Origin of the sequence: Pseudomonas sp. EYE_354 (assembly GCF_023148575.1) — a bacterium.
In the GTDB taxonomy this organism is placed as follows: Bacteria; Pseudomonadota; Gammaproteobacteria; order Pseudomonadales; family Pseudomonadaceae; genus Aquipseudomonas.
In genome coordinates this window covers 1-114,796 of record NZ_JAHXNQ010000006.1, presented here as the reverse complement: position 1 = coordinate 114,796, position 114,796 = coordinate 1, and the positions used below count along the sequence as shown (strand labels likewise).

General features: G+C 61.1%; 101 protein-coding genes and 5 pseudogenes (1 of these 106 cut by a window edge). 44 read left to right on the top strand and 62 right to left on the bottom strand.

The window, feature by feature from the left end; genetic code table 11:
• The 6 genes from KZX66_RS10325 to KZX66_RS10300 all read left to right on the top strand — a co-directional run.
• Positions 1-316: the 3' portion of a sigma-70 family RNA polymerase sigma factor gene (locus KZX66_RS10325; protein WP_248079011.1), read on the top strand. The gene continues 200 nt to the left of window position 1, outside the view; the window shows 316 of its 516 coding nt (coding positions 201-516); its start codon lies off the left edge, out of view; the stop codon is at positions 314-316.
• Positions 317-1,294 carry a FecR domain-containing protein gene (locus KZX66_RS10320; RefSeq protein WP_248079009.1) on the top strand — a complete coding sequence of 326 codons (978 nt, stop codon included), beginning with the start codon at positions 317-319 and terminating at the stop codon, positions 1,292-1,294.
• Between the two features lie 96 nt (positions 1,295-1,390).
• A complete protein-coding gene (locus KZX66_RS10315) occupies positions 1,391-3,805 on the top strand; it encodes a TonB-dependent receptor (protein ID WP_248079007.1) in 2,415 nt (804 codons plus the stop codon).
• Between the two features lie 62 nt (positions 3,806-3,867).
• A complete protein-coding gene (locus tag KZX66_RS10310) occupies positions 3,868-5,049 on the top strand; it encodes an ABC transporter substrate-binding protein (protein ID WP_248079359.1) in 1,182 nt (393 codons plus the stop codon).
• A complete protein-coding gene (locus KZX66_RS10305; protein WP_248079004.1) occupies positions 5,046-6,107 on the top strand; it encodes an iron ABC transporter permease in 1,062 nt (353 codons plus the stop codon). Before KZX66_RS10310 ends, KZX66_RS10305 begins: the two co-directional genes overlap by 4 nt.
• Complete coding sequence (locus KZX66_RS10300) at positions 6,101-6,856, top strand: ABC transporter ATP-binding protein (RefSeq protein WP_248079001.1); 756 nt, start codon at positions 6,101-6,103, stop codon at positions 6,854-6,856. Before KZX66_RS10305 ends, KZX66_RS10300 begins: the two co-directional genes overlap by 7 nt.
• Before the next feature lie 29 nt (positions 6,857-6,885).
• Here the strand turns inward: KZX66_RS10300 and KZX66_RS10295 are convergent, their stop codons facing one another.
• The 3 genes from KZX66_RS10295 to KZX66_RS10285 form a co-directional block, all read right to left on the bottom strand.
• Positions 6,886-8,253, bottom strand: a complete 1,368-nt coding sequence (locus KZX66_RS10295; protein WP_248078998.1) for a glutamine synthetase family protein — start codon at positions 8,251-8,253, stop codon at positions 6,886-6,888.
• Between the two features lie 72 nt (positions 8,254-8,325).
• Positions 8,326-9,720, bottom strand: coding sequence for an aspartate aminotransferase family protein (locus tag KZX66_RS10290; RefSeq protein WP_248078995.1), 1,395 nt, complete (start codon positions 9,718-9,720; stop codon positions 8,326-8,328).
• Positions 9,721-9,972: 252 nt separating this feature from the next.
• Positions 9,973-10,746 carry an SDR family NAD(P)-dependent oxidoreductase gene (locus tag KZX66_RS10285; RefSeq protein ID WP_248078992.1) on the bottom strand — a complete coding sequence of 258 codons (774 nt, stop codon included), beginning with the start codon at positions 10,744-10,746 and terminating at the stop codon, positions 9,973-9,975.
• Positions 10,747-10,849: 103 nt separating this feature from the next.
• On the opposite strand from KZX66_RS10285, the gene KZX66_RS10280 reads away from it, so the two are divergent.
• Positions 10,850-11,755 (top strand): LysR family transcriptional regulator, encoded by a 906-nt coding sequence (locus KZX66_RS10280; RefSeq protein WP_248078989.1) that lies wholly within the window; start codon positions 10,850-10,852, stop codon positions 11,753-11,755.
• Positions 11,756-11,776: 21 nt separating this feature from the next.
• On the opposite strand, the gene KZX66_RS10275 is transcribed toward KZX66_RS10280, so the two are convergent.
• The gene (locus KZX66_RS10275) at positions 11,777-12,667 is read right to left on the bottom strand and encodes a LysR family transcriptional regulator (protein ID WP_248078986.1); all 891 of its coding nucleotides are present in this window, start codon (positions 12,665-12,667) and stop codon (positions 11,777-11,779) included.
• 165 nt (positions 12,668-12,832) lie between these two features.
• On the opposite strand from KZX66_RS10275, the gene KZX66_RS10270 reads away from it, so the two are divergent.
• From KZX66_RS10270 to KZX66_RS10250, 5 genes are all read left to right on the top strand, one after another.
• Positions 12,833-13,915 carry a 4-oxalomesaconate tautomerase gene (locus tag KZX66_RS10270; RefSeq protein WP_248078983.1) on the top strand — a complete coding sequence of 361 codons (1,083 nt, stop codon included), beginning with the start codon at positions 12,833-12,835 and terminating at the stop codon, positions 13,913-13,915.
• Positions 13,916-13,961: 46 nt separating this feature from the next.
• A complete protein-coding gene (locus tag KZX66_RS10265) occupies positions 13,962-15,275 on the top strand; it encodes a dicarboxylate/amino acid:cation symporter (RefSeq protein WP_248078981.1) in 1,314 nt (437 codons plus the stop codon).
• Positions 15,276-15,409: 134 nt separating this feature from the next.
• Positions 15,410-16,714, top strand: a complete 1,305-nt coding sequence (locus KZX66_RS10260; protein WP_248078979.1) for a citrate:proton symporter — start codon at positions 15,410-15,412, stop codon at positions 16,712-16,714.
• Between the two features lie 109 nt (positions 16,715-16,823).
• Positions 16,824-18,077 carry an OprD family porin gene (locus tag KZX66_RS10255; RefSeq protein ID WP_248078976.1) on the top strand — a complete coding sequence of 418 codons (1,254 nt, stop codon included), beginning with the start codon at positions 16,824-16,826 and terminating at the stop codon, positions 18,075-18,077.
• A gap of 59 nt (positions 18,078-18,136) precedes the next feature.
• On the top strand, positions 18,137-19,807 hold the full coding sequence (locus KZX66_RS10250) for a methyl-accepting chemotaxis protein (RefSeq protein ID WP_248078974.1): 1,671 nt from the start codon (positions 18,137-18,139) through the stop codon (positions 19,805-19,807).
• A 51-nt stretch (positions 19,808-19,858) separates the two neighbouring features.
• On the opposite strand, the gene KZX66_RS10245 is transcribed toward KZX66_RS10250, so the two are convergent.
• The 5 genes from KZX66_RS10245 to KZX66_RS10225 form a co-directional block, all read right to left on the bottom strand.
• The gene (locus KZX66_RS10245) at positions 19,859-21,469 is read right to left on the bottom strand and encodes a gamma-glutamyltransferase family protein (protein ID WP_248078972.1); all 1,611 of its coding nucleotides are present in this window, start codon (positions 21,467-21,469) and stop codon (positions 19,859-19,861) included.
• 22 nt (positions 21,470-21,491) lie between these two features.
• Positions 21,492-22,271: an amino acid ABC transporter ATP-binding protein gene (locus KZX66_RS10240; protein ID WP_248078969.1), complete on the bottom strand. Its 780-nt coding sequence runs from the start codon at positions 22,269-22,271 to the stop codon at positions 21,492-21,494.
• 2 nt (positions 22,272-22,273) lie between these two features.
• Positions 22,274-23,050 carry an amino acid ABC transporter permease gene (locus tag KZX66_RS10235; protein WP_248078967.1) on the bottom strand — a complete coding sequence of 259 codons (777 nt, stop codon included), beginning with the start codon at positions 23,048-23,050 and terminating at the stop codon, positions 22,274-22,276.
• 12 nt (positions 23,051-23,062) lie between these two features.
• Complete coding sequence (locus KZX66_RS10230; RefSeq protein ID WP_248078964.1) at positions 23,063-23,872, bottom strand: ABC transporter substrate-binding protein; 810 nt, start codon at positions 23,870-23,872, stop codon at positions 23,063-23,065.
• A 76-nt stretch (positions 23,873-23,948) separates the two neighbouring features.
• Positions 23,949-24,617, bottom strand: coding sequence for a GntR family transcriptional regulator (locus KZX66_RS10225; protein ID WP_248078962.1), 669 nt, complete (start codon positions 24,615-24,617; stop codon positions 23,949-23,951).
• A 333-nt stretch (positions 24,618-24,950) separates the two neighbouring features.
• On the opposite strand from KZX66_RS10225, the gene KZX66_RS10220 reads away from it, so the two are divergent.
• Entirely contained in the window at positions 24,951-25,187 is a 237-nt protein-coding gene (locus KZX66_RS10220; RefSeq protein ID WP_248078960.1) for a hypothetical protein, read from the top strand.
• Positions 25,188-25,194: 7 nt separating this feature from the next.
• On the opposite strand, the gene KZX66_RS10215 is transcribed toward KZX66_RS10220, so the two are convergent.
• Both KZX66_RS10215 and KZX66_RS10210 read right to left on the bottom strand, forming a co-directional pair.
• Entirely contained in the window at positions 25,195-25,443 is a 249-nt protein-coding gene (locus KZX66_RS10215) for a hypothetical protein (RefSeq protein ID WP_248078957.1), read from the bottom strand.
• Positions 25,444-25,540: 97 nt separating this feature from the next.
• On the bottom strand, positions 25,541-26,041 hold the full coding sequence (locus tag KZX66_RS10210; protein ID WP_248078954.1) for a CinA family protein: 501 nt from the start codon (positions 26,039-26,041) through the stop codon (positions 25,541-25,543).
• A gap of 166 nt (positions 26,042-26,207) precedes the next feature.
• Here KZX66_RS10210 and KZX66_RS10205 point away from each other — a divergent pair, with 166 nt between their 5' ends.
• The 4 genes from KZX66_RS10205 (at position 26,208) to KZX66_RS10190 (ending at position 28,012) form a co-directional block, all read left to right on the top strand.
• On the top strand, positions 26,208-26,969 hold the full coding sequence (locus KZX66_RS10205) for an OBAP family protein (RefSeq protein WP_248078951.1): 762 nt from the start codon (positions 26,208-26,210) through the stop codon (positions 26,967-26,969).
• 167 nt (positions 26,970-27,136) lie between these two features.
• On the top strand, positions 27,137-27,418 hold the full coding sequence (locus KZX66_RS10200; RefSeq protein ID WP_248078949.1) for a hypothetical protein: 282 nt from the start codon (positions 27,137-27,139) through the stop codon (positions 27,416-27,418).
• Positions 27,419-27,518: 100 nt separating this feature from the next.
• Positions 27,519-27,773 (top strand): DUF6555 family protein, encoded by a 255-nt coding sequence (locus tag KZX66_RS10195; RefSeq protein WP_248078947.1) that lies wholly within the window; start codon positions 27,519-27,521, stop codon positions 27,771-27,773.
• Positions 27,773-28,012: a hypothetical protein gene (locus KZX66_RS10190; protein ID WP_248078945.1), complete on the top strand. Its 240-nt coding sequence runs from the start codon at positions 27,773-27,775 to the stop codon at positions 28,010-28,012. The genes KZX66_RS10195 and KZX66_RS10190 overlap by 1 nt, the downstream gene beginning before the upstream one ends.
• A 30-nt stretch (positions 28,013-28,042) precedes the next feature.
• Here the strand turns inward: KZX66_RS10190 and KZX66_RS10185 are convergent, their stop codons facing one another.
• The 28 genes and pseudogenes from KZX66_RS10185 to gabP form a co-directional block, all read right to left on the bottom strand.
• Positions 28,043-28,216, bottom strand: coding sequence for a hypothetical protein (locus KZX66_RS10185; RefSeq protein WP_248078943.1), 174 nt, complete (start codon positions 28,214-28,216; stop codon positions 28,043-28,045).
• Positions 28,217-28,225: 9 nt separating this feature from the next.
• Positions 28,226-28,666 (bottom strand): YetF domain-containing protein, encoded by a 441-nt coding sequence (locus KZX66_RS10180; protein ID WP_248078941.1) that lies wholly within the window; start codon positions 28,664-28,666, stop codon positions 28,226-28,228.
• Between the two features lie 8 nt (positions 28,667-28,674).
• Complete coding sequence (locus KZX66_RS10175) at positions 28,675-29,190, bottom strand: hypothetical protein (protein ID WP_248078940.1); 516 nt, start codon at positions 29,188-29,190, stop codon at positions 28,675-28,677.
• 14 nt (positions 29,191-29,204) lie between these two features.
• On the bottom strand, positions 29,205-29,426 hold the full coding sequence (locus KZX66_RS10170) for a PLD nuclease N-terminal domain-containing protein (protein ID WP_248078937.1): 222 nt from the start codon (positions 29,424-29,426) through the stop codon (positions 29,205-29,207).
• Between the two features lie 363 nt (positions 29,427-29,789).
• Entirely contained in the window at positions 29,790-30,866 is a 1,077-nt protein-coding gene (locus KZX66_RS10165; protein ID WP_248078934.1) for a chemotaxis response regulator protein-glutamate methylesterase, read from the bottom strand.
• Positions 30,863-31,384, bottom strand: a complete 522-nt coding sequence (locus KZX66_RS10160; protein ID WP_248078932.1) for a chemotaxis protein CheD — start codon at positions 31,382-31,384, stop codon at positions 30,863-30,865. The genes KZX66_RS10165 and KZX66_RS10160 overlap by 4 nt, the downstream gene beginning before the upstream one ends.
• Positions 31,377-32,180: a protein-glutamate O-methyltransferase CheR gene (locus KZX66_RS10155; protein ID WP_248078929.1), complete on the bottom strand. Its 804-nt coding sequence runs from the start codon at positions 32,178-32,180 to the stop codon at positions 31,377-31,379. Before KZX66_RS10155 ends, KZX66_RS10160 begins: the two co-directional genes overlap by 8 nt.
• Before the next feature lie 20 nt (positions 32,181-32,200).
• Positions 32,201-32,725 carry a chemotaxis protein CheW gene (locus tag KZX66_RS10150; RefSeq protein WP_248078927.1) on the bottom strand — a complete coding sequence of 175 codons (525 nt, stop codon included), beginning with the start codon at positions 32,723-32,725 and terminating at the stop codon, positions 32,201-32,203.
• A 14-nt stretch (positions 32,726-32,739) separates the two neighbouring features.
• Entirely contained in the window at positions 32,740-33,276 is a 537-nt protein-coding gene (locus KZX66_RS10145) for a chemotaxis protein CheW (RefSeq protein ID WP_248078924.1), read from the bottom strand.
• A gap of 123 nt (positions 33,277-33,399) precedes the next feature.
• Positions 33,400-34,296 (bottom strand): annotated as a pseudogene (locus KZX66_RS10140) (methyl-accepting chemotaxis protein); the annotation flags it as partial.
• A gap of 105 nt (positions 34,297-34,401) precedes the next feature.
• Positions 34,402-35,427 (bottom strand): annotated as a pseudogene (locus KZX66_RS10135) (MCP four helix bundle domain-containing protein); the annotation flags it as partial.
• A gap of 23 nt (positions 35,428-35,450) precedes the next feature.
• Positions 35,451-37,598, bottom strand: coding sequence for a chemotaxis protein CheA (locus tag KZX66_RS10130; protein WP_248078921.1), 2,148 nt, complete (start codon positions 37,596-37,598; stop codon positions 35,451-35,453).
• A 4-nt stretch (positions 37,599-37,602) separates the two neighbouring features.
• Positions 37,603-37,920, bottom strand: a complete 318-nt coding sequence (locus KZX66_RS10125) for an STAS domain-containing protein (protein ID WP_248078919.1) — start codon at positions 37,918-37,920, stop codon at positions 37,603-37,605.
• Between the two features lie 33 nt (positions 37,921-37,953).
• Positions 37,954-38,322 carry a response regulator gene (locus tag KZX66_RS10120; protein ID WP_010563050.1) on the bottom strand — a complete coding sequence of 123 codons (369 nt, stop codon included), beginning with the start codon at positions 38,320-38,322 and terminating at the stop codon, positions 37,954-37,956.
• 13 nt (positions 38,323-38,335) lie between these two features.
• Complete coding sequence (locus tag KZX66_RS10115; RefSeq protein WP_248078917.1) at positions 38,336-39,601, bottom strand: methyl-accepting chemotaxis protein; 1,266 nt, start codon at positions 39,599-39,601, stop codon at positions 38,336-38,338.
• A gap of 70 nt (positions 39,602-39,671) precedes the next feature.
• Complete coding sequence (locus KZX66_RS10110) at positions 39,672-40,301, bottom strand: response regulator transcription factor (protein ID WP_248078915.1); 630 nt, start codon at positions 40,299-40,301, stop codon at positions 39,672-39,674.
• A complete protein-coding gene (locus tag KZX66_RS10105; protein WP_248078912.1) occupies positions 40,301-43,213 on the bottom strand; it encodes a PAS domain S-box protein in 2,913 nt (970 codons plus the stop codon). Before KZX66_RS10105 ends, KZX66_RS10110 begins: the two co-directional genes overlap by 1 nt.
• A gap of 176 nt (positions 43,214-43,389) precedes the next feature.
• Positions 43,390-44,466, bottom strand: a complete 1,077-nt coding sequence (locus tag KZX66_RS10100; protein ID WP_248078910.1) for a chemotaxis response regulator protein-glutamate methylesterase — start codon at positions 44,464-44,466, stop codon at positions 43,390-43,392.
• A complete protein-coding gene (gene cheD, locus KZX66_RS10095; RefSeq protein WP_248078907.1) occupies positions 44,429-44,962 on the bottom strand; it encodes a chemoreceptor glutamine deamidase CheD in 534 nt (177 codons plus the stop codon). Before cheD ends, KZX66_RS10100 begins: the two co-directional genes overlap by 38 nt.
• The gene (locus KZX66_RS10090; RefSeq protein ID WP_248078905.1) at positions 44,959-45,768 is read right to left on the bottom strand and encodes a protein-glutamate O-methyltransferase CheR; all 810 of its coding nucleotides are present in this window, start codon (positions 45,766-45,768) and stop codon (positions 44,959-44,961) included. The genes cheD and KZX66_RS10090 overlap by 4 nt, the downstream gene beginning before the upstream one ends.
• Before the next feature lie 9 nt (positions 45,769-45,777).
• Positions 45,778-46,314 carry a chemotaxis protein CheW gene (locus KZX66_RS10085; protein WP_248078901.1) on the bottom strand — a complete coding sequence of 179 codons (537 nt, stop codon included), beginning with the start codon at positions 46,312-46,314 and terminating at the stop codon, positions 45,778-45,780.
• Positions 46,315-46,350: 36 nt separating this feature from the next.
• Positions 46,351-48,009, bottom strand: coding sequence for a methyl-accepting chemotaxis protein (locus KZX66_RS10080; protein WP_248078900.1), 1,659 nt, complete (start codon positions 48,007-48,009; stop codon positions 46,351-46,353).
• Between the two features lie 30 nt (positions 48,010-48,039).
• Positions 48,040-50,079, bottom strand: a complete 2,040-nt coding sequence (locus KZX66_RS10075; RefSeq protein WP_248078898.1) for a chemotaxis protein CheA — start codon at positions 50,077-50,079, stop codon at positions 48,040-48,042.
• A 41-nt stretch (positions 50,080-50,120) separates the two neighbouring features.
• Complete coding sequence (locus tag KZX66_RS10070; protein ID WP_248078895.1) at positions 50,121-50,408, bottom strand: STAS domain-containing protein; 288 nt, start codon at positions 50,406-50,408, stop codon at positions 50,121-50,123.
• 21 nt (positions 50,409-50,429) lie between these two features.
• Positions 50,430-50,798, bottom strand: a complete 369-nt coding sequence (locus tag KZX66_RS10065) for a response regulator (protein WP_010446480.1) — start codon at positions 50,796-50,798, stop codon at positions 50,430-50,432.
• Between the two features lie 9 nt (positions 50,799-50,807).
• Positions 50,808-52,022, bottom strand: coding sequence for a methyl-accepting chemotaxis protein (locus KZX66_RS10060; RefSeq protein WP_248078892.1), 1,215 nt, complete (start codon positions 52,020-52,022; stop codon positions 50,808-50,810).
• Positions 52,023-52,235: 213 nt separating this feature from the next.
• A complete protein-coding gene (locus KZX66_RS10055; protein ID WP_248078890.1) occupies positions 52,236-53,312 on the bottom strand; it encodes a GlxA family transcriptional regulator in 1,077 nt (358 codons plus the stop codon).
• Positions 53,309-54,718 carry a GABA permease gene (gene gabP / locus KZX66_RS10050; RefSeq protein ID WP_248078887.1) on the bottom strand — a complete coding sequence of 470 codons (1,410 nt, stop codon included), beginning with the start codon at positions 54,716-54,718 and terminating at the stop codon, positions 53,309-53,311. The genes KZX66_RS10055 and gabP overlap by 4 nt, the downstream gene beginning before the upstream one ends.
• 491 nt (positions 54,719-55,209) lie before the next feature.
• On the opposite strand from gabP, the gene mexE reads away from it, so the two are divergent.
• The 3 genes from mexE to KZX66_RS10035 are packed head-to-tail and all read left to right on the top strand — an operon-like array spanning position 55,210 to position 61,058.
• Positions 55,210-56,451: a multidrug efflux RND transporter periplasmic adaptor subunit MexE gene (mexE, locus tag KZX66_RS10045; RefSeq protein WP_248078884.1), complete on the top strand. Its 1,242-nt coding sequence runs from the start codon at positions 55,210-55,212 to the stop codon at positions 56,449-56,451.
• Positions 56,452-56,466: 15 nt separating this feature from the next.
• Positions 56,467-59,646, top strand: coding sequence for an efflux RND transporter permease subunit (locus KZX66_RS10040; RefSeq protein ID WP_248078882.1), 3,180 nt, complete (start codon positions 56,467-56,469; stop codon positions 59,644-59,646).
• Positions 59,643-61,058: a TolC family protein gene (locus tag KZX66_RS10035; protein WP_248078880.1), complete on the top strand. Its 1,416-nt coding sequence runs from the start codon at positions 59,643-59,645 to the stop codon at positions 61,056-61,058. Before KZX66_RS10040 ends, KZX66_RS10035 begins: the two co-directional genes overlap by 4 nt.
• Before the next feature lie 305 nt (positions 61,059-61,363).
• Here KZX66_RS10035 and KZX66_RS10030 read toward each other — a convergent pair whose 3' ends face one another.
• Both KZX66_RS10030 and KZX66_RS10025 read right to left on the bottom strand, forming a co-directional pair.
• Entirely contained in the window at positions 61,364-61,888 is a 525-nt protein-coding gene (locus KZX66_RS10030) for a hypothetical protein (protein ID WP_248078876.1), read from the bottom strand.
• Positions 61,888-62,934, bottom strand: a complete 1,047-nt coding sequence (locus KZX66_RS10025) for an AraC family transcriptional regulator (protein WP_248078874.1) — start codon at positions 62,932-62,934, stop codon at positions 61,888-61,890. The genes KZX66_RS10030 and KZX66_RS10025 overlap by 1 nt, the downstream gene beginning before the upstream one ends.
• Positions 62,935-63,105: 171 nt before the next feature.
• Here KZX66_RS10025 and efeU point away from each other — a divergent pair, with 171 nt between their 5' ends.
• From efeU to efeO (KZX66_RS10005), 4 genes are read left to right on the top strand one after another with little or no spacing between them, the layout of a single operon-like run.
• Entirely contained in the window at positions 63,106-63,942 is an 837-nt protein-coding gene (gene efeU / locus KZX66_RS10020) for an iron uptake transporter permease EfeU (RefSeq protein ID WP_248078871.1), read from the top strand.
• A 10-nt stretch (positions 63,943-63,952) separates the two neighbouring features.
• Positions 63,953-65,155 (top strand): iron uptake system protein EfeO, encoded by a 1,203-nt coding sequence (efeO, locus tag KZX66_RS10015; RefSeq protein WP_248078868.1) that lies wholly within the window; start codon positions 63,953-63,955, stop codon positions 65,153-65,155.
• On the top strand, positions 65,152-66,474 hold the full coding sequence (gene efeB, locus KZX66_RS10010) for an iron uptake transporter deferrochelatase/peroxidase subunit (RefSeq protein ID WP_248078865.1): 1,323 nt from the start codon (positions 65,152-65,154) through the stop codon (positions 66,472-66,474). The genes efeO (KZX66_RS10015) and efeB overlap by 4 nt, the downstream gene beginning before the upstream one ends.
• Positions 66,475-66,503: 29 nt before the next feature.
• Positions 66,504-67,325, top strand: a complete 822-nt coding sequence (efeO, locus tag KZX66_RS10005) for an iron uptake system protein EfeO (RefSeq protein WP_248078863.1) — start codon at positions 66,504-66,506, stop codon at positions 67,323-67,325.
• 62 nt (positions 67,326-67,387) lie between these two features.
• On the opposite strand, the gene KZX66_RS10000 is transcribed toward efeO (KZX66_RS10005), so the two are convergent.
• Together KZX66_RS10000 and pssA are read right to left on the bottom strand one after the other, a co-directional pair.
• Complete coding sequence (locus tag KZX66_RS10000; protein WP_248078860.1) at positions 67,388-71,215, bottom strand: hypothetical protein; 3,828 nt, start codon at positions 71,213-71,215, stop codon at positions 67,388-67,390.
• A 171-nt stretch (positions 71,216-71,386) separates the two neighbouring features.
• On the bottom strand, positions 71,387-72,730 hold the full coding sequence (gene pssA / locus KZX66_RS09995; protein ID WP_248078857.1) for a CDP-diacylglycerol--serine O-phosphatidyltransferase: 1,344 nt from the start codon (positions 72,728-72,730) through the stop codon (positions 71,387-71,389).
• Positions 72,731-72,855: 125 nt separating this feature from the next.
• Between pssA and KZX66_RS09990 the strand changes: the two genes are divergently transcribed.
• Together KZX66_RS09990 and KZX66_RS09985 are read left to right on the top strand one after the other, a co-directional pair.
• Positions 72,856-73,419 carry a TetR/AcrR family transcriptional regulator gene (locus tag KZX66_RS09990; RefSeq protein WP_248078854.1) on the top strand — a complete coding sequence of 188 codons (564 nt, stop codon included), beginning with the start codon at positions 72,856-72,858 and terminating at the stop codon, positions 73,417-73,419.
• Between the two features lie 40 nt (positions 73,420-73,459).
• On the top strand, positions 73,460-73,939 hold the full coding sequence (locus KZX66_RS09985) for a nuclear transport factor 2 family protein (RefSeq protein WP_248078852.1): 480 nt from the start codon (positions 73,460-73,462) through the stop codon (positions 73,937-73,939).
• 33 nt (positions 73,940-73,972) lie between these two features.
• Here KZX66_RS09985 and KZX66_RS09980 read toward each other — a convergent pair whose 3' ends face one another.
• A complete protein-coding gene (locus KZX66_RS09980; protein ID WP_248078850.1) occupies positions 73,973-75,121 on the bottom strand; it encodes a PQQ-dependent sugar dehydrogenase in 1,149 nt (382 codons plus the stop codon).
• A gap of 11 nt (positions 75,122-75,132) precedes the next feature.
• On the bottom strand, positions 75,133-75,447 hold the full coding sequence (locus KZX66_RS09975) for a hypothetical protein (protein WP_248078849.1): 315 nt from the start codon (positions 75,445-75,447) through the stop codon (positions 75,133-75,135).
• Between the two features lie 183 nt (positions 75,448-75,630).
• Between KZX66_RS09975 and KZX66_RS09970 the strand changes: the two genes are divergently transcribed.
• Positions 75,631-76,470: a Ku protein gene (locus KZX66_RS09970; RefSeq protein WP_248078845.1), complete on the top strand. Its 840-nt coding sequence runs from the start codon at positions 75,631-75,633 to the stop codon at positions 76,468-76,470.
• 24 nt (positions 76,471-76,494) lie between these two features.
• Positions 76,495-78,984 (top strand): DNA ligase D, encoded by a 2,490-nt coding sequence (gene ligD, locus KZX66_RS09965; RefSeq protein ID WP_248078842.1) that lies wholly within the window; start codon positions 76,495-76,497, stop codon positions 78,982-78,984.
• Between the two features lie 18 nt (positions 78,985-79,002).
• On the opposite strand, the gene lpxO is transcribed toward ligD, so the two are convergent.
• Together lpxO and KZX66_RS09955 are read right to left on the bottom strand one after the other, a co-directional pair.
• Positions 79,003-79,902 carry a lipid A hydroxylase LpxO gene (gene lpxO, locus KZX66_RS09960; protein ID WP_248078840.1) on the bottom strand — a complete coding sequence of 300 codons (900 nt, stop codon included), beginning with the start codon at positions 79,900-79,902 and terminating at the stop codon, positions 79,003-79,005.
• 264 nt (positions 79,903-80,166) lie between these two features.
• On the bottom strand, positions 80,167-81,477 hold the full coding sequence (locus tag KZX66_RS09955) for a Wzz/FepE/Etk N-terminal domain-containing protein (protein WP_248078838.1): 1,311 nt from the start codon (positions 81,475-81,477) through the stop codon (positions 80,167-80,169).
• A gap of 397 nt (positions 81,478-81,874) precedes the next feature.
• Here KZX66_RS09955 and KZX66_RS09950 point away from each other — a divergent pair, with 397 nt between their 5' ends.
• Complete coding sequence (locus KZX66_RS09950; RefSeq protein ID WP_248078834.1) at positions 81,875-82,258, top strand: TIGR03067 domain-containing protein; 384 nt, start codon at positions 81,875-81,877, stop codon at positions 82,256-82,258.
• Positions 82,259-82,401: 143 nt separating this feature from the next.
• On the opposite strand, the gene KZX66_RS09945 is transcribed toward KZX66_RS09950, so the two are convergent.
• Entirely contained in the window at positions 82,402-83,214 is an 813-nt protein-coding gene (locus KZX66_RS09945; RefSeq protein ID WP_248078831.1) for a class I SAM-dependent methyltransferase, read from the bottom strand.
• A gap of 155 nt (positions 83,215-83,369) precedes the next feature.
• On the opposite strand from KZX66_RS09945, the gene KZX66_RS09940 reads away from it, so the two are divergent.
• The 3 genes from KZX66_RS09940 to KZX66_RS09930 all read left to right on the top strand — a co-directional run bounded on the left by KZX66_RS09940 (position 83,370) and on the right by KZX66_RS09930 (position 87,792).
• Entirely contained in the window at positions 83,370-84,608 is a 1,239-nt protein-coding gene (locus KZX66_RS09940) for an MFS transporter (protein ID WP_248078828.1), read from the top strand.
• Positions 84,609-84,863: 255 nt separating this feature from the next.
• Positions 84,864-86,450, top strand: coding sequence for an ABC-F family ATPase (locus KZX66_RS09935; RefSeq protein WP_248078825.1), 1,587 nt, complete (start codon positions 84,864-84,866; stop codon positions 86,448-86,450).
• Between the two features lie 166 nt (positions 86,451-86,616).
• A complete protein-coding gene (locus tag KZX66_RS09930; RefSeq protein ID WP_248078822.1) occupies positions 86,617-87,792 on the top strand; it encodes an MFS transporter in 1,176 nt (391 codons plus the stop codon).
• On the opposite strand, the gene KZX66_RS09925 is transcribed toward KZX66_RS09930, so the two are convergent.
• Both KZX66_RS09925 and KZX66_RS09920 read right to left on the bottom strand, forming a co-directional pair.
• Entirely contained in the window at positions 87,786-88,823 is a 1,038-nt protein-coding gene (locus KZX66_RS09925) for a dienelactone hydrolase (RefSeq protein ID WP_248078819.1), read from the bottom strand. The two genes, KZX66_RS09930 and KZX66_RS09925, sit on opposite strands and share 7 nt — an antisense overlap.
• A gap of 210 nt (positions 88,824-89,033) precedes the next feature.
• Complete coding sequence (locus tag KZX66_RS09920) at positions 89,034-89,645, bottom strand: FMN-dependent NADH-azoreductase (protein WP_248078816.1); 612 nt, start codon at positions 89,643-89,645, stop codon at positions 89,034-89,036.
• Between the two features lie 125 nt (positions 89,646-89,770).
• Here KZX66_RS09920 and KZX66_RS09915 point away from each other — a divergent pair, with 125 nt between their 5' ends.
• Positions 89,771-90,679, top strand: coding sequence for a LysR substrate-binding domain-containing protein (locus KZX66_RS09915; RefSeq protein ID WP_248078813.1), 909 nt, complete (start codon positions 89,771-89,773; stop codon positions 90,677-90,679).
• On the top strand, positions 90,676-91,032 hold the full coding sequence (locus KZX66_RS09910; protein WP_248078811.1) for an MmcQ/YjbR family DNA-binding protein: 357 nt from the start codon (positions 90,676-90,678) through the stop codon (positions 91,030-91,032). Before KZX66_RS09915 ends, KZX66_RS09910 begins: the two co-directional genes overlap by 4 nt.
• Here KZX66_RS09910 and KZX66_RS09905 read toward each other — a convergent pair.
• The gene (locus KZX66_RS09905) at positions 91,021-91,404 is read right to left on the bottom strand and encodes a DUF1294 domain-containing protein (RefSeq protein WP_248078809.1); all 384 of its coding nucleotides are present in this window, start codon (positions 91,402-91,404) and stop codon (positions 91,021-91,023) included. The two genes, KZX66_RS09910 and KZX66_RS09905, sit on opposite strands and share 12 nt — an antisense overlap.
• Positions 91,401-92,231 carry an undecaprenyl-diphosphate phosphatase gene (locus KZX66_RS09900; protein ID WP_248078807.1) on the bottom strand — a complete coding sequence of 277 codons (831 nt, stop codon included), beginning with the start codon at positions 92,229-92,231 and terminating at the stop codon, positions 91,401-91,403. The genes KZX66_RS09905 and KZX66_RS09900 overlap by 4 nt, the downstream gene beginning before the upstream one ends.
• Before the next feature lie 231 nt (positions 92,232-92,462).
• Here KZX66_RS09900 and KZX66_RS09895 point away from each other — a divergent pair, with 231 nt between their 5' ends.
• From KZX66_RS09895 to KZX66_RS09885, 3 genes are all read left to right on the top strand, one after another.
• Positions 92,463-94,097, top strand: a complete 1,635-nt coding sequence (locus KZX66_RS09895; protein WP_248078804.1) for a methyl-accepting chemotaxis protein — start codon at positions 92,463-92,465, stop codon at positions 94,095-94,097.
• 208 nt (positions 94,098-94,305) lie between these two features.
• Positions 94,306-94,869 carry a nicotinamide riboside transporter PnuC gene (gene pnuC, locus KZX66_RS09890; protein ID WP_248078800.1) on the top strand — a complete coding sequence of 188 codons (564 nt, stop codon included), beginning with the start codon at positions 94,306-94,308 and terminating at the stop codon, positions 94,867-94,869.
• Positions 94,866-95,387: an AAA family ATPase gene (locus tag KZX66_RS09885; RefSeq protein ID WP_248078797.1), complete on the top strand. Its 522-nt coding sequence runs from the start codon at positions 94,866-94,868 to the stop codon at positions 95,385-95,387. Before pnuC ends, KZX66_RS09885 begins: the two co-directional genes overlap by 4 nt.
• A 65-nt stretch (positions 95,388-95,452) precedes the next feature.
• Here the strand turns inward: KZX66_RS09885 and ggt are convergent, their stop codons facing one another.
• Positions 95,453-97,177: a gamma-glutamyltransferase gene (gene ggt, locus KZX66_RS09880; RefSeq protein ID WP_248078794.1), complete on the bottom strand. Its 1,725-nt coding sequence runs from the start codon at positions 97,175-97,177 to the stop codon at positions 95,453-95,455.
• 216 nt (positions 97,178-97,393) lie between these two features.
• On the opposite strand from ggt, the gene KZX66_RS09875 reads away from it, so the two are divergent.
• A complete protein-coding gene (locus tag KZX66_RS09875; protein WP_248078791.1) occupies positions 97,394-98,539 on the top strand; it encodes a PatB family C-S lyase in 1,146 nt (381 codons plus the stop codon).
• A gap of 44 nt (positions 98,540-98,583) precedes the next feature.
• Here the strand turns inward: KZX66_RS09875 and KZX66_RS09870 are convergent, their stop codons facing one another.
• The 3 genes from KZX66_RS09870 to KZX66_RS09860 all read right to left on the bottom strand — a co-directional run bounded on the left by KZX66_RS09870 (position 98,584) and on the right by KZX66_RS09860 (position 100,427).
• Positions 98,584-98,799: a TOBE domain-containing protein gene (locus KZX66_RS09870; RefSeq protein WP_003173733.1), complete on the bottom strand. Its 216-nt coding sequence runs from the start codon at positions 98,797-98,799 to the stop codon at positions 98,584-98,586.
• A 195-nt stretch (positions 98,800-98,994) separates the two neighbouring features.
• On the bottom strand, positions 98,995-99,912 hold the full coding sequence (locus KZX66_RS09865; protein ID WP_248078789.1) for a FecR domain-containing protein: 918 nt from the start codon (positions 99,910-99,912) through the stop codon (positions 98,995-98,997).
• Complete coding sequence (locus tag KZX66_RS09860) at positions 99,909-100,427, bottom strand: sigma-70 family RNA polymerase sigma factor (protein ID WP_248078786.1); 519 nt, start codon at positions 100,425-100,427, stop codon at positions 99,909-99,911. The genes KZX66_RS09865 and KZX66_RS09860 overlap by 4 nt, the downstream gene beginning before the upstream one ends.
• Before the next feature lie 263 nt (positions 100,428-100,690).
• Here KZX66_RS09860 and KZX66_RS09855 point away from each other — a divergent pair, with 263 nt between their 5' ends.
• Positions 100,691-101,812 carry a hypothetical protein gene (locus KZX66_RS09855; RefSeq protein WP_248078783.1) on the top strand — a complete coding sequence of 374 codons (1,122 nt, stop codon included), beginning with the start codon at positions 100,691-100,693 and terminating at the stop codon, positions 101,810-101,812.
• Positions 101,813-101,894: 82 nt separating this feature from the next.
• On the opposite strand, the gene KZX66_RS09850 is transcribed toward KZX66_RS09855, so the two are convergent.
• The 3 genes and pseudogenes from KZX66_RS09850 to KZX66_RS09840 form a co-directional block, all read right to left on the bottom strand.
• A complete protein-coding gene (locus KZX66_RS09850) occupies positions 101,895-103,340 on the bottom strand; it encodes a mechanosensitive ion channel family protein (RefSeq protein WP_248078780.1) in 1,446 nt (481 codons plus the stop codon).
• A gap of 132 nt (positions 103,341-103,472) precedes the next feature.
• On the bottom strand, positions 103,473-104,339 hold the full coding sequence (locus KZX66_RS09845; protein ID WP_248078778.1) for a pirin family protein: 867 nt from the start codon (positions 104,337-104,339) through the stop codon (positions 103,473-103,475).
• Positions 104,340-104,497: 158 nt separating this feature from the next.
• Positions 104,498-104,647: pseudogene (locus tag KZX66_RS09840) on the bottom strand (MFS transporter); the annotation flags it as partial.
• 102 nt (positions 104,648-104,749) lie between these two features.
• Between KZX66_RS09840 and KZX66_RS09835 the strand changes: the two are divergent.
• From KZX66_RS09835 to KZX66_RS09825, 3 genes and pseudogenes are all read left to right on the top strand, one after another.
• The gene (locus KZX66_RS09835) at positions 104,750-105,856 is read left to right on the top strand and encodes an efflux RND transporter periplasmic adaptor subunit (RefSeq protein WP_248078775.1); all 1,107 of its coding nucleotides are present in this window, start codon (positions 104,750-104,752) and stop codon (positions 105,854-105,856) included.
• A 2-nt stretch (positions 105,857-105,858) separates the two neighbouring features.
• A complete protein-coding gene (locus tag KZX66_RS09830) occupies positions 105,859-108,942 on the top strand; it encodes an efflux RND transporter permease subunit (RefSeq protein ID WP_248078772.1) in 3,084 nt (1,027 codons plus the stop codon).
• A gap of 110 nt (positions 108,943-109,052) precedes the next feature.
• Positions 109,053-109,406: pseudogene (locus KZX66_RS09825) on the top strand (hypothetical protein); the annotation flags it as partial.
• Between the two features lie 118 nt (positions 109,407-109,524).
• On the opposite strand, the gene KZX66_RS09820 reads toward KZX66_RS09825, so the two are convergent.
• The 3 genes from KZX66_RS09820 to KZX66_RS09810 form a co-directional block, all read right to left on the bottom strand.
• Positions 109,525-110,754, bottom strand: coding sequence for a M20/M25/M40 family metallo-hydrolase (locus tag KZX66_RS09820; protein ID WP_248078770.1), 1,230 nt, complete (start codon positions 110,752-110,754; stop codon positions 109,525-109,527).
• A 45-nt stretch (positions 110,755-110,799) separates the two neighbouring features.
• On the bottom strand, positions 110,800-111,858 hold the full coding sequence (locus tag KZX66_RS09815; RefSeq protein WP_248078768.1) for a diguanylate cyclase: 1,059 nt from the start codon (positions 111,856-111,858) through the stop codon (positions 110,800-110,802).
• Positions 111,859-111,963: 105 nt separating this feature from the next.
• Positions 111,964-112,596, bottom strand: coding sequence for a LysE family translocator (locus tag KZX66_RS09810; protein ID WP_248078767.1), 633 nt, complete (start codon positions 112,594-112,596; stop codon positions 111,964-111,966).
• Between the two features lie 161 nt (positions 112,597-112,757).
• Here KZX66_RS09810 and KZX66_RS09805 point away from each other — a divergent pair, with 161 nt between their 5' ends.
• Entirely contained in the window at positions 112,758-114,170 is a 1,413-nt protein-coding gene (locus KZX66_RS09805) for a PLP-dependent aminotransferase family protein (RefSeq protein WP_248078765.1), read from the top strand.
• A 234-nt stretch (positions 114,171-114,404) separates the two neighbouring features.
• Positions 114,405-114,796: pseudogene (locus KZX66_RS09800) on the top strand (ribonucleotide-diphosphate reductase subunit beta); the annotation flags it as partial.

Below are 114,796 nucleotides of genomic sequence, written 5' to 3'. Positions count from 1 at the left end.
GAGCTGTGTGGCCAAAGGCATACTGGTCAACTGGTATCAGCGTAAGGCACTGGAGCGCGCCTACCTTGATGCCCTCGCTCACATGCCCGCGCAGCAAGCGCCCTCGCCGGAACTGCGGTTCATGGTGCTGGAAACGCTGCACGAAATCGACGCGATGCTCGACGCCCTGCCACCGCTGGTCAAACGCGCATTTCTGCTGTCGCAGATCAGTGGCCTTAAATACGACGACATCGCCGAGCAATTGGGCGTTTCGCTGATCACCGTCAAACGCTACATGAAGCAAGCCTTCGTGCAGTGCCTGTTGCTGGTGGAATGAATGCGCACACGGCGCAATGAACCGAACCCCGATCACCAGTCCCTGGAAGAAGCGGCGGACTGGTTGATCCGCATGAGTGAAAGCGCACTCAGTGACACCGAACGTGCCGAATGGGAGGCCTGGAAAGTCAGTACGCCCGAACGCAGCAGGGCCTGGTCGCGTGCGCAGTTGCTGCAAACCAAACTCGGCGGCTTGCCACCGTCACTGGCCATGTCGGCACTCGATCGCCCCAGCAATCCGGAACGGCGCGCGGCGCTGGGCAAACTGGCGATGATCCTGGCGATCCTGCCGGCCGGTTGGGGCAGCTGGAAACTGGCTGAATCGCAGCAATGGTCCGCCGACTTCCACACGGCCGTCGGTCAACAGCGCGAACTGACGCTGGCCGATGGCTCGAAAATCACCCTGAACACGGACACCGCCGTCGACGTGCTGTTCGACGCCAACCAACGCCTCATCCACCTGCGCGAAGGTGAAATCCTGGTGCAAACCGCACCGGATCGTTCACCGCTGCCCCGCCCCTTTCTGGTCAGCACCCGTCAGGGCCGCATGCAGGCGCTGGGCACGCGGTTTACCGTTCGAGAACAGCAACCTCGTACACACCTGGTCGTGCTGGAAGGCGCGGTGAAAGTCGAGCTTGCGCAGAATCGCCGAGGCACACCGCTGATCGTCAATGCCGGTCAACGCACTGACTTTTCTGCCCATACCTTTGGCCCGCTCAGCGTCGCCGACCGCTACGTCGGCGCCTGGACCCACGGCATGCTGATGGCAGACAACATGCGCCTGGCCGATTTCGTCGCCGAACTGACGCGCTACCGCCGTGGCTTCGTGCGCCTCGATCCGGCACTGGCCGATCTGCGCATTTCCGGCGCGTACCCCATCAGCGACAGCCAGCGCACGTTGAACATGCTCGCGCAAACCTATCCGATTCTCGTCAGCGGCCATTTGAATGGCTACTGGGTCATGCTCTCGCCCGCCTGAGTCAAAAAATAGTTGCCGACCGGTGATACTTTTTTTGATCTCGACTGGCTTGTAGGTTGAAGCACTTTTCCGTCCTGTTCATAGGCTCACTCATCCATGCTCGCTGCACGCCTGCTGCGCCCGGATCGTCTGCTCAAGCCCGTTGTTCGCAGTGCGTTGTTAAGCCTTGTCCTTATCGGTGCCATTTGCCCGTTTGCCTTGGCCATCGTGCCGGTGCAACTGGACGCTGTCGCGGTCCGCAGTTACAACATCCCCGCCGGGCCCCTCGGTGCCACGCTGTCGAGTTTCGCCGTGGATGCCGGCATCGCCCTGTCGTTCCAGCCCTCGTTGGCCGAAGGCCTGACCAGCCCCGCGCTGGTCGGCGAGTTCTCTACCCAGGCGGCGGTCAATCGCTTGCTGGAAGGCAGTGGCCTGGACATGGTGCTACGCAGCGACGGCAGTTACACGCTGGTGACGCGCCGCGTGACACTGGATGAGACAGCGATCATCGGCGTTGAAAAGCGTGCCGATTCGTTGCCACAGGTCTATGCCGGCGGCCAGGTGGCCGATGGCGGACGATTGGGCATTCTGGGCAATACCGATGTGATGGACGCGCCATTCAGCGTCAGCACCTACACCTCGGCACTGATCAAGGATCAACAGGCCGTTACCGTTGGCGACGTCCTGGAGCGCGATTCATCGGTACGCGCCACCGGCCAGACCGGCGGCATTGTCGACTCGTTTTTTATTCGCGGCTTTCCCGTCGGCGAAGGCAATTTGGGGGAACTGGCATTCGACGGCGTGTACGGTGTGGCGCCCAACTACCGGGTGTTCACCGAATACGCCGAACGTATCGAACTGATCAAAGGCCCGGGCGCCCTGCTCTACGGAATGTCACCGAACAATGCCGTCGGCGGCGTGATCAACGTCGTGCCCAAGCGTTCCCTCGACGAAGACCTGACCCGTTTTACCAGCAGTTACGGCATGAACTCGCAGCTCGGTGGACACCTCGACGTCAGTCGGCGCTTTGGTGAAGAGCGCCGCTTCGGCGTGCGCTTGAACGGCAGCACACAACTGGGAGATACGGTGATCGACGCGCAGTCGCGCCATGTCGATATCGGCGCCATTTCCCTTGATTATCAGGGCGAACGCCTGCGCACTACCTTTGATTGGCTCAACCAGAAAGAACGCTTCGACGCTGCCTCACGACCGTTTTTGATCGCTTCGGGCGTGGACATCCCCTCGGCCGCCAACGGTCGCACCAATGTCAGTCAGGAGTGGGGGTGGTCGACAACGCGCGACAAATCAGCGTTGCTCAGCGGCGAATACGACCTCAGCGACGCCCTGACCGTGTTCGCTCACGCAGGCGGCGGCATATCGGAGGTTGCGCGGATGTCGGACCAGACCCCAACCATCACCAACGCTGCCGGCGACACCTCGTCGATCCCCGGTTACTACAAGTTCGACGTCAAGCGCTACACCGTCGACGCCGGGGCGCGCCTGCGTTTCGACAGCGGGCCGATCAATCATCGCGCGGTGTTGCAGGTCAGCCGTTACCACGACACGCTGTCTCGCGGGATCATTTCCGGCGAGCCGATCCTTTCCAATATCTATCACCCGGTGGATCGCGCGAAGCCTTACATCCCCGAGCCGGGCACGCCAAAAGTATCCGACAGCGAACTGACCGGCGTGGCGCTGGCTGACACGCTGTCGATTCTGGATGACCGTGCACAAATGACCGTCGGTGTGCGCAAACAAAACATCAAATCGAACAACTACACGGCCTCCGGCGTCGTTACCACGTCCTACGATGACGGCCGAACCACACCGTTGTTCGGCGCAGTACTCAAGCCCTGGGATCACGTTGCGTTCTACTACAACTACATTGAAGGCCTGAGCAAGGGCGACGTCGCACCCTCCACCGCGTCCAATCCCGGCGAGATTTTCGCCCCTTACGTTTCCCGTCAGCATGAACTGGGGGTCAAGGCCGACTACGGCACCTTCACCGCCACCCTCAGCCTGTTTCAGATCACCAAACCCAGCGGCGAACTGACCTCCGGCGTTTTTTCGGTCCAGGGCGAACAACGCAATCGCGGGCTCGAGCTGAATGTGTTCGGCGAAGTCACGCCGGGCACGCGTGTGCTCGGCGGTGTGACCCTGCTCAATGCCGAACTGAGCAAAACCGGCGTGGCCGCCAACCGTGGCAATAGACCGGTCGGCGTACCCGACGTACAGGCCAACCTGTGGGCCGAATGGGATACCACGTGGGTCGAAGGACTGACGCTGACCGGTGGCGCTATCCACACCGGCAGCCAGTACGTGGACCAGGCCAACACGCAAAAACTGGATGACTGGACCCGTTTCGATGTTGGCGCACGCTACACCACCCGCATCGAAGAACGGCCGACCACGTTCCGCGCCACCGTGCAGAACGTGTTCGACCACAAATACTGGTCGGGCGTCGCCTCTTATGGCGCGTTCTCCCAAGGTTCACCGCGCACCTTATTACTCTCGGCGACTGTCGATTTCTGAAACGTTCAGGCGGACGACGGTGTGAACCGTTGACCGAACTGACTTTTGCAAAGGCTTTGACCATGGTGATTTTTGATCGACGCAGCCTCGCGTTTACTGCGCTGTTACTGGCAGCACTGCTGAACCTGTCCGCGCTGGCGCCCCGCAGTGCCCACGCCACCGAAACAGACGCGGCGCGTACCGAAGTCACCGATCTTTTGGGTCGCAAGGTCAAGGTTCATCTGCCAGTCAGACGGGTCATCCTCGGTGAAGGCCGGCAGTTGTATCTGGTTGCCGCCCTCGACACACAAAACCCCATCGAGCGCATCGTCGGCTGGCGCAAGGACCTGATCCAGTCCGACCCGGACACCTACAACGCCTACCTGCGCAAATTCCCCGACATTGCCAAGATCCCTACCTTCGGCGGGTTTGAGGACGGGACTTTTGACATCGAGCAGGCCATCTCGCAGCGCCCTGACGTGATCATCCTCAACATCGAGGCGCAGCACGCCACCGAAGATGCGCGTTACATCGAAAAGCTCGACACCCTGGGCATCCCGGTGGTGTACGTCGACTTTCGCAACAATCCCATGCAGAACACCGAGCCGACCATGCGCCTGTTCGGCCAACTGTTCGGCAAGGAGCAAAGAGCCGAAGCCTTCATCGATTTTCGTAACCAGCAGATTCATCGCGTCACCGACATCATCGAGAAACAACACCCGCCCCGCCCCCGCGTGTTCATTGAGCGCATCGGTGGCTATACCGATGATTGCTGCCTGAGTTTCGGCAATGAAAACTTTGGCCTGTTCGTCGAAATGGCCGGTGGCGACAACATTGCCCGCCGCATCATTACGACGACGTTCGGCCAGTTGAACCCCGAGCAGGTCATCGTTGCCAACCCTGCGCACGTGGTGGTCACCACCGCCAACTGGGAAGCTTTTGCCCCCGGCGGCCACTGGGTCGGCGTCGGTCCCGGCGCGGACATGACACAAGCACGGAAAAAACTCGCGTGGTACACCGGGCGTCCGGCCTACGCCGGCATCCAGGCCCAGGAAACTCAAGCCTTCCACGCGATCTGGCATCAGTTCTATAACAGTCCCTACCAATTCGTCGCGATTCAGCAACTGGCCAAATGGTTCCATCCGCAGCTGTTTGCCGACCTTGATCCTGACGCGTCATTTCGCGAACTGCATGAGCGCTTCCTGCCGGTGCCGTACGAGCCAGGTTACTTTGTCAGCCTGCGCCAACCCGAGGTCAAGCCATGAGCTCATTGACCGACACCGTGGTCATGCAGCGCGAGACGTACCGTCGCCTGGTGTTGCGTAAACGCCTGATTCTTTGCGGGCTGGTTACGGCCTTGATGTGCAGTGTGCTGCTCGACCTGGCGCTGGGGCCGGCGAGCTACAGCCTCAGCGAAGTGCTCGGCGCACTGTTTTCGCCGGACAGCGCTTCACCGCAGGTGCGCGTGGTGATGTGGGATATCCGCTTGCCCGTGGCATTGATGGCGGTTGCCGTCGGCGCAGCGTTGTCGCTGGCCGGCGCGCAAATGCAGACGATCCTCAACAACCCGTTGGCCAGCCCGTTCACCTTGGGCATTTCCGCCGCCGCCAGCTTCGGCGCGGCGTTGGGGTTGGCGTTCGGCGTGGCGCTGTTCCCGCTGGCGGCGCAATTTATGGTGCCGCTGAACGCGTTCATCATGGCCATGCTCTCGGCGCTGCTGATCCACTTTCTGAGCATGCGTCGCGGCGTCACCGCCGAAACCATCGTGTTGCTCGGTATAGCGCTGGTGTTCACCTTCAATGCGCTGCTGGCACTGGTGCAGTTCTTCGCCACCGAACAAGCCGTGGCCGCCGTGGTGTTCTGGACCATGGGCAGCCTGACCAAAGCGACGTGGCCCAAGCTCGGGATTATCTGTCTGGTGATCCTGATCACCCTGCCGATATTCGCCAAACGCGCCTGGGCCCTGACTGCCCTGCGCCTGGGCGACGACAAGGCCGCCAGTTTCGGCATCAACGTACGCAGCCTGCGCTTTCAGACACTGATCATGGTCAGTCTGCTGGCCTCGTTTCCCGTGGCATTTGTCGGCACGATCGGCTTCATCGGGCTGGTGGGTCCGCACATCGCGCGCATGCTGATCGGTGAGGACCAGCGGTTCTTCCTGCCTGCCTCCTTGTTGACCGGCTCGTTGATTCTGTCGGCCAGCTCCGTGGTCAGCAAAACCCTGATCCCCGGTGCGATATTTCCAATCGGCGTGGTCACTTCGCTGATTGGCGTGCCGTTCTTCATATCTCTGATCCTCGGCGGGAAGAAAAACTCATGGTGAAGCTGCAACTGGAGACGCTGGGTGCCCGCTACGGCCAGCGCGAGATCCTGCGTGATGTCTCGACCGCGGCGTTTTTCGGCGGTCAGGTGGTCGCCGTGGTCGGGCCCAACGCGGCAGGCAAGTCGACGCTGTTCAAACGAATGGCCGGGCTGATCGACGGCCCCGGTCAGGTGATCCTGCAGGACTCAAAAAAAGGCCTGACGGGCATCAGTTATATGCCCCAGGGGCTGAACGCCAGTGCGCGGTTGACGGTGTATGAATCAGTGTTGCTGGCGCGCAAACAACTGACCCCTGGATGGGTCGTGCATGATGACGAACTGGAACTGGTCGACGAGATTCTCGCCGCGCTGGGCATCGCCAACCTGTCCTTTCGCAACCTGGGTGAACTCAGCGGCGGTCAGCAACAGCTGGTGTCCATCGCCCAAACCCTGGTGCGCGAACCGGAAATACTGCTGATGGACGAGCCGACCAGCGCCCTCGACATGCATCGCCAGGTTCAAGTACTGAACTTCATGCGCAGCCTGGCCCGAAAACGCGAGGTGATTGTGTTCATCGCCATCCACGATCTGAACCAGGCGCTGCGCTTCGCCGATCAGGTACTCGTCATCGCAGACGGCACCACGCAAGGTAGTGGGCCGTGCCACGAGGTGATTACCGAAACGATGCTGCGCAGCGTTTACCAGGTTGAGGCGCGGATTGAGCAGTGCAGTCGTGGACTACGGCATATCGTGATTGACGGTATCGTCTGATGCCTTGCAATGATCGCCCCGCAGCCCCCTTATGCGTGGGTGAGGTACCAGCGCCAGTCCTGCTCGCCGACTTCAGCGTTGAACGTGCGGAACTCGCGCCACTTGATCGCCAGAAACACCTTCAGGAATTCAGCGCCCAGCGCCTCACGTGCCCAGGTTGAACGTTGCAGCGCCTGCAATGCGGTGAGCCAGTCGGTGGGTAGAAATTCAGTCGCCTGTTCATAGCCATTGCCCACAATCGCCGCGCCGGGATCGCTTTGATGAGTGATGCCGTGGTGAATACCCGCCAGTACGGCGGCGGCGGCGAGATAGGGGTTGGCATCGGCTCCGCAAATGCGGTGTTCGATGTGCCGGCTTATCGCGGGGCCGCCAGGCACGCGGAACGATACAGTGCGGTTGTTAACCCCCCAACTCTTGGCCAACGGTGCGTAGCTGCCGGTCTGGAACCTGCGATATGAGTTGGCATGGGGGCAAAATATCGCCAGCGCGTCAAACAAAGTGTCCATCATCCCGCCAATGGAGTGACGCAACAGCGGCGTGCCCTGCGGGTCTTCGCTCGCATACAGGTTGTTGCCCTGCTCATCGGCCAGGCTGACGTGCAAATGCATACCGCTGCCGGCCTGATCGCTGAATGGCTTGGCCATGAAACACGCTTGCATCCCGTGTTTGTTAGCCACGCCTTTGACCAGGCGTTTGTAACGTACGCCTTCATCGATGGCCTGAAGAGCGTCAAAACGATGCTCCAGCGTCAATTCGAGCTGACCCGGCGCATACTCGGAGATCGCCGTACGCACCGGTAACCCCTGCAGCGCGCACGCTGCGTAGAGGTCATCAAGAAACGGTTGAACCTGTTCGAGTTCGTATACGCCATACACCTGCGGAGCCACCGGACGTACACCATTGGTTTGCTGCGCCGGCTGCGGTCGACCGTTGACGTCGCGCTGTTGGTCCAGCAGGTAAAACTCCAACTCCACGGCCATGACCGGATGGAATCCATCGGCTTTAAGCCGTTCGATGGTCTGCACCAGTACATGACGCGGGTCGGCCGGTGCGGCGGGAATACCTTGGGTCGGGTGCATGCTCACCTGTACCTGGCCGGTGGGCTGGGTACGCCAGGGTTGCAGGGTCAGGCTGCCCGGCAAAGGGTAGGTCCAGCAATCCGCGTCTGCGACATCCCAGACCAGGCCAGTGTCGTCTACGTCCTCACCCTGCACCGTCAAGGCGAGAATGGAACTTGGCAGCGGCCGACCATTTTCGTAGATCGCCAGTAGCTCATCACGATGCAGTAACTTGCCGCGTGGAATACCGTTTGCATCGAGCAGAAACAACTCGATGCTCTGCACTTCAGGGTGTGCGGCCAAATAGTCTTCGGCCTCTTTTTTATCTGCAAATTGCATGTCAAACCTCTTCGCGCTCATTCAAGCGACTTGGCAGTCTTTGTAAGAAAAATAGGTTCTTCAAACGTTGGGCTATGAGGGCATAACCCGCGCGCCCGGCAGGGCAAGCAGCGTAGTCAGCGCGTCATCCAGCGCACCGATCAGGCTGTCGATATCTGCGACGCTGGTTTGCGGACAGCACAGGGTCATGTTGTGAAAAGGCGTGATCAGGATGCCGCGATTGATCAAGTAGAGGTGCAGCGCCATTTGAAGGCTGTCATGGAAAGCCGCCTCGGCTTGCGCGCCGGTTCTGGGCGGTGTGGCACAGAATTGAAACTCACACCGTGCGCCCAACTCGGTGACAGACCAGTTCAGTTGGTGGCGCTCGAATAGCCCTCGAAGTCCCTGCGCCAGTCTTGAGGCGACGGACAGCATGTGCTGGTAAGCCGCGTCGGTCATGACCTCTTCAAGACTGACGCGCATGCAACGCATCGCCAGCGAGTTGGCGGACAGCGTTGTGCCCATACCGCTGTGTCCATGGCCGCCGCCCTCTGCGCTCATCTGCACGTCGCGCATGGCCTGAGCAACTTCCTCGGTCACGCCAAACACCGCGCAAGGCATGCCCCCTGCGATGGGTTTACCCACCACGAAAAAGTCGGGTGCCAACGCCCATTGGCGCGTGCACCCACCCAGGCCGGTGGAAATAGTGTGGGTCTCATCAATCACCAGCAGGCTGCCATATTGGCGGGTCAATTCTCGGCACTTTTGCATGAATCCAGGATCAGGCAGGACCATGCCGATGTTGGTCATCGCCGGTTCGCACATCAGCGCGCACACATCGCCCTGGGCCAAAGCAGCCTCCAGTGCGGCAACATCGTTAAAAGGGATGGATCGACTGTACTGGCTCAAGTCGTAGGCCTGGCCCACAAGACCCGGACGGTGCACTGTCTTGCCGTCGCGGTAGCGCACCATCACGTCATCCACGGTGCCGTGATAGCAGCCGTCGAACACCAGCAGGACATTGCGTTTGGTGATGGCGCGCGCCCAGCGCAGTACATAACGGTTGGCGTCTGTGGCATTCGCGGTCACTTGCCAGTAAGGCAGCCCAAATTGCTGAGCCAGCAACTCGCCGCAGACCACCGCGTCTTCGCCGGGCAGCATCGTGGTCAAGCCATTGTTCGCCTGCTCGGCGATGGCGCGGGCGATGGGATCAGGTGAGTGGCCGAACATCGTGCCGGTATCACCCAGGCAAAAATCGATGTACTCATGACCGTCGACATCGGTGAAGCGTGCGCCTTTGGCACGCTGCACGAAGAGCGGCGAAGGCATCGACCAATCGCTCATCCAGTGCATGGGCACACCGTTGAACAGATTCGCCCTGGCGCGTTTGGCGAGCGCTATGGAAGCCTGGTTGTTTTCTATAAACCGGGCACGTTCGGATGCGGCAAAGGCAGCAATGGCTGATTCACAAACTCCACTCTTGGACATGATTAAAACCCTTGGTTAATGATCAGATTAAGTAACGTTGTTGCCGTTTAGATAGCCCGCCTATGCGTGCCGTCTCAGTTTGTGGCGGGCACGTAAGTACCGTCCCGCCGACTTGGCGCCTGGGTGATTGTTCTAACTATTTACACTGCCCGCGCATTTACGTTTTTCGAAATCGCGCAGGCGTTGACGCTGGAGCCGGGCGATGCGCGTGACCACAGTTGAAACGTAACTGTTGCTATCGGCGCCTGAGGATTAAGGCGCTTTATTCTCGACCCGCGAGTTCCCGCCATCGACCACGAGCACTTCGCCGGTGATGTAGCTGGATTCTGGCGACGCCAGAAAGGCAACCGCCGCCGCCACTTCGTGGGGGCTGCCTGCACGCCCGATCGGGGTGAAACGCCCCGCTTCGGCTTCCTCGGGTAAGCTTGAGGCGGTGGCAATCCAGCCTGGCGCTACGCTGTTTACGGTGATCCCCTGCCTGGCGACTTCAAGCGCAAGCCCCATGCTCATGCCCACCATCGCGGCCTTGGCGGCGCTATAAGCGGCTTCGCCAGGGTTGCTGCCCCGCGTGCCGGTGGTGGAACTGATATTGACAATGCGCCCGTAATGTCGCGCCTGCATGCCGGGAAGCACGGTGCGGGTTAGAAGAAACGCTGTCGTCAGGTTTCTTGCTATGGAAAGGTTCCACTCATGCAAACCCATCTGGGCCAATGCCGAAAAAGGCTCCGGACTTCCTTGCATGGCCATCCCCGCATTGTTTACCAGAATATCGACCTGCCCCCAGAGTGATTCTGCCCACACACCGAATTCGCGCACCTGACCTTCATCGGTCAGGTCAACTGGCCGGCCTTCAACTTCGAACCCTTGGGCGCGAAGTTCTGCCACCCGTTCCACGATGCGCTGACTGCTGGCGGTGACGATCAACCTCGCCCCTGCCGCCCCCAACCTACGCGCAATCGCCATACCAATACCTGCTTCACTTCCGGCACCACTGACAAGTGCGACCTGCCCCTTCAAATCAGTCATTAACATGGTGTTCCCCACGTACTTAATTTGTAATAGGAGTGGAAATTAGGCTAATAAACCTGATAAATAAAGACGATCATCATCAGAAAATTTGACAACCACCATGGCGTTTACCAGCGAGTCACTTAAAGTTTTCCTTGCGGTTATCGACAGCGGTTCCTTTTCTGCAGCGGCACGAAAACTGGGCCGGGTCCCCTCGGCCATTAACATGGCGGTTTCGCAACTTGAAGCAGAGCTGGATTTATTGCTGTTCGACCGATCAACCCGCAAAGCCATTCCTACGGCTGCCGCAAAAGCACTTGAACCTCAAGCACGTCAGGTCGCGAGTCAGATCAATTTGCTGGACGCCCATGCCCTGCAGCTTCACCAGGGTTTGGAGGAGCGCCTGGTCCTGGCGATGGCGCCGGAATTGCAAACGGGCGCCTGGAGTCGCCCACTGGCCATTATCGCCAAAGAGTTTCCCACGCTTGAAATCGAGATTCGCTCGGCCTCCCATCCCGAGGCGATTCGCATGCTTCATGAAGGGCAGGTGCAATTGGCGCTGGGATTCGAACGACCGGGACTCGATGAGCGGGAGACTTTTCTTGAGGCGGGAAGCCAGCTGTTGGTCGCCGTTGCCGCCCCGGATCATCCCGCGGCCGCCGGCAAGAAAAGCCCGTTAAGTGAAGAACAACTGGTGGACGTCCGGCAAATCATCGTCGCGACCGGAGGACCGACAGACTCAGACCCGCGCGTTGTCCTGTCGCGGCGGATCTGGCTCAGCGACAGTTACCTGGCGACCCTGGATCTGGTGCTGCAAGGATTGGGCTGGGCGTATCTTCCGCAACCGCTGGTACAACCGCTCATCACGTCCGGCGCGTTGACGGAGGTGGTGTTTGACTACATGCCCAGTCAGATGCGGCTGTGGGTCGATATCATCTGGGTAAAGAACCGACCTCTGGGGCTGGGGGCCAGTCGCTACCTCAGCCTGATGCGCAAAATTGCCGAGGGCGAGCCTCGTCGCATGTAAGCCGTAACCACCGGCGATGGATCATTGCGGCCATTGTTCGAGCAGTATCGAGACGAATTTTTCCGCCGCTGGCGAAAGCGATGATCCCCGACGGTAAACCAGGCCCAACGAGCGGTTCACCACCGGCTCGATCAACGGCACGCTGACCAGGGTTGGATGATCATGCGCCGGCATGGCCAGGCTCGGCATGGCCGAAACCCCCAGACCGGCCTCCACCAGACCCAGTGACGTGGACAGATGCTGGACTTCGTAGAACCACTGCGGTCGCCAGCTCAAGCCCGACAGTGCGTGATCGAGCAGCATGCGGTTTCCGCTCAGGCGCCCCACCCCGATAAGCCGGTAATCGCTCAATTCAGACCAGGTGACCGAGCTGCGTCCCGCCAACTCATGGTCACGTCGGCACGCCAGAACAAACGGTTCGCTGACCAGGGGCACGAACTCGATGTCCGGATGCTGCCCACTCATCATATTGATACCGAAGTCGGCCTCCCCCCGCAGTACGGCTTCCAGCCCCTCATTGGCACTCAGGTCCAGCAGACGGATGCGGATTTTTGGATAACGCTCGTTGTACAGACGAATGACTGAAGGCAGGAAATAGAACGCAGCCGTTGGAATGCACGCCAGGGTGACCCGGCCAATCTGGCGTTCAGCCAGTTCACGAATATTGAGAATCGACTCATCGAAGTCATCCAGCAACCGCCGCGCCTTGGGAAGAAAGTCGCGGCCGACGCTCGTAAGGCTGACCTTGCGCGTGGTGCGATCAAGCAAAGAAGTACCCAGCCCCTCTTCCAGTTTTTTGATCCTGCGGCTGAGTGCGGGTTGAGAAAGATGCAAGGCATCAGCTGCTTCGTGAAAACTGCCGAGTTCGGCGATCTTCACAAAAGATCGGATGTCGTTCAGCTCATAGTCCATGTCTTTCCTCATCAGCAGAAGGCGTCGAAAGGACGCTCAGCGTAAATTCATCATTCGCGAAACGCAATAATCGCTTCAATCTTTGCATTTGAAACATTTTTTAAAGCTTGAGACTCTTGCTCCAAGAACATCAATTACACCGATTGATCAAGAAGAGTCAGTATCATGCAAAGAATTCCCTGTGTGCTGATGCGCGGTGGCACCTCCAAAGGTCCGGTTTTTCTCGACTGGGATTTGCCCGCTGCCGTTGAGGCCCGCGACGAACTGCTGCTCAACCTGATGGGCTCCGGTCATGAATTGGAGATCGACGGCATCGGCGGTGGCAGTCCGCAAACGAGCAAGGTTGCCATCGTCAGCCCTTCGTTGCACCCGGATGCCGACGTTGACTACCTGTTCGTTCAAGTGATGGTTTCCCAACGCCGGGTCGACAGCGCCCCCAACTGCGGCAACATGCTGTGCGCGGTTGGTCCGTTCGCCATCGAACAGGGTCTGGTCAAGGGCACCCCAGGCCGCACCCGTGTACGTATTCGCAATGTCAACACCGGGACTTTCATCCATTCCGATGTGCACACACCGGATGGCAAAGTGAGTTACGAGGGCGATACCGCCATCGATGGCGTTCCCGGCACGGCCGCTCCCGTGCAACTGACCTTCCTGGATGCCGCCGGCAGCAAGACCGGCAAACTCTTTCCCACCGGCAACACGCAGGACGTGATCGACGGCGTTGCGGTGACCTGCATCGACATGGCGATGCCCATGGTGCTCATCCAAGCCAGCCAACTGGGCAAGCGTGGCGATGAGAGCCCGGCGGAACTGGACGCCGATAAGGAATTCCTGCGACGCCTTGAAGCACTGCGCCTGCAGGCCGGCCTGGCCATGGGCCTGGGTGACGTCAGCGATAAAGTGATTCCAAAGCCGGTGCTGGTCTCCCCCGCCAAAGCCGGCGGCACGATCCAGGTGCGTTATTTCATGCCGCACAACTGCCACCGCGCGCTCGCCATCACAGGCTCGATTGGTTTGGCCACCGCGTGCGTGACAGCAGGCAGCGTCGTCGCCCAGATGCTCGGAGGGGTGAGTACTCCGCGTCCGGAAGCCGTGCGTATCGAACACCCAAGCGGCGCAATTGATGTCGTATTGTCCTACACCGGCGTCAACGGTGAGACAATTCAGGCTTCCGTCGTACGCACCGCCCGCAGGCTTTTCTCCGGCTACGTCTACGCCACTGACTCGCAGCGTCTTGCCGGATAAATTCCAGTAGCCGTTGGCAGTTTTTGCATCCGCACAATTCTAAAAAATGGGTGATGCCATGAAACTTGTTAAATCGCTCTACTTCCAGATCCTCTGCGCCGTGGCGCTGGGCATCGTGGTCGGGCACTTCTGGGCGCAGCAAGCCATTGCGCTAAAACCGCTGGGTGATGCCTTCATCAAGCTGATCAAGATGATGATTGCCCCCGTGGTGTTCTGCACCATCGTCACCGGCATCGCCGGGATGAGCGACAAGCGCTCGCTCGGGCGCCTGCTGAGCAAGACCCTGCTGCTGTTCTTCGGCCTGACGGTGATCAGCCTGGCGATCGGCCTGGTTGCGGTGTACGTGTTCCAGCCGGGCGCCGGCATGAACATTGATCCCAGCCAGCTGAGCACCAAAGGTTTGGCCCAGTACACGGAGTCGGCCGCAAAGCTTGGGGTTGTGGAGTTTTTCATGCACATCATTCCCGAGACGTTTGTCGGCGCCTTCAGTAAAGGTGAAGTGTTGCCGGTGCTGTTTATCGCGGTGCTGTCCGGCTTTGCCTTGTCGTCGCTGGGTGAACGCGGCAAGCCTGTGCTCGACGTGCTCGAATCCGCCTCGCACATGGTCTTCAAGATCTTCTCTTACCTGATGCGTTTTGCACCGATCGGCGCGTTCGGGGCCCTGGCGTTCACGGTCGGCCAGTACGGCATCACCTCGCTGGGCTCCCTGGCAAAGTTGATCATGACCTTGTACATCGCCTGCGGCTTCTTCGTGTTCGTGGTACTGGGCAGCATCTGCCGCGCCAACGGTTTCAGCCTGTGGAAACTGCTGCGCTACTTCCGGGAAGAGTTTCTGGTGGTGCTCGGCACCTCCTCCACGGAGCCTGTGATGCCGCGCATGCTGGAGAAACTCGAAGCCCTGGGCTGCAAAAAAGGTGTCGTGGGCCTGGTACTGCCCACCGGCTACTCGTTCAACCTGGACGGCACGGCCATCTACCTGTCGCTGGCGGCGATTTTCATTGCCCAGGCCTGCAACATCGACCTGAGCCTGACGCAAATCATCACCATGCTGGCCATCATGCTGCTGTCCTCCAAAGGCGCCGCCGGCGTCACCGGCAGCGGGTTCGTGGCACTGGCCTCGACCCTGACGGTCATTCACGACATCCCATTGGCCGGCCTCGCTTTGCTGATCGGCGTTGACCGCTTCATGTCCGAAGCACGCGCCCTGACCAGCCTGGCCAGCAACGCGGTAGCGACGGTGGTGATGTCGATGTCTGAAAACGCCTGCCACCGCGAAACGTTGAACCGGATGCTCGACGCAAAATCTTCCCCGCCACAGGAAATAGCCTGGGAAGACGTGAAGGTCGCCGAACGCGCCTAGAGAAACCCGGATAACGCCACTCCCTGACTTGACTGAACCCCCTCCCCGCCTGGCGCCGTTGTGCCGCCCGGCGGGTCAGGGCTCGTGCGCCTCGGCGTCAGCCATTCTTACGATAACAACAAGAGAATCGTCCTATGCTCGCTTTCCTCGGCTTGGCCATGGTGGTCGTCTTCACCTTCCTCATCATGACGAAGCGCTTGTCGCCGATCGTCGCGCTCACCGTGGTACCGATCGTCTTCGCGGTGATCGGTGGTTTCGGCGGTACCACCGGCAAGATGATGCTCGACGGCCTGAAAATGGTCGCACCGTCTGCCGCGCTGCTGCTGTTTGCGATCCTGTTTTTCGGCCTGATGATCGATGCAGGCCTGTTCGACCCACTGATCCGCAAGATCCTCAAGCGCGTCAATGGCGATCCCATGAAGATCGCCGTCGGCACTGCCCTGCTGTCGTTGCTGGTGGCGCTCGACGGCGACGGCACGACGACCTACATGATCACCTGCGCCGCGATGCTGCCGCTGTATAAACGCATCGGTATGAACCCGATGATCCTGGCGACCATCTCCATGCTGTCGTTGAGCATCATGAGCGGCATGACGCCCTGGGGCGGCCCCGCCACACGGGCGATTGCCGCACTGGGCCTGGATGCCGGCGAATACTTCGTGCCGTTGCTGCCGACCATGATCGGCGGCGCCCTGTGGGTGATCTTCACGGCGTTCCTGCTGGGACGCGCAGAGCGCAAGCGCATTGGCAACGTGCAGCTGCAAAGCGGCGGCGGCGATTGCTACATCAACGCGATTCTTGAAGACACGCCCCACAAACGTCCGAAGCTGGCCTACGTCAACCTGGTGCTGGTGATCGCGGTGATGGTGGCCCTGGTGATGGGGCTGATGCATTCGGCGATCCTGTTCCTGATCGGCTTTGTGCTGGCGCTGATGATCAACTACCCGCAATTGGACATCCAGAAAGAACGCATTCTGGCGCACTCGGGCAATGCCATGACCGTGGTGCTGCTGGTGTTTGCGGCCGGTATCTTTGCCGGGATTTTTTCCGGCACCAAGATGGTTGACGCCCTGGCGCAGACCCTGGTCGACTGGATCCCGCCGTCCTGGGGCCACCTGTTCCCGTTGGTGGTGGCGATCACCAGCATGCCGCTGACGTTCGTGCTGTCCAATGACGCGTACTATTTTGGTGTGGTGCCGATCCTGGCCAATGCCGCCGCAGCCTATGGCATCGACCCGGTCGAAATCGCACGCGCCTCGATCCTGGGCCAGCCCGTTCACCTGATGAGCCCATTGGTTGCCTCGACCCTGTTGCTGGTGGGCATGGTCGATCGCGATATCGGCGACTTCCAGAAGGCCACCGTCAAATGGGCCGTACTGACCTCGCTGGTCGTCACCGCGCTGGCTCTGTTGACCGGGGCCATCAGCCTCTTTACCTGATTCAACCCACAACCTCTGCTGCCTGCCAGCGCGCCTCACTCACGGGGCGCGTGTGGCCCTGTGCCCCAATACCTCAAATACCTTAAATAACAACAACGAGTCATCTGCCATGAACCATGTGTATACCCGTCGGGCTTTGTTTTGCGCGTTAGGCCTGGTACCCGTAGCGGGCGCCAACGCAGAAGGTTTCATCGAGGACAGCAAGCTCAAGCTGCAACTGCGCAATGTGTACTTCAACGAAAACTTTCGCGACGAGCATGGCTTGAGCGCGCGAGCGGCCAGAACAGCAAAAAGCGAACGCACTGAGTGGGCCCAGGGATTTCTATTGGACTATCAGTCCGGCTTTACCGCCGGCACCCTCGGCTTCGGCGTCGACGCCCTGGGGCTTTATGGCGTGAAGCTCGACTCGGGACGCGGACGCAGCGGCACCGGCCTTATGCCGGTGCATGATGACGGGCGCGCGGCCGACGAATTTGCCAGTGCCGGCGCCACCGCCAAAGCCCGGTTCGCCAAAACCACCGTGAAGTACGGCACCTTGCTGCCGAAGACCCCCGTCCTCGTTTACAACGACGCACGCTTGCTGCCCCAGACCTACCAGGGCACCCAGATCAGCAGCACCGACATCGAGAACCTGACCGTTACCGGAGGGCATCTGGACCGCTTCAAACTGCGCGACTCCACCAACAGTGTGCCCATCGTGCCGGACGGCTACAGCGGCGAGAAATCGGGCGATTTCAACTACGCCGGGGCCGAGTACAAATGGGGCAAAAACATTCGCTTGAGTTATTTTTACGGCGAACTCGAGAACTTCTATCGACAACAGTTCGCCGGCATCCAGCACGACCTGCCGCTGGCCGGTGGTGTGCTGACCACCGACCTGCGTTATTTCAACAGCGTTGACAGCGGTTCCGCCTACGCCGGCAAAATCGACAACGACATGTTCAGTGGGCAATTGTCCTACCTGATCGCCGGCCATACCGTCGGCGGCGGCTACCAGACCCTTCGCGGTGATGCCGGTTTACCCTACATCAGCGGCGCAACCGTCTACTCGTTCAGCAATGCCGGCATCGGCAAGTTCATCGAGGAAGACGAGAAGACCTGGATGCTCAACTACGGCTACAACTTTGCCGCCGTCGGCGTGCCCGGCTTGACCTTTTCCGCGCGCTACCTGAGCGGCAATGACGGCAAGTCCACCACCACGGTCAAGGAATGGGAGCGTGACGCCGAGCTGGCCTACGTTGTGCAGGCCGGCACGTTCAAGGGGTTGGGCGTGCGCATGCGCAACTATGTGTACCGTTCTGAGTTCTCCCGGGGCCGCGACAGCAACCGCCTCTACCTCACCTATGACATCGCCCTTTGGTAAGTCGACGATCGCGGCCCTTGCGGCCGCTTTCCTACAGATTCAGGTGAGGAACCCCAAGCATGCTGTTTAAAAATAAAGTCCTGATGCTGGTGCTGGCCCCGGTGGTGCTGTTATCCACGGTGCTGGCGCTGACGACGAGTACCACCTTGCTGTCGAGCGCCGAGCAGGAAGTCACCGTGACCCGTGAGCGCCTGCTCAATGAAAGCCGGGAGCGCTTGAAAGACTACGCCAACCTTGCCCGTACCGCCGTGGCGGAACTCTATGCCCAGTCCGAGACCGGGGACACCGCCACCCGCGCGTCGGCCATCGCCCGACTGTCCAAAATGAAGTACGGCGACGATGGCTATTTTATCGGCTACGACAGCCAGGTCGTTCGCCTGTTTCGGGGCGACAGCAGCGAAGGCGTCGGCACCAACATGAGTGACCGTAAAGACAAGAACGGGATTTACCTGAATCGAGAAATGGTTGCTGCGGCAAAGAATGACACCCACTTCGTCAATTATTCGGGGGCCCTGATCAATACGGATAAGGTCGTTGCGAAACTGGCTTACAGTTTCTACCTGCCCGCCTGGGACATGGTGGTGGTCACTGCGATCAATCTGGACAGCATCGAACGCCAGGTCGCTCAGGTCCGAGCTGAAATCCATCAACGTGTGCGCAGCCTCGTCTATGGCATCACCGTCATCGCTTTGATTGCGCTCGCGATCACCGGCGTGCTCGCCTTGCTACTGGTTAAAAACAGCCTGCGCCCGCTGTCGCGGATTCGCGAGCACCTCGATGAAATCGCCGCGGGCGAAGGCGACCTGACGCGGCGTTTGCCCGTCAGCCACGACGAGTTCGGCCAGGTGGCCGTATCGTTCAATGCCTTCGTCGATAAGATCCACGGGCTGGTCAGCCAAATCGTCGGCATGGCCAAAGCGTTGAATACGTCGGTCACCCAGGTGGCCGAGCAGAGCAAGTGCATCGATCAGGTCATGGAACAGCAACGCCAGGAAACCGAGCAGGTCGCCGCGGCAATCAATCAAATGTCATCCGCGGCGCACGAGGTCGCCATCAGTGCCCAGAGCGCGTCAGATGCAGCAGGCGAAACCGATGTGCAGGCCGAGCACGCACGGCAGGTCGTCAATGAAAGCATCGTCCGGCTGGGCACCCTGACCGAGGACCTGTCTGCGGGCGGCGTCTCGCTGAAAAGCCTGCAAGGCGATGTGGAAGGCATTGTCACCGTGCTGGATGTGATCCGCTCGATTGCCGAGCAAACCAACCTTCTGGCACTCAATGCCGCTATCGAAGCGGCACGCGCCGGGGACGCAGGTCGCGGGTTTGCCGTGGTGGCCGACGAAGTGCGCGCGCTGGCCAGCCGCACGCAACTGAGCACCCAGGAAATTCAGGCGATGATCGAGCGGCTCAATCTGGCCACCACTAAGGTGGTCGCTGCGATGAGCCACTCCGGCGCAGCGGGCAATAGCGCGAGTGTGCACGCTGAGCACGCCGGGCAGTCACTGGGCAAGGCGGTGGCGTTGATCGTCACAATCAATACGATGAACGCGCAGATCGCCAGCGCCGCCCAGGAGCAGACCGCGGTCGCCGAGGAAATCAACCGCAGCGTGCACCAGATTGCCCGCGCGATTGAAAACGTCGCCGACCAGACGCAGAGCGGCGTCCACACGGTCGATGAGTTATACGCCATCGGTCATCGCCTTGAGGGCCTGTTGCGGCAATTCAAGATTTAACCAGGACCGGTGTGTGCACGCCTGCAAGCGCCGGACTTGTTGTACCGCCAGTTACCACGTCGCGATATGGGAATCCGCGCGCGGTTCAGTACCGCCACACAGCACCCCGCTGACCGGGTCGCGCAGGATGATCTGGCCGCGCCCGTAGTCGGTGAGGTCGCTGTCGGTCTGCACCTTATGCCCACGGCGCGCCAGCGCATTGACCAGCTCGCGCGAAGCACCGTGTTCAATGCCAACCTTCATGTCCCCCAACCACTGCCAACGCGGTGCATCCAGCGCGGCCTGGGGGTTGAGGCCGAAGTCCACCAGGTTCATCACCATCTGCACATGACCCTGAGGCTGCATGTAGCCGCCCATCACGCCAAAGGGTCCCAGGGCCTGGCCATCTTTGGTGAGGAAGCCGGGGATGATGGTGTGGAAGGTTTTCTTGCCCGGCGCCAGGCAATTGGAATGGGACTCATCGAGGCTGAATTCCTGCCCGCGATTCTGCAGGGCGATGCCGCTGTCGGGCAGCACCACGCCGGAGCCGAAGCCGTGGTAGTTGCTCTGGATAAACGAGACCATGTTGCCTTCGGCATCCGCCGTGGCCAGGTACACCGTGCCGCTGGCATGGGGATCGCCGGGTTTGGGCGGCTGAGCCTGCTCGCCGATCTGCTCACGGCGACGGCTGCTGTAGGCGTCGCTGAGCAGGTCGGCCACCGCCACCCGCATGTGCGCCGGATCGGTGATGTAGTGCAGGCCATCGCTGTAGGCCAGCTTCATCGCCTCCAGCTGGCGGTGCCAGGTCTGTTGGCTGTCGCGGTGATCGAAGCTGAAGCCTTCGAGGATTTTCAGCGCCATCAACGCAACGAGGCCCTGGCCGCTGGGCGGGATCTCCCAGACATCAACGCCGCGATAATTGACATGGATCGGCTCAACCCACTGGGCCCGGTAGTCGTGCAGGTCGGTGGCGCGCAGGTAACCGCCGCTGGCCCGCGAATGCGCGCCCAGGCGCTCGGCCAGCGCGCCGCGATACAGACTTTCGCAACGCGTGGCAGCCAGTTCTTCCAGGGTGCGAGCCTGGGCCGGGTTGCGGAATATCTCGCCCGCCTGAGGTGCGCGCCCGTCGATGAGGAAGGTGTCGAACCAGGCCTGCAGCACGTCATCGCGGTGCGGACTGAATTCGTTCAACGAGATGTGCCATTGATGCGCGACCACCGGCGACAGCGGGAAACCGTCGCGCGCCAGGCTGATGGCGGGTTGCAGCAGCTCGGCAAACGGCAGCTTGCCGAAACGCTGCGACAGCTCCGCCCAGGCCGATGGACAACCGGGCACCGTGACCGGGGTCCAGCCATACAACGGCATCTGGGTGTGACCCGCGGCCTTGACCGCCTCGATACTCAAGGCGGCCGGCGCATGGCCATTGCCGTTCAGGCCATGCAACTGGCCCTTGCACCACACCAGGGCAAACGCATCACCGCCCAGGCCGCAACCGGTGGGCTCCACCACGGTGAGTGCCGCCGCCGTGGCAATGGCCGCATCGATGGCATTGCCGCCCTTTTGCATGATCTCGATACCGGCCTGGGCGGCCAACGGCTGCGACGCCGCGACCATGCCCCGGCGGGCAAATACGCTCTGGCGCTGCGACGGATAGGGGTACTCGTGAGCAGAAAATTTCAACATGGCAAAGGCTCTTCAAAAAAGGTCATAACACGCGGCTGAGAAAGGCCCGGGTACGCGGATGGCTGGGGTGGCTGAAGATCTGCTCCGGCGGCCCTTGTTCGATCAACTCGCCCTGATCGAGCACCACCACGCGGTCCGCCACTTCACGGGCAAAGCCCATTTCATGGGTGACCACCACCATGGTCATGCCCTCCTCGGCCAGCTCTTTCATCACCTGCAGCACCTCGCCGACGGTTTCCGGGTCGAGGGCGCTGGTGGGCTCGTCGAACAGCATCGCCTGGGGTTTCATCGCCAACGCACGGGCAATCGCCACGCGTTGCTGCTGGCCGCCGGAAAGCATCGACGGATAATGGCTGGCCTTGTCCGCCAGGCCGACCCGTGCCAGCAAGCCACGCGCCTGTTCCAGCGCCTGGGCACGCGGCACGCCGAGCACCTGGATCGGCGCTTCGATGATGTTCTCCAACGCGGTCATGTGCGGGAACAGGTTGAAGCGCTGGAACACCATGCCAATGTCGCGGCGCTGACGGGCGATGTTGCGCTCCGAATCACGCACCAGGCTGCCGTCGCTGCGTTCGCGATAGCCCATGGCGCGGCCATTGACGCGGATGCGCCCGCCCTGGATGTCTTCGAGCAGGTTGATGCAGCGAATAAAGGTGGTCTTGCCGGAGCCGGAAGCGCCGATCAACACCACCACTTCGCCGCGCCGAACTTGCAGCGAGATGCCCTTGAGGATCTGCAACTCGCCGAACGATTTCTGAACGTCCAGCGCCTCAATGATCAGCTCTTCACTTTGGTGCGCCATGGTTAACGTCCCCTGAGCAGTTTAAGGGTGCTGCGACCGAACATGCGGCTGGCGGCCGGAGGTGGCGCCGACGGCCGATCGGACTGGCCGAAGCGGTTTTCGAGCCAGCGCTGGAAGAAGCCCCACAGGGTGGTCAGCGTCAGGAAGTAAAGGGCTACCACCAGGTACAACTCGAACACGCGGAAGGTCGCCGAGGTGATCATCTGAGTGCTGAGCAATAACTCCTGCACACCGATCACACTGACCAGCGTGGTGTTCTTGAGCATCACGTTAAACTCGTTGCCCAGCGGCGGCACGATCACCCGGAACGCCTGGGGCAGCACAATGCGCCGCATCAGCTTGCCGAAGCCCATGCCCAGGGAACGTCCGGCTTCGTATTGGCCCTTGTCCACCGCGCCGATGCCGGCGCGGATGATCTCGGCCATATAGGCGCCTTCGTTGAGGCCCAGAGCAATGATGGCTGCCTGGATATTGCCGGGGACGATCAAACCGAACAGCTCAATGTCCTCGAAGCGAAAGATCCCGCCCGCCGCCAGCGCGGTGTACAGAAACACGATCTGTACCAGCAATGGTGTGCCGCGCATCAGCCATACATAAAAGCGCACAGGCAGGTGCAGCAGCGGGTTCTTCGACAAGCGCAACAGCGCCGCCGCCAACCCCAGCGCACAGCCGAGCAGCATGGCCAGTACGCTGATCAGGCAGGTCAGCCACAGCCCGGTGAGGTACACCCCACTGGGCTGCAGCAGGTACTGCCAGAACACATCCCAATTGAAATTCATCGTTGTAGAACCTCAGTCGAGTGTGTCGCTGCTGACATGCCATTTGTTGAGCAATTGCATATAGCTGCCGTCGCTGCGCATGTCGCTGATGATCTGCTGCACGGCGGCGGTCAGTTGCGGATCATCCTTGCGCATGCCCAGGCCGGTGAGGATGCGGCTGAACGCGGGCACGCCTTCCTGGAACAGTTCCGGGGCCATCGCGGCGTAGTAGCCGGCGGTTTCCACGGTGGTGCCGTAGGCGTCGACCTGGCTGATGCGCAGGGCCTGGAAGGCGTCGGTGTCGGTGTTGTACACCACCAGTTTCATCGGTGGTTTGCCGGCCTTGGCGAGGCTTTCGTTCTGGGTATCGAGCAGGGTCTTGATGGTGGAACCGTTGAGCACCGCGACCTTGTGCGTGGACAGGTCATCCAGGGTCTTGATGCCTTTGGGGTTGCCCTTGGGCACCACCACCGACTGGCTGGAATACATGTAGTTGACGATGTCGATCACCTGGCGGCGCTCGGGTTTGTCGAACAGTTGATCGACAATCATGTCGCATTGCTGGGCGAGCAGCGCCGGCACCAGGCCGGAGAACGGAATCACCCGCCACTGCACCTGCTTGTTGCCCAGGCGTTTAGCGATTTCCAGGCCCAGGTCGACGGTGAGCCCACGCGGCTTTTGGGCTTCGTCGAAGGACACCAGGGGCGGTGAATCCATGCCCGAGCAGTACGTCAGCTTATCGACTTTTTGCAAGCGCTCCGGCACTTGGGGCGCGGCAAACGCCCATTGTGTGCAGAGACCCAGGGTGACAGCCACCAGCAAGGCGCGGCGTTGTTTATGCATGACCAGACACTCCACTTCGTTGAGTAACGGGGGCAGGACTAAAGTCAAAACACGGACGGGGTAGGCCCCGTCTCTCTTATTTTTTCGATCGCAGAAATTGGCTCAGCGCCGGCACGGTGCTTTCAATGTGTTCGCGCACCACGGCTTCGGCGCGGGCGGCGTCACCGGCGCGAATCGCATCAAGGATCACCGCATGTTCCTGGCGCGCGCTGAGGGGTTTTTCGCTGTGCTGCAGCCACAGGCGCATGGGCGCTTCCACCAATGAATAGAGCGCGGAAATCTGCTTCATCAAACGCGGGCGCCCGCTGAGGCTGCACAGGTATTCGTGAAAAGCGCGGTGACGACGAACCCACGCGGCGCTCTCATCACGGTAGTCATCCATCTCGTCGAGCAACCGCTCCAGAGCGGCCATTTGTCGCTCGCCGATGCGGCTGACCGCAACCCGCACCGCCAGACCCTCCAGGGCGCTGCGCATCTCAAACACTTCTTGCAGCTCTTCAATATCCAAGCCACTGACGACTGCGCCACGGTTGGGCCGCAGCGTCACCAGGCCCTGTGCATCCAATCGACGGAACGCTTCGCGCACCGGCATGCGGCTCATGCCGATCTCGCTGGCGATGTCCTCGGCGATCAGTCGGTCGCCTTTGCGGTAGCGGCCGCCGCAGATAGCGTCGAGCAGGAAGTTGTAGGCCTCCTCCTCGGCTGTAAGCGGCTGGCGGTCCACGTAAGCGGGAGCAAATTGCATCGGCTGCACCTTTTGAATTTTTGTATCCAATTATCCATAAATGCAAACAAGCACAACCTGTGCCAATCGGCCTAACGAAATGTTAACCATTTGATTCAAATGCGATATTTAGTGTAAGCGCAGCCGAGTCGCACAAAGCCGCCAGGGCCATGTGCTACCAATTGGCACAACGGCTGCCCGGTTTTTGTGCGGGAAAGTAGCGCATGCCTGATGAAGTGGGGCCGGCCAGCCTTGCCCAGTGGGCGTCCAGGACGATGCCATGCACTCAAAAAATCTGAATTATTCGCCCCTCAATGCCTCTCTTTTTAACCGTTAAGCGATTAAGGAGTTGTCTTGAGTTATCTGGATTGGGTTCAGTGGCCTGCCATGGCCGTGACCGTGATCGCCGCCTGGCTCATCGGCTCGCAGCGGCCGCAACGAAGAGTGGCGGGATTCGTCTGTTTCATATTGAGCAATATCTTGTGGGTCGTCTGGGGGGCCTACGCTGAGGCTTATGCATTGATCGTGCTGCAGATCTGCCTGTGCTCGATGAACCTGCGCGGGTTTAAAAAGAACGTTCAAAACCAGTGATCGCGCATCATCGGCAAGCCTGGTCGCTGCGCTGGTTTTTCCTGAACCCACGTGCGTTCATGCCCAGCAAAATGCACTCGAGCACGATCAGCCCGAACGCATTTGTGTGCCATCCCCAGACCACCCATAACGCATTGCTGAGGATGAAGCCCCAGAACGCAATCATGCGTCGACGCGGTCGTTGAGACCCGATGAACCAGGCCGAGATAACGGTCACGAGCATGGCAGGCCATTGCACCCAATCGATCAAATCCAAGACGTCGACCTCCTGATGGCCAGCCTTTGAGCGAGTGTGTCGGCGCACACCCTCGATGTCGGCATCTTGCGCTTGGTGAGGTGTGGGCCAGCGTGCATCAGGCGCGTTCCCCCGCCAATGCGCGCAGGTGAAAATGCGGCAGCGATTTCAAGGCATGCACAGACGCAGCCAGTTGAACCTGTTCACGCGAGCCCATGAAGCGTTCCTTTCGACTGAACACGCTCAGTTCTCGCCCTGTTCGATAGGCCCAGGCAAAACAGACGGTTCCAGGGGGGATTCCATCAACCGCGTCCGGCCCCAGTATTCCCGTCGTCGCTATGGCCACATCGGCCGGGCTGTCGCGCAACGCGCCCTGCGCCATCTCCCGAGCGACCTCACAGCTGGTGAGATTGAAGGTCTCCAGGGTGTGTGCGCGCACATGCAACAGGCGTTGCTTCGCCTGGGGCGAATAGACGACGTATCCACTCTCGATCCATGCGCCACCGCCGTCGATCTGCGAGAGCAACGTGATGATTTTTCCGGCCGTACACGACTCGGCCGTTGTAACCACCAATTGATGGCGTTTGAGGTACTCAACGATAGAAGCGGCGACCGACATGATAGTGGCTCCTGCGTACGGTGACTGCGTGATCAACATCCTCTAAAAACGACCATTCAACGCAGTCAATGTTCAAGCAAAAGCGTTTTGAACGTGTGCGACGCCAGGTCTTCCAACGACTACAGGGTTAAACCCGACGTTCACTCATTCAGCGTGAGAAAACACGATGGACACCAAAACCACCCGAACCGCCAAATCGCTGCCCCTGGCGGCAGCCCTTACCCTGCTAAGCGCCTGCGCGGGCAATGACACCCCCTCGAATGTGGCCGCACCCGGCAAACCCACGGCGCCAACGACCCGGACACTCAACGCCGGCGCCGCCCTGCTCCAGTCGCGCCCGCCGATAGATGCATTGAACGCCTATCTGGACGGTTTCCACTTCTATAACGGCCATCCCGATGTGCAAATGGAAGCCCATCACTACTGCGCAATCCTCAACGACGAGGTGATCCAGTGCGTGATCTACGACGGCAATCGCAGGGACGCAAAGTTGATGGGCGTGGAGTACATCATCAGCGAGCAACTGTTCAATAGCCTGCCTACCCCTGAAAAGGCGCTGTGGCACAGCCACGTGCATGAGGTGAAGTCAGGGCAATTAGTCGCACCGGGAATCCCCGAAGTAGCTGAGCACGCCTTGATGGAAAAGCTGGTGCATACCTATGGCAAGACCTGGCACACCTGGCATACCGATCTCGACAAACGCCTGCCACTGGGTGTGCCCCAACTGATGATGGGGTTTACCGCCGATGGCCAGGCCGACCCGCGCATGGTCGCCGAGCGAGATCGGCGAATGGGTATCGACAGTACCGAAAAGAAGCACACTCGCGCCGACATAACCGCCCCCCCCATCGCACCCGGTGCGGACGCATGGCGCCAGGGTACGGTCATCCAGATCGTCGACCCGACCATACCGCCCCATCAGCATTGACAACACCATTGAGTCATTTGGATTGAACGATCATTTGCCGCCCAGTCTCTATGGCAAGACAGGTCAATAAAGGGTGCCCGCTGCCTCGGCGCGCAGGCATTTGACAAGCAGCAAGCGGCATCAATGAATTGGAGGGCGAGTGCCCTCTACACATGAGGTAACCCAGCATGTCCAACGACTTCCAAGGCACCGCCAGCGTGATAACGGCTTCGCGCCATTTAGGCGCGCCATCAGATGAGCGACTCAATGATGCGGTCGATATCCTAATGAGCAGCAGTGGGAAACCCACCATTGCCCGCGTCGACTTCAAGGCGCCATTGGATTGGCCGGGAAATCCCAACTTTGTCGCCGTCAATTTACCCGACGGCTCATGCATCAGCGGTCTCATCGTCGATATAGAGCGACCGATCAACGCACCGGGTTGGGTGACGTTTACCGTGGACGACTGAAGGCCATAAGCACTTGAGGTCGGTTATCGGACTGTCAGGCAACTTTTATGAATTTTTGTTGACGCCAAATATCTGTAGTTCATGAGCATAGGGAGTCCTCATGAAACGCAACGATTTATTCACAATTGAGTATCAGCTTCACGGTGAGCCAAGGTCGTTCATTGTGCGCGCGCCGCAAATGAACAATGCCGAGGCCTGGCATTGGGCCAGTTGTGATGCCGGTGTCGCTGTCATCCCCAAATTTGGTCAACACTCGCTCAAGCGAGTCTCCAAACCGATGGCGGAAAAATATGGCATTACCCACGTACGTTGGAGTGGTGCGGCGCAGCTTCAGTGGGCGGAGGACCTCACGTGATGAACAGCCAGACGCTGGGTTATACGACAGGGCAAGCGCGGGATGACGAGGTAGCTCGAAATAATGAGATGTTTTTCGAAGCCGACCGATTGGATGCGCTAGCGTACAAAATCATTGAATCCTACAGCGGCGATGCGCAGACATGGGCACGCTTCACCGAGGCCAAAAAGCTCGCGGACGCACAACGCACGGCGGCGTATCAGGAATGGATGCGCATCCACCGTTCGCGGCGAAAGTAACCTGCAGCCCTGCCTGTAACTGAGGGCCCGCTACGCCCCCGACTCCGGGTCTTTGGACGGCCCACCGGGGGCGATTCCACCTTGATCAACATCCGCATGCCGGGGACGCTGTGCGCCGGTGTCGCGCGTTCTGTCTTTGCGTTTTGGCGTGTCGGGACGGGCCTTTTGTCCAACATGACCCTGGGCTTTGGATGGGTCGCTCATGGCACCTCCTCAGTCAGGAATAACGGAAATTTTTCCATTGCGCTCAATGATCGCGAATTTAATCTGACTGATCTGCACGATGCCTTGTGCGGATCGGGCGGCTTCGAGAATATCGCTCTCATCCAGCCGTGCACGCCGTAGACGCTCATGAAGCACCTTGCCGTGCTCGACGACGATCGTCGGGCCGCCGTCCAGCAGACGCGCCACCCTGCGTGAGCGCTGTTTGACCAGCGAAAGGCCAACATCGATGGCGATCAGCGTCGCGATCACCAGCACTGCATTGGTCAGTGAAAAGTCATCGCCCAGCAGCGCCTGCTGGGTCGCCTCGCCGATCACCATCAACAGCACCAGATCGAAGGTGGTCAGCTCGGCAAGCGAACGCCTGCCGGCGATCTTGAACAGGATCATCAACACCAGATAGATGGCGGCTGCCCGCAGCACCGAATCCATAATTGCCCCTAGGGATAAATGAACTGTGATAAGTCCAGCGCGGCGCCTGACGGCAGCGACACGCGTGTTGCAAAGCTGCCCACTCCCTGGCTACGCGCTGTCAGGTGCACGCTCGCCTGCCCCGCTCCGTCGCTGAGCACCCAAAGCCGCACGCCGTCGCCTGCGGCACTTGCCTTGAGGGGCTGCGGCTGAAGCATTTCAACTTCAAAGCCGCGCAACAATTGGCCACTGAGTTCGACTTCAACGGGTTCGCGGGGCTTGCCTTGCAGGTGAACGATCCATTCAGCCGAAGCTCCATTACGCAGAAACCGTTGGTACTCGACGCGTAATTGCCCGTCGGCACTGCGCACCTCGGCGCTGCTCAATGGCCCTTTGGAGAACAACCCTGCCAAGGTCAGCCCGATCAGCACGACCAAGCCATACCAACCCAATCGCTCGAAGCGCCAGACCTTGCGTTGCAAGACCATGTCTTCATCGACTGGGTAGTTACGGCTGTGCAGGTCCCGATGAACAGGCTCTTTCATACGGCACCTGCGGCTCAGCCTTTGCTGTGTTCTGGGGAGGATGGACCTTTGGTCACGCCGCGCGGCCCCGCAATGGCCCAAATGGCCAATCCTACGAACGGCAACACCACGACCAGGGCTGTCCACCCCGCCTTGCTGCCTGAACTGTTGTCGCTACGCCAAACGCTGTTGATGACCCACAGGTCCAGCAACAGCAGAATAATCATCAGGCCAATCCAGAAATAGGTAACTTGCATGGTGCTGCACCTCCCGGTTACTGGTTATAACCGTTAGGTTTCGGGCGCGGTGTCGAGGTTCAGATTTTTTTAATGCCGTGCCTCCACCTGAACGCACGATGGTTTGAGCTTGGCTGGATGGTCGGATGTCTCGGAGGCGCAGCGCACGCCGACCGGAAAGGCCGCTGCCAGGCCAGTGATGGAGGTCCTCGGCAACCGGGCGCCCCGCTCGCCTGTCATCGCAGTGAACGGCTGGACCACAGGCTCGCGCGCAGGGACCCTTGCATGCGCCCACAGGGTTTGCCTTTGCCAGGATAGCGCTTGAGCGCCCAAGCGCGGTCATAGGTCATCGCGCCAGGCGGCGACCGCGCAGCAGGCTCGCCGTCAGGTCAAGCGACGCTGATGCATGGATTGCAAAATCGCCGCACCAATCTGCTCCAACGGCAGCTCCCGCTCCACTGCGCCGAGCTTGAAGGCTTCCTTCGGCATGCCGTACACCACGCAGGACTCTTCATCCTGGCCAAGGGTACGGGCACCGTTGTCATGCATTTCCTTCAGGCCCCGCGCGCCGTCGTCGCCCATCCCGGTCATGATGATCCCCAGCGCGTTAGCACCGGCGCTGCGGGCGACGGAGCGAAACAGCACATCAACGGAAGGCCGGTGACGACTTACCGGGGGGCCGTCGACAATCTCTACCTGGTATTGGGCCCCGTTTCGCTTGAGCAGCATGTGCCGACCGCCGGGGGCGATCAACGCGCAGCCGGGCATGACCCGGTCGCCGTTCCTGGCTTCCCTGACCTCGATTTCGCACAGGCGATTGAGACGTTCGGCAAACGCCGCCGTGAAGTGTTCAGGCATGTGCTGCACGATCACGATGCCGGGGCACACCCTGGGCAACGCGGTCAACACCTGCTCCAGTGCTTGCGTACCGCCGGTGGAGGTGCCGATGGCGACAATATTCTCAGTGGTGCGCGCCATCGCCTGGGTGGCTGCCGGCAGAATCGCGTCAGCATTCAGCCTGGCGGGCGGGCGGTCGGGGGACGGCACCATGCGTTTCATGTTGGCCTTGGCCGCGGCCTTGACGGCGCCTGCCAACTCATCGGCACTGTCGGTGAGAAACTGGCGCAAGTTCAACTGCGGCTTGGTGACGATACTCACGGCCCCCGCCGCCAAGGCTTGCATGGTGGTCGCGGCGCCCTTTTCGGTCAGGGTTGAGCAAATGACCACCGGCGTGGGGTGTTCGGCCATGAGCTTCTTGAGGAACGTGATGCCATCCATGCGCGGCATCTCAACGTCCAGCACAATCACATCCGGCCACTGCTTGCTCATTTTATCCATGGCGAATACCGGGTCCGCCGCCGCGCCGATCACCTCGATGGCCGGGTCTCGCCCCAGTGTCGCCGTCAATACCTGGCGGACCACAGCGGAGTCGTCAACGATCATTACTTTGATAAGGCTCATGTCGTACGCGCTCCTTGGGGGCTGCTGAGAGGTCGCTGCAGAGCCAGGTAGTTGAGTTGAACAGCGCCGCTGGCCAGGTCAAACACCACGGTTCGGTAACCCACGCCTTCCACATGCAAGGTGTGACATTGCAACTGGTGCAACGCGAGCAGGCGCCTGGCTTGTTCGACGTTGCGTTGCCCGACGTAGTGATTGTCCGGACGCACCAGCCCGGGGAACATGTTCCCGCCGCCATACACACTGATTCGGAACTCCGTCGGCGGCACGTTGCACCCGCGCATGGCGCCGAGCAGTAACTGGAGCGCTTCATCGCCGTAACGACCGTCCAGGCCCTTCGCACTGACCACGGCGCGTTGCGGCAGCAGGTAATGACACATGCCCCCCAACAAGCGCTGTGGATGCCAGAACACCAGCGCCACGCAAGAGCCCAGCACTGTGCGCAGCCGGATCTCGCCGGAACCAAAAAACCACTCGCCAGGATTCAGGAACAACTCACGGGAAGGTCGAGTGTCAGGCATGTGGCCTCCGATAGATCGAAGGCTTGACCAAGCGCAGCTCATCGGTCACGCCATTGAGGCTTTCCGAATGGCTGACCAGAAAATAACCGCCAGGCTTAAGGTGGCTGACCAGCCGTTTGACCACTTGTACCTTGGTGTCATTGTCGAAATAGATCATCACGTTGCGCAGGAAGATCACGTCGAACAGGCCAATTTTCGGCAGCGGATTGTTCAGATTGATCGCCTGAAAATCGATCTTCGACGCCAGCGCCGGGTCAACCATAAAACACCCATGATTGGCGCCCACGCCTTTGAGACAGTACTTGTTGAGCAGTGCTTCAGGAATGCCCCGCGTGCCTTCGAGGGGATAGCGCCCGTGGCGGGCCTTGTCCAGCACACGGCTGCTGATATCCGACGCCACGATTTCCCAAGGCCGGCCGGCCAGGTTGTCCGCCAGCACCATCGCCAGGGTGTAGGGCTCTTCACCAGTAGAGCAGGCGCCACTCCATACCCGCAGCGTGCCGCTGCCGCGCAGTTCGGGCAGGGCCACGTCGCGCAGAAAGTCAAAGTGCTTCGGTTCGCGAAAAAAATAGGTTTCGTTGGTGGTCAGCATGTCCACCGCCACCTGCAATTCCTTGGGGTCCTTCATCAGTATCTTGTAGTAAGCGCCATAGGTCGTGAGCTCAAACACCTGCAGTCGCTTGGCAAGCCGGGTACTCACCAACTGCTTTTTGGCGTCCGACAGGCTGATGCCCGCGATCTGGTGGATCAGGCTGCGAAACTGCTGGAACTCGGTGTCGGAGAGAATCACGTTCATAAGGACATCCCAAAGTCGAATCAGACGGTTGCAGCGGGCAAAGATTCGAGGTTTGCCAGCCCTTCGACCTCTTCCAGAGACAACACGCGGCCGATGTCCAGCAACAGCACAAAACCGCTGCCCAGTTTGCCGATCCCGGAGAGGAAATCCGCCCTGATATGGTTACCGACCTTCAGCGGAGGTTCGATATCCTGATCGGCAATTTCCAGCACCTCGCTGACCGCATCCACAATGATGCCTACCGGCTTTTGCACGGCGCCGGTCTGCACCTCCAGGATCACGAAGCAGGTTCTGGACGTCTGCAGCGTACGTTCGCCGCGAAAGCGCACGCCAAGGTCCAGTATGGGCACCGCGGCGCCGCGCAAGTTGATCACGCCACGGATGCTCGCAGGCAGTAATGGCACGCCTGTAATCGGCCCGTATTCGATGATCTCGCGCACGTTGAGTGTGCCGACTGCGTACATCTCATCTCCCAACTCGAAGGTGAGGTATTGGCTCGGGCTCGAGCGCTCGGCAGGGCCTGGACTGTCGATAGATAACGGCATGGTTCACCTCCGGATCAATGGCTTTGCGCGCGCGCGGAACGAGCGTTCATCAAGTCGGCTATTTCATCGACGCATAACACCTGCTCGATTTGCAGCAGCGTGACAAACGCACCTCGCACCTTGGTCATACCCTTGATGAAGTCGGTGCGAATCAGGTTGCCGAACGCCGGCGCGGGCTTGATATCGATGTCGAGAATCTCGATCACCTCGCTGACCGAATCCACCACGACGCCCAGCACCTGGGACTCGCCCTGCGTGGCCGTTTCCAGAATGACGATGCACGTTCGACTGCCAAGGTCTGTCTCGCCCTTGCCGAACCGCGCCTTGAGGTCCACCACCGGCACCACCGAGCCGCGAAGATTGATCACCCCATGCAGGAACACCGGCATCATCGGCACGCTGGTAACCTGGCTGTATTCGATGATCTCTCGCACGCTCAGCGTGTTGACCGCATACATCTCCTGGGCCGCCGAAAAAGTCAGGTACTGCAACGGCTCAGTGGCGTGCAGCGCCGACGCGCTGGTGCCTGGCACAATGGCTGAGGCACTCATGGGTCAACTCCCGAAGCGGACGAAACCGCTCTCCACCGCGCGATGTTCATGATCGCCCATGGATGCCGTACGACTGCCCCCAGACAGGGCGACAGGCCGCCCGGTACGCTTGCCTTGCACGGTGAAAAAGCCCATCAACTCCTGCAACTGCTCGGCCTGGCCACTCATTTCCTCGGCAGTCGCGGCCAGTTCTTCGGATGCCGAAGCGTTTTGCTGAGTCAGTTGGCTCATTTGCGACATCGCGCTGTTGATTTGTTCGGAGCCGATGGATTGCTCTTCCGAAGCCGCAGCGATTTCCTGCACCAGGTCAGAGGTCTTGGCGATCGACGGCACGATTTCATCAAGCAGATTGCCCGCCCGTTCCGCCAGGGCCACGCTGTTTTTGGCGACCTCGCCGATCTCCTGCGCCGCGATCTGACTGCGTTCGGCCAGTTTGCGCACTTCCGCCGCCACCACCGCAAAGCCTTTGCCGTGCTCGCCGGCACGCGCCGCTTCGATTGCCGCGTTGAGCGCCAACAGATTGGTCTGGTAAGCGATGGAATCGACGATGCCGATTTTTTCAGCGATGGTTTTCATCGCGGCCACGGTGTCCTTCACGGCGCGACCGCCTTCGGAGGCTTCTTTGTTGGCCTTGCCGGCCATGCCATCGGTCACCTTGGCGTTTTCGGTGTTTTGCGCAATGGACGCTGACATTTCTTCCATCGAAGCCGAGGTCTGCTCCACCGACGCCGCCTGTTCGGACGCCGATTGCGCCATGCTCTGGGCGGTGGCGGAAATCTCCTCGGATGCACTGGACAGCGAATCAGCCGAACCGCGGACTTCGCCGATGATTTCCGAGAGTTTTTCCACGGTGCCGTTGACCGAGTTTTTCAGCTCGAGGAACTTGCCCTGATAGTCGCCGACGATGGTCCGGGTCAGGTCGCCGCTGGAGATCGACGCCAGCACGTCCATGGCTTCAGTGATCGGTACGATGATCGCATCCAGCGAACCGTTGATGCCCAGGATGATGCGGCGGAAGTCGCCTTGATGCCGTGAAGCATCCGGGCGGGTGTCGAGTTTGCCGATCATGGCGCTGTCGCTGATCTGACGTGTGTCTTCGACCAGAGCCAGCACGTTGGCACGCAATTGTTCGATGTTCTCGTTGATAAAAGCTTTCTTTCCGGGGAACTGTTCCAGCGGTGCCGATAGGTCCCCTTCGCCAAAGGCGCGGATGCACGCCATGGCTTTTTTCTTGACCGAGATGTGGCCGTTGACCATGTCGTTGATACCCTGGGCCATGGAACGGTAACTGCCGTGAAAGCGTTGGGCATCGATCTGGGCGTCGATCTCGCCTTTGTCGTGCTCACTGGATACGCGGTTTATTTCCGTAATCAGTCCATTCAGGCTTGTACCCAACTGTTGCATCGAGGCCATCAAGCTGGTGGTGTCACCAGCCCGGAGCGTAGTTTTGGCCTCCAGGTCCCCAGCTGACAGGCGCGCCGCAAAGGCACGAACATTCGCCGGTTCACCGCCGAGCTGACGCATGAGGTTCCGGGCCAGCAGCGCGCCCATCAGGCCCGTGCCCAACAGCGTCAGTGCGGCAATCGAAAGGATGATGTAGCGGGCTTTTTGTTCGATGCTGGTGGCCAAAATCTCGGCTTTGCGCCCCTGCTCCAGGTTGTATTGGCGCACCTCGGAGATCGTCGCCTGAATGGCCGTCTGCAATGGCTGGGTGGCCTCGATCAGCGTGCGGGCGGCGGCTATATCACCGGCCCCGATCGCGTTGTCGAATCGCGTCTGCAGGTTTGAAAACTCGTCGAACCGGCTGCGCAGTTGACCCAACAGCGCCGCATCGTGCTCGTCTGAAATAAGCGCGGTCTTGTAGCGCTCCAACGCCTTATCGATGGCGCTGAAATGCTGGGTCACCGCCTCGGCGTACGGAGGAACCGTGGTTTTATCCGACCCGTCGAGGCGCTGCCATTGCAAGGCATGCAGACTGGCGAAGGCCTCGGTGGCCCGATCAACCTCCAGCAAGCTGGGCACGGTGTTGACGCTGGCGTAGCTGGCGCTGGTATTGATCTCATCGGTCAGATAAAAGCTGGTGCCGCCCAACACGAAGACGCCCAGCATTGCCGTGAAAACCAACAGCGTAATATTTTTGATAACGGTCATGGCGAGGAACTCCTGATGACGCTTTATTGAGTCGGTAAAGGACGTGGGATCGAACGGTGGGTGGCTTCCTTGGCAACGAGTCCTAACAGATTTGGAATATCCAGGATCAGAGCCACGGCCCCGCTCCCCAGGATGGTGAAGCCGCCCAATCCATGGGCGTCTCCGAACACTTTGCCCAACGGCTTGATCACGGTTTGGAACTCCCCCAGCAAGCGGTCGACCACCAGGCCGGCACGCACACCGGCGTAGCGCACGACCACCACGTTTTCACGGTGGCCGCCCGGCCCTTGCACGGCAAACATGTCCCGCAGGCGCACGATCGGCAGCACATCGCCGCGCAAGTCCAGAAAGCCGGCCTCGGCCTCCTGCCCAGGTGCCAGTTCGATGCATTCCTCGACCATGTTCAACGGAATGACATAAGAGGCCTTGCCCACCCCGATCAAAAAACCATCGATGATGGCCAGGGTCAGCGGCAAGCGAATGCGTACCGTGGTGCCCTGCCCCTCTTCACTCTCCAGGCTCACGCTGCCGCGCAGCGCGGTGATATTGCGCTTGACCACGTCCATGCCGACGCCCCGGCCGGACAGGTTGCTGACCTGGTCGGCGGTGGAGAAGCCAGGCTCGAAGATCAGATTAAGGATGTCTTTTTCAGCCGGTAGCTGCCCCTCCGCCACCAGGCCGCGCTCGCGGGCCTTGGCCAGGATTTTGTCCTTGGCCAGGCCGCCGCCGTCGTCCGACACCTCGATCACGATGCTGCCGGATTCGTGGTAGGCATTCAGACGCACCGTGCCCTGGGCCGGTTTGCCGCGCTCAAGGCGCGTCGACGCGGCTTCGATGCCATGGTCCATGGCATTGCGCACCAAGTGCGTCAACGGGTCGCCAATGCGCTCGACGACGGTCTTGTCCAGTTCGGTTTCGCCACCGCCAATGCGCAGCACGATGTCCTTGCCCAGCTCTTTGGACACATCGCGCACCACGCGCTGGAAACGCGTGAACGTTGCGCCGATCTGCACCATGCGCAAGGTCAGCGCCGAGTCTCGCACCTCTTCCACCAGCCGCGATAAGAGGCTGGTGGCCTCGATCATCTCGCCGATGCCACTGCGCACCGCCACCAGGTTGGCGCCGGCGCCGGCGATGATCAGCTCGCCGACCAAGTTGATCAGTTGATCCAGTTTGGCGGCGTCCACCCGAATCAGATTGCCTTCGTTGTGGGTCGCACCTTTGCTGGCCTTGGTCGACAGCGCTAATGAGTCCTGCGAACCGTCAGGCTCTGCAGGTGCGGCGCCAGGCGTTGGCGCATCCTGCTCGGTGAGGGCCGCAACCTGGGCATCGGTCAGGGTGCCGCAGCGTACCAACAGCGCCAGCAGCTCGGCATTGTCTTGCGGCAGAGCATCAATGTGCTCACGACAGGCCTGGACACTGGCCTGCGGCGCCAGGATCAGCACCAGGGCGTCATCACGGACAAAATCAAAGGCGCCGTCGATAACCTCGCGGGACGCATCAGTGAGCAGCGCCAGTTCAAAGCCCAGGTAGTTGGTTTCGGGGTCCATCGATTGCAACGAGGGCAACGCGTCGAACACAGTGACGGTGTGCAGTACCTGCCCCAGCGTGCTCAGGTAGCGCAGAAATGCCAGAGGGTCCATGCCATTGCGCAGTACATCCGGACCAAAGCGCAGCGAAAGATGCCAGTGACCCGCACCCGCCTCGTGGCCGATCGTTGGGGGTGTATCGTCAGGGCCGGGGGCCACGCTCGCTAACGGCGCGTCCAGGTACTGCGCCAGACGCGCGCCAAGGCGCTGCCCCTGCAGTTGCAGCGGTTCGTCCAGCCGATCAAGGTGGCCGTCCTCGGCCAGCAGGTCGATCAGTTGGCTGATATGGTCACGGGCGTCGAGGAACAACGCACTCAACGCCTCGTCGACCCGCACTTCCAGGCTGCGCACCCGATCCAGCACGCTCTCGGCGACGTGGGTGAATTCCACGATAGGCATCAGGCCAAACAGGCCGGCCGAACCTTTGATGGTGTGAGCCACGCGAAACAGGCCGTTGATGGTGTCCAGGTCCTGCGGCGACTGCTCGATCTGCAGCAACGCATCTTCCATCTGCAACAGCAATTCGCGGCTCTCGGCGATGAACGTCTGCAGCACGTCATCCATGTTCATGGGCTGGGCCATACCGTCATGCTCCAACCGATACGGTGAACGAGGGGTTGGCGAAGTAATCATCAAGGCCGCTCACCCGCAGGGCTTCGATCACCGTGGCGCTGGGGTTGCTGAGCACCAACTGGGTGCCTTCCTTGAACGATTCACGCTTGATCAGGATCAACAGCTGCAAGCCGGCGCTGTCCAGTTCGTCGACATTGGACAGGTCCAACTCAACCTCATGGGCCAGGGGAAACAGCGACAACAACACTTCTTTTTGTTCAGTGGCCGTGTAGATCGTCAGCGGGCCTTCCATGACCTGGATTCGGCGCAGCATCGGGACAGTGCTTTTCATGGAAACCTCCTGGCCAGCGCTCGCTGGTCATCGCTATGGCAGGATCAACTTGGAAACCGCAGTGAGCATTTGCGCGGGCTGAAACGGCTTGACCATCCACGCCTTGGCACCGGACGCCTGACCCTGCTGCTTCATCGCATCACTGGCCTCGGTGGTCAGCATGATGACCGGGGTGAACTTGTAGGCCGGCAACAGCTTGGCGGCCTTGACGAAGCTGAGGCCGTCCATGTTCGGCATGTTCACATCACTGACAATCAGGTGGATTTTGCGACCATCGAGCTTGCTCAGCGCATCGCGGCCATCGCAGCCTTCAATCACGTCGTAACCCGCGCCCTTGAGCGTGATGCTCACCACCTGCCGGATGGAAGCCGAGTCGTCGACGATCAGAATGGTTTTGCTCATCGGAAAAGCTCCTCTAGAAAAAGGTGATTTCGCTGGCGTCAGCCTTGGCGTGGGTCTTGCCGCCGTGGATGGCGTGTTGCTCGGGCATGGTGTAGGTCCGTGACAGCTCCTGCAGCCAACGCTCGCTGGCCATCGGCGCCAACGCCTGTCCGTCCAGGCGCGAGGCGTGACGCTCGCTCAACTGCAGCTGTAATTTGTCCAGGTCGCTGGTGATCAGCGCCAGCATCTGGCTGACACGATCCTGAAACTGCAAGGCGACCAGCACCTGGGCAATCTCGTTGGCGACGTTGGCGTTCTGTTGCTGCAGGTCATGGCTGTTACCCACGATGCGCTGGGCGGTACCGCGAAAATGTTCGATGACCTGCGACACCACCCGCTCCGAGTCCGCGAGGGTCAGGGTGTCTTGTTCGGCATGGTGACGGGACATTTGCACCGTGCGGGCAATGGCCGCATTGACGGTGTTGACGGTCTCACTGATCTTGCGCCCGGTTTCGCCGGACATACTCGACAGCTTGCGCACTTCATCGGCGACTACGGCAAACCCGCGGCCGGCCTCACCGGCACGTGCCGCTTCAATGGCCGCGTTCAGCGCCAATAGGTTGGTTTGACTGGCAATGTCGCCGACAAACGTGGCCATCTGCTGGAGCTGCTCCGTGAACCCGGAAAGCTGCATAACTTCCTTGAGTTCGTTCTCCTTATTGGACAACGCAGCGCGCAGGGCCAGGACGATGGAGTTGAGGTCGCGCTGGCCGACTTCCAGCAAATCCACCAGTTGCCGGGAAGCGTCTTGCGCGCCCTGGCTGGACACGCTGTGACTGATGTCCGATGACAGCGTACCGAAGCGTTCGCTGAGCTTGAGGATGGAGGTTTCACTGAGTTCACGCGCCGCTTCAATCTGCCTCGACCAGATAGGCAGTACCTGGATGCAGACGTCGGCCAGGCCGTCGTCGACGGCCGCGGCTGCCGGGGCGTAGTGCGGTTGCGACAGCGGCTTGCTGTACCCCTGATAACGACGGTGTGCGAACCAGCCCAGCCCGGCGCATACCACGAACAGCGCGCTCCCCGCCACGACCGCCCCGCCGCTGAAACCGTCGCCGTAGGCCACCGCCAGGCTGCCGAGCAGACCGGCCGTCGTCACCGGAAACAGCGTCAATGTGGCCGAAGGGCTTGGGGTCTGTTCACTCACGGTTTGTCTCCCGGTCAGCGCCTGTCGTCGCCGATGGATCGGCAGCGCGATGGCTTGGGAGCAATGCTGGCGCAATAATGGCACCGCCACCATCAGAGCATCCCTATTCTGGGGTAGGGATACCGGGAGACCGGGTAGGAAAATCCCTACCCCAAGTGGCTGATCAGGAAATGCCCAACGTCATGGCAAAGCGCACGATGTCCGCCGTCGAGCTGAAGCCCATTTTTTCCATCAGGCGGGTCTTGTGGGTACTCACGGTTTTGTTACTGATGACCAATTGTTCGGCAATCTGGTTGACGCTCATGCCGTGCGCCAGCAGGCGCAGGATCTGGAATTCGCGATCAGACAAGCTTTCGACATAGGTCTGTTGCTTCAAACCGCTGCTTTGCAGCGCAATCTGCTCAGCCAGACCAGGGTCCAGGTAACGCTGGCCACTGACCACTCGACGCATGGCCGCCAATAACGTTTCGGGATCGCGGTCCTTCGTCAGATAGCCGAGTGCTCCGGCGCGCAAAGCGCGTTGGGCGATGTGGATTTCGTTATGCATGCTTAACACCAGGATCGGCAGATCCGGGTACTGGGTGTGCAAGCGGGCAATCAGAATCTCACCACTGATGCCCGGCATATTCATGTCCAGCAGCAACAGGTCGATCTCAACCTCACGCAACAGCTCGATCACCTGCGCGCCGCTCTCGGCTTCGGCCACCACCTGCACGTCGGCCACCAGGGTAAACAGCTGCTTGAGTCCTTCGCGCATGATGGTGTGGTCATCAGCGATCAGCATGCGAATCATCAATACGTATCCTTATGCATTGGGATAAACGCCTGGACCGTGGTGCCCTGTCCGGGGTGACTGAAAATAATGACTTTGCCGCCCAACATCACACCGCGCTCACGCATGCCGGCCAGGCCCAGGGTCTGGCGTGTGAGGGCATCCGGTTCAAACCCTTTGCCGTTGTCCTGCACCTCCAGTAACCAGTGCGTGTCCTGTGGGGTCAGGGTAACGCTGACCTGTGTGGCTTCGGCGTAGCGCGCAATGTTGGTCAGCGACTCCTGAACGATGCGAAACGCGGCGGTAATGTGGGTATCGGGCAGCGTCAACGGAATCGAAGGCAGGTGCAGCTCGCACGGCACCAGGGTCAGGGTGACGAACTCGGTGGTCAGCCATTCGAGCCCCGACACCAAGCCCAGGTTCAAGGCGGATGGGCGCAGGCTGGTGGACACATTGCGTACGACCTGAATCGTCTTGTCGGTCAGCCCCATCAAGCGTTCGACCTGAGGCGCCAGGTCCGGTGTAGTGGCGCCGAACTGAAACCTTAATAACGAGATGCCCATGCGCAAGGCGGTGAGGTGCTGGCCCAGCTCATCGTGGATTTCCCGGGCGATCAGTTTGCGTTCCTCTTCCCGTGCCGTTTCGCGGCGGGTCGACAGGTCGCGCAACTGCGCGTTGGAATTGGCCAGGCGCCGCTCCGCCGCGCGCAGCTTGGAAATATCCCGGCCCACCGCCAGCACGCTGACCACCCGCTGGCCATCAACCTCCGGGACAAAATGGATCAGCACTACCTTGGGCGCCGTCTTTAGTCCCGAGAGCCGAAACTCCTGTTCGGTGGCCTTGTTTTCACGAATGACTTGGGCCACCAATTCACGGAACAACTGAGATTGGTGATTGTGGGGCGCCACCGATTCCAGGGGCATGCCCATCAGCTCGGGCCACGCGTCGCCTACCCAGGCTCTCAGCCGCGCATTGACGTAGAGCACTTCACCTGCCGCGCTCAGCCGGGCGACCGCGTCGGGGCTGTTCTCCACCAGCGTATTGATGTCGTGCTGGCGCTCCAGTTCTTTTTGCCGGGCACGGGTCAGCAGCGTTGTGTCGCGGCTGATCACCAGGATTCGCGAGACCGCGCGCCCCGAGTCCGCCACCGGCACCAGGGTGAAGTGCAGGGTACGGACTTCGCGACGCACGAGCATGGCCTCATCCGACTCCACCACACGGCCGGCCACCCGGCACTGCTCGCACAGTGCCTGGAGTGTTTGCGCGCTCAACCGACCGAACATCGCTACCAGCGTCGCACCGATGATCTCCCTGTGGGGTTTGCCCAGCGCCCGTAACAAGGCCGGGTTGGCGTCGACACAGCGCACCTCGCCTGACGGCGTGGTCTCCAGCAGCAGAAGCATGTCCAGGGTATGGTCAAAAATGTCCCGGTAGCGCCGCTCGCGTTCGCGCAGCAAGGACTCCGACTGCCAGCGCTCGATCGCGATTGCAGCAATGTGACAGGTTTGCCGCACGTGCTGAACATCGCTGTCGTCCACCACCGAACCGGGCGATCGCGACAATTCGAACACCCCCAACATCTGCCCTTGTTGGTCCATGATCGGCTCGGACCAAGGGGCACAAGCCTCTTCTGCCAGTGACGAAACGGCGGTCGCGGTTGTCGCCAGGCGGGTGCCGAAAGACTCCACAAGCTGTACGCGGCAGGACCGATGGGGCAAGGCCAATTGCACATAGCCCACCAGCAGCGTCAGCGTCTGTTCCAGGGACGCGCCCGTCGCCATGCGTTCGAAGATCCCCAGCCGCGCGTCTTCCAGCAACTGTTGCCTGCGCAGCTCGGTGATGTCATGGGCCAGCGAGAGCACGCCGACCACCTCACCACTCTGATTGCGCTCGGCCATCAGGCTGACCGCACAGCTCACATAACCCAGGCCGTTGGCGACGGCCCAGCTGTCCACGAACTGCGCCGTTTCGCCCGTTGCCACGACACGGCGCAATTGGCTGACGTAGTCCCTGGCCTCGCCATCCGGGCACAGGCCAATCACCTCGTCGTTAGACTTGCCGGTCAGGCGCCGGTAAGCCGGGTTGACATAGGTGCGTAACAGGTTGCGGTCGTAACGGACAATGATGTTCGGGGAGTTTTCCGCCAGGGTGAGAAACTTGAGCTCACTGCCCATCAATGTTTCGCGCAGTTGCCAATTCTCGGTGATGTCTTCCAGTTGCGAGACAAAACACGCCGGTTGCCCTTGATCATCTCGCACCAGGCCGACGGTCAGGCGCCCCCAGATCACGCGCCCGTCGCGATGAATATAGCGTTTGTGCAAGGTCGCACCCGCCCGCGCACCGGACTTCAATTCCTCGATCAGTTGCCTGCCGACCTCGTGGTCGTCCGGGTGAGTCAGCGCCATGAACGTGGTGCGTTGCAGCTGCGCTTCGCTGTAACCGAGCAACGTGCAAATGACCCCGTTGGCGCGCAGCCAACGCCCCTCGAGTGACACGAGTGCCAAACCGGTGCCGGAAGAGTCGAAAATAGACCTGAGCGGGATCTCCGAATAACTGTCGGCGGCAGGCAGCGGGATCGATGGCGCCTGCCGGGCGACCACCTCGACCATAAAATAATCGTCGCGCCACAGCGTCAGGGACACATCCAACAGGCCATCACCCTCGCCCACTGCCGAGAACGATGCACGACCATTCCCGGCCGCTTTCTCCAGCGCGAGGTAAAAAAGCCAATGGTCTTCGGGACGCAGCCGGGCGACAAATTCGCCGCCGACGCCTGCCCACGGGCCACTGTGAAGCTGATAGAACGCCGCATTGCCGGTGACCACCCGCCCCGCCCGGTCCAGCGCAGCCACAGCGCCCGACAGGCATACAAGGACGCTCTCCAGGGTTCGCACGCTGTCGTCGTCAATCAGGGTGGGTGCGTGGCCATTCATGGTTGCCAATACCTCGGACGTGCAAACGCTGGCTCACAACGGAGCGGGGGTCGACCACACGCAGGGCACCTCACCCCGCGGTGGCACCATGATATTACGTGCAGTCTCCTCGCAAAGGCTTAGTGCTTTGGTCGAAGGCCGGCGCGCTATCACGACAAAACCGACTGCACTCACGCTCACTTGTACAAAATCGCTTGATGAATATCCTCCAGCGCCATGATGCGCTGGGCCGCGTTGAGCTTGATGGCTTCCTTGGGCATGCCGAACACCACGCAACTGGCTTCGTCCTGGGCGACGGTGGCGGCGCCGGCCTCAAGCATCTCCTTGAGTCCGCGCGCGCCGTCGTCGCCCATGCCGGTCATGATGATGCCGGTGGCGTTTTTGCCGGCGAACTTGGCCACCGAGCGAAACAGCACGTCCACAGAAGGCCGGTGCCGGTTAACCAGTGGCCCATCGATGACCTGGGCGTGATAAAAGGCGCCGCTGCGGTTGACCATCAAGTGCTTGCCGCCTGGCGCGATCAGGGCCAGGCCGGGCAGGATGCGGTCGTTGTTACGCGCTTCGCGCACCTCGATCTCGCAGACGCTGTTGAGGCGCTCGGCAAACGAGGCGGTGAATTTTTCCGGCATGTGCTGCACGATCACCATGCCTGGGCACACCCTCGGCAGTGCCGTCAGCACCGCTTCCAGCGCCTGAGTGCCGCCGGTGGAGGTGCCGATGGCGACGATGCGCTCGGTGGTCTGCGCCATGGCGTGGCCATTGGCGGCGGGCAGAATCGCATCCGCTGTGAGCTTGCTGGGCGGGGCCAGTGCGGGAGCAGCGCTGCGCTTGCCCAGGTTCTTCACATTGGAATTGGCCGCGGCGCGGATCGCCGCCACCAACTCGGCGGCCGATTCGATCAGAAAGTTCTTCAAGCCGGTCGTGGGTTTGGTGATGATCTCTACCGCGCCGGCCGACAGCGCCTGCAGGGAGGTTTCCGCGCCTTTCTGGGTCAGCGAGGAACAGATCACCACCGGCGTCGGCCGCTCACTCATGATTTTCCTGAGAAAGGTGATGCCGTCCATGCGCGGCATCTCGACGTCCAGCACGATCACGTCCGGCCATTCGCGGGCGAGTTTGTCCATGGCGAAGATCGGGTCGGACGCGGCGCCCATCACGTGAATATCCGGCGTGTCAGCGAGAATCGCCAGCAATACCTGACGCACCACGGCCGAGTCATCGACCAGCAGCACACTGATTTTTTTGGTAGGCATCTTGTTGAAGTATTCCCATTGGTTGGTGCCGAACCCAGACGTTGCCGTTCCACAGGTCGAACATGATCGTGCGGTAACCGGTGCTGCCCATGTCCTGGGCCGTCAGGTGCAGGTGATAGTGCTCGGCCAGGGACAAAGCTGCGCGGATATTCAGGCTGGCCACGTCCTGCGTCGGCAACTGGCACTGCTGGCCGAGAAACATTTTGCCGCCGCCGAACAACTTGACCTGGTAATCCCGTGCATGAGTGCCATTGGCCTGGGTGTGTCGCAGCAGCAGTTCCATGGCTTCGTCGGCATAGCGGCCGTCCAGCGGTTGATGGCTGCGCAGGCGCCCCGGCAGCATGAAGTGACACATGCCGCCGATCAGCCGCTGCGGGTGCCAAAAGGTGATCGCTACACAAGAGCCAAGCAAGGTGCGCAGGCGCGTTGGCCGCGTCGCAAAGCTGACCTGGCCAGGCGCCAACACCACTTCGGTCGCATCGACAGGCTTTTTCATGGCTTGCGGTAAATCGACGGCGCCACCAGCTTCAGGGTGTCATTCACACCATTGAGGCTTTCGGAGTGACTGATGATGAAATAACCGCCGGGCTTAAGCAGCGGCAGCAGACGCGCGACCACCTGGCTCTTGGTCTGCTGGTCGAAATAAATCATCACGTTGCGCAGAAAGATCACCTCGAACTCACCCAGGGCCGGCAGCGCTTCGTTGAGGTTGACCTGAACAAAGTTGACGCGATTACGCAGCGCCTTGTCGATCAGGAACGTGCCCTCCTGGCGGCCAATGCCCTTGAGGCAGTACTTGGTCAGCAACGGTGGCGGCAGCGTGCCGGCGCGCTCCATGGCGTAATGCCCGGTACGCGCCTTGGCCAGCACCTGGGTGCTGATGTCCGAGCCGATCACTTCCCAGGGGGTGGTGCCCAGGCTCTCGGCCAGGGTCATTGCCAGACTGTAGGGTTCTTCGCCCGACGAACTGGCCGCGCTCCACACGCGGAAGACCTTGCCCGGCGCAGCGTTCGGCAACACCTGTTGACGCAGGAAGTCGAAGTGCTTGGGCTCGCGGAAAAAATAGGTTTCGTTGGTGGTCAATAAATCCAGCGCCACCTGCAGTTCGCCCTTGCGCTGGTCATTCATGATCAGCTTGAAATACTCACCATAGCTGTGCAGCTCATAGTGTTTGAGACGCTTGAACAGGCGTCCTGCGACCAGGGCTTTCTTGGCGGGCGACAGGTTGATACCCGCCGCGCGGTACAGCCAGCTCTGGAACTGACCGAATTCACGATCATCGATGGAGGCGGTATCTGGCATGGTCGGGTCTCAATGCGGATCAGGGTCGAGGGCCGCCTGACCACCCTCGGCGAGGCTGGACATCTCATCGATGGACAACACTTTGTCCACCTCCAGCACAATCACGAACTTGCCGTCGACCTTGGCCATACCGCTGATGAAGTCGGCGCGAATCCGCGCGCCGAAGCTCGGCGGCGGCTCGATTTGCGCGGCAGGGATCTCCTGCACGGCGGACACCGTATCGACCAGCAACCCGATGTCCTGGGGCTGGCCCTCGTCGGTGCTCGCCTCGATGATGATCACGCAGGAACGCCGGGTGATCGCCGAGTTGGCCCGCCCAAAACGCGCCGACAGGTCAACCACCGGCACCACCGCGCCACGCAGGTTGATCACCCCGCGTACAAACGCCGGCATCATCGGCACCACCGTCAGACTGCCGTATTCGATAATTTCCTTGATCCCCAGGATGCCGATAGCGAACATTTCGCCACCGAGCATAAAGGTCAGGTACTGCGCATCCTCATCCACCGCCGCAGCGGTTTGCCGAGTCGTCATCACTGCGCCCATTTCACTCTCCCTTGTAGGCCCGCATTGATCGTGTGATCAGAAACGGGTGAATTCCGATTCGTCCGGCGCGCTGGCCATGCTGTAGGCGAACGCCTTGCGCGGTGCCGGCGCTTTCGGGCGCGGCGGCTGGCGGTTGGGCTTGCTGCCGGGGCTGTCCACACTGCTGCTTTGCGCGGCCGCTTTGGTCGCGGAATCCAGCACGAAGAAACTCATGGCCTGTTGCAGTTGCTCGGCCTGGCTGCTCATTTCTTCGGCGGTGGCGGCCAGCTCTTCACTGCTCGAGGCATTTTGCTGGGTCACCTGATTGAGCTGGGTCATGGCCGTGTTGATCTGCGCGACACCGGCGGCCTGTTCCTCGGACGCGGCGCTGATTTCCTGCACAAGGTCGGATGTCTTGTTGATGGAGGGCACCATTTCGTCGAGCAACTTGCCGGCTTTCTCGGCCATGTCCACGCTGCTGGAAGACAATTCGCCGATTTCCTGGGCGGCAACCTGGCTGCGTTCGGCCAGCTTGCGCACTTCGGCGGCCACCACGGCGAACCCCTTGCCGTGCTCGCCGGCCCGCGCGGCTTCAATGGCGGCGTTGAGGGCCAGCAGATTGGTCTGGTAAGCGATGTCATCAATGATGCTGATGCGCTGGGCGATTTTCTTCATCGCCACCACCGTCTGCTGCACCGATTCGCCGCCCTCGGTGGCTTCCTTGGCAGCCTTGCTGGCCATGCCGTCGGTGACTTTGGCGTTTTCGGTGTTCTGGTTGATGCTGGCGCTCATCTGCTCCACCGAGGCGCTGGTTTCCTCGACGCTCGCAGCCTGTTCACTGGTGGCCTGGCTCATCGATTGTGCGGTGGCACTGACCTGCTCGGAGGCACTGGCCAGGTTATCGGCGGCATTGCGCACTTCGCCGATGATATGCGCCAGCTTGCCGACCATGTTGCGCATGGCGTTGAGCACCATGCCGGTTTCGTCTTTGGTTCCAGGCTCGATGTGGGCGTTGAGGTTGCCTTCGGCCAGTTGCTCGGCCGCCAGCGCGGCTTGCTTCAACGGGCGGGAAATGATGCGGGCGATGAATATCGCCAGGCCCAGGCCAATCAACAGGGCCGCGACCAATACCGCGATGATTGACAGGCGTGAGCTTTCGTACAGCGCCGAGCCCTTGTCACCAGAGACCGTCGCGCCGGCGTCATTGAGTTCGACCATTTTCTGCAGACGGTTGGTCACCTCATCGAAATGCTCCTTGGACTCGCCCCTGAGCAAGCTGCGCGCCTGGGTATCGAGGTTCTGCCGGGAGAACTCGAGCAACTGCTTGCTGCTTGCCAGGTAGGCATCCCACGCGCTTTTCACGCTTGCCAGGAGCTGACGGTCTTCTTCGTTGGACAGCAACTGCTCATAGGTGCCCATGCGGGTTTCGAACTGTTGACGTGACTCAGCGGCTTCACGCTCGGCTTGGGTCTTTTCCTCGGCGATCTCGGTACCGATGTGGCGGTTTTCTTTCAAGCGGTAGTTGGCGGCATAAAACCGCATGCCCGCCGCGGCGCGCATGGAGGGCATCCAGTTGCCCTTGATGTCCTGGGCCGCCTGGTTGACCGCACCGAGCTGGAGGATGGCGAAGACACCCATGACTGCAGTGAGCGCCAGGACCACCAGGAATGAGCTGATCAACTTGGTGGAAATTTTAAGATCGTAGAACCATTTCATCGGGGGAACCTCCATGGAATTGCAAAGACGTCAGCGAGCGACGACCGGCGGCGACTGAGGCGCCTGGGGCGTGCGGGCTTCCAGTTGTACGATTTGGTTGAGCAGTGCCGGGACATCCAGGATCAGGGCCACGGCACCGCTGCCCAATATGGTCGAGCCGCTGATGCCGCGCAGTGCGCCGAACAACTTGCCCAGGGGTTTGATCACGGTCTGGAATTCACCGAGCAGGTCATCCACCACCAGCCCGGCCTTGTGCTCGGCGTAGCGCACCACCACCACGTTCTGGCGGCGCGCCGCCGGCCCTTCGTGGCTGAAGTGATCGCGCAGGTCCACCAGCGGCAACACCTCGCCCCGCAAGTCCAGGTAACCGTTGTCGCGGCTGGACTGGCGCTGGCGCTCATCCAGTTCGATACATTCCTGGACCATGTCCAGGGGAATCACGTAGGTGGATTGGTCGATGCCGACCAGGAAGCCATTGATGATCGCCAGGGTCAGGGGCAGGCGAATGCGTACCACGGTGCCCTGGCCGGGACGGCTGTCCAGGTCGACGGTGCCGCGCAGCAAGGTGATATTGCGTTTGACCACGTCCATGCCGACGCCACGCCCGGACAGGTTGGTCACCGCCTCGGCGGTCGAGAACCCCGCCTCGAAGATCAGGTTGTAGATTTCCTGGTCGGTCAGCACTGCACCGCTGGCGACCAACCCGCGCTCCTGGGCCTTTTGCAGAATACGCTCGCGGTTGAGCCCGGCGCCGTCGTCGGCGATTTCAATGACGATGTTGCCCGAGTCATGGTAGGCATTGAGGCTCAAATGGCCCTTGGCCGACTTACCGGCGGCACGCCGTGCATCGGCGCTTTCGATACCGTGGTCCATGGCGTTGCGCAGCAGGTGCATCAGCGGGTCGCCAATCTTCTCGACCACGGTTTTGTCCAGTTCGGTTTCCGCGCCGCTGATGATCAGCTCGATGTCCTTGCCCAGTTCCTGGCTGATATCGCGCACCACGCGGCGAAAACGGTTGAACGTGTCACCGATGGGGATCATGCGCAAATGCAGGGCGCCATCAAGGATCTCTTCCACCAGCCCGGACACGGTCGAGGTGGCCTCCTGCAAAGGGTCGTTGTTGCAAGAGCGCGCCAGCAGACTTGCGCCGGCGCTGGCGATCACCAATTCGCCGACCAGGTTGATCAACTCGTCGAGCTTGTCGGCGTTGACCCGCACGTAATTGCCGTCGCGGCTTTTCGTCTCGCTGTTCGCCGGCGCGCGTTGCGGCGCGGTCGCCACCAAGTTTTGCTCGCTCTGGCCAGCCACGTCGCTGGCGATGGCCACCAGAGTGCCCGGCACTTGCTCGACGGCACGGATGTGCACCTCACAGTCGTCACGCACGAAGTCGAACACTTCGTTGAGGGTGGCGTGGCTGGCGCTCGAACGCAGTTCGATCTCGAACCCCAGGTAGCAGCTTTCCGGGTCCCAGCGATCCAGCGGAGGGAGGGTGTCCGTCAGGGTAGCGACCTGCAGCAACTGCCCCAACGTTTCGAGGTAACGCAGAAATGACAGCGGGTCCATGCCATTGCGGAAGACATCCACACCGAAGCGCAGGGAGATGTGCCACAGCACGTCAGCGGATGGGCCTGCATCGGTCACCGCTACCTCGGCCGTTGGCGTGGCGACGTCCTGTGCCTGAAACGCGCGCAGCGCCTCACGCAATAACGCCTCACGTTCGAGAGCCTCAGGCGTTAGTGCTTCGCCCCGATTGGCGACGACCTCGATCAACTCGAGCATGTGGTCGCCGCTCTTGAGCAGCACGGCGATCAGCGCGGCGTCCACGGCGACACTGCCGTCGCGCAAGCGGTCGAGTACGTCCTCGACAATATGCGTAAAGCCCACCACCGGCTCAAGGCCGAACAGCCCCGCGGAACCCTTGATGGTGTGCGCGGCGCGGAAAATCGCACCAATGGCATCGCTGTTGTCAGGCTCGCTTTCCAGTTGCAGCAGGGATTGCTCCATGGCCTGCAACAGCTCGCGCGCCTCAACGATGAATGTCTGCTGTGCCTGATCGAGATTGATGCTCACCTGGACTTTCCTTGTCGATCAAAAAACATGGGACGCGCTGGCTATGAGGCCGCGCTACGACACAGTTGGAGCGCCTGCATGACCGCCTGGCTTTGGCCGGTCACGCTTAAGGCAGTACCGGCAATGCCCGCCTCACGCTCAAGCACCGCGAGTAACTGCAGACCGGCGCCATCCATTTCCGTGACCTGTGACAGGTCCAGTTCCAGGCGGGGCGTGGCCCCCATCTGCGGCAGCAGTGCAGCCGCCAGTTCCGCCACCGTGTAGATCGTCAGCTCGCCGTCAATGCGCACGCGGGCGGTGTCATCGAGCACTTCAGTGGTTATCGGCATGGGGCCTCCTGGCGCCGGCGGTCAAGGCAGGATCAGTTTGGACACTGCGGCCAGCATCTGCGCCGGCTGAAACGGCTTGACCACCCACGCCTTGGCGCCGGCGGCCTGACCCTCGGCCTTCTTCGACTCCTGGGACTCGGTGGTCAGCATGATGATCGGGGTGAACTTGTAGTTGGCCAGCTTCTTGACCTCTTTGACGAAGGTAATGCCGTCCATGTTGGGCATGTTCACGTCACTAATGATCAGGTGCACTTTCTGCCCGGTCAGCTTGCTCAGGGCATCCTTGCCGTCGCTGGCCTCGATGACGTCATAACCGGCGCTTTTCAAGGCAATGCCGACCACCTGCCGCACACTGCTGGAGTCGTCGACCACTAATACGTTCTTCGCCATGATGGGCTCCTAAAAAAAGGTGATGTCTTGAGAATTCTGCTGCACCGCCGCCTCGCCATGATGGAGGCGACGCTGCTCGTCAGTGGCATAGGTGGCCTCCATCCGCGCCAGCCACTGCCGGGCGTCGACGGCCACCACTTGGTCCGGGGCCTGGTGCGCCTGCTGCAGGTGGTCATGCAGGGCGTGGATGTTGTCGCGTACGTGGCTGAGGATCTGGCTGACCCGATCCTGGAATTGCAGGTTGACCAACACCTCGGTCATCTCGTCACGGATGCCGTAGCTTTCCTGCTTGAGCAGGTTGGCGGAGTCGGCCAGGCGCCCGGTGATGTTCTGGAAGCGCTCGAGCACCAATTGAATACTGTTTTCGGACTCTGCTACCGAGTGGCTGTCCTGGTCGGCACTGCTGGAAGCGGCCTGCACCAACTGCGTGATGGCGTTATTGATGATGTCGACCTTGGCCGACATCTGCTGGCCGGTTTCACTGGACTTGCTCGACAGGCTGCGCACCGCGTCAGCCACCACCGCGAAGCCGCGACCGGCCTCTCCGGCACGTGCCGCTTCGATGGCGGCGTTGAGCGCCAGCAGGTTGGTTTGCGCGGCAATCGCCGCCACATCGGCGGCCATGGTGCGCAGCTCGCCGGTATAGGCCGTGAGGCTGCGCACCTGGGCCAGGGTCTGGTCACGGCTGGTTTGAGTGGCCTTGAGTGAATTGATCACCTGGCTCAGTTCGCTGTCACTGCGCGCCAGCACTTCGAGCGCACCGTCGGCGGCCTGGCCGTCCAATTCACCGGCGGCGTGTTGCGAGGCTTGCACGGTTTCCTGCAAGCGTGTGGCGATCCCGGTGAATCGGTCGGCCAGGCTCACAATCGCTTCTTCGGTCTGATGCCGCGAACTTTCCACCTGTTTGGCCCAGATCGGCATGGCGCCGAGCAACACCTCATCGAGTTGCGCGCGCGAAGCAATGCTCCTTTGCGCCGCGTCGTCTTCGGACTGATCCGCCTGGGCCCGGGCAATGGCCCGCTGCACTGCGCTGCGCTGCGAACCGGCGCTCCAGGCACAGGCACCGAGACCGATCAAAACCAGCGCAGCGCAGGCCAGCAGGTTGGTCAACGAGGCCGATTGCGACAGTATCCATGCAACGGCAGGCACAACCGGGATCAAGGCAAACCAGCAAAAGCGCGGATGGACAGCAGAGGCGGTGCGGACAGAGTGACGCTGGGTCATGAATTCGATCCTTGAACGTTGTTGCGGATATAGGCGACATAGGGGTTATCTGCCCTGCCCCTGACAACTTTAGAGCCGCTGCATGCCTTCCGTCCGATTTGTGACAGACGGATGACCGCACAAGCGCCGCGCGCACCGTGAGCCTTGCCTCATGTGCAGAGTATTAAAGCTGAACCAATGGGAATATCCACTCGCGCACCCTGCGCCAGGCCGTCAGGACTTCAGGTTTTTCACACTGGCAAATGTCGACTCCCCGCGCGCCTGCTCCAACGCACTCATCGGCATGGGTGCCGGCACCGTCTGAATGATGGGTTTGAGCGCGACAACGCGCTCATCCGTGGTCACCAGGCGTTCGTCGCTGGGGGGCACGCCAAAGTACTCGCGGTAGCATTTGGAAAAGTGCGGCGTGGACACAAAGCCGCAGAGCACCGCCAGCTCTACGATGGAGATGGGGGTTTGTTTGAGCAACTGACGCGCGCGGATCAGCCGCAGCCTGAGGTAGTAGCGTGACGGTGAGCAGCGCAAGTACTTCTGGAACATCCGCTCGAGCTGACGGCGCGACAGGGCCACATACTCCGCCAACTGGTCGAGGTTGATCGGTTCCTCGAGGTTGGCTTCCATCAGCGCGACGATTTCCTGCAACTTCGGTTGCTGCGTGCCGAGCATGTGCTTGAGCGGCACGCGCTGGTGGTCTTGTTCATTGCGCATGCGCTCGTACACGAACATGTCGGAGATGGCCGCTGATAGTTCGTGTCCATGATCACGCCCGATCACGTGCAGCATCATGTCCATGGGCGCAGTGCCGCCGGAACTGGTCAGGCGATCACGGTCGAGGGTGAACACGCTGGCACTGAGGGTCACCCGTGGGAAGGCTTCCTGCATGGCGGCCAGCCACTCCCAATGCACGCTGCATTCAAAACCGTCGAGCAGCCCTGCCCGCGCCAATACCCAACTGCCGGTGCAGATGCCACCCAGGCGCTTGGAATAACGTGCCTGGGCGCGCAGCCACTTAACCAGTTCGCCGGTCACGGTGCTTTGAATCCCGGTACCGCCACAGACAAACACGATATCGGCGGGCGGCGCGTTGTCTATTGACCCGTCGGGGGTGATCGGCATGCCATCGCTGGCCCACACCGGGTGACCGTCGCAGCTGGCGGTATGCCAACGGTAGAGCTCCTGGCCCGACAGCTGGTTGGCCATACGCAGCGGCTCCACCGCAGAGGCCAATGAGATCAGCGTGAACTGATCCAGCAGCACAAACACCACGCGGGTGACGGGGCGAACGCTCATGGCCGCGAGGCGATGGGCATCGGTTTGCGCACGAGGTCGGGTTGCCGCGCGGTGAGCACGCCGACCAGGGAGATCAACAACGCCAGTCCGATGGTCGACGACACCTCAAGACGATGCTCGGGCGTGAACAGCATCACCCCCAAGGCCGCGCAAATGAAGGCGATGACCACCCACGTCAGCCAGGGGAACAACCACATCTTGAAAGTCAGCGGGGTATTGCGTCGTTGCAGGATCTTGCGCATGCGCAGTTGCGAAACGGCAATCACCAGGTACACCACCAGTGCAATGGCCCCCGAACTGGCCAACAGAAACTGGAACAGCCCGGCCGGCATGAAATAACTGAGCAACGTCACGCCGGCCCCGAGCACGGTACTGGCGACCACGGCCGCCCTTGGCACGCTTGCGGCCGAGGTTTTTTTCATCAGCATCGGCGCATCCCCGCGCTTGCCCAGGGAATACAGCATGCGCGAGGCAATGTAGATCGAGGAGTTCATGCAACTGGCCACGGCGATCAACACCACCACGTCCACCAGGATCTTGGCGTGGGGGATGTTCATCAACTCCAGCGCGCGCTGGTATGAGCCCACCGAGGCCAGCAGCGGGTCATTCCACGGCACCACGGAAATCACCACAAAGATCGACAACACGTAAAACACGCCGATGCGCCACATCACCGAGCGGGTCGCCCGGGCAATGTTCTGCGCGGGGTTATCGGACTCGGCCGCGGCAATCGTGACGGCCTCGGTGCCGATGAAACTGAACATGATGGTGATGAAGGCCCCGACCACCGCCGACAGCCCGTTGGGCGCAAAACCGCCATGTTCCTGCATCAGCGTGCTCAGGCCGCTGGCTTCCCGCTCGGGAATCCAGCCCATCAACACCGCGCCGCCCAGGCCGATAAAGCCGATGATCGCGATGACCTTGGCCATGGCAAACCAGAACTCGAACTCGCCGTACTTGGAGACGCTGAACAGGTTGGTAATCACCAACAAAAAGATCGACAACAAGGCAAACAGCCAAGCGTCGATCTGGGGAATCCACTGATTGAGGATATGCCCGGCGGCCAGGGCTTCGATGGGAATCACCAGCACCCAGAACCACCAATACAGCCAACCAATGGTGAACCCGGCCCAGCGCCCGATTGCCTGGTCGGCGTACGTGGAGAACGAACCGGTGTCGGGGTTGGCTACGGCCATTTCGCCGAGCATGCGCATGACCAACACCACCAGCAGTCCGGAAAACAGATAGGCCAGCATCACAGCCGGGCCCGCCGCCGCTATCGCGTGGCCGGAGCCGACAAACAACCCCGCGCCGATAATCCCTGCAATAGAGAGCATGGTCACATGCCGCGGCTTGAACCCCTGCGCCAGTTGGCCGTTTGAATCCTTGGAAATCGGGCTATTCATCGATGTTTTTATTCTCTGTGATCGACGTTAAGACGTACTGACTGGAGGGTCAGGCGATCATCATTTTTCAATGACGGGTCACATTACGCGGCATGCCTCTGGCCAAAATAGCCTCATTGCGGCACGGATTCGCCTGATAACGACACTGGCAGCGGCCGCGTCAGACGTTTGGGCGACGGGCCGTCTCCCATGGATACGGCGGCATGGGTGGCGCCAGCGGGTCAAGCGCATCGAGCGGTCGCAACACACGCGCCTGATGCCGGCCAGCTGTGGCAGAGAGGTTGCACCCCTGAACGGCTTTGTTTCAGCCGACGCAACAGTGCTTTGTCATCACAGCCATTGATAGGCCCCTAACGAAACCCCCATCCTAGAGGGCTCAGCTCGCCCTTATATCATTCCGAATGATAGTTACCTTTGCTTCATTCGATTCGTGACATAGCACCTCGCCGCGCATGATCCGCCCATCTCAAATACATTGGCGGATGCACCTCATGGAACAGTCACTCAAACATTTGCGCTTGCCCCTGGCGATTCTGGCCGTGGTGGTGATGAGCGCGTGCGGCAAGTCCCCGGAACAAGCAGCTGCCATGCCTGCGGCGAAAGTCAGTGTGGCCAAGGTGCTTGAGCAGCCAGTCAACGAGTGGGACGAGTTCACCGGCCGCCTGGAAGCACCGGAAACCGTACAGATCCGTCCGCGCGTGTCGGGCCAGATTGACCAAGTCGCTTTCACCGAAGGCGCTTTGGTCAAGAAAGGCGACGTGCTGTTCCAGATCGACCCGCGTCCGTTCCAGGCTGAAGTGCGTCGCCTTGAGGCCCAGCTGGCTCAAACCAAAGCCGCCGCCACCCGCAGTGATAACGAAGCCCAACGTGGCGAGCGCCTGCGCCAGAGCAACGCGATCTCCGCCGAACTGGCCGACTCGCGCACCACCGCCGCCCAGGAAGCCCGCGCCGCCGTCGCCGGGATCCAGGCGCAGTTGGACTTGGCCAAACTGAACCTGAGTTTTACCCGTGTCACCTCCCCCATCAGCGGCCGGGTCAGCCGTGCCGAAATCACCGCCGGCAATCTGGTAACCGCCGATGTGACGGCGCTGACCAGCGTGGTCTCCACCGATAAGGTCTACGCCTACTTCGACGCCGACGAGCGCGTGTACCTCAAGTACACCGAGCTGGCGCGTCAGGGCCGCCGCGGCGCCACCACGCCGGTGTACCTGGGCCTGTCCAACGAGACCGGCAACCCGCACCTGGGCCAGATGAACTTTGTCGACAACCAGGTCAACCCGGCCACCGGCACCATCCGTGGCCGCGCGGTGTTCGATAACAGCAAGGGCGAATTCACGCCCGGTCTGTATGCGCGCCTGAAGCTGGTTGGCAGCGGCACCTACTCCGCCGTTCTGATCAACGACGAGGCCGTGGGCACCGACCTTGGCAAGAAGTTCGTGCTGGTGATGGACGGCGACAAGCCGGCGTACCGCGCCGTGGAACTGGGGCCGAAGATCGAAGGGCTGCGCATCGTGCGCAACGGCCTGAACAAGGACGACACCATTATCGTCAAGGGCCTGCAACGCGTGCGTCCAGGTTCGCCGGTCGCGCCGGAAACCATTCCGATGGCCAGCAAGGAAACCCTCGCCGCCTTGGCCCAACAACGACAAGCGCTTGAAGCCAGCAACCTGGAGCAAGTGGCGCCGGATAAAGCCGCGCCCAAACTCGCAGCCGTTGCGACTCCACGCGGTTAAGGGATACGACTCACGATGAATTTTTCCAAGTTCTTCATTTCGCGGCCGATCTTCGCGGCGGTGCTCTCGCTGTTGATCCTGATCGCCGGCGCGATTTCGCTGTTCCAATTGCCGATCAGCGAATACCCGGAAGTGGTACCGCCCACCGTGGTGGTGCGCGCCAACTTCCCCGGCGCCAACCCCAAGGTCATCGGTGAAACCGTTGCAGCCCCGCTGGAACAAGCCATCACCGGTGTCGAGAACATGCTGTACATGTCCTCGCAATCGACCGCCGACGGCAAACTGACCCTGACCATCACCTTCGCCCTGGGCACCGACCTGGACAACGCACAGGTGCAGGTGCAGAACCGGGTGACCCGCACGCAGCCAAAGCTGCCTGAGGAAGTCACGCGCATCGGTATCACCGTGGACAAGGCCTCCCCCGACCTGACCATGGTGGTGCACTTGACCTCCCCGGATCAGCGCTACGACATGCTCTACCTGTCCAACTACGCGATCCTCAATATCAAGGATGAGTTGGCGCGTCTGGGTGGTGTGGGCGATGTACAGCTGTTCGGCATGGGCGATTACTCCCTGCGCGTCTGGCTGGACCCGAACAAAACCGCCTCGCGCAACCTCACCGCCACCGACGTGGTGACGGCGATCCGCGAGCAGAACCGCCAGGTCGCGGCCGGCGCCTTGGGCGCACAGCCTGCGCCGTCCGACACCAGCTTTCAGTTATCGGTCAATACCCAAGGGCGCCTGGTTACCGAGGAAGAGTTCGAGAACATCGTGATTCGCGCCGGCGCCAACGGTGAAATCACGCGCCTCAAGGACATCGCCAGAGTCGAACTGGGCTCCAGCCAATACGCGCTGCGCTCGCTGATCGATAACCAGCCGGCCGTTGCGATTCCGATCTTCCAGCGCCCCGGTTCGAATGCCATCGACATCTCCAACGATGTGCGCGCCAAGATGGCCGAGCTGAAAAAGAGTTTCCCGGCGGGTATGGATTACCGCATTGCGTACGACCCGACGATCTTTGTACGCGGTTCCATCGAAGCGGTTGTGCACACCCTGTTCGAAGCGCTGATCCTTGTGGTGCTGGTGGTCATCCTGTTCCTGCAGACCTGGCGCGCCTCGATCATTCCGTTGGTGGCGGTGCCGGTATCCTTGATCGGTACGTTTGCGGTGATGCACCTGTTCGGGTTCTCGCTCAATGCCCTGTCGCTGTTTGGCCTGGTACTGGCCATCGGTATCGTGGTGGACGACGCCATCGTGGTAGTGGAGAACGTCGAACGTAATATCGAGCTGGGCCTGGAGCCGTTCCCGGCCACTGAAAAAGCCATGAGCGAGGTGACCGGACCGATCATCGCCACGGCGCTGGTGCTGTGTGCGGTGTTCATTCCAGCCGCGTTCATCAGTGGCTTGACCGGGCAGTTCTACAAACAGTTCGCCTTGACCATTGCGATCTCGACGGTGATCTCGGCGTTCAACTCGCTGACCCTGTCCCCTGCCCTGGCTGCCGTACTGCTGCGCAGTCACGATGCACCGAAGGATCGCTTCTCGAAGTTCCTCGACAAGCTGTTTGGCGGCTGGCTGTTCCGCCCCTTCAACCGCTTTTTTGAAAAGGCCAGCCATGGCTACGTTGGCACGGTACGCCGGGTGATTCGCGGCAGTGGTATCGCGCTGTTCGTCTACGCCGGTTTGATGGTGCTGACGTTCTTCGGCTTTGCCCACACCCCGACCGGTTTCGTACCGGCCCAGGACAAGCAGTACCTGGTGGCGTTCGCCCAACTGCCCGACGCCGCGAGCCTGGACCGTACCGAAAACGTGATGAAGCGCATGTCTGACATTGCGCTGAAGCAGCCCGGCGTGGAAGCTGCGATTGCCTTCCCGGGTCTGTCGATCAATGGCTTCACCAACAGCCCGAACAGCGGCATCGTGTTCGTCACCTTGAAGCCCTTCGATGAGCGCAAAGATGCGAGCATGTCCGCCGGGGCGATTGCCGGTGCGTTGAATGGCCAATACGCCAATATCGAAGAAGCCTACATGGCGATCTTCCCGCCGCCACCGGTACAGGGCCTGGGCACGATCGGCGGGTTCCGCCTGCAGATCGAAGACCGTGGCAACCTGGGCTATGACGAACTGTACAAAGAAGTGCAGAACGTGATCACCAAGAGCCGCAGCGTGCCGGAACTGTTCGGCCTGTTCACCAGCTACACGGTCAACGTGCCCCAGGTCGATGCCGCCATCGACCGCGAAAAGGCCAAGACCCACGGCGTGGCGATCAGCGACATCTTCGACACCCTGCAGGTCTACCTGGGCTCGCTGTATGCCAACGACTTCAACCGTTTCGGGCGCACTTATCAGGTCAACGTGCAGGCTGAGCAACAGTTCCGCCAGGACGCCGACCAGATCGGCCAGCTCAAAGTGCGCAACAACAAAGGCGAGATGATCCCGCTGGCGACCTTTATCAAGGTCAGCGACACCTCCGGGCCGGACCGCGTGATGCACTACAACGGCTTTATCACCGCTGAAATCAACGGCAACGCCGCACCGGGCTACAGCTCGGGCCAGGCCCAGGCCGCGATTGAAAAACTGCTGAAAGAGGAACTGCCCAACGGCATGACCTACGAGTGGACCGACCTGACCTATCAGCAAATCCTCTCGGGCAACACCGCGCTGTTCGTGTTCCCGCTCTGCGTACTGCTGGCGTTCCTGGTACTGGCCGCCCAATACGAAAGCTGGAGCCTGCCGCTGGCGGTGATTTTGATCGTACCGATGACGCTGCTGTCGGCCATTACCGGGGTGATCATCTCGGGCGGCGACAACAACATCTTCACCCAGATCGGCCTGATCGTGCTGGTGGGCCTGGCCTGTAAGAACGCAATTCTGATCGTCGAATTCGCCAAGGACAAACAACAGGAAGGCCTCGACCCGCTCGCTGCGGTACTGGAAGCCTGCCGCCTGCGTCTACGGCCGATCCTGATGACCTCCTTCGCCTTCATCATGGGTGTGGTGCCCTTGGTGCTCTCCAGCGGTGCCGGTGCCGAGATGCGTCATGCCATGGGCGTGGCGGTGTTCTCCGGGATGATCGGGGTGACCTTCTTCGGTCTATTGCTGACGCCGGTGTTCTACGTATTGATCCGGCGTTATGTGGAGCGCAGCGAAGCGCGCAAAGCGGCCAAGGCCCTGAAGCTGGAGACACAGCAATGAGTGTGAACGTATTTTTGCCGAGTCTGCTGGTACTGGCGCTGAGCGCCTGTGCCGTGGGCCCGGACTATAAAACCCAAACCCCGGAGGCGGCGAACATCACCGCCGCCGCGGACGCCAGGCAATATGACCATGCCAAGTTCGAAGGCATCTGGTGGCAGCAGTTCGACGATCCGACCCTTAACCAGTTGGTGACGCAGTCGCTGCAAGGCAACCGTGACCTGCGCGTGGCCTTTGCCCGCCTGCGGGCGGCACGGGCGATCCGCGATGACGCCAGCAATGACGCCATGCCGACCATCACCAGCCGCGTCAGCAGTGACCAGGGCAAAGGCCAGATCCCCGGGCAAACCACGCGCCGGGTCAAGACCGAGCGCTACGACCTGGGCCTGGACATGGCCTGGGAGCTGGACCTGTTCGGGCGCATCCAGCGCAATCTGGAAGCCAGCGACGCCGACCAGCAAGCCGCAGAAGCGGACCTGTACCAACTGCAGGTCACCATGATTGCTGAATTGGTGGATGCCTACGGTCAACTGCGGGGCGCACAGTTGCGTGAACGTATCGCCCTGGCCAACCTGAAAAACCAGCAGGAATCGCGCACCATCACCGTCAGCCTGCGCGATGCCGGGGTGGGTGACCAACTCGATGTCGAGCGTGCCGACGCACGCCTGGCGGGGGTGGAAGCCAGCGTGCCGCAACTGCAAGCCGAACAAGTGCGCGAGCGTAACCGCATCGCCACCCTCCTCGGCCAGCGCCCGGACACACTCAGCGTGGACCTGAGCCCCAAGGACTTGCCGGCGATTGCCAAGGCACTGCCGATCGGCGACCCAGGGCAATTGCTGCAACGGCGTCCGGACATCCTCAGCGCCGAACGCAAACTGGCCGCCGCCACCGCGCGCATTGGCGTGGCCAAGGCCGACCTGTTCCCACGGGTGAGCCTCAGCGGCTTCCTCGGCTTCACCGCCGGGCGCGGTTCGCAGATCGGCTCGTCTGCCGCCAACGCCTGGGCGCTGGGCCCGAGCATCACCTGGGCCGCGTTCGACCTCGGCAGCGTGCGTGCCCGCCTGCGCGGTGCTGACGCCGAAGCCGATGGCGCATTGGCCACCTATGAGCAGCAAGTGCTGCTGGCCCTGGAAGAATCGGAAAACGCCTTCAGTGATTACGGCAAACGCCAACAGCGCCTGGTTTCGCTGATCCGTCAGAGTGAGTCCAGCCGCGCCGCCGCCGACCTCGCCGCGATCCGCTACCGCGAAGGCACCGTGGACTTCCTGGTACTGCTCGACGCCCAACGCGAACGCCTGGCCGCCGAAGACTCCCAGGCCCAGGCCGAAGTCGACCTGTATCGCGGGATAGTGGCGATCTACAAGGCGCTGGGGGGTGGCTGGCAGCCGGACACGGTGGTCGCCAGCGCGAAGTGATGTAAAGAGCTCCTTTGGTTGGTCGCATCCAGCCAATTTTTAGCCCCATGGTCCGTTTGGTCATGGGGCTTTTTTTAATGTCTCAGCCACCTGTATAGGGTGTCGGCTGTGGCAACCGTTACACATGATTCCCACATCAAACCAAAATTTCTGAGGGTGATTGAACAAGTCATCAATACTCATAGATTTTCTCGCCGATGGTTTCCCCGAGTGCTCCACCATAACTGCCACCAAACGCACCACCGGTTCCCCCGCCTATCAACAGGCAGCCCAATGACCCTGGCCCGGTGTGCTGACTTCCCTGCTTAACGTGCCGCTCTGATTTGCTCATCAACGTGTAAGCGCTTCGCAATATTGACCTTCGAAGTGGCTTTATCGGCGATCTCTACAGTGGTCCATTCGAACATCCTCGAGACCCAGTAGACCAACTCACCGTCCGCCACCATCACCTCATGGCGCCCATCCGTGTCCGGCACCAGCCGCGCCTCGCGCATCAGCGGTATCAGGAGTTTGAGACGCTCGGGGTCGGTGATATTAAAGGCAATGCTCAGTTGCTTGAGTCGGTCGTCGTCATCGAAATAGGCACCCACTACATAAATCGGCACATCGCCCAAAAAATAGGGACGGGACGGTTCCAGCGCACGGTAGTAAGGCATCGGCACCGCATAGGAGAGGTCGCTCTCCCGTTCCACTTTCGGGAAATAGCGCTGCAGGATGTCCATGACTTGCGAGCGAGGCATACCCAGCGTGAAATCACCGATGCCCAGCGCCGACCAGGCAGTGAGCGGGAACAGAGCGAAACAAACACAGATCAAGCATGACTTGAGCATTACCTGCCCCCCAGAAGACTTACATCATCATTAAGAATCAAACTCCGATAATGCCCCGGATTCGATCCGCTCCATTTACGAAACGCCTTATAAAACGAACTGGTATCGGCAAACCCCAACCGCGCCGCAATTTCGGCAAAGCTGATCTGTGGCTCGGCCAGCCACACGATCGCCAACTCCTTGCGCACGCTGTCCTTGAGGCCCTGGTAGGTCTGACCTTCTTGCGCCAGACGGCGGCGCAGCGTGGAAGCGGAGATGCACAAGGTGGTCGCCAGGCCCTCGGTTTCGGGCCAGGTCTCGGGAGGCATGTGCCGCAGGTCCTGCTTGATGCGAGTCGCCAGGCTGTCGGGGTCGCGGTATTTGACCAGGATGTTCGCCGGCGCGTGGGCCAGGAAGCGCTTGAGTTCCTCCGGGCTGCGCTTGATCGGCAGGTCGAGGCAGTCGGCGGAGAAGATCATGCGGGTGCGCGGTCGGTCGAAGCGCAGGTTGTCGGAGAACATCACGCGGTAATCGTCACAAAAGTCCGGCGGCGGGCAGCGCAGTTCAATCGCCAGGATCGGAATGCGCCGCCCCGCCAACCAGCAGGCGACGCCGTGCACGATCATCCAATAGGTGAAGTAGGTGAACGCGCGCTTTGCCTCAGGCTGCGGTTCAAGCAGCACGATTTCCGCCAGGCTCTGTTGGCGCACCAACTGGGCGGGCAGGTGTTCAAGCATGAGCGAGAGGAAACCCAGGCCGGTTTCCAGGCCGGTTTCCAGGCCTGTCGCCAGGCTGGGTTGCGCGATGGCCGTGCGGCAAAGGAATGCGAGGCTGCCGGACTTTAGCTTGCGCGGGTCCATGCCGAAGAATTCATCGTCCGTGCGCCTCGCCAGCAGCCGCCACAACCGTGCATAGGCCGTGGCCGGAACGCGCGCAGCGGGCTGCTCGAGCAAGGCCGGATCGATCCCGACTTTACTCAAGGCCTCGACCGTGGCCGCCCCTTGCGCGCAACTCTGCAACAAGGCTTCACGGACAAGGTGGATAGAGATCGTGTCTTTTTCCGACATAGGGCGCTGGGTAATCCGACAGGTCACGATTAGATGGCGTGCATCATAAGGGGGCTCACGCTAAGCCACCACCGTTCAGCCTGCGTTCAGCAAAAGTCAATATTTCCTGTTTGGCAATGAGTATCATTATGTTACAACTTAGCACCCTATCTAATTGCCCTGCGGTGCCGAATGCTTGTCCCCTTTCTCATCATGCTGCGCGAAGGCATTGAAGCCGCATTGATCGTCGGCATCATCGCCAGTTACCTGCAACAGACCGGTCGTGGTCAGTGGATGCCTGCCGTGTGGATCGGGGTGTTTCTCGCCGCTGCGCTGGCTTTGCTGGTTGGTGGTGGCCTGGAACTGGTCAGCGCGGAGTTCCCGCAAAAACAGCAGGAACTGTTCGAAGGTGTGGTCGGCCTGGTCGCCGTGGGCATCCTCAGTTCCATGGTGTTCTGGATGCGTAAGGTCGCGCGCTCCATCAAGCATTCGCTGCACGCCTCCCTCGATCAGGCGCTGACCGGCTCCAAACACCAGGTCACCGCGTTGATCCTCATGGTGTTTTTCGCCGTGGCCCGCGAAGGCCTGGAAACCGTGTTCTTCCTGCTTGCGGTGTTTCAGCAAAGCGAGGGCCCCGGCGCACCGATTGGGGCCCTGCTCGGCCTGGTTCTGGCGATCATCGTGGGTTTCCTGATCTACACCGGCAGCATGCGCCTGAACCTGGGTGCGTTTTTCCGCTGGACCGGTCTGTTCATCCTTGTCGTGGCCGCCGGCATCCTGGCCAATTCGGTACAGGCCCTGCACGAAGCGGGCGTGTGGAATCACCTGCAAACCGTGCTGTTCGACTTCAGCGCCGTATTGCCGATGGACAGCCCGCTGGGCTCGGTGCTCGCCGGAATGTTCGGCTATCAGGAAGCCCCCACCGTCAGCACCCTTGGCGCCTACCTGATTTACCTGGTGGCGGCGCTGGTGATGTTCTTACTGCCGTCCACGCCGGCCGCCATACCTTCTTCCGTTTCCAGTCAGTAAGGACCGCCCCTTGTCCAACCCAACTCCTCAACCGGCTTCGCCACCCCGCGCCCTGCGCTGGGCGGTGGCCGGCTCGGTGATCGTGATGATCGCCGCCGGTGGCCTGTTCTATTACGCCTCGCAACTGGCGGCCGGCAAGCGCCAGGCCAATGGCAACGAGATCGCGGTGACCATCCACGGCCACGCCTGCGAGCCGAACGCGCTGACGGTGCCGGCTGGCCGCGCGAGTTTTCGTATCATCAACCGCTCTGAGCGTGCAGTGGAGTGGGAAATCCTCGACGGTGTGCTGGTGGTCGAGGAACGGGAAAACATCGCCCCGGGCCTGAGCCAGGTGATCAACGCCAACCTGCTGCCCGGCGACTATGCGATCACGTGCGGCTTGCTCAGCAACCCCCGTGGCACCTTGCATGTCACGCCCACCGCCGAATCCGACGCCCAGGCCAAAGCCAAGCCGTCGATGGTGGCGTTTATCGGCCCGTTGTCGGAGTTCCGCGTGTACTTGAGCGGTCAGGGCAGCGCGCTGGTCAAGGCCGCGACCGCCTTGCAGCAGGCCATCGACGCCGGTGACCTGGCGCAGGCCCAGGCGCTGTATGTGCCCGCCCGTGCGGCTTACCAGCGCTTGGCAGCGGCGTCGCAACGCCTGGCTACGCTTGATAACGCGATCAATGCCCGCGCCGATTACTTTGAAAAGCGTGAACAGGACCCGGCGTTCAGCGGTTTCCATCGCCTTGAATACGGTCTGTTCCAGCAGCGCAGCCTCGATGGCCTGGCGCCGATTGCGCAGCGCCTGGTGACCGATGTCACCACCCTCAAACAGCAATTGCTGGCCCAGTCGCTGCCACCGGAGCAACTGGTGGGCATCGTGGTGCGCAACCTCAACAGCCTGGCGGACGTGCGTGCCCTCAGCGGCGAAGAGGAGCGCTACAGCCACACCGACCTCAACGGTTTCGCTGCCAACCTGCAAGCCGCCCATAAAGTCGTCGAGCTGATGCGGCCGCTGCTGGCCAAGTCCGCCGCCGACCTGCTGCCAAAGGTCGACAGCGCCCTCGCCGCCTTCGATGCCCAACTCCAAGGTTTCAACGTCGGAACAGGCTACGCCTCTTACGACAGCGTCACGGCCGATCAGCGCAAGCAGATCGCCGACAAGGCCAAGGCTCTGGCCGTTGCACTCGATGGAATCGACCCCGCCCTTGGCCTCTCCGGCCTGCAGTGAAGACGACCGCACACATGAGTGATTCAACACCGTTTGATCTACAACGCCGCCGTGTCCTGCTGGGCATGGCGGCCACGGGCGCGGCAATCGCCGGCAGCAGCCTGAGCTGCCCGGCCATGGCTGCCGCTGCCGAGCAAGTCACCACCGCACCGCGCAGTGACAAGACCCAGGACCACCACGACTTTTTCGGCCCGCACCAGACCGGTATCGTCACGCCGCGCCCGGCCTGCGGCATGCTGGTGGCGTTCGACGTGTTGGCCAGCGACCGCCAGGATCTGGAGCGCCTGTTCCGCACGTTGAACGAACGCATTCGTTTCCTGATGACCGGCGGCCCCGTGGCGCAAGTCGACCCGAAACTGCCGCCGACCGACTCCGGCATCCTCGGCCCGGTGGTGACCCCGGATAACCTGACCATCACCGTATCGGTCGGAGCGTCGCTGTTCGATGAGCGCTTCGGCCTTGGCGCGGCCAAGCCCAAGCGCCTGATCCGCATGGTCGGCTTTCCCAACGATGCACTGGAGCCGGCGCAGTGCCATGGCGACCTGAGCCTGCAGTTCAGCTCCAACACGCCGGACACCAATATCCATGCCCTGCGCGACATTGTGAAGAACCTGCCCGACCTGCTGCTGGTGCGCTGGAAGCAGGAAGGCAGCGTGCCGCCCCAGGCGCCCGCCAAACCCGGCACGCCTGCGCAGAGTGCGCGTAACTTCCTGGGGTTCCGTGACGGCTCGGCCAACCCCAACTCCAACGACAGCAGGATCATGGACCAGGTTGTCTGGGTGCAACCGGGCAGCGACGAACCGGCGTGGGCGGCCAACGGCAGCTATCAAGCGGTGCGCATCATCCGCAACTTCGTCGAACGCTGGGACCGCACGCCCCTGCAAGAACAGGAAAGCATCATCGGTCGGATCAAGACCTCCGGCGCGCCCATGGATGGCCAACAAGAATCCCAGGTGCCCGATTACAGCAAGGACCCTGAAGGCAAGTTGACCAAGCTCGACGCCCATATCCGCCTGGCCAACCCGCGTACCCCGCAGACCCAGGCCAACCTGATCCTGCGCCGGCCGTTCAACTACTCCAACGGCGTCAATAAAAACGGTCAGCTGGACATGGGTCTGTTGTTCATCTGCTACCAGGCTGACCTGGAGAAAGGCTTTATCAGCGTGCAGACCCGGCTCAACGGCGAGCCTCTGGAGGAATACCTCAAGCCTGTGGGCGGCGGGTACTTCTTCAGCTTGCCAGGGGTCACCGGCCCCAAGGATTTCATCGGCCGCACGCTGCTGGCCGCCACAGCCCCTCACACCACTGCCAACACCTGAAAACCACCCCTCACAGCGGAAACCGTCCCATGAAGAAGTCGACTCTCGCGTTGTCGTTGCTTATGACCCTTTCGCCCCTCGCCGCTTTTGCCGCCAACACGGCGCCGCTGGATCTGGTAGGCCCGGTGTCGGACTACAAGCTCTACGTCACCGAAGAAATCGGTGAGCTGGTGACCCAGACCCAGGCGTTCACCGACGCCATCAACAAAGGCGACCTGGCCACCGCTAAAAAGCTCTACGCGCCGACCCGCGTGCACTATGAGTCGATCGAGCCGATCGCCGAGCTGTTCAGCGACCTCGACGCCTCCATCGATTCGCGCGTCGACGACCACGAAAAAGGCGTGACGGCCGAAGACTTCACCGGTTTCCATCGCATCGAATACGCGTTGTTCTCGCAGAACTCCACCAGAGGCCTGGAAGCGCTGACCGCCAAGCTCAACACCGACGTCAACGACCTCAAGGCCCGCGTCGATGGCCTGACCTTCCCGCCGGAAAAAGTCGTGGGCGGCGCCGCCGCGTTGCTCGAAGAAGTCGCCGCCACCAAGATCTCCGGCGAAGAAGACCGCTACAGCCATACCGACCTGTACGATTTCCAGGGCAACATCGACGGCGCTAAGAAAATCGTCGACCTGTTCCGTGGCCAGATCGACAAGCAAGACAAGGCATTCCTGGCCAAGGTCGACAAGAACTTCGCCGCCGTGGATAAGATCCTGGCCAAGTACAAAACCAAGGACGGCGGCTTCGAAACCTATGACAAGGTCAAAGAAGCCGACCGCAAAGCCCTGGTGGGCCCGGTCAACACCCTGGCTGAAGACCTGTCGATGCTGCGCGGCAAGTTGGGTTTGAACTGATTGGCCGCCCCGGCGTGCGTGCAGCCCGGTCTCGGCTGCCGCAGGCCCGGGCCGCTCTGGTTTCAGTTCGCCTGCGGTATGAACTGCTCCAGGGGTGTGCCTTCGGGTCTTTGCGTTAAGGGGTTGATCGCGTACCAGTAGCCGCTCTTCTGGATCGCATGGACCTGCTGGTGACCGATAGAGCCTTTGCGCGATCCCGCCCACTGGCTGTCCGAGGCGCTTGAGGGGGCAAACAAGGTATCGTGCGCGCCAACGGTCCAGCGCCATTGTTCAAAGGTCTTCACCGGTAAAAAGGTGCTCGATCCAAGACGAAATGGACGTCCCCGCGCAAACGTTTTAAGGGCGTTCGGGCCAGCGCGCACAATCTCAGGAAGACTTTCCAGCGGGTTGAATACCCCCCGCAAAAAGGTACCCGCGCCTTTCAGTGCCGCCATGCTGAACGGCGTGCGATTGAACCGAATCAGTATTTTCGCCCCCTTGGCAAAGCTTTTGACTCCAGCCCACCCACCGGTGGCGATCAAAGACGCCATGTCGATTAGCAGTCCTTGCACGCCCGCTCGGGTATTGCCCTCCACCAGATCCGCCAGTGCGCCCACAAACGGGATAAGGCTGAGGACCGTGCGCGCATTTTCGGCGGTAAAAATAGGGGTGCCTGAGGCAAACGGGTAGGCACGGCGGCGTTCAAGCCTGGTGGGTTGATTGGCATAGTCGAGCAACGCCTCGCGTTTGCCGTCGAAGCTATAGGCCAGCAGGGTGTCCACGAGTTTCGCGGTGGTGGAAGAAACAAAGGTGTTGGGTGCGCGTGGATTTGCTTTGTCGCCTGAGCCACGCAACGGGCGGCCGTACTTTTCAATGATGACCTCCGAGCTCACCCCGGAGCGTGGCACGGTGCCTGAGCGATAGGCCTCAAAATCGTAGGGCAGCGTCACCCCCTTCTGCACCTTGATCGGCGAATAGCCACCCAGCCCGGTGGGCTCATAGCCTCTGGTGATGTGATCGCCCAATGGCAAATCATCGGGCAGGTCGGTTCGTTCGATGATTTTCATCGAGTTGGGGAACACTTCGTAGTAGCCATATTTGGGGGTGGCCTGACCTGTTTCGTAGCGCATCAACAGGCCGTGGGTGCCGCGTTTTGTTGCCACTTTCGAGTCCGGCGCTTTGTCGTGCTCCAGGCTTTCACCGGTGCCTGTACGGAGCGTGAAAAACTGAATTTCGTTTGACGACTCCAGTGCCGTGCGCTGTTTCAGAGGTAATTCAGCGAAGGCCAGCTTCATCGCCGTCGCCTGGGCCTTTCGGCGGTCAGCAAGGTACTGATCAACCGCCGGTTGCACCAGCGACGTGATCGTCGGCAGACGACTGATGCGCTGGAAAAAAGTCGCCTGGGAAATCTGCGGGTGATTGAAGTTATAGGTTTTGTCACCCTTGAACAGGCCGTTGAAAGAAGCAGTGAGTTTGAGCCAAAAACTCGCATCTTCAGCCTCCCCCGCCAAAATGAAGTCAACCAGCAATGGCTGGCGGGTTTCCAGGTGTGCGTGATTGCGGGGGTCATAAGGTTCATCGGTCACGAGATCCAGCCTGGCCGCGCGAATCTCTTGTTCAGTCATTTCAGGAAACAACGACGTTAGTTGTTTGACTAATAGGCTTCTTTGCGTGGGAGGCTCACGTGTCAACGCCTCGAAAGCGTCGCGCGTCGTTTTTTCCCGCTCGGTAAACGCTTTGGAGGCGGCCTCATAATCCGTGCTGGAGTAAGTGCGATCGGAGGTGGCCGGATAGATGCCCGCCATGACACCCCAGTCCAACACTGCCTGGGCGCCCATCATTTTGATCAATGCCTCATGGTTAGGCCCTGTCGGGGCTTGACGTGCCAGAGCCAGGGCCTGCTGAAGGTTCAGCCGCGAATCGCCTGCCATCGCGCTGGCCAGGCGCACGCTCATCCACGCCGTGGAACCGACCTTGATACTGAGCGGGTCCCCGTTGAGCGGGTTGAGGGGGTCGTCGGGTAAGCCAGGGTCTCGCTTGATCAGCATTTCCGGCGCCGACTGGGCCAGGTACAAGTGGGCCATCAATGCCGAGACCTTAGGGTCAACGCCTTTGTCTATCAAGCGACGCTCGACGTCACTCCTGATCTGTTTAAGCGTGCGACCCAGATTGGCCGGTTGGTACAGATCGTAACCCGCCACCGTCCCTGGAAGCCCTGGCACCGGCGCGTCGACACTGAACTTGAGGGCCGTCGCCAGAACTTGATGGCGGTCAGCCCTTGGGAGCGCTTGACCGTCGGCCACGGCAAACAGCTTCAGGGATTTAGCGATAGTGTCTGCCAGCGCACTGGCGCCTGGGGAGTCAAAAAAGGCCGCGAGCTGGCTGTCCGGGTCGGGGAAGGATTGGAAGCCCGACGGGTCAGGGGAAAACGCCTTGAACAACGCCATGACCTGCTTGGAGGCGCTTTTGAGTATGTGCCTGGCGGCGCCAGGCAGATCCCCCAGGCCCGGCCCATAGGGCGTCATGCCCGCGTAGTTACCTGCCGGAGGAGGCGCCGGCAACTGCGTGTTGAAACCGCTCAGGGCCGCGCGCATTTGGCCGACGGTTTGCGGAACGTCAAGCGCATAGTGCGCCATGGCCTGACGGGCGTCATACGTGCGCGTGGAATACAGCGCATCACCGGTTTTTTTACTCAGTGTCACTAACCGATCCAGCTCCGCGCCCATTTGACGCGCCGCAGCTTGCGCGTCTGCATTGCCCCCGCGAGACACTTTCCCGACCTCATCCTCAAAAGCACGCAGCAGCGACACCCACTGACCTGCGCGATCGCGCATCTGCAAGTCACCCGCCGACAGCCTGTATTCATGCGCCCCGGATTCAGCACCCAAGCGTCGAAAGCCGGTCTTGTCCAAAAAGGCCTGGAACGTCGCAGATGCCAGAAATTGCTGAAACCGTTCGCGGTTTTTTTTACTGAGCTGATCCAGGCTTGCGCCGGGGGCGACCACCACGCTCAACCCATTCAGATCCAGCGGATCGTTGTCCTCTTTGCCCTCAAGCAAGGGTTGCAGCAGCTCGGACAGGCGCTCCCGTACGGCACCGTCCTCTTTGTAGCGCCGTTGCTGTTTGAGTTGCGCCGCCCACTGATCACGCTGCGCCTGCGATATTGACGGCCAGCCATTCCCTTTGAGCTGTTTGCCCAACAGGGCCATCGCCTTTTCATTTTTAGGTGCCTGAACCCCATAAAAGTCCAACAGCACAATAAGTGGAATATTCGCCGTGGCAGCACCGATGCCGAGGGGAATGCCCCAGTTGTTCGGCGAGAGGATCCTTTGCAGCGCAGACACCTGTGTGCTGACCTGTCCCCAGCCGGAACCGTCGGTGGCGCTAAAACGTTGGAAGGTTTCCTTGCCATCGCGCACCACGATGCCCACCACGGCACCGTCCAGTACCCTTACGGTCTCTGGCTTGAAGCCCTTGGATTCGATCCACGCCTGGAGGCGCGAGTCTTTCAGCGCAGCGTTGTACAGGGCAATAAACGGCGCAATGGATGCCTTTTTCGGCACCGCGTTATCAGGCGGGTTGCCGGTACGCAGCCAACGGTTCAGGTTCTTCTGCAGCTTTTTATCGGCATCGCTTGTCTCGGCGACGGTCGGGAAACGCTCACCCGCGCCGACCGCCTTGGCGGCATGTCGCTGGACGCGGTTTTGCGGCTCGCGCAACGGGTCTGCGAGCCCGTCCAAAAGCACGGCGCGCAGCGAACGACTGTCGTGGAGTGGGCGTTGCGGGCGGGTCGGGCTTGAATGCTGCGGCACAGTGTCATCCCGGGCGCCGCCTACGGCCATAATCGGCGCTTCAGGCACTTGGGGAACGAACGATACGGGTGCAACAGGGGGTCTGCTGATGGTTGTCATACTCACGCTCTCTATCCAAAAGAATGGCGAGAGTTCCAGTCCTTAGAACTGTCGGCAGAAAACGTAAGGGACAACACGCAAGCAAACCGTAGGCAAATTCCCAATGACCCAAGGGCAATGCCCTAAACGGCGAACGGAAACCACGGAGTTCGCCGTGCAGTCGACTCAGGCCTACAGGATGCGATAGAGCAAACGTTCAATCCGCACGCGGCTGACCCGACGCAGAAACTTGCCCACCGCCGGCGGGTAGTCCACCAGCGTCTCCAACTGCTGATAACCCTCAATGCGCGTGGTGTGCTGGAAAATCTGCGCCAGCTCGGTACGCCGTGGCCCCAGCCATTGGCCTTGCGGATCATCTATCAGCAAGGCGTTCTCCAGGTCGAGGCGGAAGGCCCGTGGGTTGAGGTTGTTGCCGGTCAACAAGGTGTAACGCTCATCGACCCACATGCCCTTGAGGTGGTAGGTGTTATCGCCGTCGCGCCACAGGTGCAGGTTGAGCTGGCCTTTGTCGATCACCGGCTGATGGCGCTTGGCGAAGCGGCGCAGGCTGATTTCGTACAGATACGGCAAGGCCGCAATCACCTTGAACGGCTCGCTGGGCGGAATGTAGAAGTCGTTGGCGGTCTTGTCGCCGACAATGATGTCGATCTTCACGCCGCGTGCCAGGGCACGGTTGATCTCGCGGGTCACTGGCAGCGGCAGGTTGAAGTATGGCGTGCAGATGGTCAGTTGATGCTGGGCGCCGGCGATCAGCTCCAGGATCACCCGACTCAACGGGTTGTTCTTGCCTACACCCAGCAGCGGGCTGACCGACAGGTGGCCGTTGGGCAATTGCCCGGCAGTGGTGTCATAGGCGGCATGCTTCAAGCGGCTGCGCAGGTCACCGATATCGTTGCGTAAGCTGCGGGTGGTCGGCGGGTTGGGCAGGTCCAGGCGATGCACCGCCTTGGACGCCACCAGCCCATGTTCCACCAGGTGCTGCATGGAGTCGGCCAGGGGCTGGCTGTGGATCAGGTGATAACGGTCGAAACGGTATTTGTCGAATTTGTGCAGATACACGTTGTTCAGGCTGGCGCCGCTGTAAAGCACGCTGTCGTCGATCACAAAGCCCTTGAGATGCAACACACCGAACAGTTCGCGGGTTTGTACCGGCACGCCGTACACCGGCACTTCGCTGCTGTGGCGTGCGGTCATGGCTTGGTACCAGGCGCTGTTGCCGGGCTGCTTGCCGGCACCGATCAACCCGCGCTGGGCGCGCAGCCAGTCGACCACCACCACGATGTCCAGCTCTGGCCGCTTGGCCTTGGCGGCGTGCAGGGCGTCGTAGATTTCCTGCCCTGCTTCATCCTGCTGCAAATACAGCGCGACAATGTAGATCCGCCGGGTGGCCTGGGGGATCAGCTCCAGCAGGCGCTGGCGATATGCGGCAGCACCGGACAACACCTCAAGGGCATCGGGAGTCAGGGGGAAACCGCGCAGTTTGGGCAACAGAGAGCGTTTGAAGAACGACGGCATAAGGCTCGCAATGGGTCGAATCCGAAGAGGCCCCGAGCTTACACCATGGGTGTGCTCAGGTCTCGCTGGCTGGCATGGAAAAAAGTTTATTGACCAAGAAGAACGATCGTTCTACTGTTTAACGCATGAACGACATGCCCCCGAATGAAACCCGCGACATTATCCTCGACGTCACCGAGAAGTTGATCTATCGCCATGGCATCGCCGCCACCGGCATGGATTTTCTGGTAAAGACCGCCGGTGTCTCGCGCAAAAGTATCTACCGCTACTTCGCCAATAAGGACGAACTGGTGCTTGCTGCGCTGCGCCGTCGCGATGAGCGCTGGCTCAACTGGCTGCGCGACGAAGTGGAACGCGTCGACGGCCGTGGCGAACGCCTGCTGGCGCTGTTCGGCGCGTTGAAAACCTGGTTCGGCTCAGCAGACTTTCGCGGCTGCGCCTTTATCAACACCAGCGGCGAAACCGGCGACCCGCACGACCCGGTGCGGCTGCTGGCCAAGGCCCATAAGCAGAAACTGTTCGAGTACGTCCTCGAACTGTGTCAAGCACATGGCACCCCCGAGCCCGAACGGCAGGCCGCGCACCTGCTGATCCTGATCGATGGCGCCATTACCGTTGCCCTGGTCATGGGCGATTCCACTGCCGCCGATAACGCGCAATGCATGGCGCAAACGTTATTGGGGCTGTGAATGCCCGCTTGCGCAACTTCGTATTAACAGGAGCCATGACATGTCGAACACCACAGAACCCCGCCCGCCGTTGCCGCCGTTCACCCGTGAATCGGCGGTTGAAAAAGTACGCCTGGCCGAAGACGGCTGGAACTCCCGCGACCCGCAACGGGTGTCCCTGGCTTACACGCTGGACACGCAATGGCGCAACCGCGCCGAATTCGCCCATAGCCGTGAAGAAGCCAAGGCTTTTCTCATGCGCAAATGGGCCAGGGAATTGGATTACCGGCTGATCAAAGAGCTATGGGCCTTTACCGATAACCGCATTGCCGTGCGTTACGCCTACGAATGGCACGACGACTCGGGCAACTGGTTTCGTTCGTATGGCAACGAGAATTGGCAGTTCGACGAGAACGGCCTGATGGCCCACCGTTTTGCCTGTATCAACGACATGCCCATCAAAGACAGCGAGCGCAAGTTCCGCTGGCCGCTGGGGCGGCGCCCGGATGAGCATCCGGGCTTGTCCGAGTTGGGCCTGTAAAAGACGCCGGGGCCGGTTTACCGGCCCCAACCCTCAGTCCTGATTCAAACCGACGCGATATAGCACGCCGTCATCCTCGTCCGTCAGCACATACAAATAGCCATCCGGCCCCTGCCGCACATCGCGAATCCGTGCTTTCAGGCCACCGAGCAAGCGCTCCTCATGCACGACCTTGTCCCCATCGAATTGCAGCCGGATCAGCTCCTGGCTGGACAGCGCGCCGATAAACACGTTGTGCTGCCACGCCTTGAAGCGGTCACCGTCATAGAAGGCCATGCCACTGATGGCCGGTGATTTTTCCCACACATGGTGCGGCGCGACGGTCCCTTCGGCGGTCTTGCCCGTGGCCTCGGGGATCGGCGTCAGGGAATAGTTGATGCCGTGGGTCGCCAGCGGCCAGCCGTAGTTTTTGCCGCGCTCGATGATATTGACCTCATCGCCACCGCGCGGCCCGTGTTCGTTTTCCCAGATCGTGCCGCTCCAGGGGTTCAGCGCCAGGCCCTGGGGGTTGCGCTGGCCATAGGACCAGATTTCAGGGCGTACGCCCTGCTGGCCGACGAAGGGGTTGTCATCCGGCACACGGCCGTCGGGGAAAATCCGCACGACCTTGCCTTGCAACTTGTCCAGGTCTTGGGCGGTGGGCCGGTCGTTATTCTCTCCCAGCGTCACGAACAGGTAGCCATCGCGGTCAAACGCCAGGCGTGAGCCAAAATGATTGCCGGTAGACAACTTGGGCTCCTGGCGCAGGATCACCTTGAAATCAGTCAAGCCGCTGAGGTCGGTCGCCAGGCGACCGCGGCCCACTGCGGTGCCGGCCGTGCCGCCCTTGCCGCCGCCTTCGGCATACGACAGGTAGACCATGCGGTCCTCCTTGAAGTCAGGCGACAGAACCACATCGAGCAAACCGCCCTGCCCTTTGGCCCAGACTTCGGGCACCCCGGTCAGCGGGGCCGAGAGTTTGCCATCCGGGCTGACAAACCGCAGGTGGCCGGGGCGTTCGGTGACCAGGAAACCACCGTTGTCCGGCAAAAACGCCAGCGCCCACGGATGGTCCAGGCCTTTGGCAATGGGCGTGGCCGTGACGCTGCCTTGTTCACTGGGGAATTGCTGAGCATCGGCGGCATACACAGCGCTGAAGGTCGTTGCGCAGAGGGCTGCTAACAGGGTTTTGCGTAGGAGCATAAGACGAGTCCTTACCGGCGATTGCCGTTGGCATCATAAGTGGGGGCTTTGGTCTCGGTGGCCGGACGGCTTGGGGTGGCGTTGCGCTGCGGATAGCGATTGCCGATACCACCGTTTTCCAGGGTCGGCGTGCGCGGGGTGGGCCCGGTCTGAATGCCACGCGTTGCCGGCGCATTGGGCTGGGTGCCCTGCATGCTATTGGGGTTGGCGCGATGAATCGCTCCGTTGTTGGAGTTGTTACTGCCAGGCAGGTTCTGCGCCTGAGCGCATGGACCCAGGGCCAGGCCCAGCATCAACGCAGCCACGTGGCGTATACAGGTGTTCATGGCAAAGCCTCTCACGGCGAGGAGTACGTGCTTTCGATAACACGCTACGCCAGGGGTTCGGCGTTGGTAACTAAATACTTCCTCAGCAGGTGTAACACGATCTGTCCGCGCATCCGTCCGGGGAAACTTTTCGCGCAGCCTTCGAGTCACCAGAACACTGGGACTTCTTGAGGAATTGCACATATGCCACGGGCAATCTGGAAAGGCGCGATCAGCTTCGGTTTGGTTCATATCCCGGTATCGCTGGTCTCAGCGACATCGGCACAAGGCGTCGACTTTGACTGGCTGGACAAGCGCACCATGGACCCGGTGGGCTACAAACGCATCAACAAGACCACCGGCAAGGAAGTCACCAAAGAAAACATCGTCAAGGGTGTGGCCTTTGAGAAAGGCCGCTACGTGGTGCTCAGCGAGGACGAGATTCGCTCGGCGCACCCCAAATCGACCCAGACCATCGACATCATCGCCTTTGTCGCCGGTGACCAGATCCCATTGCAGAACATCGATACCCCCTACTTTCTGGCCCCGGATAAACGCGGCGGCAAGGTCTATGCGCTACTGCGCGAAACCCTCAAGAAAACCCGCAAGGTCGCCCTGGCCAATGTGGTGCTGCACACCAAACAGCATTTGGCCGCCTTGATGCCGCTGGAATCTGCGCTGGTGCTGGTCATGCTGCGCTGGCCCGCCGAGGTGCGCAGCCTGGATGAGCTGGAACTGGGCAGCGACGTCACCAAGCCCAGCCTGGCCAAAGGCGAGTTGGACATGGCCAAGCGTCTGGTGGAAGACATGAGCGCCGACTGGCAGCCCGATGACTACCGCGACACCTTCCAGGACAAAATCATGGCCCTGGTGGCCAAGAAGGCCAAAGCCGGCAAGATCGAAGACGTGGAATCCCAGGAAGGCAGCGACGAGCGCAAGTCGGCCGATGTGATTGACCTCACCGAGTTGCTCAAGCGCAGCCTGGCCGGCAAGCCCGCCGCGAAAAAAACCGCCTCGAAAAAATCCACCAAAAAGGCCTCTTGAGCCCGTCGCATGCTGGAGAAACCCATGGCCAAGCCCCTGAGCGAATACAACCGCAAACGTGACTTCGAGATCACCGCCGAACCGTCCGGCAGCGCGCCCGCCCGCAAGCATAAGGCGTCAGCACTGTCGTTCGTGATCCAGAAACACGCCGCGCGCAACCTGCACTACGACTTTCGCCTGGAGCTCGACGGTGTGCTCAAAAGCTGGGCCGTGCCCAAAGGCCCGAGCCTGGACCCCAGCCAGAAACGCCTGGCGGTGCATGTGGAAGACCACCCGCTGAGCTATGGCAGTTTCGAAGGCAGCATCCCGCCTGGCCAATACGGTGCCGGTGACGTAATCGTCTGGGACCGAGGCGTGTGGCAACCCCACGACGATCCTCATCAGGCCTACGCCGCCGGCAAGCTCAAGTTCAGCCTGGTAGGCGAGAAACTCGCGGGGGACTGGGCGCTCGTGCGTACACGCTTGCACGGCAGCGGTGACAAGGAACAATGGTTACTGATCAAGGAAAAAGACGAACAGGCACGCCCCGCCGACGACTATGACATCGTGCAGGCCCAACCGGACAGCGTGCTCAGCGATGCCACCATCGGCGCGCCAAAGGGGCGAAAGAAAGCCGCAAAGGTGGCAAAGGCCAAGCCTGCCGCGACCGCCCTCCCCGAGCAATTCAGCCCACAATTGGCCACCCTTGTAGACCGCCCTCCTGAAGGCGATTGGCAATATGAAATCAAGTTCGACGGTTACCGCATGCTGGCGCGCATTCGCGACGGCGAGGTGCGCCTGTTTACCCGCAACGGCCACGACTGGACCGAGCGCTTGCCGCGCCAGGCAAAGGCGCTGCAAGCGCTCAAACTCAAGGACAGTTGGCTCGATGGCGAAGTGGTCAGCCTCAACGGCGAGGGCTTGCCGGATTTCCAGGCGCTGCAAAGTGCGTTCGACATCGGCCGCAGCCTGGACATCGTTTATTACGTGTTTGACGCGCCGTTTCTGAAGGGCCAGGACATGCGCCAGAGGCCTGTCGAAGAACGCCGCGCGGCGCTCAAGGCAGCGCTGAGCGCCAGTAAAAGCAAGCTGCTGCGCTTTTCTGAAGCCTTCGCGGCGCATCATCGCGACATCTTTGAAAGCGCCTGCGACCTGGCCCTGGAAGGCGTCATCGGTAAACGCCTGGGCAGCCCCTATGTGTCCAGTCGCAGTACCGATTGGATAAAACTCAAATGTCGCTTGCGCCAGGAGTTCGTCATCGTCGGCTACACCCGCCCCCAAGGCTCGCGCACGGGGTTTGGCGCGTTGCTGCTGGCCGTCAATGACGACAACGGGCTGGTGTATGCCGGCCGCGTGGGCACGGGGTTCGACCACGCGTCCCTGGCCAGTATCTACAAGCAGCTCCGGACGCTGGAACGCGAGACGTCGCCCCTGCAAAAAACCCTGACCAGCACCCAGGCGCGCGGTGTGCATTGGGTGGAGCCGACACTGGTCGGTGAGGTGCAGTTTGCCGAGTGGACCCGCGAAGGCGTGGTGCGTCAGGCTGCTTTCGTGAGTATGCGCACCGACAAACCCGCCGCGCAGATCGTGCATGAGCAGCCGCGCAAAGCGAAGTCCCTGAACACGCCAGCCACAAAAAAAGCCACCGGTGGTGTGACGATCACGCACCCCGAGCGAATCATCGACAAACAAAGCGGCACGCAAAAGCAGGCGCTGGCGCAGTTTTACCAGGCCATCAGCGACTGGATCCTGCCTTTTCTGCGCCAACGACCGGTGTCCCTGCTGAGGGCGCCCGAAGGCGTCGAGGGCGAGCAGTTCTTTCAGAAACACACCGAGCGCCTGTCCATTCCCCATATCACTCAACTGGACCCGGCGCTCGACCCCGGCCACGCACGCTTGATGGAAATCGGCAGCGCCCAGGCCCTGCTCGGCGCCGTGCAGATGGGCACCATCGAGTTGCATACCTGGGGGGCCACGTACGACAAGATCGACACCCCGGACCTGTTTGTGCTCGACCTCGACCCGGACCCGGCGCTGCCCTGGAAAAGCATGCTGGAGGCGGCTCAACTCACCTTATCGGTACTCGATGACTTGGGGCTTGAGGCGTTCGTCAAGACCAGCGGCGGTAAAGGCTTGCATCTGGTGGTGCCACTGGCGCGGCGCGATGACTGGGACACGGTAAAAGCCTTCGCCAAAGCCATCGCGCAGTTCATGACGCAGCAACTGCCCGAACGCTTCACCGCCACGTCCGGGCCGAAAAACCGGGTCGGTAAAATTTTTATCGATTACCTGCGCAATGCCCGCGGCGCCAGTACCGTGGCCGCCTATTCGGTGCGCGCACGGCCAGGGCTGCCGGTGTCGGTACCGATCAGCCGCGAGGAGTTGAAGGGGTTGCGCGGCGCGCAGCAGTGGACGGTGGCCAACCTGCAGCAACGCTTGCAGCGGCTCAAGGACGACCCGTGGGCCGGTTATGCCCATCGGCAGAAGATCAGCAAAAAAATGTGGGACAAGCTGGGCGCGCAACCTGCGCAATGAGCGGCGCCCCAGCCGCCTTTAGATCAACACGAAGATCAGCGCCAGCGCGGCAAAAATCGCCCATTTCTCCAGGTAGTAACGGGTGCGGTTGCGCTTCTTGAGTTCTTTACCGCGCAAGCGAATCTTGTACAGACGGGTAAACGCACGGTTAAGCGCGCCGGTCCTGTCGCCCTCATCGTTGGGCGATCCAGCGGCAGCCATGACGGTGCGGCTGAACCAGCGATTGAAGGCTGCCGCCCAGCGGTATTTCATCGGACGTTCGACGTCGCAAAACAGAATGATCCGGTTGTGCTGTGTGGTGTTCTCGGCGAAGTGGATGTAGGTCTCGTCGAACATTATCGGCTCACCGTCACGCCAGTAGTAGTTTTCGCCGTCCACGTTGATGTAACAGCCGGGATCATTCGGGGTATCCAGGCCCAGGTGATAGCGGTAGGACCCGGCGTACGGATCGCGATGGCGTACCAGCCTGGAGCCGGGCGGCAACTCGGCGAACATCGCCGCCTTGATCGAACCGATGCTTTGCACCAACTGCGTGGTCCGCGGGCACAACTTCATGGCAGACGGGTGGCTGTCGCCATACCACTTAAGGTAGAAACGCTTCCAGCCCGACTTGAAAAACGAGTTGAAACCCACGTCGTTGTACTGCTCCGAGCGCTTGATCGCCCCGGCCTGCATCAGGTTCTGGCCTTCCTGACGGATTTCCTCCCAATGCTCTTGCAATGGGCTCAGGTCCGGAAAGTCAGCCGGCGACAGATAGGGCCGGCCAGGCAGTTTGGAAAACAGATAGAGGAAGCAGTTGATCGGCGCCAGGAACGTCGAATGATCGCTGAGTTGCCGGCCCAGCGTGTGTCGCACCCGGCCACGCAGGTGAACATACGCAATGGAGGCAAGGTAGAGAGCAACAATGATGAGTTTCAAGGGATTTCGTCACACGTCAGAAGAGAACAGGCTGCTCCCGCGTGCCCACGACGGCCGAGGATGGAATGCAGCACCTGAAATCACAATTCACACCGCCGTCACGAACGGCTGCCTGACAGCCGGTTCGTGACCATTGGCAGTTATTTAGCCACAGTTTGTAACCAAAAGTTAATCAAGAATTGTGAAAAGCTGTCTACTGATTGTGTTGAGCGCGCACTGAGGCGCGCTCGGCGGGTAATGGGTCTGCGAGGGCTCTGGCCCGGCCTACCGCTGTGGTGCAGGACGATCGTCGATCAGCGAAAACGGCCCATTTTCACGGCGTAGCCGCACGAAATGGCGAATCAACGCCAGCAACACACCAAGCATCAAGCCGCCCACCAGGCTCAAGGCAATGATCAAGACCTTTTTCGGCTTGATCGGCGCCAACGGTTCCTGTGCAGGCTGGTCAACGGTCACCAGTTTCAGGGCGCTCATGTCGATATTGAGTGCCCGCAAACGGGCCTCTTCAGCCCGTAACGGTTCGACGTCCTGCAGGAACACATCTTCATTCTTGCGGCTATTGAGCACCTCCACTTCGCGATTGACCTCCAGCATGCGCAGCTCTTTGCCGATCTCCGCCACACGCGGGTGGGTGAAATCGTCGTTGGTTCGCCGCTGTAAGGCTGCCCGCTCCGCTTCAAGAACGTCGGAGCCCATAAAGTACAGGGGAACTTGCTGGTTACTCACTTGCAGTACTTGGTTGGCGCCACGAAACGTATCAGCGCCGATCGCAGCCGGTGTGGTAGGCCCCTTGATGCCGATGGACTTTGCAATCGTGATCGCTTCCGCCAACTCCGCGAGACGGTTGGCGCGCTCGACTTTCATCTGCACACGCAGCGCGGTGAGCTCGTCCTGCAGCCTAGCGCGCTTGACGCTGTCAGTCTCCAGCAGCCTGGCTATTTTTGACTCTTTGTTCGTCTCGTAGTTGCCACGGGCGGCGTCAATCTTGCCCTTGAGTTCGTTAAGACGGTTATTGACGATCACTTTGAGGTCCGCTCCCACCTGAGCGCGCTGCAACACGATGGCATAGTCAACAAAACCGTTGAGGATCGCCGCGCCATCGACATTCGCGGGGTACTGCATCTCCAGGCGCAAGTAGCTATCGGGTGACTCGGACCGCTTCGGGTCCGGCAACACCACTTTGATTGAGTTGCGGTTGAAGTCATCAAAGCTCTGTTCGAGGCTTTGCCCAGGGCGCTGGAAGGCTTCGAACAACGCTGGGTTGGCCTTGAAAAAGCCCATCCGGGCCTCATAGGAGTCCAACTGAGCACCGACTTTGGCCAACGCCTCGCCGGGCGGCAGCTTGTAGACTTCGGAACGGTTGAGCGCGTCCAACTCATTGATCGCGGCAGGCCGCAGCACGCTGCTGACCTGATACACCCTGGGGGTCAGAAGCACGTAACCAAGGCCCAGCAGGCCAGCCAGGATCGTGCAACCGATCACCCATTTTTTTTGGTTCCAGACAGCTTGAAACAACTCAAATAGATCGATCTCGTCCGCCGGCAAATGGCGATTCAGCTGAGGAGCATTGTTCAAAGCGATTACACCCTGATGAGTTGAAATTCCGTGCCCGACCACACAGACCTGGATAACAACTGAATAAACAGGGGGCAGCGTCCAGGCGCACGGCATGCGTGACCCGCGGTTAGCAACGACCCCTCGTCTCACTGAGCAATCACACCTAAGCAGCTAAATGTTTCACTTCAGTTACACGGATGCCATGGCTGATAGACACACAGAGCATAGACGGTTCGTTACAAGACGTTACCCAACGACCGCTCAAGTATTACTAATTGCTTATGTTTAAAGGGAAAAAATTCAGAAAAACGAAAAATTTAGGAAAAATCCTACATTCAGGTAAATTTCAGACGACTCAAAACGCCAGACTTTCCCTAAATACCAACGATTGACCCTTCAGCAAAAAGGAAGTTGCATGTCATCCATTTCCGATCCGGATTATCTCGCCCTCCAAGGTGCCTGGGAGCAAACCTCACTCGAAGACAGTGGCGTGCTCAACCCCACGGATGCCCACAGCGCCCCCGGTGCGATCACCAGCATTTGCGGCGACCGCTTCGAGGTAAAAACGGTCAACGGCGAAGTGTTATTGGCTGGCCGTTTTTTCCTGGACAGCACCACCGTGCCCAAGCGCATTACCTGGGTGGACGCCATTGGGGAGGATGCGGGCAAGCACCTGCCCGCCAGCTATCACCTTGACGAGGATACGTTTGTGTTTATTGCAGCAGATGAAGGTATGCCGCGGCCCGTCTCGTTCAGTACCGGACCCGGCCAAACCATGCGCACATTCGTAAGACGTTAACGAGCCATGCGCCATCCGAAGCATCGACACCCTTTTCACAAGGCCTTCACTTGTGGAGCGATAGGGTGACACCTACCTACTCCAGTGAATCCCCTTAGCCCGCCTATCCTTGCGGGCTTTTTTTTAACCGGCGCAAACCGGTTTCAGGCGCTCTGTTTGATGGCCGTGAGGGTGAAGCACAGGGGCAATTGCGCCGGCTGATGCTCGTATTGATCGTAGAGTTCCTCGCGATTGGAGTGCGCATACTCTTGCAGATGGCTGATCTGCAGATCGGCGCAGATCGCCGCGCTGACCACATCACCCAGGGTATGCACAAACCAATAGGATGTCGGGCCGGCCACCTCGGCCTGCCCCTCATAAACAATGGCCTCCTGGAGCACAAACGGCTCGCGCTGAAAATAGGAGCTCGCGGGCAAGAACGGGTTCTGCGCCCTTGGGTCGAACACCTCAAGGAACGGGTGGGTTTCATACATCACCAGGCTGCCACCGGGTTTCAAGCAACTGGCGACATGCTGCATGAACAGCGCGACGTCCGGCATCCAGCCAAGTACACCTATAGTCACCAAGGCAATGTCGAAGCGCCCCTGCAAGCGTTCCGGCAACTGATGGATATCGCTCTCGATAAATTCCGGCTGGTAGGGCGAACGTTCAGCCAGCTCATTGGCCTGCTGAAGAAACGCCCGAGATTGGTCGACCCCCACCACTGAGCGTGCGCCGAGCCCCAGCAGCGACAAACTCTCCCGGCCGTTGTTGCAGCACAACTGCACCACGTCCTTGCCGGCGACGCCGATGTCTTGCAGCACACCTGTAAGGGTGGGGTCCAGGCAGGAAAACCCAGGATTTGCGACCGCTCTGAGCAGCGCGCTCCAGGTGTCGGTGGTTTTATGCAGATCGGCGGATTGGTCCCAGGCGTCCTTGTTACACGCGATTGCCTGCTGGGCTGAGGGCATGTCCATTTGCATCTCCAGAAGTGATAACAGCGAAGTTCAGAAAGTAAGCCAAGTGCCCTCGGAATAAAACCCCGGGGACCGTGCGAAACTTAACGCGTGGTCAATAGGTCATTTAGCCATTGACTGTTCAGCTCCTGAACGCATTCGCCGAAGATCTCGCCGTGGCCACACACTCCGACCCGCGTAATACGCTGTCTCTGGACAGTCTGAATTTCTTCCTGGCCGATGTCCGCGACGGCCTCGGCCCCTACCTCGCCATTTACCTGCTGGCCGTGCACCAATGGGACCCTGCCAGCATCGGCGTGGTGATGACCCTGGCCGGCATCGCCGCCTTGGTCGCACAGGGCCCGGCAGGCGCGTTGATTGACCGCACGCGCAGCAAGCGAGCCGTGATCGCCTTGGCGGCGCTGCTGGTGACGGCCAGTTGCCTGGTACTGCCGTTTGTCAGCTCGTTCGGTTGGGTGGCATTAACCCAGGCCGCCAGCGCCATTGCCGCCTCGGTGTTCGCCCCGGCGATTTCCGCGATTTCCCTGGGGATCACCGGGCCGCGCGCCTTTACCCGCCGCACCGGGCGCAACGAAACCTTCAACCACGCAGGCAATGCGGTGGCCGCGTTGCTGGCGGGTGGCCTGGCGTACCTGTTCGGTCCTGTGGTGGTGTTTTACCTGATGGCCTTTATGGCCGTGGCCAGCGTCGTCGCGATCAGTTGCGTATCGGCTGCTGCGATAGACCATGACGTCGCCCGCGGCTTCGACCCGGCCCATCACACCGAAGATGAACAGCCGTCCGGCATCAAGGTGTTGTTGGCGAACCGTCCACTGCTGCTGTTTGCCATTTGCTGCGCGTTGTTTCACTTGGCCAACGCCGCGATGTTGCCGCTGGTCAGCCAGAAGCTCTCGCAGATCAACCTGCAGATGGCCACGCCATTGACCTCGGCGTGCATCGTCGCCGCGCAACTGGTGATGGTGCCGGTGGCCTGGATGGTGGGCCTCAAAGCCGATCTGTGGGGGCGCAAACCGTTGTTGCTGCTGGGGTTCATGATTTTGCCGGTACGCGGCGTTCTGTACACCCTGTCCAACGACCCTTACTGGCTGGTGGCGGTACAACTGCTCGACGGCGTTGGCGCTGGGATCTTCGGCGCGTTGTTCCCGGTGATCGTCAAGGATCTCACCCAGGGCACTGGTCGCTTCAACGTCAGCCTCGGGGCATTGTCCACAGTGTTTGGTCTGGGCGCCGCGCTGAGCAGCAGCCTGGCCGGGTTCGTGGTGCAACAAGCCGGTTACAACGCCGCGTTTATGACCCTGGCGGGCGTAGCGGCCGTCGCATTGGCGCTGTTATGGCTGGCGATGCCGGAGACCTTGGCTAAACCTTCTTTCGTGGGGGATGCAACGGTGGCTTGACCTGCGTGGGTGACAAATGAGCGCCGGGGTGCAGCGACAGGTATAGCGCTGCCGCCCGGCGTCCCCCCAGGCCCTCGCCGGCCATCTTTCGTCCGCCATACAACTGTCGCGCTACATATGCGACAATGCGCGCCAAATTCCAACACACATCCCCATTTTTTGCTCAGCGACCGGGTTTCGCACCTTGATGTCGCTGTTGATGCATGCCTGACGGCGCCTGCTGCCACGCTCGCAACCCATTGATAGGTAAAGTAATTGATCTCCACAGCTAACATCACCATGCAGTTTGGCGCCAAGCCGCTCTTCGAGAACGTCTCGGTCAAGTTCGGCGCCGGCAACCGTTATGGTTTGATCGGTGCCAACGGTTGCGGCAAGTCGACCTTCATGAAAATCCTCGGCGGCGACCTTGATCCGTCCGGCGGCCAAGTCATGCTCGAGCCGAACGTGCGCCTGGGTAAACTGCGCCAGGATCAGTTCGCCTACGAAGAATTCAACGTGATCGACACCGTGATCATGGGTCACGAAGAGCTGTGGAAGGTCAAGGCCGAGCGCGACCGCATCTATTCGCTGCCGGAAATGAGCGAAGAAGACGGCATGGCCGTAGCGGAGCTGGAAACCGAGTTCGCTGAAATGGACGGCTACACCGCCGAATCCCGTGCCGGTGAATTGCTGCTGGGCCTGGGTATCGGCATCGAGCAGCACTTCGGCCCGATGAGTGAAGTGTCCCCAGGCTGGAAGCTGCGTGTCTTGCTCGCCCAGGCTCTGTTCTCGGACCCGGAAGTGTTGCTGCTCGACGAACCGACGAACCACCTGGACATCAACACCATTCGCTGGCTGGAAAACGTGCTGACCCAGCGTAACAGCCTGATGATCATCATCTCTCACGACCGTCACTTCCTGAACAGCGTGTGCACCCACATGGCTGACCTGGACTACGGCGAGCTGCGCCTGTTCCCGGGCAACTACGACGAATACATGACCGTGGCGACCCAGTCCCGCGAGCAACTGCTGTCGGACAACGCCAAGAAGAAGGCGCAGATCTCCGAGCTGCAATCCTTCGTCAGCCGCTTCTCGGCCAACGCCTCGAAAGCCAAGCAGGCCACGTCCCGCGCCAAAGCGATCGACAAGATCCAACTGGCCGAGGTCAAGCCTTCGAGCCGCGTGAGCCCGTTCATCCGCTTCGAGCAAACCAAGAAGCTGCACCGCCAGGCAGTCATCGTCGAACGCATGGCCAAAGGCTTCGACGGCAAGACGCTGTTCAAGGACTTCAGCTTCCAGGTTGAAGCCGGCGAACGCGTGGCGATCATCGGCCCGAACGGCATCGGCAAAACCACCCTGCTGCGCACCCTGGTCAACGAACTGACCCCGGATGCCGGTAGCGTGAAGTGGACCGACGCCGCGGAACTGGGCTACTACGCCCAGGACCACGCCCACGACTTCGAAGACGACGTCACCCTGTTCGACTGGATGGGCCAGTGGGCCCAAGGCGAGCAAGTGATCCGTGGCACCCTCGGCCGCATGCTGTTCTCCAACGACGAGATCCAGAAGTCCGTCAAAGTGATCTCCGGTGGTGAGCAAGGGCGCATGCTGTTCGGCAAGCTGATCCTGCAAAAGCCGAACGTGTTGATCATGGACGAACCGACCAACCACTTGGACATGGAATCCATCGAAGCCCTCAACCTGGCGCTGGAGAACTACCCGGGCACGCTGATCTTCGTCAGCCACGACCGTGAGTTCGTATCGTCCCTGGCCACACGCATCATCGAGTTGAGCGCCGATGGCGTGATCGACTTCAGCGGCACCTACGACGATTACCTGCGTAGCCAGGGCGTCGTGTTCTAAACAGCGCCCGCACCACGCAAAAGCCCCGTCCAGCGTGACGGGGCTTTTTGCATGTGCAGGCAGATACCTTCCCCCACGCAGAAGGTTTTAAAGGTCGTTAGCCAGCTTCCTTTTCTCCCAGGCCCTTGCCATGATGCCCTCACCGCCCGCCCGCGAATAAGTGCCCATGTCGACCGCCGCCCCCTCCTCCCTGTCGATCACCCTGCAGATTGTCTCCATCGTGTTCTATACGTTCATCGCCTTCATCTGCATCGGTCTGCCGATTGCGGTCATACCAGGCTTTGTTCACGAGCAACTGGGGTTCAGCGCGATCGTGGCCGGGATCACCATCGGCTCGCAATACCTGGCGACCCTGCTCAGTCGCCCGATGGCCGGGCGCATGTCGGACAACGTCGGTACCAAACGCGCGATCGTGATGGGGCTGGCCGGCATTTTGGTGAGCGGCGTGCTGACGTTTTTCGCGACCCTGCTGCAGAGCTGGCCCACGGTGAGCCTGGGGGTTCTGATCGGCGCCCGGCTGCTGCTCGGCGTGGCCCAAGGCTTGATCGGCGTGGGCACCATCAGTTGGTGCATGGGCCAGGTGGGTGCCGAGCATACCGCGCGCTCGATCTCCTGGAATGGCATCGCCTCCTATGGCGCGATCGCGATCGGCGCACCGCTGGGCGTGGTGATGGTCGCCGACTATGGCTACGACAGCTTGGGCATTGCCCTGGCGGTGCTCGCCGGGCTGGGCCTGGTGCTGATCCGCAACAAGCCGTCGGTGCCCGTGGTGCGCGGCGAACGCCTGCCGTTCCGGGCGGTGTTCGGGCGTATCGCGCCGTTTGGCGCCAGCCTGTGCCTGGCCTCGATCGGCTACGGCACCCTCACCACCTTTATCACCCTTTATTACCTCAGTCGCGGCTGGGCCGGCGCGGCGTACTGCCTCACGGTGTTTGGCGCGTGTTTTATTCTGGCGCGGCTGGTGTTTATCTCGGCCATCAGCCGCTTCGGTGGCTTTCGCGCGGCCATCGGCTGCATGGTGATCGAGACCCTGGGCTTGGCGCTGCTCTGGCTGGCGCCCACCACCGGCGTGGCCTTGATCGGCGCCGGGCTGACCGGCTTTGGTTTGTCGCTGGTGTACCCGGCGCTGGGCGTAGAAGCCATCAAGCAAGTGCCCAACAGCAGCCGTGGGGCCGGTTTGAGTGCGTACGCGGTGTTCTTCGACTTGGCCCTCGCGATTGCAGGGCCGTTGATGGGGTTTGTGGCGCTGAACCTCGGTTACGGCTGGATCTTCTTTTGCGCGGCCCTGTTGTCGCTCACAGGCCTGGGCCTGACCTTGCTGCTCAAACGCCAGGCTTACTGATCGGCCGTCTGCAGGCCGGCGCGGGAAGGTTCGCTGAGGGCGTGAGCGAAAAAGCGCCCGGCTTCGGAGACCAGGTCGCGGTGAATGCCTTCGCGGTCGACGCCGTCGGCATCGGTGCAAAGCGCCGGCATCGCGGCCAATTGGTCACTGTCGCACGGCGCCATGAACACAAAGTGCCCAGCCCCGGCCAGCAGTTTGAAATCAGGCGGCTGCGGCAGTTTGCGCGCAAGGGCTGCGGCGTTTTTGTCCACGGCCACCAGTTTGTCGCCATCGCCACTGTAGAGCAGCACCGGCACGTGCACGTCGGCCAGGGTATGCCGACCGAACATCAGGCTCAGCGGCGCCATCAACATCAGTGCATGAATGCGGGGGTCCGATTGCGGCTGCAAGTCATCACGGTCCACCACCAGCTCGCCTTTGGTGGTGCACGCGTCGCGGTCTTCCGGGCGTTCCTGGCAGTAGCGACGCAGGCGATCGAAATCCGGCTTGGCGCCCGCCAGAATCAATGCGGTCTCGCCGCCGGCGGAATAGCCGATCACCCCCACTTGGTCGATGTCAACGAACGGCGACAGCATCGGGTCGGCCAGAGTGGCGGTGATCGCTTCGGAAATCTGAATCGGCCGACCGTACAGGTTACTCACGGTGCCCAGGCGGCTGTGGTCCTTGTAGTTGTCGCCAGGGTGCAACACCGCCACCACCACAAAGCCTTTGCGCGCCAGGGATGTGGCCAGGTCATGCAACGCCAGGGGCGTGCCGGTGTTGCCGTGGGACAGCATCAGCATCGGGAACCGCCCGATGGCGATCTTGGCGTCTTCGCTGGCGGCAACGTGATAGGGGCCCAGTTGCGTAGCGTGCTCGGTGTCGGTGGACGGGTAGAACGCGATGGCCTTCATCGGCTGCAGATCCAGCGGGTCGAGAAAACTCATGCGATGAAAACCCACGCTCCAATGGGGGGGCGGCGCGGGCGCGGCGTGCACTGAAACCAGGCTGCCGAGCAGGGAAAGAACCATAACAGCCCAAAGACGCATCATGGGGACGTCCACCTTTGCTGCGTGAGAACCGACATGTCGAATGAGAAGTCCAGGTATTGAACCCATGCTTGCACAACCTGGGCCACATCAGAGCAGACAGCGGGGAAACGAAAAAACTCCGTACTCCGATCGCGTTCAGGCGAGCAGAATACAGAGTTTAGGCGCCCGGTTTCAGAATGAAACAGAGAACAGCTGAAATTTACATAAGCCTTACGCAGCGGTGAACAATTGTTCGCTAATCAATACGTTGGCGTCGTCCATGGCTTTGCTGCGCACTTCATCACCATAGGCCAACCCTTCGGCGCGCACGATTTCGATATCGGTGATGCCAAGGAAGCCAAACAGCAATTTCAGGTAGCCTTCATGGGCCGCGCCGGACGCTTGACCGGCGTGCATGCCACCGGCGGTGGAGACAATGATCACCTTCTTGTTACCGCACAGCCCTTCCGGGCCCGCTTCGGTGTAACGAAAGGTCTGGCCGGCGACCGCGATGCGGTCGATCCAGGCTTTGAGTTGGGTCGGGATGGTGAAGTTGTACATCGGTGCACCGACAACGATGGCATCGGCCGCAAGGAATTCAGCCAGGGACGTCGCACTCAGCTGCGCCTCATGCTTTTGCGCCGCGTCACGCAGTTCAGCGGCCGTGCCCAATGCACCCAGGGTAGCGCCGGAGAAGTGGTTGATCGCATCGCTGGCCAGGTCGCGATAGGTGACTTCCACATTCGGCTCAGCCGCTTGCCAGGCTTTCACAACACCAGCGCTGAGCTGACGGGAAGCCGAGTTGTCGCCGAGGATGCTGGAATCGATGTGCAACAGTTTCATGGTGGATCTCCGAGGTGGGATCGACGAGGGCGATCTGATGGCGGTGATGCTACGCATGAAACCAATGGTCGATAAGACGCCTTAAATGCGATAGTTTGTCCCACTGACAGGACAATAGGCCGACCATGCAAGACCTCAATGACCTTTACTATTTCGCCAAAGTCGTCGAGGCCGGCGGTTTTGCCGCTGCCGGGCGTCTGATGGGCATTCCCAAGTCGCGGCTGTCGCGGCGCATCGCCGAGCTGGAAGAGCGCCTGGGCGCGCGCCTGTTGCAACGCACCACCCGCCAATTGACCCTCACCGCCGTCGGTGAACGCTACCTGCGCCATTGCCAGGCCATGCTGCTGGAGGCCGAGATGGCCGACGAGGCCGTGGCCAGTATGTCCAGTGAACCCCGTGGGCGTTTACGGGTGACGTGCCCGGTGGGGTTGGCACAAAACTTCATGCCGGATGTGGTCGCAGGTTTTTTAGCGGCTTACCCTCAGGTTCAGTTGGAAATGACCCTGGTCAACCGCCGGGTCGACCTGGTGGCCGAAGGCATCGACGTTGCTTTGCGTGTGCGCGAGCTGGGTGACGAGGACCCACTGCTGGTGACCAAGCGCCTGCGCCCTGCCCAGACTGCTTTGGTGGCCAGCCCGGGGTTCCTGCTCGGCAAACAGATCAATACCCTCGACGACCTCAAGCAACTGCCGATACTCGGCGCACTGGAGGCCGACCGCATGGTGCACCAGCGCCTGCTCGACCCTCAGGGCAATCCCCACGACCTGGTGATGGAACCGCGCCTGGGCATCGATGATTTCAATGTGCGCAAGGCCAGCGCCATCATGGGGTTGGGGTTTACCGTGCTGCCGCTGATGTATTGCGAAGAGGAACTGGCCAGTGGCCGCTTGGTGCAACTGCTGCCGCATTGGTCATTGCCGGGCGGCTGGTTACAGGCCGTGTACCCGCACCGGCGTGGCGTGCTGCCGGCCATTCGTGCCTGGATCGATTACCTGGAAGAGGGCTTTAAAAGCTGCGGAGATCGACTGCTATGAAGATGACCGAAGAACAGGTCGCCGCGTTCTGCCTCAGCCTGCCCGGCGCGCGGGAAGACTATAAATGGGGCGGCGTGCGCGTGTTCTCGATTGCCGGCAACAAGATGTTTGCGTTGCAGAACCTGCGCGGCGAGTCGCTGGCGTTCAAGGTCGATAAAGAACTGTTCCTCGGCCATGTGGACCGCCCCGGCATCCACCCCGCGCCGTACCTGGCTCGCGCGCAGTGGATCATCATGAACACGCCCTACCCGCTGGGCGCCGAAGAACTGCGTGGTTTGTTGCAACGCTCCCACCAACTGGTGGTGGGCAAGCTGCCCAAACGCACGCAGATCGGGTTGTTGCTAGAGCACTGACAACACGGTGCCGCCCAGGAACAACTGGTCTAACCAGAACACCTGGTGCAGCAACACGATCACCCAGAACAGCACCTGGTAAGACACCTTGCGCGTCTTGTGCCGGAACACCTGCTGGGCGATCAGCGCCCCCGGCCAGCCGCCCGCCAGTTCGACGGCGTGCAGGATGTTTTCAGGGATGCGCCAACGGTCGGTGCGGGCCTTTTGCTTGTCGCTCCAGTACAGCAGAAACGCGATCACGCTGACCACGCCATAAGCCAGCAGCGGCATCACGGTTTCGCCGCGATGCCACACCAATACCGAGCCCAACAACGGCGCCGTGCACAGCAGCGCAAAGATTGCGGCCTTCAGGCGCGGATGCTGGATGTTCATGCCTTGGCTGCCGCCCAATCGATCCAACCGAACTGCCAGGTGGCCAGAATCAGCAGGCCAAACCCGATGCGGTACCAGGCAAACGCCGCGTAGCTATGGCTGGCGATGAACTTGAGCAGGCCCTTGACCGCGATCATCGCGAAGATGAACGAGGTGATAAAACCCACCGCGAACACCGGCAAGTCCGCCGGTTGGAACAGGTCACGGTACTTATAGCCCGAGTACACCGCCGCGCCGACCATGGTAGGCATGGCCAGGAAGAACGAGAACTCCGTGGCGGTCTTGCGCGAGAGGCCGAACAGCAGGCCGCCAATGATGGTCGAGCCGGAGCGCGAAGTGCCCGGGATCATCGCCAGACACTGGGCAAAGCCCACCTTGAGCGCGTCTTTCCAGGTGATGTCGTCGACGGTCTGAGCATGCACTTCATGCTCACGGCGCTCGGCCCACAGCATGATGATGCCGCCCACCACCAGGGCCGTGGCCACAGTGATCGGGTTAAACAGGTAATGATGGATCAGGTCGGCGAAGATCACCCCCAGCACCACGGCCGGCAGGAACGCGATCAACAGGTTAACGGTGAAACGCTGGGCATTGCGCTGCGTGGGCAAGCCCGTCACGACGTCGAGGATCTTGCGCCGGAACTCCCAGACCACTGCCAAAATGGCGCCAAGCTGGATAATGATGTTGAACGCCATCGCACGCTCGCCGCCGAAGTCGAGCAAATCGGCGACGATGATCTGGTGGCCGGTGCTGGAGATCGGCAGGAACTCGGTCAGCCCCTCCACTACGCCAAGAATCAATGCCTGAATGGCGGTCCAAAAATCCATGCTTCCCCCAAAGGTCATGCGCCATGGCATGCCTTGTTAGTCTTTTTTAATGGTTCACTGACGACGAGCGCACTGAAGGCCGGCGTTGATAACGGTCAACGCCGGCCTGCAAAAATGCTGTGAAAATCAAGCAGTACTAAGGTTTTACGATTACGGGCCGAAAGCCTATCAGACAAGGCGTAAAAGTCGATGCAACGCCCACAATTATAAAAGCCCGGAGTGACAGGACGAATGAACAGTTTGCGCAACATGTCGATCAGCCGACGCCTGTGGCTGATCCTGATCGTCGCCGTGCTGATGCTGATGGCCCTGGGTTTGCTGATGCTCAAGCAGATCCACGACGACCTTTACCAGGCCAAGCGCCAACAGACCCAGCACGTGGTCCAGACCGCCAGCGGCATCCTGACGTTTTATCACTCACTCGAAACCACCGGTGTGATGACCCGCGAAGCGGCACAGAAACAAGCCCTGAGTGCTGTGCGCGGTTTGCGCTACGACCATGACGACTATTTCTGGATCAACGACCTCACCCCCGTGATGGTCATGCACCCGGCCAACCCCAAACTGGATGGCCAGAATCTGTCGGCCATTCGTGACCCTGACGGCTTTGCCATATTCAACGAGTTCGTCAGCCTGGCGAAGGCCAAGGGCGCCGGTATCGTCAACTACCGCTGGCCCAAGCCGGGTGCCGACGCACCGGTCGCCAAGACCTCATACATCCAATTGTTTGAACCCTGGGGCTGGATTATCGGCTCCGGCGTTTACGTGGACGACGTGCAGGCCGAATTCAACGCTCAGGTGTGGAAAGCGTCGTTTATCGTGCTGGGCATCGCGTTGGTGATGGGCTTGCTGGTGTCGTTGATCGCCCGCAGCATCGTGCGTCCGCTGCAGGCAGCGGTGAATGCCATGGGCAATATCGCCAGCGGCGAAAGCGACCTGACACGCAGCCTCGACACCCACGGCCGTGACGAAGTGACGCAACTGTCCCAGCACTTCAACAGCTTCACCGCCAAGCTGCGCCAAGTGGTCAGCCAGTTGCAATCCTGCGCCAACGCCCTGGGCCAGTCGTCCGCGGAGCTGGGCACCAACGCCAGCCAGGCCCATGACCGCAGCCAGCAGCAGTCACAGCAGATGGAACTGGTGGCCACCGCCATCAATGAAGTGACCTACGGCGTGCAGGACGTGGCCAAAAACGCCGAACACGCCGCCAGCGAGATGCGCGAAGCCCAAGCCCAGGCCCAGCAAGGCCAGGTGAATATCGACGGCAGCCTGCAACGGATCGACCAGCTCTCCACCACCATCAGCCAGGCCGTGGAAGTGATTCGCACCCTGTCCAGTGAAAGCACGCAGATTGGCGGTGTACTGGAAGTCATCCGCTCCATCGCCGACCAGACCAACCTGCTGGCCCTGAACGCTGCCATCGAAGCGGCGCGCGCCGGCGAGCAAGGTCGCGGGTTCGCCGTGGTGGCCGATGAGGTCCGTCTGCTGGCCCAGCGTACGCAAAAATCCACCGCCGAAATCCAGGTGATGATTGAGCGTCTGCAAAGCCACTCGGAAGCTGCGGTCAAGGTGATCAGTGACAGCCATAGCGCGTCGCAACTGACCATTGAGCAAGCGGGCCTGGCCGGTGAAAGCCTGAACGCCATCGGCCAGGCGCTGCGCAACCTCAACGGCCTGAACGCCTCGATCGCCAGCGCCACGCTGCAACAGGCCCACGTGGTGGAAGACATCAACCAGAACGTCACCCAAGCGGCGGGGTTGTCCCACAGCACGGCGGTCGCCGCGGAACAGTCGAGCCTGGCCAGTGCCCAGTTGCGCGGGTTGAGTGAGCAGTTGGATGGGTTGTTGCGCCAGTTCAAGGTGTGATGCTGCGGGAGCGGGCTGTGAAGCGGTGCCGGGAAGTAGCACGGTAAGGCATTTTTGTGGAACTGCTGCGCAGTCCGGCGCGGGGCAAGTTCGCTCTCCACGGCACGTTCGCCCATGGCGGCGAGCCCGGTCTCGACAAAGTCGGCGCCTGCACGAGGCCGTCTTTGGTTACAATCAGCGCCCTCTCCCACTCCCCAAAGGATCCGCCATGTCCGGGCTTGAACTGTTCGCCGCTGCCCTGGGGGTAATCGCTGTCTGGCTGACGGTCAAGCAAAACCCTTGGTGCTGGCCCATCGGCCTGGTGATGGTGCTGTTGTACACCTGGGTGTTTTATGACGTGAAACTCTATTCCGACATGCTGCTGCAGGTGGTCTATGCCGGCCTGCAATTGTATGGCTGGTGGCAATGGACCCGCGCCGGCGAGGTCAGGCAAGGCCGCCAGGTCAGCAGCCTGGGTTGGCCGGCGATCATCACCAGCCTGGCCATCGGCGCAACGGGCAGCCTGTTGCTCGGTGCCGCCATGGCCCACTGGACCGACGCCGCCCAACCGTGGCTCGACGCCGCCCTCACCGGCTTCAGCCTGGTGGCGCAAATGTGGATGGCGCAAAAACGCGTGCAGTGCTGGCCGTTGTGGATCGTCGTCGACGTGATCTTCGTCGGGCTGTTCCTCTATAAAGGCCTCTATCTCACCGCTGCGCTCTATGCTTTGTTCACCGTGATCGCCGTGCAAGGCTGGCGCGACTGGCGCGCCGACCCGGCGCTGCAATCGTGAAGGTGGTGGTGTTGGCGGGCCCCGAGTCCAGCGGTAAAAGCTGGCTGGCCGCCGAGTTGCACGCGCAGTTCGGTGGTTTGATGGTGGGCGAATACGTTCGGCACTTTATCGATCACCATCAGCGCGATACGTGCCTGGCGGACATCCCCGCCATCGCCCACGGCCAACTGGCGTGGGAAGACGCTGCGCGCGCAGCGCAACCCCACCTGCTGATCCTCGACACTCACCTGCTCACCAACAAGCTGTGGAGCCAGACCCTGTTCGGCGACTACCCGGCGTGGCTCGACGATGAGCTGCTGGCCCGTGATTACGACCTGCACCTGCTGCTCTCGCCCGAAGAGGTGGAGTGGACCGCCGACGGCCAGCGTTGCCAACCGGAACTGGCGGACCGGCGTGCATTCTTCCAGGACAGCCTGGCGTGGCTGCAACAGCACCACCAGCCCATGCGGGTCATCAGCGGAGATTGGGAGGCGCGCCGCGCCGCAGCGTTTGCTGCGGTAGAACAGCTCTTGCGGTGAGCGGGCTCCCTGCCAACAGCAGGCCCGCTCACAACAGCAAGCCCGCTGATAACAGGTCGGCGAGGTTAGTAGCCCAGGGACAGGCCAGTGTTGCGCCGTGGGTCATTCGCGCCGTAGAAGCGGTTGTTACCCACCGGTTTACCGTCTAACGAAGGCGCCCCTACCAGAATCGCCGCCAAGTGGTTGGCATCCTGCGGCCCTGCAAACGTGTGGCCCCAGCTTTCGAGGATTTTCTGGGTGTCCGGGCTGACGGCGAAGGTTTCCAGGTTGGTGGTTTGCGGCATCCACTGTTGGTGGAAACGCGGCGCGTCCACCGCTTCCTGAATGTTCATCTTGTAGTCGATCACGTTCAGGATCGTCAGCAGGGTTGCGGTAATGATGCGACTGCCACCAGGCGTGCCCACCACCATCACGGCCTTGCCATCTTTGGTCACGATGGTCGGGCTCATCGACGACAGCGGCGCCTTGCCAGGGGCGATGGCGTTGGCTTCGCCCTGAACCAGCCCGTACATGTTCGGCACGCCGACCTTGACCGTGAAATCATCCATTTCATCATTGAGGATCACCCCGGTCTTGCTGGCCATCACGCCCGCGCCGAACCAGTCGTTAAGGGTGTACGTGACGGAGACCGCGTTGCCCCACTTGTCGACGATGGAATAGTGCGTGGTGTTGTTGCCTTCATGGGGCGACACGCCCGGTTTGATCGCCTGGGAATCCCCGGCTTTCTGCGGTTCGATGGCGGCACGCAGTTTGGTGGCGTAGTCCTTGTCCAGCAGGTGGGCGATCGGGTTCTTCACGAAATCCGGATCGCCAAGGTAGCTGTTACGGTCCACATAGGCGTGGCGCATCGCTTCGATCTGATAATGCAGACCCTGCGCCGAGTGGTAGCCGAGCTCGGCCATCGGGTAGCCTTCGAGGATGTTCATGATCTGGCAGATCACCACACCGCCCGAGCTCGGCGGCGGCGCGGAAACCACGTGGTAGCCGCGGTAGTCACACTCGATGGGCGCCAGTTCACGGGTCTTGTAGGTGTCGAGGTCCGCCTGGGTGATGATGCCTTTGCCGGCCTGGCTGGAATCGACCAATGCCTTGGCCACCCAGCCTTTATAGAAACCGTCGGTGCCCTTGGCGGAGATCTCCTTGAGGGTCTTGGCCAGGTCCTTCTGCACCAGCTTCTGGCCGACCTGCAGCGGCTGGCCGTTGTGCAGGAAGATGCCGCGCAGGTCCTTGTCTTTCTCGAACTCGCCGGTGGCGGTGTGCAGCAGGTCGATATCACCCTGCTCCAGGGCAAAGCCGTTTTCCGCCAGCTTGATCGCCGGGGCAATCACCTGGGCGCGCTTGAGGGTGCCGTATTTGCTCAGGGCCAGCTCCATGCCGGAGACCGTGCCGGGCACGCCGACCGCCAGGTGGCCCTTGGCGCTCAGGCCTTCAATGACGTTGCCGTCCTTGTCCAGGTACATGTTGGCGGTCGCCGCCAGCGGGGCTTTTTCGCGGAAGTCGAGGAAGGTCTTGCGCCCGTCCGCCAGTTGCACGGTCATGAAACCGCCGCCGCCCAGGTTACCCGCCGCCGGGTAGACCACCGCCAGTGCGTAGCCCACCGCCACCGCCGCATCCACCGCGTTGCCGCCGGCCTTGAGCACGTCCACGCCCACATGAGTGGCCAAATGCTGGGCCGTGACCACCATGCCGTTTTCACCGGCCACCGGGGCCTGGGAAGCGGCATGCACACCACTGACCGTCAACACCAGGGCAGTGGCAATCAAGGTTCGGCTGAAGGGTTGGTATTTCATCCATGGCTACTCTGATTATTGAGATGCACCAAAATAGCCCGTTGCGCGTTCAATCCCCAGCGCAATGGCGTTTTTATTACAGAACTTGTCGGTCACGGAACGGCGCAAAACGCCGTTGCTCTTTTCTGCGCTCAAGCTGTTGTACCCTCGCCTATCAAAAGAATGGCGCTAGAATCAGCGCCATCCTTCGTTAGCCTTCCTGACACGAGTCCCGCCATGAGCTTTGATTTCGACACGATCCACCCCCGTCTCGGCACCGGCAGCACCAAGTGGAGCCGTTACCCGGCCGATGTCTTGCCGATGTGGATCGCCGATATGGACATCGCTGCGCCGCCCGCCGTGCTGCATGCCCTGCATGAGCGCCTGAACCAGCAGATCCTCGGCTACAGCGTGGCCGGGCCTGACGTGCGCGAAGCCATCGTGGCCGACCTGTGGGCCAAATACGCCTGGCGCGTGCTGCCCGAAGAGCTGCTGTTTCTGCCTGGCGTGGAGCCGGGCTTCAATATGGCCCTGCACGCGTTTGTGCAACCCGGCCAACCGGTGGTGCTGCAAACCCCGAACTACCGCCCGATTCGCCTGGCGCCGGGGCACTGGAACCTGCCGCGTATCGAAGTGCCGTTCGAATTGATCGACGGCCAATACCTCACGCCAATGCCCGCCATGCGCCAGGCGCTCAGCGGTGCCGGCGCGCTGCTGCTGAGCAACCCGCACAACCCCATGGGCAAGGTATTCCCCCATGAAGAATTGTTGACACTGGCCACCGCCTGCCTGGATCAGGGCGCACTGATCATCAGTGACGAAATCCATGCCGAGCTGTGCTTCGATGGCCGCCGCCATATCCCCACCGCGAGCCTGAGCCCAGAGATCGCACAGCGCACCATCACGCTGATGTCGGCCAGCAAGGCCTACAACGTGGCGGGCCTGAAAACCTGCTTTGCGGTGATCCAGAATGCCGACATTCGCGAGCGTTTCAACAACGCCCGGTGCGGCATGGTCGACAGCGTCAGCCCACTGGGCCTGGAGGCCACCCGCGCCGCCTACAGCCAATGCGGCGAATGGCTCGACGCGCTCAAGCACTATCTGCAAGCCAACCGCGACTACCTGCTCAATGCCGTACAGACCCGCTTGCCCGGCGTGGTGATGCACGCGCCCCAAGGCACCTTCCTCGCCTGGCTCGATTGCAGCGCCCTGGGTTTGGACGACCCGCAACGGTTCTTCCTGGAGCAGGCCAAGGTCGGCTTGAGTGCGGGGATCGAATTCGGCGATGACAGCCAGCAGTTCGTGCGCCTGAACTTCGGCTGCCCACGGGCGTTGCTGGAAGAAGGCTTGCAGCGCATGGAGCGCAGTTTGCGCAACCGCTGAGGCAGACAACGAGTCGCCCCCGCCGGGTTGGCGGGGGCGTGGGCTTAGAGTTTGGCGATGGACACTTCGGTCGACTTCACGAAAGCGATCACTTCACTGCCAACTTTGAGTTCCAAGTCACGCACCGAGCGGGTGGTGATAACGGATGTCACGATACCTGACGCGGTTTGCACGTCGATTTCCGATACCACCTCACCCAGCAGAATTTCTTTGATCACGCCTTTGAACTGGTTGCGCACGTTGATCGCTTTGATGGTCATGTCGGCTTTCCTTTTGGCTGTTGGGTCAATCCGCACGAATGCGCAGGCCCTCAACATGCACTTTCAGAGCCGACATTAAAAGGAATATGTAGATCTTTATTTATTCCATAAAGAACTATAAAGAACATTCACGCGCCGTCCCCCTGATCGTTAAGCCGCCCCCAATTACGACGCATCCGCTGGCGCGCACTGGATCTAAGCCATCTTGCGCAACGTCACCCAATACCGCGTCCGCGCCTGCACCTCCAAGCCTAATGTAGAGGCCAGCAGGTTGAGGATGCGGTCGGTGTCGTCCAGCCGGAAACTGCCGCTAACCCGCAAACGCTCCAGGCTCGGTTCCCAGCGCAGCACGCCGGGGCGATAGCGCTGCAACTCGCGCAAAAAGTCACCGAGCCCTTGGTTCTGCGCGGTCAGCACGCCGTCGCGCCAGCCCAGTTGCAGTACATCAAATGGCGCCCACGCACCAAGGCCGCCGGCCTTGAGTGACGCTTGCTGGCCACTCGGAAGGCTCGTGCTGTTGCCATTCAACTCTCGCACCTGCACCGCGCCGCTCAGCACCGACACCAGACAACCGGACGCCTTTTGCCGCACACAGACATCAGCCGCGCCGACCAGTAACTGGCCATAACGGGTGTGCACCGTCATCGCCGCCGCACCTGGTACGTTCAAGGCCAGTTCGCCATCGACCAAGCTGATGCGCCGTTGCGCCAGGTCAACGTCCACCGCCGTCGCCGTATTGAGCTGCAGGCTGGCGCCGTCGGACAAGGGCAGGCGCGTGCGCTCGCCGGTGGCGGTATGCAGGTCGGCGCGCCAGGTGTCGATGGGCAATTGACGGCTGATCAACCATGCGGTCGGCAGCAACGCCGCCACGCCCAGGGCACGCTTGAGCACGGCACGGCGCGAGGGTTGTGGACGGTCGAGGCTGGCCATGGCGAGGGCGTGAGGCAAGCCACTGAAACGCTGACGCAGGGCTTGGGCTTTCTGCCAGGTGTGTTCGTGTTGAGGATGGCTGTCGCGCCAGTGCTGCAACGCGGCGTGGTCACGCTCGGTCGCCGCACCGGACTCCAGCAGCGCCAGCCACTGGGCGGCGGCGCGGGCCACATCGCGGCTCACAGCTCCACCAGCAGGCAGTGCTCGTAGGCCTGAGCCATATAGCGTTTGACCGTGCGCTCGGACACCTGCAGACGCTCGGCAATCTCGCGATAGCCCAAGCCTTCCAGCTGGCTCCACAGAAACGCGCGACGCACCAGCACCGGCAAGCCGTCGAGCAATTCATCCAAGGCTTGCAGGGACTCCAGCACCAGCCAACGTTGTTCGGGGGATGGCACACAGGCTTCGGGCAGGTTGGCCAGGGCATCCAGGTAGGCCTGCTCGAGGCTGCGCCGCTGATGAAAATTGACCAGCAGGCGTTTGCCCACCGTCACCAGGTAAGCCCTCGGCTCCTGCACCTGTGTCAGCGGTTGGGCACTGGCCAGCACGCGCATAAACGTGTCCTGGCTCAGGTCGGCCGCATCCCAGGCGTTGCCCAGACGCCGGCGCAGCCAGCCTTCCAGCCAACTGCGGTGGTCACGGTACAGGCTCGACAGCGTCAGTTCGGGGGCATGCGTCGGGGCAACAGCATCATTCATGGCAAGCAACCTGCACGGCGCGAGTGAGTCTCAAATGAGATTCATTCTATTTAATATCGCGCCGCTGCACCATGGTCTTTTCAACATTGGGTTTAAAGCACGCACGCCGCCGCGGTTCAACAGCACCCTGACCGCGTTGCGGGCTGGACCCCGCGCCGCCTGTCAAGCGATGAGACTCAGTTGACGCTGGCCTGTTGCCTGAGGCTTCTGACAACATGACCAGCCGTGAACGCTGTGTTCCGACTGACAGGAGTCAACCTGATATGACCGTCGCATCCCTGATGTTTGCCACCAGCTTCCCCATTGCGTTTACCGATCATTTGGTCAGCAATACAATCGGCACGCTTATCCCGCCGATCACCCCAATCAGCGGCGCGGAAACACGCGTAGGCGTGAATGGCGATATTCCGGTGGGGCTGGGTCTGAAACTGTGGGAGTCGCGGGCAGATGTTCACTTGCTTTATGCGGGGTCCATCGTGGATGCCAACAAGATTCTTGACATGATTGAACTGGCGCTCCAGCGGGAAACCTACAGCAGAAAAATCAACCAGCAGATTAAGAGGTTCGTCGCCCAGTCAGGCCTGAACGCGAGTTTTATCGTTGTCTACTTGAGCCACCGCGGGCGAGTAAGTTTTTGCAGCAGCGACGAGGCACAACACTATATCGACAAGCACTTTCGTCGCGTTGTCATGATTGGTAGCGGCAAACCTGCGCTGGCCCAGATCATCAACACCGTGTCCGGGCAGTTGAAAGCGCCATTGCCCAGCCTGGAACATGATCAAACCGGCCATGTGTTTCAAGCCATTGCCCGCTCATTGGCGGTGGTTGCTCGGTCCACCATTGACTACATGAGCGGCAGTGCATCGTCATTTGCGGCCCAGTCAACGGGTGGTTATTTCTGTATCTCCTATTTTCTCGATCTCTACTGGCGGGACCAGGCGCCCCCCGCCTTCCTGGACAACAGCCTGTGCCAGATCTTCACTGAAGCCGATGTCGATCAGATCTATCTCACGCGCCTGATCGTTTCCCAGCGCTCACCCGGCCTCGGTTACATGGATGTCTTTGTTTTTGTCGGTCGCCAGCCGATTTCGCTGAATGACACGGTGATAAGCCTGCCGCTGAGCAGTTTCAGCCATACCTCAATCGCTAACGTACGCAAGCAATCCACCCATAACCCCATGGACCCTTTGGGGCGACGCCTGGACCTTTTTCAAATCATCGCCTATGCCGCTTTGCCCATGAACGGACGCATCACACGAACACACACTGTCGAGTTCAGTGCCGCAGTGGCCGTCGACCTGACAGACACTCATCAGGCCATAGAGCTCACCCTGCATCGTCCATTGATCGCCAAACTGTGGGCGCGCCTTTTGAAGGCGTTTTAGGCCTGACGCAACCGGACCTGCCGTGATGTGATCCGGGCAAGCTCCCGCAGTGCGGAAAATGGCTTGCGGCTCAGCGACCGGCTCACAGACCGCGCTTGCGCAACCACTGCAAAAAGCCTTTCTTGACCGGCACCACCGGCGCTTCCTGGGTCAGGGCCTGGGCCGCATGCAGGCGAAAATCCAACAAAGTCTTCATCGCATCGCCGATGTCGTGCCGCGCGTCCAGGCACGGCGTGAGGTACTCCTTCTCGATGCGATACAGCGTACAGAACGTTTTGGCGGTGAAATCCGCCAGGGTGGCCTGATCCGTGAGAATCCCCGCCTCGCCAATCACCTCGCCCGGGCCCATGCGCCCGGCTTCGAATTTATGCCCGTCTTTGACCAGCATCACCGAGACCACGCCGGACTCGACGATAAACAAATGGTCGCTGACCTCGCCGGCCGGCAGGATCATCTCACCGGCGCGGTAGGTGTGCAGGGTCATGTTCTGGCTGAAGGTTTCCTTTTCTTCCTGGCGCAGAGTGGAGAAGATCGTGGAACTGTCCAGCAGCGCCCGCGCCCGTGACGGCGCGACCGGCGTAGTGCTTTCGACCGCCGATAACAGGCTCACGCCCGCCGCTTGCAGATGCCTGAAGGCCAGGTCGTACAGCTGGTTACGCACCTCGCGCTTGAGGGGCATCGCGGGCACAAAGCCACTGATTTCATATTCCACGCCGCCACTGGTGGAGGTCTTGAACGCCACACTGGGTGCGGGGTTGACCAGCAACGGTCGGCAACCCTGCATGGCGCGTTCCAACGCTTCGATCACCGTTTGCGGGCGCGCGTGGGGGCTGACCTGCAGGCTGACGGCCAGGCCGAACATGTCTGCCGGGCGCGAAAAGTTAATGATCTTCGCCTTGGCCGCCAGGGAATTGGGGATCACCGCCATGCTGCCCTGGGAGGTTTGCAGGCGCGTGGCACGCCAGTCGATGTCGGTGACCCGCCCTTCGGTGCCGTCGATGGAAATCCAATCATCCAGTTGATAGGGCTTGGTGGTGTTGAGCACAATCCCGGAAAACACGTCGCTCAAAGTGCTTTGCAACGCCAGGCCAACAATGATCGCCACCGCGCCGGATGTTGCCAGCACGCCTTTGACCGGCAGGTCGAGCACGTAGGCCAGCGCGGCGATGATCGCAATCAGGAAAATCACCGCCCCCAGCAAGTCCTGCAACAGGCGTCCGGTATGCCCGACGCGCTGCATCATCAGCGCCCCAAGCAACACCGTAAGCGTGCGCGCCGCGAACAGCCACCAGCCGATCTGCAAGGCCGTGGCGGCCATGTGCAAGGCGGTGTTGTCGGCGTAGGGTGGCACGAGCATGGGGTTCATGCCGTCGTTGAAGAGCACGGCGCTGAACACCGCGAAGATCACCAGCCGCGCCGCCAGCTTCCAGTTGGCGAAGTCCGCGGAAATCAAGCGCCATACGGCAATATCGATAATGACCAGCGCCAACGCGCAGAGCATCGGGTGATCGGAAATAAATGAGGGCATCCAGGCGACTCCAGGGCGAATGGCGTGAAGATCGCATGAATTGAGAACGCTGGAAAACAAAATGTGGGGACAGGCTTTTGTAGTGAGAGGGCCCACCACAAAAGCCCCGCACGACTGATGTGCGACGGGCGATCAGGCGTTCATTCGCCCAAACCGACCCGACTGGAAATCCGCAAACGCCTGATGAATCTCTTGCTCGGTGTTCATCACGAACGGTCCATGCCCGACAATGGGCTCCTCGATCGGCTCGCCGCTGAGCAGCAGCACCATCGCGTCGTCATCGGATGCCAGGGACACCTGGGTGCCCTCGCGCTCGAACAATGCCAATTGCCCTTGGCGGGCCACTTCCTCAGCGTTAATCCGCACCGTTCCGCGCAGCATCACCAGGGCGGTGTTGCGACCGGCGTGCAGGTCCAGGGTCACGGTTTTACCGGCGTTAAGGCGCAGGTCCCACACGTCGATCGGCGTGAAAGTGCGTGCAGGCCCCGTGACGCCTGCGAATTGACCCGCGATCAGACGCAGTTGCCCGGCGTCATCAGCCAGCGGCAGCAGCGGTATGTCGCCGTCGATGATCGTCTGGTAGCCGGCGTCGGCCATTTTGTCTTTGGCTGGCAGGTTGACCCACAGTTGCACCATCTCCAGCGCGCCGCCTTTACGGGCAAAGTCGGCGGAGTGGAATTCTTCGTGAAGAATGCCTTTTGCGGCGGTCATCCATTGCACATCGCCAGGGCCGATCGTACCGCCGGCGCCGGTGGAATCGCGGTGTTCGACCTCGCCGTCGTAAACGATGGTCACGGTTTCAAAGCCGCGATGGGGGTGCTGGCCAACGCCGCGACGCTGTTCAGTCGGGCTGAATTGCGCCGGGCCGGCGTGGTCGAGCAGCAAGAACGGGCTGATGTGTTTACCCAGGCTGTCGTAGGAAAACAACGTGCGCACCGGGAAACCGTCGCCGACCCAATGGGCGCGAGGGCTGGTGTAGATGCCGATGAGTTTTTTCATGATGGTCCTCCAAAGTGCAGACAGCCTAATTCCCTCCATCCATGGATACTAGACGGCAAAAATAACGTTATTCGTTCTATACATAGGACAATGCTTTGCGCGGGCGCTCACGTAACAGGTGATACGCAGTGAAGGTCAGCACGGCAAAGCCCACCTGCAGCCTTCAAGGCCGAACCCGTTGGGGCCACCAACGCCTGCTCGATGGCGCCGAGGCCCGGAGTGATCAACGGGGTCGCGACTTCACCCAGTGCGGTGGGGGCCACCAGTAAAAACAACAGGCTGCGTGTCGGTGCAGGGGCATTTGCCATGGTGATTATCCAGGGGGCTGGATTAATTTATATTTCGACCATAATATTAGTGAAAAATTATGTCCGTAATTTTTTGCCCGATGGTCACCCCTGGAGCCCGACATGCACCCTCTCCCCCTGCGCTTTCTCACGCCCCTGGCCTTGTTAAGCCTCCTCAGTGGCTGTAACAGCCAGGCAGACAGCGCCGCCCCAATGACCCCACCGCGCCTGGTGCTCGCCGCCCAGGTCGACGCCGTCGGCACCCGGCAAAGCGCCTACACCGGCGTGGTCGCGGCCCGCACGGAAAGCGACTTGGGCTTTCGGGTCAGCGGCAAGGTGATCGACCGCAAGGTGGACCCCGGCCAGCACGTGTCCCGTGGCGACACCCTGCTGGTGCTGGATATCGGTGACTTCGAACTGGCCCTGCGCTCGGCCAGGAACCGCGTCAACGCCGCCCAGGCGCAACTGCGTCAACGCCGCGATGATGCAAACCGCTACCAACGCCTGGCCAGCACCGGCGCGGTGTCACGGCAGATCTTCGATCAATCGGCAACAGCCCTGCGGGTCGCCGAAGCCGAGCTGGCCTCGGCGCAATCCGATGCCGGCCAGATCGAAAACCGCCGTACCTACTCAGTCCTCAAGGCCGATGGCGACGGCATCATTACTGACGTGCGGGTCGATCGCGGCCAAGTGGTCGCCGAAGGACAAATCGTCGCGCGCCTGGCCCATGATGGCGCCCGCGAAGCCATCGTCAACCTGCCGGAAAACAGACGCGATCAAGCCTCGCAAAAAGCCCTGGCCTTCCCCTTTGGCGCACCTGACCAGGCGGTGACGGCCTCCCTGCGCGAACTCTCCGCCAGCGCCGACCCTGTCACCCGCACCTACCGTGCCCGCTATGTGTTGCATGGCGCCGTAGACCGCTTTGCCCTGGGCTCGACCATCACCGTACGCCTGCAAGGCGACGGCCAGGCCCAGCAAACCCGCGTGCCCATCGGCGCCTTGCATGACGCCGGGCAAGGTCCTGGGGTCTGGCTGATCGGCGCCGACAATAACGTCAGCTTTGCCCCGGTGAAGGTCGCCAGTCTCGGCCAGGAGGATGCCCTGCTCGACAGCGGCGTGCGCCCAGGGCAAACCGTCGTCGCCCTCGGCGCCCACCTGCTGCACAGCGGTGATGCGGTGCGCCTGCAGCCCGCCCAGGCATTGGCCCTCAACCGCAAAAAGGATCAATGAGCATGCGCGGCATCAACCTCTCTGAGCTGGCGGTCAAGCATCGCGCCGTCACGCTGTTCCTGATCATTGCGATCCTCGCCGCCGGGGTTTTCGCGTTCGGCAAACTGGGGCGCGCCGAAGACCCACTGTTTACCGTCAAGGTCATGACCATCAGCGCCGCGTGGCCCGGCGCCACGGCCCAGGAAATGCAAGAGCAAGTGGCCGACCGCCTGGAAAAACGCCTGCAGGAGCTGGACGGCTACGACCGCGTCGAGACCATCGCCCAGCCGGGACTGGTGTCGATGCGCATGACTTTCCTCGAATCCACACGCGCCAGCGAGATTCAGGAGCTGTTCTACCAGACCCGCAAAAAGCTCAGCGATGAAGCCGCCAGACTGCCCAAGGGCGTGATCGGACCGTTCTTCAACGATGAATATTCCGATGTGTATTTCGCACTGTATGCGCTGGAAGCCGAGCACCTGCCTCACCGCCAACAAGTGCAAATGGCCGAGGACCTGCGCCAGGGCCTGCTCAACCTGCCGGGAGTGAAGAAGGTCAATATCCTCGGCGAGCAGGCTCAGCGCATCTTTGTCGAGTTTTCCTATGAGCGCCTGGCCACCCTTGGCATCAAGCCCGATCAGATCTTCGCCGCCCTTGCCGCGCAAAACGCGGTGGCGCCTTCGGGCTTTGTGGAAACCGCAGGCGCGCGCGCCTATATCCGTATCGATGGCGCATTCGACAGTCTGGCACTGATTGAAAATGTGCCGCTGCAGGTCAACGGCCGGGTGCTGCGCATCGCCGACGTGGCCACCGTCAGCCGTGGCTACGAAGACCCGCCCAGCTACCGCATCCGCCATCAAGGTGACCCGGCGCTGATGCTCGGCGTGATCATGGAAAAACACTGGAACGGCCTGGAACTGGACCAAAGCCTCAAGGCCCAGGAAGCCAGGATCCAGGCGGATCTGCCCCTGGGCGTGAACTTCGCCAAGGTCTCCGACCAGGCCAAGAACATCACACTGGCGGTGAATGAGTTCATGCTCAAATTCTTCGTCGCCCTGGCCGTGGTGATGGTCATCAGCCTGCTGGCCCTGGGCTTCCGCGTGGGCTTGGTGGTGGCGGCTGCGGTGCCGCTGACCCTGTCCATCGTGTTTGTGATCATGCTGATGACGGGCCGCGAGTTCGACCGCATCACCCTCGGCGCGCTGATTATTTCCCTGGGTTTGCTGGTGGACGATGCAATCATCGCCATCGAAATGATGGTGGTGAAACTGGAGGAAGGTTTCGACCGGATTCACGCCGCCACGTTTGCCTGGAGCTCCACCGCCGCGCCAATGCTGACCGGTACGCTGGTGACGATCATCGGTTTTCTGCCGGTGGGCTTTGCACGTTCAGCCGCTGGGGAATACGCCGGCAATATCTTTTGGATCGTCGGGTTTGCGCTGATCGCATCCTGGCTGGTAGCCGTGGTGTTCACACCGTATCTGGGCGTGAAGTTGCTGCCGCAGATCAAACCGGTCCCCGGTGGCCACGACGCAATCTATGCCGGGCGCTACTACCAGACACTTCGCAGCCTGGTGCAAGCCTGCGTGCGTCAGCGCTGGCTGGTGACGGGGCTGGTGGTGGCGGCATTCGTGCTGAGCGGCCTGGGCATGGCCGTGGTGAACAAGCAGTTCTTCCCCAACTCCGACCGTTCCGAGCTGATCCTTGAGGTGTACATGCCGCCCGGCAGCGCATTCAAAAGCACCGAGGCGGTGGCGGCGCAGCTGGAAAAAGCCTTGCTGCAGGAGCCACAGACACGCATGGTCGACACCTATGTGGGCGGCGGCGCACCGCGCTTTTTCCTGTCGTTGAACCCGGAACTGCCCGACCCGGCGTTCGCCAAATTGATCGTGCAAACGCCCGATTCCCACGCACGTGATGCCTTGAAGCTGCGCATGCGTGAACGTATCGCGGCCGGCGAATTCCCGGCGGCGCGGGTGCGTGTCACACAGTTGCTGTTCGGGCCGCCGGTGCCGTTCCCGGTCGTGTTTCGCGTGTCGGGCCCGAACCTGGATGTGCTGCGCGGCTTGTCCGAAGAGGTGCGCGGCGTGGTCGCCGCGAACGCCCTGACCAAGGACGTCTTCCTCGATTGGGGCGAGCGCGCCAGCGGGTATCGCCTGGTCCTGGATCAAGACCGCCTGCGCCTGCTGGGCTTCACCCCTGACGAGGTCAAGTCCCAGCTCAATGCCCTGCTCAGCGGCAACCCGATCACCGAAGTGCGCGAGGGCAACCGCACCGTGTCCGTGGTCGCCCGTGCCCAGGGCAATCAGCGGGAGAACCTCGACAACCTCAACAACATGACCCTGACCAACAGCGCGGGCACCTCGGTGCCACTGGCTCAGGTCGGGCACTTCCAGGCGGTAATGGAAGAACCCATCCTCAAGCGTCGTGACCGTGCGAGTACCGTGGAAGTGCGCGCCGACATCATCGACGGCGTACAACCGCCCGACGTGGAAATGGCGGTGTACAAGGACCTGCAAGCGCTGATCGCCACACTGCCGGCCGGCTACCGGATCGACATCGGCGGCCCGGTGGAAGAAAGCGCCAAGGCCAACGCTGCCCTGGCGGCGCTGTTCCCGATCATGATCCTGCTGACCCTCACCGTGATCATGTTCCAGGTGCGCTCCTTCGGCGTGATGTTCATGGTCTTCGCCACCGCCCCTCTGGGCTTGATCGGCGCGGTGCCGACCCTGCTGCTGTTCAACCAGCCCTTTGGGTTCAACGCGATCCTGGGGCTGATCGGCATCGGCGGGATCCTGATGCGCAACACGCTGATCTTTACCGACCAGATCCGCCAGAACCAGGACCACGGCATGCCGATTCGCGAGGCCATCGTCGAAGCCACGGTACGGCGGGCCCGCCCGGTGATATTGACCGCGTTGGCAGCGGCGCTGGCGTTCATTCCGCTGACGTTGTCGGTGTTCTGGTCGTCCCTGGCGTTCGTGCTGATCGGCGGCGTATTGGTTGGCACCGTGTTGACGCTGTTGTTCCTGCCGGCGCTGTGCAGCCTGGTGCTGGGGCGAGAGAAGACAGAGGTTGTCGAAACGTCCCACGCAAGCGCCGGATAACCTCTACTCCCCTCCCCTGAGAACCTCTGCAAAGTCCTTCGCCTGATCAAACAGTGCGAAGGATTGCAGATGGTTATTTTTTTGAAGGCCCCAGGCAACGGGGCCGCATCATGATCAACGGAACCAGCCAAGCCATTGGCTTTCTGGTGCTGGCGGCGATGGACTCGAAGACGCGCGACGTCGAGTCCGTCCTCAGCGACTTCCGCCGTTGCCTCAACCACTACGATGCCTGGGCCGAGCGTTTTTTCAGCTTTTCGGCACTGGATGTCGAGCAGGTGTTCAAGGTCGGTGACGAGGTGGCAATCGTCGCCCCCATCAATCGCTCACTCTTCCCCAGTACCACCGTGGCAACGTGCCAGGCCACCGGCACCTTGACCCTGGTGCATATGTTTCAGAGCGCGCGCTTTGTCCCCATTGGCGATACGCCGGTGGTGGTGCAGCGCATCGACCCCGACGGCGGCCCAGCCTATCTCTCCCAGCAACTCATTAACCCAGAAGCTCATTACCCTCCCAAGCCTATTCACCTCAGAAGCCCACTTCCCTAAAAACCGGCTCATCCAAGACGGCTGGGTGAGCCCTCAATCACCGCTTCGAAAGCTCCATAATCATCCGGCTAAGCAGGTAAACCCGCGGCACCACACTCTCCACCTCGGCATACTCCTCGGGCGTGTGAATATTGCCCCCCACAATCCCAAACCCATCCAATGTAGGCGTGCCCACCCCGGCCGACAGGCTCGCATCCGCCGCGCCGCCGCTGCCTTCAATCGTCAACGTTTTGCCCAGTTCCCCATAAATCCCCTGGGCGATCGCTACCAATTTGTCCGATTCCGGCGTCTGTGGCATCGGCGGCAGGCCGCGTTTGAGGCTGGTGGTGACTTCGGTTTCCGGGATCAGTTTGTTCGCTGAAACGCGTACCAGGTCTTTCTCGATCCGATCGAACTCTTCCGGCAATGCGGCGCGCACGTCGGCTTTGGCGGTGGCTTGGTCGGGGATGACGTTGGTGCGGTCGCCGGCCTTGATCACGGTGAAGTTGATGGTGGTTTTTTTCTCTTCATCGCCCAGCTTGCCCAGTTGCAGGATCTGGTGCGCGGCTTCCATGGCCGCGTTGCGCCCCAGTTCCGGGGCGACCCCGGCGTGGGCGGCTTTGCCTTTGACTTCGACCACAGCGGTGGCGCTGCCTTTGCGCCATACCACCAGGCCGTCTGCGGGGCGGCCGGGTTCGAGGTTCAGCGTCACGTCGTGGGCTTTGGCGGTGTTGCGAATCAGATCGGAGGCGATGTCGGAGCCGGTTTCTTCGCTGGCATCGAGCAGAAAGGTGATTTGCCCGAAGTCCTTGAAGCCCTGGTTTTTGAGGACTTTGAGCGCGTAGATACCGGCGACGATGCCGCCTTTGTCGTCCATCACGCCGGGCCCATAGGCGCGGCCGTCCTTGATGTGGAACGGGCGCTCGGCGGCTGAGCCTTCTTTAAACACGGTGTCCATGTGGGCCATCAGCAAAATCTTGGCCTTGCCGCTGCCTTTCAGGGTGGCAATCACATGGCTGCTGTTGGCGGCGGCATCCGGTACCCGTTCGATACTGAAGCCCAGCTGTGTCAGTTCGTCGACCGCGATCTCGCTGACCTGGGTCAGGCCCGGCCCGTAGCCGGAGCCCGAGTCAATGTTCACCAGGCGCTCCAGCAGTGTCAGGGCCTCAGCCTTGTACTGCTGAGCGTCCGCCTGGATCTGCTTGTGGGGTTCGGCACTGTAAGCCGCCAGTGGGAACGACAACGCCAGGGTGACGGCCAGAAGGGTACGGGGGAAGGTGAAGAGCATAAACCGATCCTTGTTTTGTGTGAGGGACCGCTCCACCCTACCCCACTAAACAGACCGCAACCAAACGCCCTGCGCCGCGTTGACACGGTTGCGTCCGTTGCTCTTGGCCTCGTACAACGCCAGGTCGGCATCGTTAAGCCAACTGATCGCATCGACATGCCCCGGCTGGTAAAGCGCCAGGCCGATGCTCAAACTGGCGCGCAACGTGGGGTCCTGGGCGTAGGCCAGGGCGTTGAAGCGGTCACGCAAGGCGTCCATCACTTCAGTGGCACGGTTGAGTGGCATGCCGGGCAGGATTACGCAGAACTCATCCCCGCCGTAGCGCCCGGCCAGGTCGGTGATGCGCAGGTTCTGGCGCAGGACTTTGCTCAGTTGACGCAGAACGATGTCGCCGGTGACGTGACCGTAGGTGTCATTGATCAGCTTGAAATGGTCGATGTCGATCAGCGCAATCGCCGCGCCCTGCTGCTCGCGGCGGCAGCGTTGAAATTCGATGTCCAGATGGTCTTTCCAGGCCCCATGGTTGAGCAGGCCGGACAAGCTGTCGGTGCGGCTCAGGGCTAGAAATTCGTGTTTTTGCCGAGTCAGGGTCACGGCCTGGCGGTAGCAGATCCAACCCAGCGCCAAGGGATATACCATCAGGATCGGCAGGCAGGCATAGAGTTGCGCCTCGGTGGTCACCGCGATGAACGAGGGGGCGAAGATCAGCAGCGCCGTGCCGATGCCCAACGCCTGGGCAACCCAGCCCGCGAGCATGAAACGCAGACCGCCGATGGCCACGTTGTTCATGGTCATCATTGACAAGCTGGTGACGGCGGGCAGCGGGTTGAAGTGCATGGCGCCGGCCCAGAAGCCGCCGCAGAACGAATCGAACAACAGGTTGCGCCGTTCGCTGCGCAGGGCATTGGCGCTACGCAGCGACAGTTGGTAGCCCAGGGAGGGCCAGACAAACGCGTTGATCACCATCCAGACCCACACCCACAACGGCGGGTTCAGCGGGTACATGCCAAACACCACGCATACAAATCCGAGCGTCAGCCCCAAGGTGCGAGATGTGTACAAGCGGCGAGCGAGCGGAAGTCCCTTTCCTCCGGCGGCTGGCATGGTCGGCGTAATCCTGAATGAATGCCTGGAGTCTATCAGGGCGCCAGCAATACGCCACTACCACTCATAAGCTCATCACTCGCGCAAATACCCGTTCCAAAGCGTCTAGTGGGAAAAACCGCGCGCCAACATCAGCGCCACCCCCAATAGCAACACCGCCGTGATTCGCTGAAGCAGCACCCGACGCGTGGGGTTTTCCAGCACATGCTTGATGCGTTGGCCGAAGTAGCAATACAAGCAACCACTGGCAAATTGCAGCAACAGGAATGTCGTGCCGAGGATCGCGATGTCGGCCGCCGAGCTGTGCTCCCCTGCCCCCGTGAACTGCGGGAACACGGCGCTGAACATAATGATGGCCTTGGGGTTGGAAAACCCGGTCAACAATCCCTTGCCGAACAGGCTGCGCGAGCCTTCCACGGCTGCCGCCTTGCCGATCGATACGCCGCTGCTGGTCCACTGTTTGCAGGCCAGGTAAAGGATGTAGGCCACGCCGACAAGCTGAATGCTCTGGGTGATGGCAACGTTGCCCTTGATCAAGGCCGAGAAGCCTACGGCAAAAATCAGGATCGAAATCAGGTAGGACACACTGGCGCCGATCTGCGCCGGGATCGAATGGCGCAGGCCATCCTTCAAACCCAGACTCAACAGCAACAGGGTCATGGGGCCGGGGCTGAAGGTGACGGTGGCGCAGAACAGCAGGAAGTAGAGAAACGAAGACAGCGTTAATGCACTTGTCATGGGCCAAGTCCTTTTGAGGGTAGATACAACGGCAGACGACGGTCCCTTGCGGGCAGCATCGCACGCAGTCTAGGGAAGCGGCGTTGCGCATGGCAGGTAAAGTGATGCCTAATCCGGCCTCACTTCACCGGTAAAACAGCCGGTAAACACAGGGAAGGTTTATGTTTGTATCCGCCATCGCCTTCGTGGAAGGCGCGCCGAAGGTGCAGCAGATCGTCGAGGCGTTCAGCCAGGCCATCGAAAACGGCGAATGGGCACCCGGCAGCAAGTTGCCTTCGGTGCGTGAATTAACCCAGACCCTGGGCGTCAGCAAGTTCACGCTCAACGAGGCGCTGGACCGCCTGCGCGGGCGCCACCTGCTGACCTCAAGCCAGGGCCGCGGTTACTTTGTGGCGATGGACAGCACGCGCCCGGCGTCAGCGGCCTGGGTCGACCTGTTGCCGCAGGATTTGCTCAGCGTATTGCGCCGGCCGTTGACCACCGCCGCTGGCGAGTTGCGCCCTGGCGGCGGGCATTTGCCGGAAGCGTGGCTGGACAACGATGCCATGCGCCAGGCCATGCGCTCTGTGGTCCGCGCACCGTCGCTGCGCATCGCCGGGCTGGGCACGCCCGCCGGGTTGCTGCCGCTGCGCCAGGCGTTGCAACAGAAGCTGCATGGCGAAGGGTTGTCAGTGCCGGTGGAACAGATCATCACCACCCCCAACACCGTGCAGGGTCTGGACATGCTCATGCGCCTGCTCGCACGTCCCGGCGACACGGTGCTGCTCGACGCGCCGTGCTACTTCAACTTCCACGCCAACCTGGCTTTGCACGGCGTCAAGGTCGTGACCCTGGAGCGTCGCCCCGACGGCTTCGACTTTACCGCCCTCGAACACCTGCTGGCCGAACATCGCCCCAGCCTGTACCTGACCACCAGCGTGCTGCATAACCCCACAGGCCATTCCTTCAGCCCAAGCCAAGCGTTCCGCCTGTTACAACTGACCCAGCGCTACCACTGCCATATCGTCGAGGATGACCTTTATGGCGACCTGCACCCCAACCCTCCACCACGCCTGGCAGCGGTTGCCGGCCTGGACCAGGTCACCTACCTGTCGGGCTTCTCCAAGATCCTCAGCGCCAACGCCCGCGTCAGTTTTGTGGTGGCGGCGCCCCAACTGGCGGCCAACCTGACCAACATGAAGCTGATGAGCGGCGGCGTGACCTCGGAACTGCTTGAGCAGATCGTCTATCGCCTGCTCAGCGAAGGCAGCTACGCCAGGCACCGCAAGCGCATGGTCCAGCGCTTGATGGAAGCCGGTGGGCGCGTCGAGCAATGGCTGCGGCACTGCGGCTGCGAACTGCCGATGGCTTTCGAAGGCGGGATGTTTATCTGGGCACGCCTGCCGTGCGGGGTGAACGGCGAGGTGCTCGCCCAGGAGGCGCTGAAACACAGCATGTTACTGGCGCCGGGCGCACTGTTCGGCAACGACCCGGCCCATCGCGACTCGATGCGTTTCAACGTGGCCCACAGTGATGATCCACGGGTACAGCAGGTGTTTGAAGGGTTGTTGCTCAAGGCCGTGCGCGGGGCCTGAAAGGCAGCGCCGGTTGCACGGCACCTGCGACGTTCGATCCACTCTTGCGCGTTGACCAGTCTTGTTACACACCATATAGTGTGCCCACATACAAAACAGACCACTACATAGTGTGCAGTATCGGTATCTACCGACCACACTCTGCGCAGTATTTCAATGCCTTGAAGCCTGCAAATTACCTATTTTTGGACGGGTTCACACACCCGTCAAAACAGACCAGGAAGGAGTATTTCAATGCTGAGTTGGGATGAAGTCGACAACGAAGACACCGGTGCAGCGGTGATCAAGGGCGCCAATGCCGGCCATGCCAGCGAAGCCAACATGGATCGTCTCGACGGTGCCGGCGCCGCCGCTGCCCTGGAAGCGCGCCACGTGACTGCCAACGACTCCGCCGCCATCATCCGCGCCAAGGCCGCCCTGGACAAACTCGACGTCGCCGAAGGCCTCGCCGAACTCGAAGGCGCCTCCGCCCGTGTCGCCGTCGACGAAAAGCGCATGATCAACTGCCGCGCCGACCTCAACCAGCTCGTGCCCTTCAAGTACGACTGGGCCTGGCAGAAGTACCTCGACGGCTGCGCCAACCACTGGATGCCGCAAGAGGTCAACATGACCGCCGACATCGCCCT

Excerpts from the sequence above, each read along its gene's own strand:
- KZX66_RS10060 (WP_248078892.1), bottom strand. The coding sequence starts at position 52,022 with ATGACCCAGCGTCACTCTGTCCGCACCGCCTCTGCTGTCCATCCGCGC.
- KZX66_RS10130 (WP_248078921.1), bottom strand. The coding sequence starts at position 37,598 with ATGGCCCAGCCCATGAACATGGATGACGTGCTGCAGACGTTCATCGCC.
- KZX66_RS10180 (WP_248078941.1), bottom strand. The coding sequence starts at position 28,666 with ATGGATTCGGTGCTGCGGGCAGCCGCCATCTATCTGGTGTTGATGATC.
- KZX66_RS10205 (WP_248078951.1), top strand. The coding sequence starts at position 26,208 with ATGGACACCAAAACCACCCGAACCGCCAAATCGCTGCCCCTGGCGGCA.
- KZX66_RS10285 (WP_248078992.1), bottom strand. The coding sequence starts at position 10,746 with ATGACTGATTTGAAGGGGCAGGTCGCACTTGTCAGTGGTGCCGGAAGT.
- KZX66_RS09860 (WP_248078786.1), bottom strand. The coding sequence starts at position 100,427 with ATGAATGATGCTGTTGCCCCGACGCATGCCCCCGAACTGACGCTGTCG.
- efeO (WP_248078863.1), top strand. The coding sequence starts at position 66,504 with ATGAAGAAGTCGACTCTCGCGTTGTCGTTGCTTATGACCCTTTCGCCC.
- KZX66_RS10175 (WP_248078940.1), bottom strand. The coding sequence starts at position 29,190 with ATGAAAGAGCCTGTTCATCGGGACCTGCACAGCCGTAACTACCCAGTC.
- efeU (WP_248078871.1), top strand. The coding sequence starts at position 63,106 with ATGCTTGTCCCCTTTCTCATCATGCTGCGCGAAGGCATTGAAGCCGCA.
- KZX66_RS09895 (WP_248078804.1), top strand. The coding sequence starts at position 92,463 with ATGAACAGTTTGCGCAACATGTCGATCAGCCGACGCCTGTGGCTGATC.
- KZX66_RS10300 (WP_248079001.1), top strand. The coding sequence starts at position 6,101 with ATGGTGAAGCTGCAACTGGAGACGCTGGGTGCCCGCTACGGCCAGCGC.
- KZX66_RS09930 (WP_248078822.1), top strand. The coding sequence starts at position 86,617 with ATGTCGACCGCCGCCCCCTCCTCCCTGTCGATCACCCTGCAGATTGTC.
- KZX66_RS10150 (WP_248078927.1), bottom strand. The coding sequence starts at position 32,725 with ATGCCGTTATCTATCGACAGTCCAGGCCCTGCCGAGCGCTCGAGCCCG.
- KZX66_RS09925 (WP_248078819.1), bottom strand. The coding sequence starts at position 88,823 with ATGATGCGTCTTTGGGCTGTTATGGTTCTTTCCCTGCTCGGCAGCCTG.
- KZX66_RS10190 (WP_248078945.1), top strand. The coding sequence starts at position 27,773 with ATGAACAGCCAGACGCTGGGTTATACGACAGGGCAAGCGCGGGATGAC.
- KZX66_RS09905 (WP_248078809.1), bottom strand. The coding sequence starts at position 91,404 with ATGAACATCCAGCATCCGCGCCTGAAGGCCGCAATCTTTGCGCTGCTG.
- KZX66_RS09835 (WP_248078775.1), top strand. The coding sequence starts at position 104,750 with ATGCACCCTCTCCCCCTGCGCTTTCTCACGCCCCTGGCCTTGTTAAGC.
- KZX66_RS09850 (WP_248078780.1), bottom strand. The coding sequence starts at position 103,340 with ATGCCCTCATTTATTTCCGATCACCCGATGCTCTGCGCGTTGGCGCTG.
- mexE (WP_248078884.1), top strand. The coding sequence starts at position 55,210 with ATGGAACAGTCACTCAAACATTTGCGCTTGCCCCTGGCGATTCTGGCC.
- KZX66_RS10090 (WP_248078905.1), bottom strand. The coding sequence starts at position 45,768 with ATGCCAGATACCGCCTCCATCGATGATCGTGAATTCGGTCAGTTCCAG.
- KZX66_RS10275 (WP_248078986.1), bottom strand. The coding sequence starts at position 12,667 with ATGGACTATGAGCTGAACGACATCCGATCTTTTGTGAAGATCGCCGAA.
- KZX66_RS10100 (WP_248078910.1), bottom strand. The coding sequence starts at position 44,466 with ATGCCTACCAAAAAAATCAGTGTGCTGCTGGTCGATGACTCGGCCGTG.
- KZX66_RS10185 (WP_248078943.1), bottom strand. The coding sequence starts at position 28,216 with ATGAGCGACCCATCCAAAGCCCAGGGTCATGTTGGACAAAAGGCCCGT.
- KZX66_RS10085 (WP_248078901.1), bottom strand. The coding sequence starts at position 46,314 with ATGGGCGCAGTGATGACGACTCGGCAAACCGCTGCGGCGGTGGATGAG.
- KZX66_RS10310 (WP_248079359.1), top strand. The coding sequence starts at position 3,868 with ATGGTGATTTTTGATCGACGCAGCCTCGCGTTTACTGCGCTGTTACTG.
- KZX66_RS09910 (WP_248078811.1), top strand. The coding sequence starts at position 90,676 with ATGAAGATGACCGAAGAACAGGTCGCCGCGTTCTGCCTCAGCCTGCCC.
- KZX66_RS10080 (WP_248078900.1), bottom strand. The coding sequence starts at position 48,009 with ATGAAATGGTTCTACGATCTTAAAATTTCCACCAAGTTGATCAGCTCA.
- KZX66_RS09900 (WP_248078807.1), bottom strand. The coding sequence starts at position 92,231 with ATGGATTTTTGGACCGCCATTCAGGCATTGATTCTTGGCGTAGTGGAG.
- KZX66_RS09815 (WP_248078768.1), bottom strand. The coding sequence starts at position 111,858 with ATGCCAGCCGCCGGAGGAAAGGGACTTCCGCTCGCTCGCCGCTTGTAC.
- KZX66_RS09805 (WP_248078765.1), top strand. The coding sequence starts at position 112,758 with ATGTTTGTATCCGCCATCGCCTTCGTGGAAGGCGCGCCGAAGGTGCAG.
- KZX66_RS10065 (WP_010446480.1), bottom strand. The coding sequence starts at position 50,798 with ATGGCGAAGAACGTATTAGTGGTCGACGACTCCAGCAGTGTGCGGCAG.
- KZX66_RS10290 (WP_248078995.1), bottom strand. The coding sequence starts at position 9,720 with ATGTCCAAGAGTGGAGTTTGTGAATCAGCCATTGCTGCCTTTGCCGCA.
- KZX66_RS09845 (WP_248078778.1), bottom strand. The coding sequence starts at position 104,339 with ATGAAAAAACTCATCGGCATCTACACCAGCCCTCGCGCCCATTGGGTC.
- KZX66_RS10280 (WP_248078989.1), top strand. The coding sequence starts at position 10,850 with ATGGCGTTTACCAGCGAGTCACTTAAAGTTTTCCTTGCGGTTATCGAC.
- gabP (WP_248078887.1), bottom strand. The coding sequence starts at position 54,718 with ATGAATAGCCCGATTTCCAAGGATTCAAACGGCCAACTGGCGCAGGGG.
- KZX66_RS10305 (WP_248079004.1), top strand. The coding sequence starts at position 5,046 with ATGAGCTCATTGACCGACACCGTGGTCATGCAGCGCGAGACGTACCGT.
- KZX66_RS10120 (WP_010563050.1), bottom strand. The coding sequence starts at position 38,322 with ATGAGCAAAACCATTCTGATCGTCGACGACTCGGCTTCCATCCGGCAG.
- KZX66_RS10260 (WP_248078979.1), top strand. The coding sequence starts at position 15,410 with ATGCTCGCTTTCCTCGGCTTGGCCATGGTGGTCGTCTTCACCTTCCTC.
- KZX66_RS09975 (WP_248078849.1), bottom strand. The coding sequence starts at position 75,447 with ATGAACACCTGTATACGCCACGTGGCTGCGTTGATGCTGGGCCTGGCC.
- KZX66_RS10270 (WP_248078983.1), top strand. The coding sequence starts at position 12,833 with ATGCAAAGAATTCCCTGTGTGCTGATGCGCGGTGGCACCTCCAAAGGT.
- KZX66_RS09875 (WP_248078791.1), top strand. The coding sequence starts at position 97,394 with ATGAGCTTTGATTTCGACACGATCCACCCCCGTCTCGGCACCGGCAGC.
- KZX66_RS10125 (WP_248078919.1), bottom strand. The coding sequence starts at position 37,920 with ATGAAAAGCACTGTCCCGATGCTGCGCCGAATCCAGGTCATGGAAGGC.
- KZX66_RS09830 (WP_248078772.1), top strand. The coding sequence starts at position 105,859 with ATGCGCGGCATCAACCTCTCTGAGCTGGCGGTCAAGCATCGCGCCGTC.
- ggt (WP_248078794.1), bottom strand. The coding sequence starts at position 97,177 with ATGAAATACCAACCCTTCAGCCGAACCTTGATTGCCACTGCCCTGGTG.
- KZX66_RS09855 (WP_248078783.1), top strand. The coding sequence starts at position 100,691 with ATGACCGTCGCATCCCTGATGTTTGCCACCAGCTTCCCCATTGCGTTT.
- KZX66_RS10055 (WP_248078890.1), bottom strand. The coding sequence starts at position 53,312 with ATGAGCGTTCGCCCCGTCACCCGCGTGGTGTTTGTGCTGCTGGATCAG.
- KZX66_RS10315 (WP_248079007.1), top strand. The coding sequence starts at position 1,391 with ATGCTCGCTGCACGCCTGCTGCGCCCGGATCGTCTGCTCAAGCCCGTT.
- KZX66_RS09985 (WP_248078852.1), top strand. The coding sequence starts at position 73,460 with ATGTCGAACACCACAGAACCCCGCCCGCCGTTGCCGCCGTTCACCCGT.
- KZX66_RS09920 (WP_248078816.1), bottom strand. The coding sequence starts at position 89,645 with ATGAAACTGTTGCACATCGATTCCAGCATCCTCGGCGACAACTCGGCT.
- KZX66_RS10295 (WP_248078998.1), bottom strand. The coding sequence starts at position 8,253 with ATGCAATTTGCAGATAAAAAAGAGGCCGAAGACTATTTGGCCGCACAC.
- KZX66_RS10235 (WP_248078967.1), bottom strand. The coding sequence starts at position 23,050 with ATGAATTTCAATTGGGATGTGTTCTGGCAGTACCTGCTGCAGCCCAGT.
- KZX66_RS09945 (WP_248078831.1), bottom strand. The coding sequence starts at position 83,214 with ATGGACATGCCCTCAGCCCAGCAGGCAATCGCGTGTAACAAGGACGCC.
- KZX66_RS10225 (WP_248078962.1), bottom strand. The coding sequence starts at position 24,617 with ATGCAATTTGCTCCCGCTTACGTGGACCGCCAGCCGCTTACAGCCGAG.
- KZX66_RS10265 (WP_248078981.1), top strand. The coding sequence starts at position 13,962 with ATGGGTGATGCCATGAAACTTGTTAAATCGCTCTACTTCCAGATCCTC.
- KZX66_RS09990 (WP_248078854.1), top strand. The coding sequence starts at position 72,856 with ATGAACGACATGCCCCCGAATGAAACCCGCGACATTATCCTCGACGTC.
- KZX66_RS10025 (WP_248078874.1), bottom strand. The coding sequence starts at position 62,934 with ATGTCGGAAAAAGACACGATCTCTATCCACCTTGTCCGTGAAGCCTTG.
- KZX66_RS09915 (WP_248078813.1), top strand. The coding sequence starts at position 89,771 with ATGCAAGACCTCAATGACCTTTACTATTTCGCCAAAGTCGTCGAGGCC.
- KZX66_RS10040 (WP_248078882.1), top strand. The coding sequence starts at position 56,467 with ATGAATTTTTCCAAGTTCTTCATTTCGCGGCCGATCTTCGCGGCGGTG.
- KZX66_RS10115 (WP_248078917.1), bottom strand. The coding sequence starts at position 39,601 with ATGGTGGCGGTGCCATTATTGCGCCAGCATTGCTCCCAAGCCATCGCG.
- KZX66_RS09970 (WP_248078845.1), top strand. The coding sequence starts at position 75,631 with ATGCCACGGGCAATCTGGAAAGGCGCGATCAGCTTCGGTTTGGTTCAT.
- KZX66_RS09810 (WP_248078767.1), bottom strand. The coding sequence starts at position 112,596 with ATGACAAGTGCATTAACGCTGTCTTCGTTTCTCTACTTCCTGCTGTTC.
- KZX66_RS10105 (WP_248078912.1), bottom strand. The coding sequence starts at position 43,213 with ATGAATGGCCACGCACCCACCCTGATTGACGACGACAGCGTGCGAACC.
- KZX66_RS10070 (WP_248078895.1), bottom strand. The coding sequence starts at position 50,408 with ATGCCGATAACCACTGAAGTGCTCGATGACACCGCCCGCGTGCGCATT.
- KZX66_RS09950 (WP_248078834.1), top strand. The coding sequence starts at position 81,875 with ATGTCATCCATTTCCGATCCGGATTATCTCGCCCTCCAAGGTGCCTGG.
- KZX66_RS10155 (WP_248078929.1), bottom strand. The coding sequence starts at position 32,180 with ATGAACGTGATTCTCTCCGACACCGAGTTCCAGCAGTTTCGCAGCCTG.
- ligD (WP_248078842.1), top strand. The coding sequence starts at position 76,495 with ATGGCCAAGCCCCTGAGCGAATACAACCGCAAACGTGACTTCGAGATC.
- KZX66_RS10245 (WP_248078972.1), bottom strand. The coding sequence starts at position 21,469 with ATGTTGAAATTTTCTGCTCACGAGTACCCCTATCCGTCGCAGCGCCAG.
- KZX66_RS10000 (WP_248078860.1), bottom strand. The coding sequence starts at position 71,215 with ATGACAACCATCAGCAGACCCCCTGTTGCACCCGTATCGTTCGTTCCC.
- KZX66_RS09980 (WP_248078850.1), bottom strand. The coding sequence starts at position 75,121 with ATGCTCCTACGCAAAACCCTGTTAGCAGCCCTCTGCGCAACGACCTTC.
- KZX66_RS10200 (WP_248078949.1), top strand. The coding sequence starts at position 27,137 with ATGTCCAACGACTTCCAAGGCACCGCCAGCGTGATAACGGCTTCGCGC.
- KZX66_RS10230 (WP_248078964.1), bottom strand. The coding sequence starts at position 23,872 with ATGCATAAACAACGCCGCGCCTTGCTGGTGGCTGTCACCCTGGGTCTC.
- KZX66_RS10030 (WP_248078876.1), bottom strand. The coding sequence starts at position 61,888 with ATGCTCAAGTCATGCTTGATCTGTGTTTGTTTCGCTCTGTTCCCGCTC.
- KZX66_RS10240 (WP_248078969.1), bottom strand. The coding sequence starts at position 22,271 with ATGGCGCACCAAAGTGAAGAGCTGATCATTGAGGCGCTGGACGTTCAG.
- pnuC (WP_248078800.1), top strand. The coding sequence starts at position 94,306 with ATGTCCGGGCTTGAACTGTTCGCCGCTGCCCTGGGGGTAATCGCTGTC.
- KZX66_RS10195 (WP_248078947.1), top strand. The coding sequence starts at position 27,519 with ATGAAACGCAACGATTTATTCACAATTGAGTATCAGCTTCACGGTGAG.
- KZX66_RS10170 (WP_248078937.1), bottom strand. The coding sequence starts at position 29,426 with ATGCAAGTTACCTATTTCTGGATTGGCCTGATGATTATTCTGCTGTTG.
- KZX66_RS10110 (WP_248078915.1), bottom strand. The coding sequence starts at position 40,301 with ATGATTCGCATGCTGATCGCTGATGACCACACCATCATGCGCGAAGGA.
- KZX66_RS10145 (WP_248078924.1), bottom strand. The coding sequence starts at position 33,276 with ATGAGTGCCTCAGCCATTGTGCCAGGCACCAGCGCGTCGGCGCTGCAC.
- KZX66_RS10160 (WP_248078932.1), bottom strand. The coding sequence starts at position 31,384 with ATGCCTGACACTCGACCTTCCCGTGAGTTGTTCCTGAATCCTGGCGAG.
- cheD (WP_248078907.1), bottom strand. The coding sequence starts at position 44,962 with ATGAAAAAGCCTGTCGATGCGACCGAAGTGGTGTTGGCGCCTGGCCAG.
- KZX66_RS10165 (WP_248078934.1), bottom strand. The coding sequence starts at position 30,866 with ATGAGCCTTATCAAAGTAATGATCGTTGACGACTCCGCTGTGGTCCGC.
- KZX66_RS09870 (WP_003173733.1), bottom strand. The coding sequence starts at position 98,799 with ATGACCATCAAAGCGATCAACGTGCGCAACCAGTTCAAAGGCGTGATC.
- KZX66_RS10255 (WP_248078976.1), top strand. The coding sequence starts at position 16,824 with ATGAACCATGTGTATACCCGTCGGGCTTTGTTTTGCGCGTTAGGCCTG.
- KZX66_RS10250 (WP_248078974.1), top strand. The coding sequence starts at position 18,137 with ATGCTGTTTAAAAATAAAGTCCTGATGCTGGTGCTGGCCCCGGTGGTG.
- KZX66_RS10035 (WP_248078880.1), top strand. The coding sequence starts at position 59,643 with ATGAGTGTGAACGTATTTTTGCCGAGTCTGCTGGTACTGGCGCTGAGC.
- KZX66_RS10320 (WP_248079009.1), top strand. The coding sequence starts at position 317 with ATGCGCACACGGCGCAATGAACCGAACCCCGATCACCAGTCCCTGGAA.
- KZX66_RS10210 (WP_248078954.1), bottom strand. The coding sequence starts at position 26,041 with ATGTCGGTCGCCGCTTCTATCGTTGAGTACCTCAAACGCCATCAATTG.
- pssA (WP_248078857.1), bottom strand. The coding sequence starts at position 72,730 with ATGCCGTCGTTCTTCAAACGCTCTCTGTTGCCCAAACTGCGCGGTTTC.
- KZX66_RS09820 (WP_248078770.1), bottom strand. The coding sequence starts at position 110,754 with ATGCTCTTCACCTTCCCCCGTACCCTTCTGGCCGTCACCCTGGCGTTG.